This is a genomic window from Desertimonas flava, from assembly GCF_003426815.1.
Classification (GTDB): Bacteria; Actinomycetota; Acidimicrobiia; order Acidimicrobiales; family Ilumatobacteraceae; genus Desertimonas; species Desertimonas flava.
Genome location: NZ_QKYK01000003.1, coordinates 57,431 through 167,086, shown reverse-complemented (window position 1 = coordinate 167,086; position 109,656 = coordinate 57,431). Strand labels below are relative to the sequence as shown.

Annotated in this window: 121 protein-coding genes and 2 tRNA genes (2 of these 123 only partly in view); 37 read left to right on the top strand and 86 right to left on the bottom strand. The window is 69.5% G+C overall.

The features are described 5' to 3' along the window. The 3 genes in view from DN771_RS29280 to DN771_RS29275 are tightly spaced (each overlapping or abutting the next) and all read right to left on the bottom strand, a layout consistent with a single transcriptional unit that may run on beyond the window. Window positions 1-228: the 5' portion of a hypothetical protein gene (locus tag DN771_RS29280; protein ID WP_162941575.1), read on the bottom strand. 84 nt of this gene lie to the left of the window's left edge; the window shows 228 of its 312 coding nt (coding positions 1-228); the start codon lies at window positions 226-228; its stop codon lies off the left edge, out of view. Continuing rightward, the gene (locus tag DN771_RS05430; protein WP_116996329.1) at window positions 225-2,201 is read right to left on the bottom strand and encodes a DNA cytosine methyltransferase; all 1,977 of its coding nucleotides are present in this window, start codon (window positions 2,199-2,201) and stop codon (window positions 225-227) included. The genes DN771_RS29280 and DN771_RS05430 overlap by 4 nt, the downstream gene beginning before the upstream one ends. Next, the gene (locus tag DN771_RS29275; protein WP_162941574.1) at window positions 2,119-2,361 is read right to left on the bottom strand and encodes a hypothetical protein; all 243 of its coding nucleotides are present in this window, start codon (window positions 2,359-2,361) and stop codon (window positions 2,119-2,121) included. The genes DN771_RS05430 and DN771_RS29275 overlap by 83 nt, the downstream gene beginning before the upstream one ends. A 10-nt stretch (window positions 2,362-2,371) precedes the next feature. On the opposite strand from DN771_RS29275, the gene DN771_RS29270 reads away from it, so the two are divergent. Then, a complete protein-coding gene (locus DN771_RS29270; protein ID WP_162941573.1) occupies window positions 2,372-2,515 on the top strand; it encodes a hypothetical protein in 144 nt (47 codons plus the stop codon). Between the two features lies 1 nt (window position 2,516). Here DN771_RS29270 and DN771_RS05420 read toward each other — a convergent pair whose 3' ends face one another. The 22 genes from DN771_RS05420 to DN771_RS05340 form a co-directional block, all read right to left on the bottom strand. After that, a complete protein-coding gene (locus DN771_RS05420; protein WP_116996327.1) occupies window positions 2,517-3,110 on the bottom strand; it encodes a hypothetical protein in 594 nt (197 codons plus the stop codon). Further along, complete coding sequence (locus DN771_RS05415) at window positions 3,107-3,769, bottom strand: hypothetical protein (RefSeq protein WP_116996326.1); 663 nt, start codon at window positions 3,767-3,769, stop codon at window positions 3,107-3,109. Before DN771_RS05415 ends, DN771_RS05420 begins: the two co-directional genes overlap by 4 nt. Next, the gene (locus DN771_RS05410) at window positions 3,766-3,963 is read right to left on the bottom strand and encodes a hypothetical protein (protein WP_116996325.1); all 198 of its coding nucleotides are present in this window, start codon (window positions 3,961-3,963) and stop codon (window positions 3,766-3,768) included. Before DN771_RS05410 ends, DN771_RS05415 begins: the two co-directional genes overlap by 4 nt. A 56-nt stretch (window positions 3,964-4,019) precedes the next feature. Beyond that, a complete protein-coding gene (locus DN771_RS29265; RefSeq protein ID WP_162941572.1) occupies window positions 4,020-4,181 on the bottom strand; it encodes a hypothetical protein in 162 nt (53 codons plus the stop codon). A gap of 5 nt (window positions 4,182-4,186) precedes the next feature. After that, the gene (locus DN771_RS05405) at window positions 4,187-4,435 is read right to left on the bottom strand and encodes a hypothetical protein (protein WP_116996324.1); all 249 of its coding nucleotides are present in this window, start codon (window positions 4,433-4,435) and stop codon (window positions 4,187-4,189) included. A gap of 91 nt (window positions 4,436-4,526) precedes the next feature. Next, window positions 4,527-5,117 (bottom strand): hypothetical protein, encoded by a 591-nt coding sequence (locus DN771_RS05400; RefSeq protein WP_116996323.1) that lies wholly within the window; start codon window positions 5,115-5,117, stop codon window positions 4,527-4,529. Then, a complete protein-coding gene (locus tag DN771_RS05395) occupies window positions 5,110-5,289 on the bottom strand; it encodes a hypothetical protein (RefSeq protein ID WP_116996322.1) in 180 nt (59 codons plus the stop codon). Before DN771_RS05395 ends, DN771_RS05400 begins: the two co-directional genes overlap by 8 nt. Further along, entirely contained in the window at window positions 5,289-5,420 is a 132-nt protein-coding gene (locus DN771_RS30655; protein WP_276113507.1) for a hypothetical protein, read from the bottom strand. The genes DN771_RS05395 and DN771_RS30655 overlap by 1 nt, the downstream gene beginning before the upstream one ends. Next, entirely contained in the window at window positions 5,413-5,631 is a 219-nt protein-coding gene (locus DN771_RS29260) for a hypothetical protein (protein ID WP_162941571.1), read from the bottom strand. Before DN771_RS29260 ends, DN771_RS30655 begins: the two co-directional genes overlap by 8 nt. Window positions 5,632-5,883: 252 nt before the next feature. Continuing rightward, on the bottom strand, window positions 5,884-8,493 hold the full coding sequence (locus DN771_RS05390; protein ID WP_162941570.1) for a DEAD/DEAH box helicase: 2,610 nt from the start codon (window positions 8,491-8,493) through the stop codon (window positions 5,884-5,886). Between the two features lie 56 nt (window positions 8,494-8,549). Next, window positions 8,550-8,717 (bottom strand): hypothetical protein, encoded by a 168-nt coding sequence (locus DN771_RS29255; protein WP_162941569.1) that lies wholly within the window; start codon window positions 8,715-8,717, stop codon window positions 8,550-8,552. Further along, a complete protein-coding gene (locus DN771_RS05385) occupies window positions 8,717-9,598 on the bottom strand; it encodes a hypothetical protein (protein WP_116996320.1) in 882 nt (293 codons plus the stop codon). The genes DN771_RS29255 and DN771_RS05385 overlap by 1 nt, the downstream gene beginning before the upstream one ends. 303 nt (window positions 9,599-9,901) lie before the next feature. Next, window positions 9,902-10,108: a hypothetical protein gene (locus DN771_RS29250; RefSeq protein WP_162941568.1), complete on the bottom strand. Its 207-nt coding sequence runs from the start codon at window positions 10,106-10,108 to the stop codon at window positions 9,902-9,904. Between the two features lie 351 nt (window positions 10,109-10,459). After that, window positions 10,460-10,747: a hypothetical protein gene (locus DN771_RS05380; protein WP_116996319.1), complete on the bottom strand. Its 288-nt coding sequence runs from the start codon at window positions 10,745-10,747 to the stop codon at window positions 10,460-10,462. Further along, the gene (locus DN771_RS05375; RefSeq protein ID WP_116996318.1) at window positions 10,744-11,037 is read right to left on the bottom strand and encodes a hypothetical protein; all 294 of its coding nucleotides are present in this window, start codon (window positions 11,035-11,037) and stop codon (window positions 10,744-10,746) included. The genes DN771_RS05380 and DN771_RS05375 overlap by 4 nt, the downstream gene beginning before the upstream one ends. 64 nt (window positions 11,038-11,101) lie before the next feature. Continuing rightward, on the bottom strand, window positions 11,102-11,305 hold the full coding sequence (locus DN771_RS05370) for a hypothetical protein (protein WP_116996317.1): 204 nt from the start codon (window positions 11,303-11,305) through the stop codon (window positions 11,102-11,104). Window positions 11,306-11,345: 40 nt separating this feature from the next. Then, window positions 11,346-11,666 carry a hypothetical protein gene (locus DN771_RS05365; protein WP_116996316.1) on the bottom strand — a complete coding sequence of 107 codons (321 nt, stop codon included), beginning with the start codon at window positions 11,664-11,666 and terminating at the stop codon, window positions 11,346-11,348. Continuing rightward, complete coding sequence (gene dnaN, locus DN771_RS05360; RefSeq protein WP_116996315.1) at window positions 11,663-12,853, bottom strand: DNA polymerase III subunit beta; 1,191 nt, start codon at window positions 12,851-12,853, stop codon at window positions 11,663-11,665. Before dnaN ends, DN771_RS05365 begins: the two co-directional genes overlap by 4 nt. Before the next feature lie 107 nt (window positions 12,854-12,960). After that, window positions 12,961-14,526, bottom strand: a complete 1,566-nt coding sequence (gene terL, locus DN771_RS05355) for a phage terminase large subunit (protein WP_116996314.1) — start codon at window positions 14,524-14,526, stop codon at window positions 12,961-12,963. Then, window positions 14,523-15,233 carry a hypothetical protein gene (locus DN771_RS05350; protein ID WP_116996313.1) on the bottom strand — a complete coding sequence of 237 codons (711 nt, stop codon included), beginning with the start codon at window positions 15,231-15,233 and terminating at the stop codon, window positions 14,523-14,525. The genes terL and DN771_RS05350 overlap by 4 nt, the downstream gene beginning before the upstream one ends. Continuing rightward, the gene (locus tag DN771_RS05345; RefSeq protein ID WP_116996312.1) at window positions 15,227-15,904 is read right to left on the bottom strand and encodes a WbqC family protein; all 678 of its coding nucleotides are present in this window, start codon (window positions 15,902-15,904) and stop codon (window positions 15,227-15,229) included. Before DN771_RS05345 ends, DN771_RS05350 begins: the two co-directional genes overlap by 7 nt. Beyond that, complete coding sequence (locus tag DN771_RS05340) at window positions 15,904-16,554, bottom strand: PIG-L deacetylase family protein (protein ID WP_162941567.1); 651 nt, start codon at window positions 16,552-16,554, stop codon at window positions 15,904-15,906. The genes DN771_RS05345 and DN771_RS05340 overlap by 1 nt, the downstream gene beginning before the upstream one ends. 39 nt (window positions 16,555-16,593) lie before the next feature. Between DN771_RS05340 and DN771_RS05335 the strand changes: the two genes are divergently transcribed. Further along, window positions 16,594-17,595 carry a polysaccharide biosynthesis protein gene (locus tag DN771_RS05335; protein ID WP_116996310.1) on the top strand — a complete coding sequence of 334 codons (1,002 nt, stop codon included), beginning with the start codon at window positions 16,594-16,596 and terminating at the stop codon, window positions 17,593-17,595. On the opposite strand, the gene DN771_RS05330 is transcribed toward DN771_RS05335, so the two are convergent. The 6 genes from DN771_RS05330 to DN771_RS05305 form a co-directional block, all read right to left on the bottom strand. Then, on the bottom strand, window positions 17,577-18,233 hold the full coding sequence (locus DN771_RS05330) for a hypothetical protein (RefSeq protein WP_162941566.1): 657 nt from the start codon (window positions 18,231-18,233) through the stop codon (window positions 17,577-17,579). The two genes, DN771_RS05335 and DN771_RS05330, sit on opposite strands and share 19 nt — an antisense overlap. 87 nt (window positions 18,234-18,320) lie before the next feature. Further along, on the bottom strand, window positions 18,321-19,115 hold the full coding sequence (locus DN771_RS05325; RefSeq protein ID WP_116996308.1) for a GREB1-related protein: 795 nt from the start codon (window positions 19,113-19,115) through the stop codon (window positions 18,321-18,323). After that, the gene (locus DN771_RS05320) at window positions 19,103-20,068 is read right to left on the bottom strand and encodes a GNAT family N-acetyltransferase (RefSeq protein ID WP_116996307.1); all 966 of its coding nucleotides are present in this window, start codon (window positions 20,066-20,068) and stop codon (window positions 19,103-19,105) included. The genes DN771_RS05325 and DN771_RS05320 overlap by 13 nt, the downstream gene beginning before the upstream one ends. Continuing rightward, the gene (locus tag DN771_RS05315; RefSeq protein WP_116996306.1) at window positions 20,065-20,778 is read right to left on the bottom strand and encodes a class I SAM-dependent methyltransferase; all 714 of its coding nucleotides are present in this window, start codon (window positions 20,776-20,778) and stop codon (window positions 20,065-20,067) included. Before DN771_RS05315 ends, DN771_RS05320 begins: the two co-directional genes overlap by 4 nt. An 11-nt stretch (window positions 20,779-20,789) precedes the next feature. Further along, on the bottom strand, window positions 20,790-21,428 hold the full coding sequence (locus DN771_RS05310; RefSeq protein ID WP_116996305.1) for a ParB/RepB/Spo0J family partition protein: 639 nt from the start codon (window positions 21,426-21,428) through the stop codon (window positions 20,790-20,792). Window positions 21,429-21,430: 2 nt separating this feature from the next. Continuing rightward, window positions 21,431-22,090 (bottom strand): class I SAM-dependent methyltransferase, encoded by a 660-nt coding sequence (locus DN771_RS05305; protein WP_116996304.1) that lies wholly within the window; start codon window positions 22,088-22,090, stop codon window positions 21,431-21,433. Window positions 22,091-22,149: 59 nt separating this feature from the next. Between DN771_RS05305 and DN771_RS05300 the strand changes: the two genes are divergently transcribed. Beyond that, window positions 22,150-23,295 (top strand): DegT/DnrJ/EryC1/StrS family aminotransferase, encoded by a 1,146-nt coding sequence (locus DN771_RS05300; RefSeq protein WP_116996303.1) that lies wholly within the window; start codon window positions 22,150-22,152, stop codon window positions 23,293-23,295. A gap of 45 nt (window positions 23,296-23,340) precedes the next feature. Here the strand turns inward: DN771_RS05300 and DN771_RS05295 are convergent, their stop codons facing one another. The 22 genes from DN771_RS05295 to DN771_RS05205 all read right to left on the bottom strand — a co-directional run bounded on the left by DN771_RS05295 (window position 23,341) and on the right by DN771_RS05205 (window position 35,707). Then, window positions 23,341-23,640: a hypothetical protein gene (locus DN771_RS05295; protein ID WP_116996302.1), complete on the bottom strand. Its 300-nt coding sequence runs from the start codon at window positions 23,638-23,640 to the stop codon at window positions 23,341-23,343. A 40-nt stretch (window positions 23,641-23,680) separates the two neighbouring features. Beyond that, a complete protein-coding gene (locus DN771_RS05290) occupies window positions 23,681-24,517 on the bottom strand; it encodes a ParB/RepB/Spo0J family partition protein (RefSeq protein WP_116996301.1) in 837 nt (278 codons plus the stop codon). Between the two features lie 69 nt (window positions 24,518-24,586). Further along, window positions 24,587-24,772, bottom strand: a complete 186-nt coding sequence (locus DN771_RS29245) for a hypothetical protein (protein WP_162941565.1) — start codon at window positions 24,770-24,772, stop codon at window positions 24,587-24,589. After that, window positions 24,750-25,307 carry a ParB N-terminal domain-containing protein gene (locus DN771_RS05285; RefSeq protein WP_116996300.1) on the bottom strand — a complete coding sequence of 186 codons (558 nt, stop codon included), beginning with the start codon at window positions 25,305-25,307 and terminating at the stop codon, window positions 24,750-24,752. Before DN771_RS05285 ends, DN771_RS29245 begins: the two co-directional genes overlap by 23 nt. Before the next feature lie 42 nt (window positions 25,308-25,349). After that, window positions 25,350-26,054, bottom strand: a complete 705-nt coding sequence (locus DN771_RS05280) for a hypothetical protein (protein WP_116996299.1) — start codon at window positions 26,052-26,054, stop codon at window positions 25,350-25,352. A 26-nt stretch (window positions 26,055-26,080) separates the two neighbouring features. Continuing rightward, the gene (locus DN771_RS05275; RefSeq protein WP_116996298.1) at window positions 26,081-26,782 is read right to left on the bottom strand and encodes a hypothetical protein; all 702 of its coding nucleotides are present in this window, start codon (window positions 26,780-26,782) and stop codon (window positions 26,081-26,083) included. Next, a complete protein-coding gene (locus DN771_RS05270) occupies window positions 26,779-27,606 on the bottom strand; it encodes a RecB family exonuclease (protein WP_162941564.1) in 828 nt (275 codons plus the stop codon). Before DN771_RS05270 ends, DN771_RS05275 begins: the two co-directional genes overlap by 4 nt. A 28-nt stretch (window positions 27,607-27,634) precedes the next feature. Beyond that, complete coding sequence (locus DN771_RS29240) at window positions 27,635-27,991, bottom strand: hypothetical protein (RefSeq protein ID WP_162941563.1); 357 nt, start codon at window positions 27,989-27,991, stop codon at window positions 27,635-27,637. After that, window positions 27,991-28,917 (bottom strand): DHHA1 domain-containing protein, encoded by a 927-nt coding sequence (locus DN771_RS05265; RefSeq protein WP_116996296.1) that lies wholly within the window; start codon window positions 28,915-28,917, stop codon window positions 27,991-27,993. The genes DN771_RS29240 and DN771_RS05265 overlap by 1 nt, the downstream gene beginning before the upstream one ends. Continuing rightward, complete coding sequence (locus tag DN771_RS29990; RefSeq protein ID WP_205528434.1) at window positions 28,914-29,804, bottom strand: hypothetical protein; 891 nt, start codon at window positions 29,802-29,804, stop codon at window positions 28,914-28,916. Before DN771_RS29990 ends, DN771_RS05265 begins: the two co-directional genes overlap by 4 nt. Window positions 29,805-30,045: 241 nt before the next feature. After that, window positions 30,046-30,321, bottom strand: coding sequence for a hypothetical protein (locus tag DN771_RS05250; RefSeq protein ID WP_116996294.1), 276 nt, complete (start codon window positions 30,319-30,321; stop codon window positions 30,046-30,048). Next, entirely contained in the window at window positions 30,318-30,779 is a 462-nt protein-coding gene (locus DN771_RS05245; protein ID WP_116996293.1) for a hypothetical protein, read from the bottom strand. The genes DN771_RS05250 and DN771_RS05245 overlap by 4 nt, the downstream gene beginning before the upstream one ends. Further along, window positions 30,776-31,054, bottom strand: coding sequence for a DUF7352 domain-containing protein (locus DN771_RS05240; RefSeq protein ID WP_162941562.1), 279 nt, complete (start codon window positions 31,052-31,054; stop codon window positions 30,776-30,778). Before DN771_RS05240 ends, DN771_RS05245 begins: the two co-directional genes overlap by 4 nt. Continuing rightward, window positions 31,047-31,256 (bottom strand): hypothetical protein, encoded by a 210-nt coding sequence (locus tag DN771_RS05235; protein ID WP_116996291.1) that lies wholly within the window; start codon window positions 31,254-31,256, stop codon window positions 31,047-31,049. The genes DN771_RS05240 and DN771_RS05235 overlap by 8 nt, the downstream gene beginning before the upstream one ends. Continuing rightward, a complete protein-coding gene (locus DN771_RS05230) occupies window positions 31,256-32,005 on the bottom strand; it encodes a hypothetical protein (RefSeq protein WP_162941561.1) in 750 nt (249 codons plus the stop codon). The genes DN771_RS05235 and DN771_RS05230 overlap by 1 nt, the downstream gene beginning before the upstream one ends. A gap of 8 nt (window positions 32,006-32,013) precedes the next feature. After that, entirely contained in the window at window positions 32,014-32,856 is an 843-nt protein-coding gene (locus DN771_RS05225) for a helix-turn-helix domain-containing protein (protein WP_162941560.1), read from the bottom strand. Window positions 32,857-32,876: 20 nt separating this feature from the next. Next, window positions 32,877-33,092, bottom strand: coding sequence for a hypothetical protein (locus DN771_RS05220; RefSeq protein ID WP_162941559.1), 216 nt, complete (start codon window positions 33,090-33,092; stop codon window positions 32,877-32,879). A gap of 36 nt (window positions 33,093-33,128) precedes the next feature. Continuing rightward, entirely contained in the window at window positions 33,129-33,494 is a 366-nt protein-coding gene (locus DN771_RS05215; RefSeq protein ID WP_116996287.1) for a VRR-NUC domain-containing protein, read from the bottom strand. Next, entirely contained in the window at window positions 33,469-34,356 is an 888-nt protein-coding gene (locus DN771_RS29235) for a DUF2303 family protein (protein WP_162941558.1), read from the bottom strand. The genes DN771_RS05215 and DN771_RS29235 overlap by 26 nt, the downstream gene beginning before the upstream one ends. After that, a complete protein-coding gene (locus tag DN771_RS29230; protein ID WP_162941557.1) occupies window positions 34,353-34,763 on the bottom strand; it encodes a hypothetical protein in 411 nt (136 codons plus the stop codon). The genes DN771_RS29235 and DN771_RS29230 overlap by 4 nt, the downstream gene beginning before the upstream one ends. A 63-nt stretch (window positions 34,764-34,826) precedes the next feature. Further along, complete coding sequence (locus DN771_RS29225; protein WP_162941556.1) at window positions 34,827-34,967, bottom strand: hypothetical protein; 141 nt, start codon at window positions 34,965-34,967, stop codon at window positions 34,827-34,829. A 491-nt stretch (window positions 34,968-35,458) separates the two neighbouring features. Next, window positions 35,459-35,707, bottom strand: a complete 249-nt coding sequence (locus tag DN771_RS05205) for a helix-turn-helix domain-containing protein (RefSeq protein WP_116996285.1) — start codon at window positions 35,705-35,707, stop codon at window positions 35,459-35,461. Between the two features lie 126 nt (window positions 35,708-35,833). Between DN771_RS05205 and DN771_RS05200 the strand changes: the two genes are divergently transcribed. Beyond that, window positions 35,834-36,220, top strand: coding sequence for a helix-turn-helix domain-containing protein (locus DN771_RS05200; RefSeq protein ID WP_116996284.1), 387 nt, complete (start codon window positions 35,834-35,836; stop codon window positions 36,218-36,220). Here DN771_RS05200 and DN771_RS05195 read toward each other — a convergent pair. Beyond that, a complete protein-coding gene (locus DN771_RS05195; protein ID WP_116996283.1) occupies window positions 36,174-36,392 on the bottom strand; it encodes a hypothetical protein in 219 nt (72 codons plus the stop codon). The genes DN771_RS05200 and DN771_RS05195 overlap by 47 nt on opposite strands. A gap of 207 nt (window positions 36,393-36,599) precedes the next feature. Continuing rightward, window positions 36,600-37,823 (bottom strand): tyrosine-type recombinase/integrase, encoded by a 1,224-nt coding sequence (locus DN771_RS05190; protein ID WP_162941555.1) that lies wholly within the window; start codon window positions 37,821-37,823, stop codon window positions 36,600-36,602. Window positions 37,824-37,937: 114 nt separating this feature from the next. Between DN771_RS05190 and DN771_RS29220 the strand changes: the two genes are divergently transcribed. Beyond that, window positions 37,938-38,022: transfer RNA gene (locus tag DN771_RS29220), tRNA-Lys, on the top strand. Between the two features lie 178 nt (window positions 38,023-38,200). Here the strand turns inward: DN771_RS29220 and DN771_RS05185 are convergent. Both DN771_RS05185 and DN771_RS05180 read right to left on the bottom strand, forming a co-directional pair. Continuing rightward, the gene (locus DN771_RS05185; RefSeq protein ID WP_116996281.1) at window positions 38,201-38,545 is read right to left on the bottom strand and encodes a DoxX family protein; all 345 of its coding nucleotides are present in this window, start codon (window positions 38,543-38,545) and stop codon (window positions 38,201-38,203) included. Further along, window positions 38,542-38,853 (bottom strand): antibiotic biosynthesis monooxygenase, encoded by a 312-nt coding sequence (locus DN771_RS05180; protein ID WP_116996280.1) that lies wholly within the window; start codon window positions 38,851-38,853, stop codon window positions 38,542-38,544. The genes DN771_RS05185 and DN771_RS05180 overlap by 4 nt, the downstream gene beginning before the upstream one ends. A 206-nt stretch (window positions 38,854-39,059) precedes the next feature. Here DN771_RS05180 and sigJ point away from each other — a divergent pair, with 206 nt between their 5' ends. Continuing rightward, complete coding sequence (sigJ, locus tag DN771_RS05175; RefSeq protein ID WP_205528433.1) at window positions 39,060-39,974, top strand: RNA polymerase sigma factor SigJ; 915 nt, start codon at window positions 39,060-39,062, stop codon at window positions 39,972-39,974. Between the two features lie 15 nt (window positions 39,975-39,989). Here sigJ and DN771_RS05170 read toward each other — a convergent pair whose 3' ends face one another. From DN771_RS05170 to DN771_RS05150, 5 genes are all read right to left on the bottom strand, one after another. After that, a complete protein-coding gene (locus DN771_RS05170; RefSeq protein WP_116996278.1) occupies window positions 39,990-40,223 on the bottom strand; it encodes a hypothetical protein in 234 nt (77 codons plus the stop codon). A 113-nt stretch (window positions 40,224-40,336) separates the two neighbouring features. Then, complete coding sequence (locus DN771_RS05165) at window positions 40,337-41,524, bottom strand: glycosyltransferase family 2 protein (protein WP_162941554.1); 1,188 nt, start codon at window positions 41,522-41,524, stop codon at window positions 40,337-40,339. 230 nt (window positions 41,525-41,754) lie between these two features. Next, entirely contained in the window at window positions 41,755-42,516 is a 762-nt protein-coding gene (locus DN771_RS29985) for a hypothetical protein (protein ID WP_193615353.1), read from the bottom strand. Between the two features lie 121 nt (window positions 42,517-42,637). Continuing rightward, a complete protein-coding gene (locus tag DN771_RS05155; protein WP_162941553.1) occupies window positions 42,638-42,967 on the bottom strand; it encodes a TraR/DksA family transcriptional regulator in 330 nt (109 codons plus the stop codon). A gap of 519 nt (window positions 42,968-43,486) precedes the next feature. Beyond that, on the bottom strand, window positions 43,487-43,975 hold the full coding sequence (locus tag DN771_RS05150; RefSeq protein WP_116996572.1) for a peroxynitrite isomerase: 489 nt from the start codon (window positions 43,973-43,975) through the stop codon (window positions 43,487-43,489). 156 nt (window positions 43,976-44,131) lie between these two features. Here DN771_RS05150 and DN771_RS05145 point away from each other — a divergent pair, with 156 nt between their 5' ends. Beyond that, window positions 44,132-45,520: an aspartate aminotransferase family protein gene (locus tag DN771_RS05145; RefSeq protein WP_116996275.1), complete on the top strand. Its 1,389-nt coding sequence runs from the start codon at window positions 44,132-44,134 to the stop codon at window positions 45,518-45,520. 71 nt (window positions 45,521-45,591) lie between these two features. Here the strand turns inward: DN771_RS05145 and DN771_RS05140 are convergent, their stop codons facing one another. Continuing rightward, window positions 45,592-46,422 (bottom strand): hypothetical protein, encoded by an 831-nt coding sequence (locus DN771_RS05140; protein WP_116996274.1) that lies wholly within the window; start codon window positions 46,420-46,422, stop codon window positions 45,592-45,594. A 73-nt stretch (window positions 46,423-46,495) separates the two neighbouring features. Here DN771_RS05140 and DN771_RS05135 point away from each other — a divergent pair, with 73 nt between their 5' ends. Beyond that, window positions 46,496-47,218, top strand: coding sequence for an ankyrin repeat domain-containing protein (locus tag DN771_RS05135; RefSeq protein WP_116996273.1), 723 nt, complete (start codon window positions 46,496-46,498; stop codon window positions 47,216-47,218). A gap of 200 nt (window positions 47,219-47,418) precedes the next feature. Further along, window positions 47,419-48,528: a recombinase RecA gene (gene recA, locus DN771_RS05130; RefSeq protein WP_116996272.1), complete on the top strand. Its 1,110-nt coding sequence runs from the start codon at window positions 47,419-47,421 to the stop codon at window positions 48,526-48,528. A gap of 67 nt (window positions 48,529-48,595) precedes the next feature. Here recA and DN771_RS05125 read toward each other — a convergent pair whose 3' ends face one another. Further along, a complete protein-coding gene (locus DN771_RS05125; protein WP_116996271.1) occupies window positions 48,596-49,039 on the bottom strand; it encodes a hypothetical protein in 444 nt (147 codons plus the stop codon). Window positions 49,040-49,055: 16 nt separating this feature from the next. Here DN771_RS05125 and DN771_RS05120 point away from each other — a divergent pair, with 16 nt between their 5' ends. The 6 genes from DN771_RS05120 to DN771_RS05095 are packed head-to-tail and all read left to right on the top strand — an operon-like array spanning window position 49,056 to window position 55,667. Beyond that, window positions 49,056-49,889 carry a tryptophan 2,3-dioxygenase gene (locus tag DN771_RS05120; protein WP_276113498.1) on the top strand — a complete coding sequence of 278 codons (834 nt, stop codon included), beginning with the start codon at window positions 49,056-49,058 and terminating at the stop codon, window positions 49,887-49,889. 55 nt (window positions 49,890-49,944) lie between these two features. Then, a complete protein-coding gene (miaB, locus tag DN771_RS05115) occupies window positions 49,945-51,429 on the top strand; it encodes a tRNA (N6-isopentenyl adenosine(37)-C2)-methylthiotransferase MiaB (protein ID WP_227462280.1) in 1,485 nt (494 codons plus the stop codon). Beyond that, a complete protein-coding gene (gene miaA, locus DN771_RS05110; RefSeq protein ID WP_227462279.1) occupies window positions 51,426-52,370 on the top strand; it encodes a tRNA (adenosine(37)-N6)-dimethylallyltransferase MiaA in 945 nt (314 codons plus the stop codon). The genes miaB and miaA overlap by 4 nt, the downstream gene beginning before the upstream one ends. Beyond that, a complete protein-coding gene (gene dapF, locus DN771_RS05105) occupies window positions 52,367-53,212 on the top strand; it encodes a diaminopimelate epimerase (RefSeq protein WP_116996269.1) in 846 nt (281 codons plus the stop codon). Before miaA ends, dapF begins: the two co-directional genes overlap by 4 nt. Then, window positions 53,209-54,531 carry a GTPase HflX gene (gene hflX / locus DN771_RS05100; protein WP_116996268.1) on the top strand — a complete coding sequence of 441 codons (1,323 nt, stop codon included), beginning with the start codon at window positions 53,209-53,211 and terminating at the stop codon, window positions 54,529-54,531. The genes dapF and hflX overlap by 4 nt, the downstream gene beginning before the upstream one ends. Before the next feature lie 2 nt (window positions 54,532-54,533). Further along, the gene (locus DN771_RS05095; protein WP_116996569.1) at window positions 54,534-55,667 is read left to right on the top strand and encodes an aminotransferase class I/II-fold pyridoxal phosphate-dependent enzyme; all 1,134 of its coding nucleotides are present in this window, start codon (window positions 54,534-54,536) and stop codon (window positions 55,665-55,667) included. Between the two features lie 19 nt (window positions 55,668-55,686). On the opposite strand, the gene lexA is transcribed toward DN771_RS05095, so the two are convergent. Continuing rightward, on the bottom strand, window positions 55,687-56,319 hold the full coding sequence (gene lexA, locus DN771_RS05090) for a transcriptional repressor LexA (protein WP_227462278.1): 633 nt from the start codon (window positions 56,317-56,319) through the stop codon (window positions 55,687-55,689). A 232-nt stretch (window positions 56,320-56,551) separates the two neighbouring features. Between lexA and DN771_RS05085 the strand changes: the two genes are divergently transcribed. The 3 genes from DN771_RS05085 (at window position 56,552) to DN771_RS05075 (ending at window position 59,073) form a co-directional block, all read left to right on the top strand. Beyond that, the gene (locus DN771_RS05085) at window positions 56,552-56,905 is read left to right on the top strand and encodes a hypothetical protein (protein ID WP_162941552.1); all 354 of its coding nucleotides are present in this window, start codon (window positions 56,552-56,554) and stop codon (window positions 56,903-56,905) included. Window positions 56,906-56,982: 77 nt separating this feature from the next. After that, entirely contained in the window at window positions 56,983-57,447 is a 465-nt protein-coding gene (gene nrdR, locus DN771_RS05080) for a transcriptional regulator NrdR (protein WP_116996265.1), read from the top strand. Between the two features lie 126 nt (window positions 57,448-57,573). Next, window positions 57,574-59,073, top strand: a complete 1,500-nt coding sequence (locus tag DN771_RS05075) for a hypothetical protein (protein ID WP_116996264.1) — start codon at window positions 57,574-57,576, stop codon at window positions 59,071-59,073. On the opposite strand, the gene DN771_RS05070 is transcribed toward DN771_RS05075, so the two are convergent. After that, window positions 59,054-59,803, bottom strand: coding sequence for a dihydrofolate reductase family protein (locus tag DN771_RS05070; protein ID WP_162941551.1), 750 nt, complete (start codon window positions 59,801-59,803; stop codon window positions 59,054-59,056). The two genes, DN771_RS05075 and DN771_RS05070, sit on opposite strands and share 20 nt — an antisense overlap. Before the next feature lie 496 nt (window positions 59,804-60,299). On the opposite strand from DN771_RS05070, the gene DN771_RS30340 reads away from it, so the two are divergent. Continuing rightward, entirely contained in the window at window positions 60,300-64,496 is a 4,197-nt protein-coding gene (locus DN771_RS30340) for a vitamin B12-dependent ribonucleotide reductase (protein WP_116996262.1), read from the top strand. 37 nt (window positions 64,497-64,533) lie between these two features. Here DN771_RS30340 and DN771_RS05060 read toward each other — a convergent pair whose 3' ends face one another. Together DN771_RS05060 and DN771_RS05055 are read right to left on the bottom strand one after the other, a co-directional pair. After that, entirely contained in the window at window positions 64,534-65,367 is an 834-nt protein-coding gene (locus DN771_RS05060; RefSeq protein ID WP_227462277.1) for a PIG-L family deacetylase, read from the bottom strand. Window positions 65,368-65,469: 102 nt separating this feature from the next. Then, window positions 65,470-66,168 (bottom strand): TetR/AcrR family transcriptional regulator, encoded by a 699-nt coding sequence (locus tag DN771_RS05055; protein WP_116996261.1) that lies wholly within the window; start codon window positions 66,166-66,168, stop codon window positions 65,470-65,472. A 73-nt stretch (window positions 66,169-66,241) separates the two neighbouring features. Here DN771_RS05055 and DN771_RS05050 point away from each other — a divergent pair, with 73 nt between their 5' ends. Both DN771_RS05050 and DN771_RS05045 read left to right on the top strand, forming a co-directional pair. Then, a complete protein-coding gene (locus DN771_RS05050) occupies window positions 66,242-67,486 on the top strand; it encodes a cytochrome P450 (RefSeq protein WP_116996260.1) in 1,245 nt (414 codons plus the stop codon). 81 nt (window positions 67,487-67,567) lie between these two features. Further along, window positions 67,568-68,080 carry a flavin reductase family protein gene (locus DN771_RS05045; RefSeq protein ID WP_116996259.1) on the top strand — a complete coding sequence of 171 codons (513 nt, stop codon included), beginning with the start codon at window positions 67,568-67,570 and terminating at the stop codon, window positions 68,078-68,080. 36 nt (window positions 68,081-68,116) lie between these two features. On the opposite strand, the gene DN771_RS29210 is transcribed toward DN771_RS05045, so the two are convergent. Next, a complete protein-coding gene (locus tag DN771_RS29210; protein ID WP_162941550.1) occupies window positions 68,117-68,278 on the bottom strand; it encodes a hypothetical protein in 162 nt (53 codons plus the stop codon). A gap of 64 nt (window positions 68,279-68,342) precedes the next feature. Here DN771_RS29210 and DN771_RS05040 point away from each other — a divergent pair, with 64 nt between their 5' ends. After that, window positions 68,343-69,311, top strand: coding sequence for a helix-turn-helix transcriptional regulator (locus tag DN771_RS05040; protein WP_162941549.1), 969 nt, complete (start codon window positions 68,343-68,345; stop codon window positions 69,309-69,311). Between the two features lie 237 nt (window positions 69,312-69,548). Here DN771_RS05040 and DN771_RS05035 read toward each other — a convergent pair whose 3' ends face one another. Then, complete coding sequence (locus DN771_RS05035; protein WP_116996257.1) at window positions 69,549-70,190, bottom strand: hypothetical protein; 642 nt, start codon at window positions 70,188-70,190, stop codon at window positions 69,549-69,551. A 68-nt stretch (window positions 70,191-70,258) separates the two neighbouring features. Between DN771_RS05035 and DN771_RS05025 the strand changes: the two genes are divergently transcribed. Beyond that, window positions 70,259-71,470, top strand: coding sequence for a hypothetical protein (locus DN771_RS05025; RefSeq protein ID WP_162941548.1), 1,212 nt, complete (start codon window positions 70,259-70,261; stop codon window positions 71,468-71,470). Here DN771_RS05025 and DN771_RS05020 read toward each other — a convergent pair. The 4 genes from DN771_RS05020 to DN771_RS05005 form a co-directional block, all read right to left on the bottom strand. Next, a complete protein-coding gene (locus DN771_RS05020; protein WP_162941547.1) occupies window positions 71,430-72,596 on the bottom strand; it encodes an oxygenase MpaB family protein in 1,167 nt (388 codons plus the stop codon). The genes DN771_RS05025 and DN771_RS05020 overlap by 41 nt on opposite strands. Continuing rightward, window positions 72,593-76,048: an ATP-binding protein gene (locus tag DN771_RS05015; RefSeq protein WP_116996254.1), complete on the bottom strand. Its 3,456-nt coding sequence runs from the start codon at window positions 76,046-76,048 to the stop codon at window positions 72,593-72,595. Before DN771_RS05015 ends, DN771_RS05020 begins: the two co-directional genes overlap by 4 nt. 139 nt (window positions 76,049-76,187) lie before the next feature. Continuing rightward, entirely contained in the window at window positions 76,188-77,207 is a 1,020-nt protein-coding gene (locus DN771_RS05010; protein WP_116996253.1) for a 2-oxoacid:ferredoxin oxidoreductase subunit beta, read from the bottom strand. Between the two features lie 142 nt (window positions 77,208-77,349). Next, window positions 77,350-79,260, bottom strand: coding sequence for a 2-oxoacid:acceptor oxidoreductase subunit alpha (locus DN771_RS05005; RefSeq protein ID WP_227462276.1), 1,911 nt, complete (start codon window positions 79,258-79,260; stop codon window positions 77,350-77,352). A gap of 172 nt (window positions 79,261-79,432) precedes the next feature. Between DN771_RS05005 and DN771_RS05000 the strand changes: the two genes are divergently transcribed. From DN771_RS05000 to DN771_RS04990, 3 genes are all read left to right on the top strand, one after another. Continuing rightward, window positions 79,433-80,464: a hypothetical protein gene (locus DN771_RS05000; protein WP_116996251.1), complete on the top strand. Its 1,032-nt coding sequence runs from the start codon at window positions 79,433-79,435 to the stop codon at window positions 80,462-80,464. Between the two features lie 11 nt (window positions 80,465-80,475). Beyond that, window positions 80,476-81,990 (top strand): ATP-dependent DNA ligase, encoded by a 1,515-nt coding sequence (locus DN771_RS04995; RefSeq protein ID WP_116996250.1) that lies wholly within the window; start codon window positions 80,476-80,478, stop codon window positions 81,988-81,990. Window positions 81,991-82,131: 141 nt separating this feature from the next. Then, window positions 82,132-82,734, top strand: coding sequence for a thymidine kinase (locus DN771_RS04990; RefSeq protein ID WP_116996249.1), 603 nt, complete (start codon window positions 82,132-82,134; stop codon window positions 82,732-82,734). Here the strand turns inward: DN771_RS04990 and DN771_RS04985 are convergent. Continuing rightward, window positions 82,709-83,803, bottom strand: a complete 1,095-nt coding sequence (locus DN771_RS04985; RefSeq protein ID WP_162941546.1) for an adenylate/guanylate cyclase domain-containing protein — start codon at window positions 83,801-83,803, stop codon at window positions 82,709-82,711. The genes DN771_RS04990 and DN771_RS04985 overlap by 26 nt on opposite strands. Before the next feature lie 99 nt (window positions 83,804-83,902). On the opposite strand from DN771_RS04985, the gene DN771_RS04980 reads away from it, so the two are divergent. Beyond that, the gene (locus tag DN771_RS04980; RefSeq protein WP_116996247.1) at window positions 83,903-85,105 is read left to right on the top strand and encodes an acetyl-CoA C-acetyltransferase; all 1,203 of its coding nucleotides are present in this window, start codon (window positions 83,903-83,905) and stop codon (window positions 85,103-85,105) included. A gap of 262 nt (window positions 85,106-85,367) precedes the next feature. Here the strand turns inward: DN771_RS04980 and DN771_RS04975 are convergent, their stop codons facing one another. From DN771_RS04975 to DN771_RS04960, 4 genes are all read right to left on the bottom strand, one after another. Beyond that, entirely contained in the window at window positions 85,368-85,850 is a 483-nt protein-coding gene (locus tag DN771_RS04975) for a hypothetical protein (protein ID WP_116996246.1), read from the bottom strand. Then, window positions 85,847-86,656, bottom strand: coding sequence for a serine hydrolase domain-containing protein (locus DN771_RS04970; protein WP_116996245.1), 810 nt, complete (start codon window positions 86,654-86,656; stop codon window positions 85,847-85,849). Before DN771_RS04970 ends, DN771_RS04975 begins: the two co-directional genes overlap by 4 nt. A 44-nt stretch (window positions 86,657-86,700) precedes the next feature. Further along, window positions 86,701-88,053 (bottom strand): class II 3-deoxy-7-phosphoheptulonate synthase, encoded by a 1,353-nt coding sequence (locus DN771_RS04965; RefSeq protein WP_116996244.1) that lies wholly within the window; start codon window positions 88,051-88,053, stop codon window positions 86,701-86,703. Between the two features lie 189 nt (window positions 88,054-88,242). After that, window positions 88,243-89,070: a sigma-70 family RNA polymerase sigma factor gene (locus DN771_RS04960; RefSeq protein WP_116996243.1), complete on the bottom strand. Its 828-nt coding sequence runs from the start codon at window positions 89,068-89,070 to the stop codon at window positions 88,243-88,245. A 302-nt stretch (window positions 89,071-89,372) separates the two neighbouring features. Between DN771_RS04960 and nadD the strand changes: the two genes are divergently transcribed. Genes nadD through rsfS form a run of 3 tightly spaced genes read left to right on the top strand, consistent with a single transcriptional unit; the run spans window position 89,373 to window position 91,683 of the window. Continuing rightward, complete coding sequence (nadD, locus tag DN771_RS04955; protein ID WP_162941545.1) at window positions 89,373-90,023, top strand: nicotinate-nucleotide adenylyltransferase; 651 nt, start codon at window positions 89,373-89,375, stop codon at window positions 90,021-90,023. Further along, on the top strand, window positions 90,020-91,291 hold the full coding sequence (locus DN771_RS04950; RefSeq protein ID WP_116996241.1) for a hypothetical protein: 1,272 nt from the start codon (window positions 90,020-90,022) through the stop codon (window positions 91,289-91,291). Before nadD ends, DN771_RS04950 begins: the two co-directional genes overlap by 4 nt. After that, the gene (gene rsfS, locus DN771_RS04945) at window positions 91,288-91,683 is read left to right on the top strand and encodes a ribosome silencing factor (protein ID WP_116996240.1); all 396 of its coding nucleotides are present in this window, start codon (window positions 91,288-91,290) and stop codon (window positions 91,681-91,683) included. The genes DN771_RS04950 and rsfS overlap by 4 nt, the downstream gene beginning before the upstream one ends. A gap of 25 nt (window positions 91,684-91,708) precedes the next feature. Here the strand turns inward: rsfS and DN771_RS04940 are convergent, their stop codons facing one another. The 5 genes from DN771_RS04940 to DN771_RS04920 are packed head-to-tail and all read right to left on the bottom strand — an operon-like array spanning window position 91,709 to window position 96,416. Beyond that, complete coding sequence (locus DN771_RS04940) at window positions 91,709-92,458, bottom strand: ABC transporter ATP-binding protein (protein ID WP_193615352.1); 750 nt, start codon at window positions 92,456-92,458, stop codon at window positions 91,709-91,711. Then, complete coding sequence (locus tag DN771_RS04935) at window positions 92,455-93,210, bottom strand: ABC transporter ATP-binding protein (protein ID WP_116996239.1); 756 nt, start codon at window positions 93,208-93,210, stop codon at window positions 92,455-92,457. Before DN771_RS04935 ends, DN771_RS04940 begins: the two co-directional genes overlap by 4 nt. Next, window positions 93,210-94,220: a branched-chain amino acid ABC transporter permease gene (locus DN771_RS04930; RefSeq protein ID WP_162941544.1), complete on the bottom strand. Its 1,011-nt coding sequence runs from the start codon at window positions 94,218-94,220 to the stop codon at window positions 93,210-93,212. The genes DN771_RS04935 and DN771_RS04930 overlap by 1 nt, the downstream gene beginning before the upstream one ends. Continuing rightward, the gene (locus tag DN771_RS04925) at window positions 94,217-95,092 is read right to left on the bottom strand and encodes a branched-chain amino acid ABC transporter permease (RefSeq protein ID WP_116996237.1); all 876 of its coding nucleotides are present in this window, start codon (window positions 95,090-95,092) and stop codon (window positions 94,217-94,219) included. Before DN771_RS04925 ends, DN771_RS04930 begins: the two co-directional genes overlap by 4 nt. A gap of 34 nt (window positions 95,093-95,126) precedes the next feature. Continuing rightward, complete coding sequence (locus DN771_RS04920) at window positions 95,127-96,416, bottom strand: substrate-binding protein (protein WP_420810921.1); 1,290 nt, start codon at window positions 96,414-96,416, stop codon at window positions 95,127-95,129. A 432-nt stretch (window positions 96,417-96,848) separates the two neighbouring features. On the opposite strand from DN771_RS04920, the gene DN771_RS04910 reads away from it, so the two are divergent. The 4 genes from DN771_RS04910 to DN771_RS04895 all read left to right on the top strand — a co-directional run bounded on the left by DN771_RS04910 (window position 96,849) and on the right by DN771_RS04895 (window position 101,054). Continuing rightward, window positions 96,849-97,223: a hypothetical protein gene (locus tag DN771_RS04910; protein ID WP_205528431.1), complete on the top strand. Its 375-nt coding sequence runs from the start codon at window positions 96,849-96,851 to the stop codon at window positions 97,221-97,223. 72 nt (window positions 97,224-97,295) lie between these two features. Beyond that, window positions 97,296-98,993 (top strand): solute symporter family protein, encoded by a 1,698-nt coding sequence (locus tag DN771_RS04905; RefSeq protein ID WP_116996234.1) that lies wholly within the window; start codon window positions 97,296-97,298, stop codon window positions 98,991-98,993. After that, window positions 98,990-100,270, top strand: coding sequence for a histidine kinase (locus DN771_RS04900; RefSeq protein ID WP_116996233.1), 1,281 nt, complete (start codon window positions 98,990-98,992; stop codon window positions 100,268-100,270). The genes DN771_RS04905 and DN771_RS04900 overlap by 4 nt, the downstream gene beginning before the upstream one ends. Before the next feature lie 10 nt (window positions 100,271-100,280). Beyond that, complete coding sequence (locus tag DN771_RS04895) at window positions 100,281-101,054, top strand: LytR/AlgR family response regulator transcription factor (RefSeq protein WP_116996232.1); 774 nt, start codon at window positions 100,281-100,283, stop codon at window positions 101,052-101,054. Window positions 101,055-101,627: 573 nt separating this feature from the next. Here DN771_RS04895 and hrpA read toward each other — a convergent pair. Continuing rightward, window positions 101,628-105,515: an ATP-dependent RNA helicase HrpA gene (gene hrpA / locus DN771_RS04890; protein ID WP_116996231.1), complete on the bottom strand. Its 3,888-nt coding sequence runs from the start codon at window positions 105,513-105,515 to the stop codon at window positions 101,628-101,630. Between the two features lie 149 nt (window positions 105,516-105,664). Here hrpA and DN771_RS04885 point away from each other — a divergent pair, with 149 nt between their 5' ends. After that, window positions 105,665-106,741: a phosphotransferase family protein gene (locus DN771_RS04885; protein WP_116996230.1), complete on the top strand. Its 1,077-nt coding sequence runs from the start codon at window positions 105,665-105,667 to the stop codon at window positions 106,739-106,741. Window positions 106,742-106,761: 20 nt separating this feature from the next. Here DN771_RS04885 and ygiD read toward each other — a convergent pair whose 3' ends face one another. After that, entirely contained in the window at window positions 106,762-107,610 is an 849-nt protein-coding gene (gene ygiD, locus DN771_RS04880; protein WP_116996229.1) for a 4,5-DOPA-extradiol-dioxygenase, read from the bottom strand. A gap of 110 nt (window positions 107,611-107,720) precedes the next feature. Between ygiD and DN771_RS04875 the strand changes: the two genes are divergently transcribed. Both DN771_RS04875 and DN771_RS04870 read left to right on the top strand, forming a co-directional pair. Further along, window positions 107,721-107,793: transfer RNA gene (locus tag DN771_RS04875), tRNA-Ala, on the top strand. Between the two features lie 107 nt (window positions 107,794-107,900). After that, window positions 107,901-109,656: the 5' portion of a phosphocholine-specific phospholipase C gene (locus tag DN771_RS04870; RefSeq protein ID WP_116996228.1), read on the top strand. The gene runs 398 nt beyond the window's last position; only the first 1,756 of its 2,154 coding nucleotides appear in the window; the start codon lies at window positions 107,901-107,903; the stop codon falls past the right edge of the window.

Sequence of the window (109,656 nt, the reverse complement as noted above, 5' to 3'; positions counted from 1 at the left end):
CGGGTATTGGAGGCGTTGGAGGGCGGAGCGGTAGCCGGCAACGGAGTCCTGGATCGTTTCCATGAACTCGCCGAGCTCCATCAGGTGGCGACGCCACTGCGTCAGCGGCGGCTCCGTCTTTCGTTCGCGGTGAGCGGCCTGGCGGCACGCCGGCGAGCAGTACTGCGGTGCCGGGCCCCGTCGACTGGGCCGCTCGAACTCGCGGCCGCACTGCGTGCACGGGCTCACAGGATCGCCCTCAACCGGCCACCGATGAACTCACCGACCTGCGGCGAAACCGCGTTGCCGAACCCGTCGACCTGGTCACGGGTCGAGCCCCACACGATGAAGCCACCATCGCCGTACGCCGGATGGTCGACGTCGAAGCCGCAGCCGACGCCGACCTCGTGGGCGAACATCATGCGGAAGTAGCAGTCCTCGAGCGGCAGGTCGGCCAGCTGCGCCCGCCAGTCGGCCATCAGCAGACCGGTCGTGTCGCGCGAGGTGAGCGTGCCCCACGGGTCCGACATCGGGTGCGGTGCCGTGTCCGCGGGACCGCCGTTCTGCTTGAACCAGCCGGAGAACAGCAGCCCCTTGCTGTTGCCGGACCCGACGACCGTGCCGAGCGGCTCGTCGACCGGACGCGCCCGGTACTGGGCTTCGCCGATCGCGCCGTTGTTCTTGATGACGCCGGCGGCGGTCAGCACGCCGGGCACCTGTTCCGACGTGAACGTCGGCATCGGCTCGCCGTGCGTCGGCGGGATCGTGTTCGCACGGAACGGCAGGACGCCTGACGAGATGACGCCGACGCCACCGGAGCCGGCGCCGCCAACGAGCGTCGGCATCGGCTCGGTCGGGTCGGTCGGGGTGGCGTTCGTCCGGTTCGCCAGCGGCGCCGAGACGACCGCCATCGATTCGTGCGACGCCTGCGTCGGCAGTGGCTGATCGGTCGGCACTGGCTGATTCCCGTTGCGATAGGGCATCAGCGCCATCGCGGTGGGCGGGGTCAGCAGCCCGGCGGCGTTGGTGGCGTGTTGGGTCCACAGCGGCTGATCGAACCGGCGGATCCGGGTCATCGACCGGTCGTTCCACTCGAACGTGTTCCCTGCCGCCGTCACCAAGGCGCCGGTGGACAGCACGGCTGTCTCCTGCTGCGACGTCTGTGTCGCCATCGGCTGCCAGGGGTGCCGGTCCGAGCCGCGCGGCAGGGCCTTGGCGGGCATCAGCACGGCCGGGAAGTCAGCGAACCGTTGCCGGCACCGCTCCGCCCGGGCCATCGTCGACGCGGCGAGCGGCCGGTCGCGGTCACCGATCCGGGTTCCGAGGTCGGTCAGGTCCAACGCCGCGAGCGACGGCGTCATCGGCGGGATCACCTCGTGGTTGCAAGACGGGCATCGGTAGTCGTACTGCTTTCCGTAGCGGACCGAGCCGGTCGGCGGGATCCTGGTGCGCCACGACCACACCGCCTCGACGACACGGTCGCAGTGGAAGCACCACGACGGCGGCCGATGCTCCAGATCGGGGGTCGGGAGCTCGCTGCGCCAGAAGCAGATGTAGATGCGGTCCCGCGACTGCGGCACCCCGAAGAACTGCGAGTTCAGGTACAGCGTCTTCGATCGGTAGCCGAGCTTGTGGACCTCGTTCAGCCACCACCGGTACGACGAGCCGTCGCCGACCTTCGGCTTGTTCGGCAGCGCGGGCCCCCACGACGTCAGTTCGGTCGTGCATTCGATCAACATGACCCGCGGTGCGTTCTTCTCCGCGTACTGCAGCACACAGACCGCGGTGGCCCGGTCACGTTCGGAGCGGGTGACGCGGGCCTCCCAGTCCGGGTCGTCCATCGTGAATAGGTTCAGGCCCTGTGCGTACGCCTTCTTCGCGTTCGCCTGGCTGTGGTGCACACACGAGATGCCGGCGACGAGCATGTCGGCCGGCGGCAGGTCCGCGGCCGAGTGGTAGTCGCCCGACGTCTCGTCGACGAGGTCGGCGATCCAGTGCTCGCACTCGGGTTCGTTGGCCTCGTGCACCTCGATCTTGTACGGGTTGTGGTTGGCCGCCATGATCGTCGTCACGCCGGCCCGGCGGATGCCGCGGGTCAGGCCGCCGAAGCCGGAGAACAGGTCGACGGCGGTCAGTTCGTCATGCCGGAATCGGCGTCGTCTGACGGCGGGCCTGTGCTCGGCGGTCTTGCGGCGTTTCGCCTTGGTGGTGGTGGTGGACATCGTCATCTTTCGTGTCGGGGGATGCTTCGAGGACCGCGAGCACCAGCGGTGCGAACGGTGCGGTCTCGTCGAAGACGGGTTCGGGTTCGGGGTTCGCGCGAGCGATGTGTTCGTCGAGCAGCAGGTCGGCGAGGCGTTCGCGGTGGCCGATGCGGGCCATCGACGCCAACGTGAGTTCGAGGAACCATTCGGTGTCGCAGGCGGGGCAGCGGACGATCGCCGACGACTTCGGGTTCGCCGCGGGCAGCGGTGCCGATCCGGTCACGTGGACCGGGTCGGCACCACAGGCGGGGCAGTCGACGTCGAACCGGTAGATCACCGGTCGTCGTCCTCGTCCTCTTCCTGGTCGCCGGTGCAGAGCGGGCAGCCGGGCTTGACGAGGCCGCAGTACTCGCCGTGCTCGGCGCAGTCGACGAAGTAGCCGCTCTTGGTGAGCATGACGGCGAGATCGCCGCACACGTCGCCGCCGTTCCAGCCGTCCCCGTCGAACGCGGACTCGTCCATGACCGCGGCAACCCTCGCGAGGCCGCTGTCGGCGACGAGCCGGTTCGCCTCGTCGACCAGGCGTTGCACCAGGTCGATCGTCTCGTCGACCGACAATGATCGGGCGGACGAGTCCTTCGGCAGCCAGTCGTCCCAGTCGCTCGGGTTGCCCGCCAGCGCGGGTAACGGGTTCGGCCGGACGACGGTGACAAGCAGACCGTCGGGGTCGGAGTCGTAGATCAGCGGGTACAGCAGGATCGACCAGCCGTCCGGGCCGGCCAGGTGGCCGGCTTCGACGGCGACGTCGTAGAAGGTCTGCTCAATCATCCGGGCCGGCGACTCGTCCCACGTGGGCATCTCGTCGACGCCAAGCGCCTCGAGGTCGAAACGGGCGGCGAAGAGGTCGAACGTGAACGGGCCGCTCACAGCGCTTCCCTCCATCCGCACCTCGAACAGCCGACTGCGACAGGACCGCCCTCGAACCCTGCCGAACCTGCTTCTCCGTACGTCTCGAACCATCCGCACTCCGGGCATGTCTCGTCCCGACAGACGCGGAGCGGAGCGATGAGTTCGACATGTCCGCTCGGTGTTGGCTGTTGCTCATGGCCCGCGGGTTCGGTGCAGCACCCGCCGCTGGCGAACCGGAACGAGCACTGGCCGGGCTCGACGGACGCGCCGTGGCAGTGCAGCTGTTGGTGTGTGGCGACGAGGTGCGCGAGCACCGTTTCGCCGCAGCGGTCGCAGTTGATCAGGCCGGGCGGCGGGTCGTCGTCGGGCGACTGGTAGTCGCAGCCGCAGCCGAAGTGATGCTGGCCATCCGGGTCGTGCGGGCAGGTCTGCTCGTCGTCCACCCACACGTCGGCGACGTCGTCCCACACCTGGGTGTTGTGGCGAGGGCTGCCGCAGAACTCGTTGTCGCAGTCCTCGTCGCACGACGGGCGCTCGTAGGAGCCGAGCAGGGACCGGGCTCGGTCGGTCGCGCCGGGCTCGAAAGTGCCGGCGGCGAGCAGATCCTCGATGGCCTGCTCGAGGACGCCGATGTGGTCCTCGGCGGCGTGGAGGTCGTCGATGATGTCGTCGCTCACGACCGGGCCTCGACCGGCTGAGGGGCGAGTTCGACGTCGGCCTTCTCGACGAGCTTGTGGCGGCCGCCGACGAGCACGCGGGCCCGGTGGCCTCTGCGTTGCCAACCGAGGAGCGTGCCGGCGACGCCACCGGGCAGCAGCACGGTCGTCCTGTTGGCCGCGGCGTTGATGCCGCGGCGATCGGTCAGGGTCATGGGTGGGTTCCTTTCGTGAGCTGCCGGCTTCCCTTCCGGCAGCGGGTTGGTTGGGATCAGGCGATCTCGAAGCCGCGGCTGAGGCCGCAGTCGGCGTGGACGATCAGGGAGCCGTCGGCGTCGTTGTCGGGGTCGTACATCTCGGCGATCTCGTCGATCGGCCGGAACCGTTCCTGGCAGAGCTCGCAGGCGGTCTCGGTGAAGAGCGTCGTGGTCATCGGGGTCACCGGCAATCGCTGCAGACGCTGTCGAGCAGGTTGGCTGCGTTCTTGATGAGGAAGCAGCAGCTGCAGGTGGACTCCCAATCCCGGCGAGCGGGCACTGCGGGCATCTCGTAGGGGGCGCTGGCGCCCATCCACTGGTCTTCGGGGTCTTCGACCGTTCCCTGGGTGGCTTCGGCCAGCATCTTGGCCTTGAGGTCTTCGACCGTGGGCAACGGGTCCAAGGTGATGGGGGTGGAGAGGAGCGTCATCGCTGCGGGTTCCTTTCGAGACCACCGGCTTCCCTTCCGGTGGGTGGTATGTAGTTGACATCTATGACTGTAGTGAATCAGGCTACAGTAGTCAAGGGGTGGCGGCCGGAAACCCGGAAGAATGCAGGCGAGTCAGCCCGTCGGCGACCAGGTGGGCCATCAAGAGGTCGCGGCCCACCACTCGATCATCGGCGGCCACCTCGAGCCGCTCGAGCAGGCCGGGCGGCAGCCTCACCTGTACGCGTTGCCACTCGCCTCGCGGGGGGAACCGCGGCGCCGGCGGCGCCACGATCGGCGGCGGCGCCGGCTCGGTGAGGACGGTGCGGCCCATCTGATCGCGGAGCGCGTCCACGAGCTCGCTGTCGGCCGTGTCGTCGGTGACGAGTTGGGCGGGGATCGTCAGCGTGCCATTGGCGTCGGGAGGGCGCGGCCCGGTGGCGAAGAACACGTGCTCGTCGGATCGGATCAGCCAACGGGCCTCGACTCCGTCACGTTCGAACGCCGGTCCGCCGTCGAGCAAGGCTCCCCTCACCGTGACGGTCGGGCTGTTCCGGTCGGTCAGGTCCCAGTCGACGGCACGCACCGCCATCGTCGGGCCGTCATGCTTCTTGCGGATCTTGACGCCCTCGACCAGCCGGTCGGCGACGTCGCCGAGCAAGCCGTTGGTGAGCACGTCAGGCATGGGCTCCGTTGTCACGGTCGTATCCCTTCTCTCGTCGGTAGCGGGCCAATAAGCCCTCGTAGCGGATCCGGTTCTGCTCGCGCACGGCCGGGTCGCTCGACCCGAACGCGAACGCACGGAAGGCTTCTTCGACCTGCTGTGACAGCGGGTCGAGCGTCTCGGTTCGGCCCATCAGAGAGCGACCCTCGTCGCCCACACCGCCACGCATAACGCCGACCAGGCCAGCGCCGCCGCGGTGAGCGCCGCGCCGGCGCAGACCGCGGTGGCCAGCGCCTCGTTCAGCCGGCGGCGCCGATCAATCATCGACAGGCGGAAGTTCGAGGCCACCAGCAGCAGCCGGTACAACGAACAGGACGGCCCCAAGCTTCGACGGGGCGTCGTCGATGTTGGCCGGCGTGTGGCCGTCGGTCTCGGTGAAGTACGTCTGCTCGAACCCGGGCTCGTCGCCGACGAGGCCCCAGGCCCACACCATGCGAGCCCCGATCGGAGCTTCCATCACTACCCAGTGCTTCACGCGGCTGGTCCTTCCTGGTTGGTGACCCGGCGGGTCTTCGATGAGGCTTCGTGTGCGCCTGTTGGCGGCACGTTCTGGCGACCAGGTAGGGGAGGGAGGCACTGAGCCAGCGCTCCCGCCCGGAGCGGCGGACTGCCCGGGCGGAAGCGCTTGGACCATCGGCGCTACCGTGCGTCGGTGTCCGATGGGACCCTGTCCTGCTTCCCAGTGACACCGATGATACATCATCATGTCCCACATGCATACAACTGGTCATGGTTGGACCGCTTTGCGGACCAACATTCCGACGAGGTCGGAGTACACCGACGTCGACTCGATCTGGCCGTCGGTCACGTCACCGTCGAGCGCGTCAGCACACTCGATGCGCTTCTCCGCGAGCAGCTGCGACACCCACTCTTCGATCGTGTCCTCAGCGACCAGATACCAGCCGACCGCGCCGTGCGGGTCGCCGTCGAGACGGCCGTAGCAGCGGTCGATCGCCTGGTCGTGCAACATCGGCGACCACGCCTGCTCCAAAAACAGGACGTTGCTCGCTGCCGTCATCGTCAGGCCGACACCGCCGGCGTGGATCTGCAGGAAGCACAACTGGGCGCCGTTCGGGTCCTGGAAGTCGTCGACGATCTCCATGCGCCGCTCCGGTGACACGCCGCCCTTGATCTCAGGGGCGCCGAACTCAGCGGCGAACTCATCCAGCTGCTCAAGGTGCGAACCGAACACCAGCAGCTTCTCGCCGGTCTTGGCGAACTCGTCGATCCAGCGGCGAGCCGCCTTCTTCTTCGCTCGCAACGCCAAGCGCAGCAGCACACCGATGCGGATCAGGAACTCGGCGCCGGCCGCTTTCATGCGGGCTTCGATCGCTGCCGACGTCGGATCCAGCCCGGCCTCGAGGGCCATCTCCGCCGCGCGGCGGGCCAGGAAGTCGAGCAGGTCGCGCTCGGCGTGGCGGTACTCGGCCATCACCTTGGCGTCGAGCTCGGACTGGTTCAACACGATCGGTTCGTGCTGACGGGGCGGGAGCTCGGGCAGCACCTCGGCCTTGTCACGGCGAACCATGCAGCGGGCTCGAAGCCGACGGGCCAGATCAGGCATCTGTTTGACGGCGGTGTAGCCGCCGAACTCGTCCAACATGCCGATGAAGTCCAGCTGGGCGGCAACCTCGACACGTCGGTTCAACACCAGCGTGCCGGACATGCCGATCTTCGCGGCGCCGTCGGGCAGCGACCGGGCCGTTTCGATGCACGCCCGGGTCCGCAGCGTCTTGGGGTCTTTCAGACCGTGCGACTCGTCAGCGACGATGCCCTTCAAAGGCAGCGCCTTCAACACCGGCACCCAACCCGGATCGGGTCGCTTGCCGACGAGCGTCTCCTTCTCGGTCAACTCGGTCGGACCCAACACGTCGTAGTTGACGACGATCAGATCGGCCTGCGTCAGGAGCGTGTACGCCTCGACCGCCGATGCCCGGTCGGTGACTTTGATTGAGCGGGCCTCGCCGGGCGACATCGTGTACGGCACCAGCAGCCCGTCGGGTTGGCCGACTTCGATCATGCGGACCAGCTGGCGGGCGAACTCGGGCTTCAACATGCCGTACAGGGCGACAACGCGCAGATGCGGGAAGAACTTGTGCGCGGCGCGCACCCAGTTCACCTTGACGACGTTCGGCACCAGCACCGCGGCGGGCCACGCGTTCATCGCCTGCAGCGCGGCGAGGCCCTGAGGCGTCTTGCCCAAGCCCATCTCGTCGCCGATCAGGCTGCGGCCGCCGGCCTCGACGACGTACTTCACGCCGGCCCGCTGGAACGGATACAGGTCGCACGCCATGCCGGACACCTCGAAGTCGGCGTCGAGCGCCCGCGAGTTCGTGATCCTGGCCAGCATCTGGCGGGCCTGGTCCAACAGGTCGCCGGTCGAGTCGTCGTCGGCGACCTTCACCTTCTGGTGCTCGAGCACCGAGAGCAGATCGAAGCCGGCCTCGGCCGGGATCCGCCACGCCTTCACCTCGGCGCGTCCGTCCCAGCGGGCACCGACCTGGTTCATGATGTCGATCAGCTGCTTGTCGTACGGGAACGACACCAGCAACGTGGTGCCGTCGGCGCGCACCTTGACGTCGACGACGTCAGGGTCGAGGTCGGGCAGAGCGTCGAAGTCGCCGGTCGTCGCCCACTCGAACCGTGCGGCGAGGTCACGGACCGTGCGGACGTAGCGTGGCGGCAGCCGCCACAGCTTGGCGACCGAGTCGAACCGGCAGCCCGGCAACGCCTTGACGGCCTTGCGGACTGCGGCGTCGGGGACGTCGGCGAACGCGATCGTGACGTCGGTGCCGTCGAAGCCGACCTTGCCGTCGGCGGTCTGCATGTGCCGCGACGCGGTCAGCAGGGCGTGGGCTGCGTTCGACAGCGTGAACCCGTACCGGGCGGCAAAGCTTTCGAGCCGGACGCCCTGTTGGCGGGGCACGATCCAGGCGCGCTTGTCGCCGTTCCAGCGGGCGCCGACCACCATCTCGCGCAAGGCGTCGGAGACGTCGGGGTTGTAGCCGAACCGGACGATGAAGCCGCCCTCGGCGGCGGTGATGGCCTTCACGTCAGCCGACTTCGCCGTGACGGTGCCGAACGTCTTGGCCGCCTCGTCGGCGAGGCCGTTGGCGTCGGGGCCGATCTGGCGGGCGTACTTGCGGCACCACAGCCCGGCCTGCGACGCCATCTGATCGGACCACGTCTCGGGCGGACACGATGCGATCATGCGGCCCGGCTTGCTGTCGGAGCCGTCGAACCCGATCCCGTCCTGCTCGCGGGCACCGTCGCAGTTCGCCGCGACCCGACCGATCGCGGCGTGCAGGTACCGTTTCAACTCGGCACGCGCGTCCACGACATCATCATGCACCACACGCATGACATTGGGCTCAACGTCGAACAGCGTGGCGCTCACAGGAACCCGTCCTGGGGCGGGCCGACGAACTCGCCGGTGGCCGGGTCGATCAGATTGTTCGACCGACACTTCCGGCATCGCGTCAGGGCCCGGCCGGCGACCAGCAGATGTTCCTCGGCGTTGCGGCAGAACCCGCACACGACCGCGACGACGACGGGATCCATCACCGGACCGCCTTGTCTCCCCAACGGGCCTTGGCAGCCACGACGGCAGTGGCGCGGGCCTCGCACACGGCCGGGTGCAGCCAGGCTTCGTAACTCTCGGTTGTCTCACCGTCGGCGACGGCCTGTCGCCACATCTCGACGGGCCGCGCTCGGCGGACCTCGAGTTCGGCGATGCCGATGTCGACGCTGCCGGCGAGCGCTGCCAGGTCGATCGAGTGGTTCATCTGGTCGGACCACTCGGTCTGGTCGCCGTGCTTCGCGGCGCCGAACACTCTGGCTTCGTGGGCGACCTCCAGCACCGGGTTCACTTCGCCGTCACGATCCGGCGCCCACAGCGCAGCGAGATCGGTGCCTCGGTAGCGGATGAACGCCGAGTGCGAGTCGGTCACCTCGATCTCCCAGCCGTCCGCGACCGTCAACGTCCGCGAGTGCGGCGGCGGGGGAGCAGGCTCACCATCGGGCGGTTGCCGCTCGACGCCGACGAACACGGCGCCGTCGTTGACGTACACCCGCAGGCCGCGGGTGCCGTCGGAGCCGTCCGGTTCGAACTCGGTGTCGACCAGCACGACGACGGCATGGTCGGGACCGTCGGACTCGGTGATCGTCACCTCGCCGGCCGTGCCGTCGGCGAAGTCGAACGGGGCCCGCCACAGCTTCGTGCCGTCGGGGTAGACGGCCGGCGGGTTCGCTGCCGGCTCGGCCTCGCCGCGGTCGCTGGTCGCCGTGTGGTCGGCGACGACGATCGAGTCGGAGTACTCGTACTCGTACTCGACGACCTTGCCGCGGAGCCTCCGTGCGAGCGCGTCGGCTTCGGCGAACGTGTCGCACTCGTCGGATTCGCCGTCGTCGTACTCGACGATGTACCGGTTGATGGTTGCCATCACAGGGTTCCTTTCAAGGGGGCGACGCCACTTCCCAGGCGTCGATGGGTGGATGATCCGTAGGTTGGGGTCAGTCGCCGCCGACAACCGACCCCAACCTCCGGGAGCAGTGGGTTTCCGCCGCGGGACGTTGCGGGCGTCCCGCCCCACTGCAGGCAGAGACCCGGCCGGGTTCCGCGCCCGACCGGTGTCTCCACCGTCCGTAGCCCCCACCGTCTGTCACCGCCGTGATTGGTGGTGGAGGGCTCTTGGACATTCTTGCTCGAAGGGGTGACAGCACTCAGCCCGACGAGGCTCGTCACGTCAGCCCTCCGTCTCTTCGACGATGGCCGACGCCATCACGCTCTCGTACAGGTCGCGCCATGGTTCGGGGATCTCATCCGCGGCGACATTGAACGTGCCGCCAAGGTGGTGGACGATGAGCGACAGGTGGTCGACGAGGCCTTGGTCGACGGCGACCAGGCACATCGGCTTGGTGGCGCCGTCGAGCCGGACAGTTCGTGTCCTCATGTGGTTCCTTTCTTGCCCGGCTTCCCTCCGGGCTGTTTCGCCCCCGCGGGTGCGGGAGAGATCGATAGTTGCGGTGGGCCGGCCGGCTCCCAATCAATGCGGAGCACTTCTCGGCCCACGATCTGGCTGGCGTGGCGGGCGACCGACAGGACGAGCACCCACCTCGCGCTGCAGACCGGGCAGTCGCGCCGGTACCGGCCCGGCGTCTGGTTCACGATCCGGGTCGATGTCGGGCAGCCGCACGGGTACGAGCGTCGGCCGAGCATCAGTAGGTTTCGACCTTCACGACCTCGGCGGGCGGCAGCACGAGCTCGATCGACGCCGGCGTTTGCAACCGATCGCTTGGTGCGCTCATGTCAACAGGCTGATCAGTTCGTGGTAGCGGTCCTCGTAGCCTTGGGCGAGGTCGTCGCCGGCGCCACGTTCGGCTTCCCAGTGACTGCGGCCGAGCTCCAGGACGTCGCCGATCGACGACTCGTTGACGCCGTTGGCTTCGGCCCAGTGCAGTAGGTAGGCGATGACGTCGCCGACGGCGGTGGCTGGGTCGCCCTCGGCGAACACGTTGCGATCGCCAGCGTCGAGCGGCGGCCGGATCAGGCGATCAACGATCGCCACGCCGTAGTCGGATGCGGCGCTCACAGGCCCGACCTCGCTTCCGCCCAGTAGTCGAGGTCGGCGTCACGCTGCTGCTCTTCCGCCCACTCGAGGTAGCGCTCGAAGTCGGGCGAGTCCTGCCAGCGCTGATCGACGTCGGCGGTGTCACCGTCGGCCGGCGGGTTGTCGGCCGCCCATTCGTCTCGCCAGTCGATGTAGTCGGCGTCGGTGACGTCGACGTGTTCGGCGAGGACGGTGATGCGGTCGCTGCTGCCGTAGGCGACGTCGATCGGGTGGGTGAGCCAGCGGTCGTAGCCGGAGTCGATGAGTGTCATCGGGTGGGTTCCTTTCGGGTTGGCTGCCGGCTTCCCTTCCGGCAGCGAGTGGGTTGTCGGGAGGTCAGTCCCAGGAGCGGCGGACGATGGTGACCGTGTCGGTCGTCTTGACCGGCCAGTGGTCTCCGTCCAGGCTGTCGATGACGACGGCTTGGAGTCGCAGATCGTTGGGTCGGATGGCCTTGACCCGGAAAGGCTTGCCCCAGTGGAGCCTGATGACGTCCCCTTCGTTGACGTTGGCGACGGTGGATTCGTGGAATGTGGTCACAACATCTACTGTAGTCCATACGGCTACAGTAAGCAAGAGATTATGCGGCGAGAGCCGCGTCGTCGCCCGCCTCGGTCTCGAGGTCGGTGCCGACGAACCACAGGTCGCCCCACACGTCGAAGGCGTGCAACCCGGCACGGACGGCGAGCTCGTCGGCCAGGTCGTAGGACAGGCCCGTGGCCCGCCAGCGTTGCACCGTGCGGACGTCGACGTGCATCGCGTCGGCGATCGCACCCATGTGCGCGCCCCACGCCTCGAGCAGCGGATCGAACGGCAGCAGCCGGTCCGGCAGCTGTTCGACGTACACGGTGACGTCGAACAGCTGCGGCGCCGTGGCCGCCCCGAAGGCGGCCTCACTCATCCCGGGACTCGCACCGGCATCAGCAGGTGGCGGACCGCCGTGTTGCCGGCGACCTCGATGACGACGGCCTTGATGGCATCGCGCATCGCGAACGTCACCGAGTCGGCGACCTGGACGGCCAGCGCATCTCGGAGGTACTCGGGCTTGAACCCGATCCGCATCGCCTCGTCGGGTCCGTTCTGACAGCGGATCGTCTCGGCAGCGTTGCCGACGTCGACGCCGTACGCCGACACGGTCACCTGCTCGGCCTCGAACGTCAGCACAACGGTGGTGTCGGCGTCGATCAGCGCCCTCATGCGGGTGATGGCGGCGGCGAGCGGTCGACGATCAACGGTGACGTGCAGGTCCGAGGTTGCCGGGAACAGGCCGGCGTAGTTCGGGTAGTCGCCCTCGACGATCCGGGCGATCACCGTCGTCGACGGCGTCGACATGGCGATGTGCGATGCGGTGACCGTGACGGCGACGTTGTCGGACTCGCCGGCCAGCACCCTCGACGCCACGGTGGCGAAGCGGGCCGGGATGACGACGTCCCCGGCGGTCATCTTCTCGCCGAGGTCGGTGACGTGCAGCCGGTACGAGTCGGTGGCGACGAGGCGGGACTGGCCGTCGACGTTGTGGATGAACAGCGTGTTGAGCATCGGGCGGACCGGGTCGTTCGATGCGGCCTTGACGGTGCGGGCGACGGCGGCGAACAGCAGCAGGGAGTCGACCTCGAGCGGGTCGCCGTCGACCGGGGGCGGCACCGGGAAGTCGGCGGCGTCGTGCGTGTTCAACGTGGCCTGGAAGTCGCCCGACGTGAAGTCGCACTCGCCGTCGCCTTCGGCGATGCGGATCTCGTCACCGGCCGAGCGCACGAGCTCGAACAGGAGCCGACCGGGCACGAGCACGGTGCCGGCCTTGGCGGCCTTCACCGGGATTGTGGTCTCGATCGACAACGCGAGGTCGGTGGCGGTGATCGTCAGGCGGTTGCGGGCGACGGTCAGCTTGACGTCGGCGAGGACGGGGAGGCCGCCGGGCAGGATGGCGAGCACGGCGCCCGCGAGCGCCTTGTGCAGCGGCTCACGGTCGGCGGTGAACGCGAGCCGCTTGCGGGCGGCAGCGCGTCCCTTGCGCTTCGGCTTGGTGTCGGCGACCTCGCCGGTCTCGGCGGGCGCGTCGACGACGGCAGTGGTATCGGTGGCTGTCATGGGGTTCCTTTCGGTCCCGTCGGGCTTCCCTTCCCGACGGGGTGTTTTTGTTGACTCCCTCTACTGTAGTCGAAGCGGCTACAGAAGGCAAGAGGGGCGGCGAAGAATTATCGGATGCCGGCGCGCATCGGCTGCGCTGTGATCGACCCGGTCGCCCGAGCGGTCGACGCCTTCTTGCGGGTCTTGGCGAGGCGGAGCAGATCCATGTAGGCGAGCGACGCCGCGTCGACGATGTCGTCGTGTGCGCCGTTCGGGAACGCGGCGGCCTCGTCGATCAGCTTCGACCACCAGCCCGGTGTTTCCGGGCCGCGGTCTCCCTCGCGGCGCACCAGATACACGTTGCCGGATTCGACCTGGGCGGCCAACGGCAACGCGCGGACCGTCTTGTCGCCGGTCGACCCTTCGAAGCGGACGTTGAACCCGGGCAGCACCGTCGCGGCGTAGTGCTCGGCGACGTTCTTGCCGGCCGAGCCGCCTTCCTGCTCGATCAGGATCGGCATCTTGCGGCCGTACTTCTCGGCGTCCTCTTCGGCGGTGTTGGCGATCAGCCGCTCCACGCCCGACGGCCCGTAGCGCTCGTGCTTGACGTCCAAGATGTACACGCGGCCGTTCTTCGCGCGGCCCATCAACACGCCGGCAGTCGCGTCGCCGCCGCCTTCGGTGGCGGCCATGTCCCAGCGGCGCACGACCTGCAAGCCAGCCGGCGCGGCGTCGACACGCACCCAGTTGTCGCGCTTGAACATGTCGCCGTCGATGACGGTCGGGTTCTGCTGGTACAGGGTCTGCCAGACGTACTCGCCGACCTCGTCGCGGATCTCGGCCATCTCGTCGGCCGAATACCACGGGACGCCGGCCAGGACGTCGGACGGTTCGATCAGCCACGGCCACAACGGTTCGCCTTCTGCCCGATGCCAGGCGGGCAGCGGGACGCCGTCGCGGGCGCACTTGGCGACGAACTCGGCGCCGACCACCGTCTCGATCGACTCGTCCTCTTCGGCGATCGCCGGCAGCCGCAGATGCACCCAGTTCGGCTGTTCGGACACCATGCCGATCAGGTCTTCGGGATGCCAGCGGGTCTGCACGATGATGATCGAGCCGCCCGGCAGCAGACGGGTGCGGGCGACGGACCGATACCAGTTCCACACCGCGCCGCGCTGCGTCGGCGAATGCGAGTCGTCGAACCCCTTGAACGGGTCGTCGACGATGAAGATGTCGGCGCGGCGGCCGGTGATCGAACCGCCGGCGCCGGCGGTGCGCAGACCGCCGCCGGCCATCGTCACCCACCGGTCGGCGGCCTGGGAGTCGGCCTTCAACCGGACGTGCAGCTTGTCGGCGTTCTCCATCAGCATCTCGCGGACGGCCTTGCCGTGCTCGACCGCGAGCGTCGATTCGTACGACGCCAGGATGATCTTGTGCTTGGGCCGCAGTTCGAGGTCCCAGCCCGGAAACCAACGCGACGTCGCCGTCGACTTGGCGTGGCCGGGCGGCATCGCGATGGTCAGCCGCCTGACGTAGCCGATCGACGACAGGTACAGCAGCCACGACAGCAGCCGCAGATGCGACGGCGCGACGAGCGTGCCGTGCGACAGCCGCCGGCCGAACGTGTCTGGCGTGGCGAGCCAGGCCCGCTTGGCGATCCGCTGGCTAGTTCGGTCGAGGACGGCGGCGGTCACTCATCACCACCGCCGACGGTGTCGGCGTAGCTGTCGGGGACGTCACCGGTCGGACCGCCCACCGAGGGGCGGCGGGTCTCGTCGCTGCCGGCGACGAGCTCGGGGTCGACGCTCAGGTCTTCGAGGTCGTGGGACAGCTTGGCCAGCTGGGCGATCATCGCCGGGTGCTCGGCCATCTGCTCGAGCGGATCGGCGGTCTCTTCCTCGGCGGGCCCGGAGGCGAGCTCAAGCTTGGACGACTCGCGCCAGTGCGGGTAGCGACGCGACAGCACCTGCAACGCGAACTTCGGGTCCTCGCGCGCGGCCTTCAACGTGAGGCCGGTGAGTTCGACCTCGTAGCTGCCATCGGCGTTGCGGACCGCTTCGAGGAAGTCGACGTACGGCCGGTGCTCGACGTCGATGTCGGTGCGGTCGTAGTCGACGTCGGGGCGGTGCTCGCGGCCTCGTGCCAGCCAGTTCGTCACTGTCGACTTGTTCAGGCGGGCGTACTCGGCCGCCGCGTTCAAGAACGCGCCGGTGCGCACTGCGGTGATCACCCGGTGCGCCGGCGACCCTTCCGACCAGCCGCCGCTCGATTCGTTCCAGCCTTCGAGGATCAGCGCCGGGCGGCCGCGCTTGCCCTGCGGCGTGGTGACGACCCGGGTGCCGACGGGTGCCGGGTTGGCGACGACGGGCGACTTGCGACGGAGCCGTTTGGTGGTCACCATCCCAACGCCTTCCGTGTGCGGTCGACGCCGCGGCGCAGGATCGAGTCGAGCACTGACCGGCCCGCCTGAACGCCGTGCGGAGGCGTCCAATCCTGGGGGGTGAGAGTGACGCCGGCAGCGGCGAACGCGTTGGCGTCCAGATAGGCGTTGATGGCGGGCTTGCCTGCGACATAGGTGGTCGCGCCCAGCTGACGGCAGTACGTGACGAGCCGGTCGACCCGGTCGTCGACCGGCGGCAGGCTGGTGTCGTCGACGACGTGAGGCGCCTTGACGTCGAGCAGGCCGATCGTCAGCGACCATGTCGCCCGGTTCACGCTGCCGAGCGGTTCGCCTTCGAGCTCGGCGGCCGCATGGCAGACGACGTCGCGTTCGGGCGTCTCGGGATACAGGTGGCAAACCGTCGAGATGAACGAGTCGGCCCAGTCGCCGAGCGGCGTGTCGTCGATCGGCTGGCGTGACGCCCCGACCGGGACGGTCACGTCGACGTCGTTGCCGGCTGCGTCGCCGAGCACGATGCGGTTCTGGCCGGTCGGCCGGTTGCGGCCGTGCTCGTCGCGGGACTTGCGGGTGAATTGCACCGAGCCGAGCCACACCAGCGTGTCGACGTGCAGCCACCGCTGCATCAGGTACATCGGCGGCCAGAACAGCGGCTGGTGAGCTGCGAGGCGCATCAGAACACCTGGCGCCGCGGGGCGTACGCCTCGGCGAAGGCGGCGCCGACTTGGCAGCCACGCAGCACGGCCAGCGACCGGAGCGCCTCCGTGGACCGTTCCGACGGGTACGGCCGCACCTGGGAGGCGTGGGCGAGCATCGCGTCGCACTTCGCGGCGACATCAACGTCGTCGAGCGTGACGTACAAGGTCGGCGACCAGGCTCCGGTCGGCGACGACACGTCGGCGGGCGCCTCGTAGTACCAGACCGACTGCGGCGCGTGGCCAAACGTGCGGCCGCCGCCCGGCCGGGTCGCTGAGACGGCGAGACCGGCGACCCGTCGGTGCTCTTGGTGGTAGCCGGCCTGCGACGGGACGAGCACCAGCCGTGGAGCGTGGCGGGCGAGCGCGTCGTCGATCGCGGAGACGATGCGGCTGTCGTCGAGGTCGTCGATGAACGGCATCGGGCCGAACAGCACCTCGACGTTGGCGACGCCAAGCACCCGACAGGCCTCTTTGAGCTCGACGGTGCGTTCCTCGTCGTCGGTGGCGACCACGACCACGGTCGTCTCAGCGCCGTCGCGGGCCGCCCGGTGCAGCAGACCGCCGCAGCCGATCACTTCATCGTCGGCGTGTGGCGCGACTACCAGGATCCGGTCGGGGAGTTCCACACCCCCAGCATAGATGTGCAACAAGTATCATGATGCGTCATGCGTTGCGACGAGTTGGGACGACACCGGGATGCCTCTCCGATCGACACCGGATGGCTCAACGGAAAGCGCATCCTCGTCACCGGCGCCGGCGGCTCGATCGGCGGCGAACTGTGCGTCCAGATCGCCGAACGCACCGGCCGGCTGCCGTTCATGCTTGACCGCGACGACGAGCACCTCTGCCGCACCCTCTACCGGCTCGACCCGGCCTGCAACCTCGTCCGCCCCGAACTCGTCCTCTCCGACATCCGCGACCCGGGCCGTCTCGACCAGCTGTTCGCCGCGATCCGGCCCGACGTCGTGTTTCACGCCGCCGCGATGAAAGACGTCGTGCTCGGAGAAGCGCACCCGATCGAGGCGATCAAGACGAACGTGCACGGCACGATCAACGTCGTCGAAGCCTCCCGACGCGTCGGCGTCGACACGTTCGTCAACATCTCGACCGACAAGGCCGCCGACCCGATCGGCGTCATGGGCCGCACCAAGCGGCTCACCGAACGCATCGTCGCAGCTGCCGCTCTCGGCCAGCAGGGCCGCTGGCTGTCCACGCGGTTCGGCAACGTGCTCGGCTCGGGCGGCTCGATCACCGAGGTGTTCCGCCGCCAGATCGCCCACGGCGGCCCCGTCACCGTCACCCACCCCGACGTCGACCGCTACTTCATGACGCTGTCGGAGGCCGTCGCTCTCGTCCTCACCGCGGGCGGCATCGGCCGTTCTGGCGACACCTGCATCCTCGACATGGGCGACCCCGTCAAGATCCACGACGTCGCCACCCTGCTGATCGCCGAGGCCGGCGGCGGCATCGACATCGCCATCACCGGGCTACGACCCGGCGAGCGTCTCTCCGAGCTCCTGGTCGGCCCGAACGAGACCGCCGAGCCGGGCCCGAACCCGTCGATCACCCACGTACGCGTGCCCGCGGTGTCGCAGGCCGGCCGCGCCCGCGAGATCCAACGGATCCTCGCGGGCGCCACCTCGGCCGCCTACGCGTCGAACAGCTGAGCGTCGTCACTCTTCGCTGCCGCACGCGCCGAGCCTGCGGCCTCGGTCCTCGAGCCGCCCGATGACGCGCCCTGTTGGTCGAATGCCGCCTGCTCGCCGATCAGATACCGGTCGTGGAACGGGTTGTCGAACTCGACCTCGTTGACGAGCACCGATTCCACGTCGTACCAGAACCGGTCGCCTTCGGGGGTGCCGAGCTTGCGACCCATCGACCGGCCGCGCTGCGTGAACACGCCGAGCGCCTCGTCGGGGATCTCCCCGAACATCGGCTCGGGCCGCCCGTAGGTCGCCCAAATCGCTTCATCGACGATCCGACTCTTCGGCGCCCTCGCCAGCAGGATCGCGGCGTGCGTGATGAAGATCCGCTCCGACCCGCCCTTGCGGCCCTTGGCGCCCTCAATGTACTCGTCCCAGCTGCGCCGCAACGCGGCGATGACAGCCGGTCCCTCGGGCCACGCCGGGCCGATGTCTTCGGACATGATGATCAGCAGCCGCTTCCACGCGTAGTTCCCGAACCCGGACTGGTCGAGCTCGGCACACCACGCCACTGACTGGGCTACATCGCCACGTCTCACCGCCTTCTGCAGCGCCGACACGACTTCGCCGAGCGCGAAGCCCCGCAGCGTCTTTTGTCCCATGAAGTTGAATCCCACAGTCAGCCTTTCTATCCCGTAGGCGATTGGTCCCTACTCCTTAAGTGTAGCTGACGGTGCGACAGTAGCCGGCTAGAACGGCGGATAGATCTGCTTCTGCCAGATGTGCTTCACCTTCGCCCGCACCGTCCCCTGCTTCTTGCGGACGACGTTGCCGAAGTAACGTTCCAGCAGTTCGAAATCATGCTTTTCCGCTTCGATCGTCCGCGACGACGAAATGCCACCCTCCGTCTTGAACGTCTTGCCCTCGACGAAGCCCGGGACGATCCGGTTGTCGACCCACATGTACCGGTGCTCGTACATGTTCAGCAGGCAAATCCAGTAGTCGGCCGAACAGACGATGTCGGAATGCATGTGCAGCTTCGAGCCCGACAGGATCCCCATCGCGGAGGCGGGCATCCAGCCGACCAGCTTGAACGGGTTCTGCGCGTCATAGTTGCGGATGTCGGAGGCGAAGAACCCGACGAGGTGCGCGCCGGCCTGGCGGGCCTCCCACATCGTTCGGGAGATCCACCGGACGGTGTCTTCCTTCGACAGCGTGCATTCGGGGTCGCCCAGGCCGTGCTCGTAGTGCCAGCAGCGTTCCATGTCGTCGTCGATCGACACGATCGACCCGAACGTCTCATACGCCCACTGCACCTTGCGGGAGTACGGCCACGCCTCCTTCGGGTGCTCGACGATCTCGCAGTCCGGGTTCGCCTCCCGGTAGGCGCCTGCCTCGCCCGGTTCGACGAGCACCTTGAACGACCCGGCGGGCAGCATCTTCTTGACGAGCAGCTTGTTCGGTCGTCCCTTGGACGGCACGACGATCGTGAACGGCTCTTCGGGCGAGTCGTCGAGCGGGAGTAGCGGCGTCAGTACTGCCACGACGGGAACCAGCCTTCCTTCACGGGCCGCGCCGCGCACGCGGCACGGTGGGCTTTGCGGTCGAACACGATCTCGAGCGCGAACTGCGGCACGACCGGCAGGTGCGCGCCGAAGCGTCGCTTGAACTGTTCGAGGTCGTCACCGGCGGTCATCCCGCCGCCGAGCAGCATGAATCGGGCACCGCGCAGCTTGGCGTCCTCGAGCGCCCAGTACAGGGCAGCCTTCGACGGGGCGAGCGGCGAACGGGCGTAGTCGTCGGCGGTCGCGGACCAGTGGAACGTGGCGATCTCGCCGACGAGCAGCGTCGTGACGCCGGCGACGAGGCGGCCGTCGTGCCACGCCCCGTACAGCCGCGGTTGCAGGCTGTCGGCGGCGAGCAGGCGCAGCACCTGGTCGGCGGTCAGGTCGTGGCGGGCGGCGAACCGGTTGCGGCGCGCCGTCTGCCGGTAGAGGTCGACGAACCTGGCGACGTCGTCGTGGGGCCCGTCGTCGGTGATGTGCTGCCACGCCACACCCGCACGCTCGGCAGCGGCGAGGTTGCGACGATGGTTCGCCGACATTGCCGCGCGGTCCCAACGTTCGAGGTCGACGACGATCGACGGAGGCACCGGCCGCACGGTGGCGTCCCAGGCGTCATCGAGCCGTGGCACCGTCGGCGCTACCGGGCTGCGGGGGTCGAACGGCAGGAACGCCGACACGACACCGGCGGCGGCGAGCCAGCGGCACAGCGCTTCGATGCCGATCGGGCTGTGGGAGAAGACGCCGACCTCACCCGACGGCGGCGAGACATGGATCCGGCCGGGCTGGTCCGGGACGGGGTGGAGCAGCGCGGGCATCGCTGCGGTGGCGATGTCGCCGACGACGGTGGCGTCGCGGTCGGTCCACATCGTCGCCCAGTCCTGATGCCAGTACGGCCCGTACCGGCGGGTGAAGTCCGGCCAGTCGGCGATCATCTGGTGACGGTGACGAGCACCCGGTAGGGCGGGTCGTCGAAGTCGGCGAGCCGGTCGAGGGCGTAGGCGCCGTAGCGCTGGTCGTCGGCGAGGTGCAGGGCTTGGGCGTGCCAGAGGCTGTGGCCGTCGCAGCGTTGCCGGATCGCGGAGACGAGCTCGTGGCGGCCGGTCACTTGGAACATGCCACGGTGCTCTCGGTGCGCGGCCTCGATGATCGGGTTGGCCGCCCACGGCACCGTGAAGACGAGCCGGCCGCCCTCGGCGACGTGCGACCACGCTTCGCCGAGTGTCGCCGACAGCGGCAAGCACTGCAGGGCTTCCATGACGAACACGACGTCGAACGGGTCGCCGACCTCCCAGCGGCCATGCAGGTCGACCGCCTGGAACGCGATCCCATCGACGTAACGCTCGCTCGAGCCGCGCTGGACGTGGCGGTCGTGCAGCTGACTCATCAGACTGGGGTTGCCGTCGACGGCGAGCACCTGGGCGCCAAGGCCGGCGCAGGCGAGGCCGAGGCGGCCATGTCCGCACGCGGCGTCGAGGACCCGGCCGTCGAACACGGCCGGGCCCGCCGCGGCGATCGCCAACCCGAAATGCTGACCCATCAGTGGGGGAGCGGTCTCGATCGTCCAGTCGTGGCGGAACGTGTCGGCGAAGTACCTCTGCCAGTAGGCGGCCAGCTGGTGTCGGTCGTGCGGGACGAAGTTCATCGGGGCTCCTGTCAGTGGAACGGCTCGCCGCGTGCGATCGCGGTGTTCAACGCCTGCTTGAACTGGTCGACGGTCACCACTCGGGACACGCCGGACTTCTTCGACTTCCACGACCGTTCCTTGCGGATCCCCATCACCGTCTCCAGCCACACCTTGTCGATGTCGTTGCGGGACATGATGACGACGTAGCTGTAGCCCTCAGCCGGGCGCGGGGTGATCGGAAGGAGCGGTTCGGTCGGCTCGTCGGTCGTCACTTCGGCGAGCAGGTTGTCGAGCATCTTGTCGGTTACACCGGGCACCGATGCGGCGTCGTCGAGCTCGGACAGCAGTGAGGCCAGCTGGGCGTCATCCCACTTCGAGCGGTCCGACGCCAGGTTGTCGGCAAGGCCACGGCGGATCGCGGTCTCGTCGTCGTCGTCGACGTAAGTGACGGCGATCTTGTCCCAGCCGAGCGCCTTGGCGGCTTCGAGCATGTGGTTGCCGATGACTACGACCTTCGAGTCGCGGCGGGCCACGATCGGCCGGTGCTGGCCGAACTCTTCGAGCGACTTCATGATCTCGGACACCGACCCGCGGCGTGCGTTGTTCGGGTCGGGGACGAGGTCGCCGACTTTCACCTGGACGACCTTCATCGGGCCTTGGCCTGCCATCGTCAGGCTCCTTTCAGTGCGGTGAACAGCAGCCGGTGCGGCGGCCGCGCGGTCGGGTCGTGCGGCCCGATGCGGAACGGGCGGACGATCTGGTCGGCGTCGATGCGGAGGTCGCGGATCTCGAAGCGGGCGCAGGCGGGCAGGTTGCGGCCGAGCGCGTCGAGGGCTCCGGGGTGGACACCGTGGTAGCGGCCTCCGTGGTCGAGGCGCACCTTTTCGATCAACGGCGAGCGAGAGTCGGCGAACGTGACGACGAGCCGGCCACCGGCGGCGACCCGGGCCCACAGGGAGTAGGCGGTTTCGACGGGGTCGTCGACGAAGTGGATCGACTCGACGCACCAGACGACGTCGGCCCGGTCGACGGTCCAGCCGGCCGTGTCGCGAAGGTCGCCGATCTCGACGTCGATCGACGGGTGGCTGTCGTCGAAGGCGGCGACTGCCGACTCGAGGTCGATGCCGGTGCAGGTTGCGCCGGCCGCGGCGGCGAGGTGCAGCATGGCACCGGAGCCGAACCCGGCGTCGAGGACGGTGCGGCCGGCGAGCGGGCCGGCCTCGGTGAGCACCGTCGTGGCGTAGCCCCACCAGAACGAGTCCGACGATGCGTCGAGCCGGTCGTCGCCACCGTGGTAGGCGCCGAAGTGCTCCGCCCAGTAGTCATCCACGGCCGCTCACCCTAGCCGACTCGTCGTGCATCATCATGCGTTAGCAGTATCGTGCGAGCATGATGCGACGAGTCGGCCTGTCCCAGCCTCAGATCACCGACGACGAAATCACCGAGGTCACCAGCGTGCTGCGCTCCGGGTGGATCACCACCGGCCCGAAGTGCGCCGAGTTCGCCGCCGACCTCGCCAGGTTCGTCGAAGCGCCCCGAGTCGAACTGTTCTCGTCGTGCACCGACGCGATCGAGCTCGCCCTGCGCTCCGTGGACGTCGACGGCGGCATCGTCCTCACCTCGGCGATGGGCTTCCCCGGCACCATGCACGCCATCGAACGAGCCGGCGGCCGGCCATGGCTCTGCGACGTCGACCCGGCCACCGGGCTGATCGACGTCGACCTGCTCGAACGGATGATGAACGGCAACGACGTTCGGGCGGTCATCCCGGTGCACCTCAACGGGATGCCGGCCGACATGACCGCGATCGACGCTCTCTGCGCCGGCCGTGACGTCGCGATCGTCGAGGACGCCGCCCACGCCCTGCCCGCCTCGGTCGACGGCCGCACGATCGGCGACCCTTCCGGCCCGATCGGTGTACGCCGGCTGACGGCGTTCAGCTTCCAAGCCACCAAGACGTTGACGACTGCCGAGGGCGGCGCGCTGACGGGGCCTGACGATCTGCTCGACGAAGCTGTCCGCTGGCGGCTGCACGGCATGTCCCGCGACGTGTGGACCCGCCACGCGTCCGGGGGCCCGACGTGGCGGTACGACATCATCCGACCCGGCTTGAAGTCGAACATGTCCGACGTTCACGCCGCGATCGGCGTCGCTCAACTACGGCGCGCGTGGGCCGCCCAGTCCCGACGCTGCTGGATCAGCGGCCGCTACGACGTCGCGTTGGGCCAACTCGACGGCGTCGACCTGCTGCCACGGCTGCCCGGTCGGGCATGGTCACGGTACGTGTACCCGCTGTTCGTCGACCCGGCCCGCCGCAACCAGTACCTCGAGCAGCTGGCCGCGGCCGGGGTCGGATCGTCGGTGTACTTCATCCCGCTTCACGAGTTCAGCCACTTCCGCGACTTCTACGGCGACGCCATCCCCGGCGCCACCGAGTACAGCGCCCGCCACCTGGCGATCCCATGCCACGCCGCCATGTCGAACGACGACGTCGACTACGTCGTCGACCAGGTGACGGCCGTGCTCACTTCTTGAGATCAGCCGTGGCGGCGCGTCGACCGAGCGGGCCGGTCGCGGTCGTCAGAGAGTCGACTTGCAGGCGGTGCATTCGGTCCATCGGTCGACGCCGATGACCTCGTTGCGCCGTGGCATCATCAGCCAGATCAGGAATGCGATCCCGCCGGTGCAGACGGTGAGCACCACCCACATCACGCCGAACTTGACGCGCTTCTTCGTGGTGAGTTGCTTCTGCTGACTGCGCAGCGTGCCGTGCGCTCCGCAGTACGGGCACACCGGCTGGCCGCCTGAGGTGGCCGGTGGTGTGGCGTAGCCGGGCTGTCTCGGCGGCATCGGTGGCGGCGGCGGCGTTGGCGTGTTCATTGGTCCCTACCCCTGTTCACGGCGACGGATCGTAGTTCTGTCACTTCTTGAGCCGGAAGGCGACGACCCGCTGCAGCTGGTCCAGGTCGGCTTTGGCGTCGTGGGACAGCGCCTCAAGCGGCACGTGATCGAGGACGGCGTCGAGCACCCGGCCGGCGAGCGCGGTCAGTTCCATCGACGACAGCTTCACGTTCTCGCGCTGCGACTTGGCGACCACCTCGTCCAGCTGCATGAACGAATCGGCGTCGAACATGCTGCCCTGGTTCTGCTCGGCGAGCAGCTGCGCGCACAGCAGTTCCATGCCCTGCACCGTCAGGTTCTTCTCCATGCAGGCCCGCAACGCCAGCTGCTGCCGTTGCGGGTCGAGACCGGGCATCGACCCCGCGTAGCCGGGACCGAAGTCGCCGGACGCGACGAGCTTCTGGATTTCTGGGGTGAGCTCGAGCAGCCCGACTCGCCAGCGGATCCGGGCGACCGACACGCCGGCGATCTTGGCGAGCTCGTCGATGTCGAGTCCGGCGTCGAGTCGCTTGCGGTACGCGGTCGCCTCTTCGATCGGGTTCAGATCCTGACGGGCCATGTTCTCGACGAGCATGACGTCTTGGGCCCGGCGGTCGTCGAGGTCACGGACGATGGCCTTGATCGTTGACGCGCCGAGGTGCCGGTGGGCCCGCCAGCGGCGTTCACCGGCGACCAGCCAGTAGCCGTCGCTGTCGGGGCGGGGGCGGACGGTGATCGGTTGGGCGAGCCCGTTGCGGGCGATCGACTCGGCGAGCGCGACGATCGCGGTCTCGTCGAACTTCGTGCGGTCGTTGCACTCGGGTGAGATCTGGTCGACGGGCAGGTCGACGATCCGCATGTCGGTTGCGGTCGGCATCAGCTGGTTCCTTTCTGGCGGGGACCCTTCCCTGGTCCCTACTAGTAAGTGTAGCTGATGCGGCGACAGTTATCCAGGTGGTGCGTCGAGAAACCGGACGGGCACGTTGTCGCGCAACGTCTTACGGACCTGCGCCGACACGGTGCGGTCCTCGGACTCGGCCCAACGGTGCACAGCGTCACGCAGGTCGGGTTCGACGTGGGTGATGATTTGCGCCTTGCCGGCGGCGGCGTCACCCCTTGGCTTTGGCTTCATAGCCCAGTTCCTCCACCTTGGCGAGCACGGCGCGCTGGTGCTCTTTCGACTCGCACGCGATTACCACCTGCAGCACCGGTTCCTTCGGCTCGGGCTCTGCGGTCGGTTCGTTCTCTGCCATGTCGTTCAACATGGCGTCGAGATCGTCACCGTCGAAGCCGGTGCCCGCCAGGCCGAGGTCCGATGACGCCAGGCTCATCAGCACCTCGGTCAGCACCTCGATGTTGTCGGAACCGAGCCGGGCGGTGCGGTTGTCGGCCGTGAGTACCCGCAGCGCCTGTTCGTCGTCGACGTCGACCCACAGCACCGGCACCTCGGTGATGCCGAGCTCGCGGGACACGGCGAGCCGGTGGTTGCCGACGAGCACCCGGTTCGTCGACTTCTGCACGACCAGGGCACCCCAAAACCCGTTCGTCGCCACCGACTCATGGATGGCGCCGAAGTCGCCCTGGTTCGGATTGCGGGGATGCAGTTCGAGAGCGCCGACGTCGACCATCTCGAACTCCTGCTGCAGCACACGACCATCACCACTCATCGGGATGCATCATAATGCGTCACGAGCGTGGCGAAGCGATACTCAGCGAGTCGCCCGTGACATCGCTCTATCGAGGGCTTCGAGAGCGGCAGCCAGCGGAAAGCGGTGCTGATCCGTTCTCTCAACCATCCCAGGGCCGAGCACACTGAGTAGCTCATTGCCGAGCTCGAACAACTCGTGCGGATCGTTGAATCCCATCGGATGCCGGAACCGCTGAAACAGATAGCCGGCACGCGTACTTTCCGATTCGAGATCGTCGCCGACCTCCACTGCCGCGGCGCGGCCGATCGACTCGACCATCTCGGCTGCATCCTGAACGGCGTCGGGCGGGTCGTCGGGCATCAGGAGAATGCCGTCTGCGATGCCGGCGATGTTGGCGTCGAGCGTGAGCAGCAGGGCTGCATCTTGCTGAAACGCCTCAACGACGTGCGAGGACACGGCTTCACTGACACCGCTGACGGCTCCGCCGATCGTCTCGGCAAGCAGGGTCACGACGATGCCGGTCGTGGCGACGGCCTGGATCGCCCCACCCCGAACGGCGGCGACCTGCACGTCACTGACCGCGCGCCACGCCCCGGCGAGCGCCCGAAGCTGCTCGGCCGCGGCGGCCTTAGTCATGTGGCCCGGCCTCGTGAGCGCGTCCGCCATCGCTTCGAGGGCGACGGCCTGGCTGATGCGAAGTCCCTGCGCCCGCTCCAGCAGGACGGTGAGTTCACCGATCCTCCGCCGTTTACGCCCGAACGCCATCGGCGGATCGTAGACGCGCGGGCGTGTCAGCTGGTCAGGCGGCCGAGTGCGTCGCCGATACCGACCAGACCGTCGCCGGCTCGGGGCTCCCGTTCGCGGGTGCGTGCCTCGTCGCGGGCTCGGCGCATGATCGCCAGGCCGTCATCGACCGGGACGCCCGGGTCGGCGAGCTCGGCTGCCGGCACTGGGGCTGGGCGGGGGAGCGCGGTGCGCTGTTCGGCGGCGGTGAGGGCGATGGCGTCGAGCGTGGCTCGGGCGTTCGGTGGGGTCAGCATCGGCGCCCACGCCCGGTCAGCGGCGGTTGCGTAGAACTTGACAAAGTGGGCCCGCACCGTGTCGACGTTCGTCGAGTGGCGCAGGTCCCACCAGCCGATCGTGTCGACCGCTTCCTTGACGGCAGGGTGCGACCAGTCGGTCGTGTCATCACGCATCGCTTCGCGAACCTCGGCCCACGCCTCATCCGGCGTCGGCGGCGCGGTACCGGCCGCGTGGGCGGCAGCTTCGATCGAGCGGCGGCGGATGCGGCCGACCGGCGGCGGCCACTCCCGGCCCTCGGCGGACAGGATCTGCACGGCTGCGGCGGCGGAGGCGGCGTCGACGTCCTCGAGCATGAGCATCCACGTCGACACCGTGTCGTCCCACTGCTCGCGGGTGATCGGCGCTGCGGTCCAGTTCGGCCAGAGCCCCTTGACGATGCCGATCAGCTTGGCGACGTCGGACTTCTTCATGCCGGCACCAGCCCGGCGTCCGCGAGAGCGGCCGCGGCGTCGTCCGGTTCGCCTCCGTAGGCGGGGCAGAAGGGCCGGTAGCGGCAGCGGTCGCAGATCTTCTGTGTCGGTGCCGGTCGGAAGTCGCCTCGTTCGCAGGACCGGCTGATCGCCTGGTGGACGGCGAGCACCTTGCCTCGGACGCCGCGCAGCGATTGCGGTGTCGGGGTGACGTCGATCGTCTCCCTCGATGACAGGTACATCAGACGGGCCCGGGACGGCATCTCTTCGCGGGTGACCAAGACGAGCAGGGCGTAGCACCAGACGCCGAACATGGCGTCCTGTTCGAATCGTTGCGACGGCGGCCGGCCGGTCTTGTAGTCGACGATGCCGACGGTCATGTCGCCGTGCTCGTCGAGCCGGTCGATCTTGCCGCGCAGCGTGACCCCGCCGATGTCGTGCTCGACCCACAGTTCATTCGCGATCACTGCGACGGCGTTCGGGTTCTCCATGTCGAGGTACTTCGACGCGAGCGATTGGGCTTCCTTGCCGAACTTGACGACCTCCTTGTCGTCGAGGGCGAGCGTCTGGTACTCGGCGTCATCGCGGAACTCGGCGACGGCGTCGGCGATGCAGGCGACGGCGGCCGCCCGGTCGCGTTCGCCGGCGGGGTGCCGTTCGAACAGGTACTCCAGCCCGAGGTGCACGGTCGAGCCGAGCACGGCGGCGCGGTTGACGGTGCCGGGCAGCTTCTCGACGTACTCGAATCGAAACTGCAGCGGGCAGGTGAGGAAGCTCTTGATCCGCGACGGCGACAGCGTGGTCGGAGGCTCGAAGGTGGTCACTACTTCATCGTCCGCTGTTGGGGTGGCATCAACGCCGGCGTCGGCGGGTGCGGCTCCGGGTCTGGCGCCACGTGCGGGAGACGAACGCTTGGTGCCGTCGCCACGCCGCGACGCTCCGGTCCCAGTCGGGGCCCCACAGGAAGCGGGCCATTTGGTTGCTGGCGCGCCGTCCGGCGCGGCCGCGGCCGAAGGCGAAGTCGATCGTGATCGTGTGCCGCGCCGGCTCGGCCCGATCCGGCATCATCGGGCACCGTCCGTCGCCGGTGGGCAGGTCGCGCACGACGCGCACACCGGTGAATCCGATCGTCTCGATCGGCTCACCGACCGGCTGACCGTCGGTGTCGAGCCGGGTGACTCGGATCGTGTGTCCGACGATCTCGCTCATCAGAACGCGGCGAACCAGGCGTCGGTCGTGGTGCGGAACGCCGCGGCGTGGGCGTGGCCGCCGCCGCCGTGACGTTTGGCGATCTCGTTGACGTCCATGCCCGACTCGACCGACCGCAGTCCGACCTTCACCTGAGTCGACGGGCCGACGATGAAGTAGACGCCGAACAGGTCGGGCTCGCGCTCGGCGAGCACTTGGGCGACGTCGGAGCCGACCGAGTACGGGCACGACGCGATCCACACGAAGTGGCCGTCGATGTAGGTCTGGTAGGCGTTGCCGACGCACTCGGCGATCAGCTGCTGCCGGTAACGGACGATCGGCATCCCTTCCACGACCAGGTCGGTGACCGTGCGGGCTTCGAAGTCGTCCCACAGTTCATCGGCGTACGGGTACGACGTGACGGTCGCGAACACCTCGGGCGTGCCGGGCATCCTGAATCGCCACAGGTCGCGGTCCTCGAGGTTGAGCAGGAACGTCGGGAACGGCGTCGGATGGCCGTTGAGGTGATCGATGTAGGCGAGCACCAGGCCGATGCCGGAACGGTCCATGTTGAGCACGGCGACCCGACGGGCGACCCCCGGCGGCCCCCATCCGAGGTCGCTCGGCCGCTCGAACAGCTGGAAGCCCGTGTCGGACCAGTCCTGCTCGAGCGCCTTCTTGTGGTGGTCGAGCACGACGACACCGGCAGCGCGCTCTCCGAGCTCGCGCATCTGCTCAGGCGGGTACGAGAAGTCGACGACCCACACGTCGCGGCCGTCCACGTTCGGCAGCGGATCGCCGTAGTTGGCGGCGTGCTTCTCGACGTCGGGCTGCACGCGGCGCTGGTTCAGGAACTTGGCGAGCCACCACGCTGCCCCGAAGCCATCGGGGCAGTCATCGTGGTGAATCACGAGCGGGGTGGTCGGGGCGAGGACGGGCTGGGTCACGGGGTCTCCTTCGGGCGGACGAAGTCGGGGACGTCGAGATCGGGCTGCGCTGCGGCGCAGACGCGGCACTCGGCGGGCGGGTTCTCGAAGTGGGTGTCGTGGACCTTGCGCGCTTGCGGATCGGTCGATCGGCGGACCTGCGCGACGTCGGCTTTGAACTTGGCGAGGCAGTCGTCGACGTGGGCGCCGGTGCGTTCGTACTGGGAGCGGCAGATGCACCAGTCGGGCACGAACCGCCAGTTGGGCCCAGATGCGTCGTTGAGGTAGCGGTAGGCAGCGACGGCGCGTTCGATGAGCTCGACGCCGGCGTCGTAGCGGGCCTCGCACCCGGTGGAGTGCTCGCCGGCCTCGCTCCAGTGGGAGCGGCAGATGCACCACGCCGGCGGCTCGGGCCCATCGTGCTCGTGGGCGTAAGCGAGCAGCTGGCGGACGAGAACGCGTTGGCGGGCGTGGTCGTCGACGAAGAGACGATCAGCCGGGCCCAGGTCACGCGGCTTCGGGAGCGGACCGGAGTGCTGGCGAGGCCGATAGCCGCCGGCGCTCTGCGAGACGCGGTCGTTCGGGCCGCGCTCGCTGTACGACGTGACGTTGGGCGGCATGACGATTGGCGCCCGGTCCTTGACGGCGAGCCACTGGGCGATCAGCTGTTCCTCTTCGCTCGCCGGCGCTTGGCGTTCACGCCACCAGCGGCGGGCGTTGACCGTGTACGTGGCGCCGTACGCGGCAGCCGACACGATGACGCCCCACTGGCGCGTCGCAATGGCGTAGGCCAGCCACAGGCCCTGAGCACCGAGCCCGATGAGCCACGCCCACCACAGGCGCCGGCCGGCGAAGATCAGACCGGTGACGCCGACGACGGTCAGCAGCCACGACCACACCTGGTTCATGACGGCTGCTCGGAGAGCTTGCGGATGAGTCGTCGTGCTCGGCGCCAGCCGAGTGGTTCCCAGCCGATCATCTGGCCTGCGAACCAGCCGCGGCGGGCCGGCCACTGGCCGCGATGCCAGGGCGGTGGGTTGTGGGTGACGGCGATCCAGAACCGGCCGCAGTCGCACTCGCCTATGTCGCCGTCTTGCGCTACCGGTGGTGGTTCGCAGCGATGTTGGTTCGTGGCCGTGCGGAAGATCTTCATGGCTGCGGCTCGTCGTCGGTCGCTGCGGCGAGGAACGGCGACGGACGACCACGCGTCGTTCCTTCCTCGATCCACGGGTACGTGCTCGGGAACGGCGGGAAGACCTGCGACCAGTGAGTGCTGATGCCGGGCGGGCCAAGCAGCTTCACGGGGATGTCGAGGCCGGCGGCGATCTTGGCCAGCAGCATGGCCCGCTCGGGTTCCCATCCGAGCCGGACCAGCTGCTTGTAGCCGCGCCACGCAACCCACTTGCGTCGGAAGCGGCGGATCATGAGTCGGCCTCCGTGGTCTCGATCGCGTCCGGGAACCGGCGCGCGAGATCGGTGGGCGGGCCGATGTGGCCGCCGGTGGCGTGCTTACCGTACTGGCGGGGGCGGATCGACTGGGCGAGGCTCCCAGTGTGCGCCGGCGTCGCCCGACGGGCGTGCTGCGCGACCTCGGCGGCGGCGTCGTCGAACATCGCTCCGACGACCTCGTTGAGAGCGGCGGCGATCCCGCGTGCGCCCATTCCACCGCGGAACCGTCCGAAGACTGCGGCGACCGGGCCGGCACCGCCCCGGTCACCCTCCTGGATGGGCATCCTCTCGCCGACGGAGACGCCGCAGTCTTGGCCTGCGGGTCCATCGCCGCCGTGCCGGAGCACCTGACGCCCGGTGCCGGGCAGGTGGCGGGCGGCGGCCTCATCCACGTCGACCGGCGGGTCGTCGGGGCTGCCCTGGTTGGAAGTCATGTGACCCTCGCGTAGACGTGCCAGACCAGCTGCCCGCAGATCGCGGTGCCGACGTGCCGGAACGGCGCATCAGGGACCGGCTGGCCGGTGCCGACGAATCGGATCTCGACCTGCTCGAGCGGTCCCGGCCGGCCGTGCTCGATCCAGACGAACGGCAGTAGGTCAGGCTCCATGCCGGTCGGGTCGTGGTCGACGTGCACGATCCTCGGGTGGGCGAGCTCGAGGGTCAGCCCGTCCACGGGGATCTCGTACTTCCAGATCACGCGGTCAGACATCGGCGGCCGCCTTGGGCCGGCGGGCGAGCGTCCAGCCGGAACCGTCGCGGTCGAAGACGGCGTCGGAGATCCCGGTGCCGTCGACGAGCCACCAGCCCGAGTCGTCGGTCTTGCGGACCTCGATCTCGGCTCGGCTGGCGTCGGGCCAGTGCTGCGAGCGCCACTCGATGACGTCGCCCGGTTGCAGGTCACATGACTGCATCAGTCATCGTCTCCGAGAACGTCGGCGAGCAGCACGTCGGCCAGCTGGCTGCGCAGCTGCTCGGAGGCCCGCTCGAGCAGATGGGCCGCTTCCGTCATCTGGACGGGTTCGGAGTTGGCGATCTCGTCGATCCGGCGGATCGCGTCGACGTAGCCGTCACGGGTCCGTTCGAACGTGCGGCGTGCGATCTCGACGGGGTCGTAGCTGATCGGCCCTCGCGGCGCTTCGATTCGTGGCAGGCCGTCGTCGACGGGGGAGGGCGGAGCGTCGGCTGCGACCGACGGACCTTCGAGCCGGGCGTGCTTGCGGTCGAGCCGATCGAGCTCGGCGGCGACCAGCGCGCCGGCGCGTTCGAGGTTGCGCTCCTGGCTCGCCGGCTTGAACGCTGCCTCCAGCCATGACTGCGGCCAGAAGTCCCTGGCGGTGTCGCCCTGGTGATCGTCGCACGCAGCGATGTAGGCGATCGCTGCCTGCTGCAGTTCCTGTTCGACGTACGTGTCGTCGATCGCTGCGTGGTAGCCCTCGCCGTCGCTCTGACGGTGGCGTTCGAGCACGATCCGCCCGGCGCCGGTACCGATGGCGTCGAGCATCACACGGACCTCGTCGAGCCGGTCCGTCGGCACGTACAGGTTCGTCCACGAGCCGACCGGGAACTTCGTTGCATCCTCGACGCCGAACGTCCTGGAGCCGTCTTCGTGGATGACGACGTGGCGTCCTTCGAGCACTTGGATGTCGGCGGAATGTGTCACGGGTTTCATCATGCGCTGTGACGGTGACATGCGGTCATCTCTTCGGCTTCGTAGCGTGCGGCGGCGTCCTGAGCGCCGCGCGCGACGTCGGTGACCGTTGTGGTCCGGTTCGCCTTGGGCTGGCTGGCACGGCCATCGAGGTGCTGTTCGACGATCTGACGGGTGAACGTCTGGCCGCGCTCACGGACAGCAGCCATTGCCCGCTTCACCTCGGCAACGCCGTAGCCCGCTTCGATGAACGGGCGCACAACGTTCTGCAACGCGACGTGCGTGATCCCGACGGGCACCTTGCCGGTCTCCTTGCGGACGAACTCCCAGTAGTCGTCCACGACTCTCTTCGTCACCTGGTTCGCCGTCGGCTGCTCTTCGCTCGCCGCCTCGGCGGCGACCATCGGTTCTGGAGACGGTTCACCTGACGGTTCAGGTGATGGTTCTTGTGGACGTTCCGTCCACCCCTGCTCGGACGATTCGTCCACCCCTGGCGTGTCAGAACGTCCACCCCTGAGCGCCAAAGCGTCCTGGGACGATTCGTCCACCCCCGACGATTCAGCCATGGACGGAGAGTCCACGCCTGCCTCGGCATCAGCGTTCAGCAGATACAGGTTCGACCGGTACTGGCCGACCATCTCCTTCGGGGCGCCGTTGATCGTCCGGTCGATGTAGCCCTCGGCCAGGAGCCAGCGGATCGCGTCATGGCAGCGACGCTCGGACAGGCCGGCCTCGCGCGAGATCGTGGCGATCGACGGGAAGCACCACCCCTCGTCGTTGGCATGATTCGCCAGCGAGAGCAGCACGAGCCGCCGGCCGCCGGTCGGCTTGTTCAGGCCGGGGTTTCGTCGGTCGCCGAACACCCAGCTGATCCACTGGACGCTCATCGTTTGGGCAGGTACCCGTATGCGGCGAGCTCGTCGAGAGCAAACTCCACGTTCTCGACGGTCGTGTTCCCGTGGGCTGCGATGTCGGTCAGCGGCAGCCTGATCGCGTCCGGCGTCGCCTGCAGCCAGCAGAACAACCCACGTGCTTCGAACGACAGGTGGTCATCGGTGATGAGCGCCAGCGGGACGCTCATCTCGGTCTCAAATGGCATCGGACCCTCCCCGGGTCTGTCTGCCGCCATGCGGAATCAGCGTCGACGAGAGGCGGATCCTCGTCGGGCCAAGGTCTGTTCGATCGCCTCGAAATCGTCGGGTCGCCACAGGTACGACTCGACGTCAGGGCAGTCAGCAAGGAGGCCGAGCACCTTCTGTTGCGCGCTACGGACGCGGCCGTCGTGCTTCTTGAGCTCGGCGAAGATGACCCGCGGCGGGCGGATCAGAATCAGGTCGGGTAGGCCGCCGCGGTTGCGGCGGCTGTCGTTGTCGTGCCACACCCACCAGCCGCCGAGCTCGGCCGTCTGCACCACCTTCTCCTGGAACGAGGACTCGGTGACGAGACGCCGGTACTCGGCGGCTGTGAACGTGCCGCTAGCGGATCGCCGTGGCTGTGGCATGGGGCGTGACGGCCCCGGGGGCAACGCCCTGCAGCAGCGCAACCTGGAGCGCTGCGGCGACCTTCTGCGTGTCGTTGAGGAACGCGTCGCGCAACGTCTCGTGCGGCCGGTCGAGCACGTAGCCGATTGCCAGCTTGCCCTCGCGGAGACGGAACTTGATCTTCGCCTCCACCTTGTACGCGTCACCGCCGATGAACGGTCGGAGGCCGAGCACCATCTTCTCGGGGATTTCCAGCGCACCTCCCTCGCCGGCCTTGGCGGTCACCTTCTCGTTGAAGGTCAGCTGACGCCGGCCACGGCCCATGTCGGCGCCCTGGGCGAAGTTGACGTCGACCTTCGCTTCGAACGTCTCGGCGATCGTCAGCATCGTCGCGGCGGCCGGCTCGTGGATCTCGGTCAGGCCGGCCTCGATCGTCTCGGCGAAGTCCTGCTGCGACTTGAGCCCCTGGTTGCGATGCCAGTGCTCCCACTCCGGCGTGTGACGCAGGACGAGCTCGACCCGGTGGTCGCGCCAACCGGGTGCGCTGGCGATGTCGTCGTTCAGCACCGCCACCAGCTTGTTGGCAGTCTCGTCGGCGTACAGCCCCACCGCGTCGGGGCCCTCTTCGTCAACGAGACGGCCGCACACCGCGACGAACGAGTCGGCCGAGTGCACCTGCACAGTCCCGCGGGCCCGCCGCGGCGCAGCCAGTTGGGACTCGAGGTCGACGAGGTGAGTCGACCATTCCTTCGGACCCGACACCGTGGCCAGATCGCCTGGGCTCCATCGCACGGGGTCGAGCGCCTTGGCGATCGCGGCGGCCTGGATTCCGGCCTGCGACTCGGAGCGGTAGACGGACTCGCTGTTCAATGCGTCGCTCATCGTGCGACCTCCTTCATCTCTCCGGTCTCGGTGTTGACGACGCGCAGGCTCCCCGGAACGGTGCCGACGGTCTTGAGGTCGAGCTTCAACTGGTTCGGCTCGTCGCGGTGCAGGACGCCTTCGGCATCGGGGAAGAAGAACTCGTGGATCTTCTCGGTCGGCGGGTGCTTCACCTTCACGTCGCCGGACGTGATGATCGTGCGACCCTTCGGGCCGACGGGGACTTCGAGCGTGAGCTTGCCGCTCTTGCCGGTGCCGTGAACCTCGATCACCAGCTGCTTGAACGCGTCGTCGAGCTCTTCGACGAGTTGCCCGTCGTCGTACTGGCGCAGCCATCGGATGAACGCGGACGGTTCCTCGTCGTGGGCGTCGTCGGCGGATTCGTCGACGCCGGTCTGGTCGGACATGGCGGTTCCTTTCTCGGCCCTCGCCGCCGGCCGGCGTCGAGGATTTCTGAATTGGCGGAGCGGCTACCGGAGCAGCCAGAGGACGAGTCGAGCGGTGATGGCGAGCACCGTCGCTGAGACGCACACGACGCCCACGATGGCGAAGGCCGTTGAGGCGGCCTTGACTCCACGGGGCGGTTCGGGGCGTGGGTTGGTGGGGTTCATGAGCGGAGATCGTCTCGCCACGGGGTGACATCGGTCTCGGCTGGGTCAGCCCATGACGGCACGATGGCGCCGTGCTCGGTCGCCTCGGCGGTGTGCGCATGAACATACTCATGACACATATGGCAGGTCGCGAGGCCGTTGCAAGGATCGTGCAGTCCCTGCCTCGAGCGAAGCTTGCGGTGGTGGGCGATCCACGACCGCCCCTGACACTTGGGCGTGCGGATCTCACAGCGTCCCGCGTGGACGACCTGGCCGTTCTCCCACACGCCGCCGGAGCGGCGGATGACAGCGGCCCTGAATGCCAGCTCGTCGACGGTCGGACGGGACCGGCGGCGAGGTCGAGCGTCACGTGTGCGGGGGGCGGTTCGACGCATCGGCGCCGAGCGGGTCAGCGGACGGCTACTGCGCGGCAGCGCGACCTTCCGTTGCAGCGGCGAACGTTTCACCCGGTAACCCTGTGACTCAGCGTGACTACATGAGCCAAATGCGCGTCACGCATGGTCACGGGTGTCTACAGTGAGCGGCGTGGTCTTCCACAGAAGGATCAAACGGCGCGAGATGCACCACTTCTTGCCGAGCCGCGGCGGGTTCAGCAGCCCAGGTAAATCGCCCGAGTGGGCCAGCTTCAACGCAGTGTTCTCGTGGATCCCGATCACCCGAGCAGCTTCCGCCAACGTGATGAGATCGTCGGGATTGTCAGCCTCGGCGGGCCAGGAAGTGGTCTCGGCGGCAGTCGTCATACTCGCCAAGCATAGCTATGCTCGCACCACAGTCAGGACTCATCTGACCCATCGGGCCACATTTCCGCACATCGCCCAACCGAAACCAGCGCTTCCGCCGCAGCACGACCAGAACGGAGACCTGGAATGACGACCGAACTCGGAGAGCGCCTGCGCCGTGAACGCCTGCGCCGCAAGGAACGACAGATCGACACAGCGGAACGCTTCGGCATCCACCAAGCGAGCTACGCCCGCTGGGAGACCGGCCACAACCGGCCCGACGACGACAGGTTCGCCGTCATCGCCGACTACCTGGGCCTCGAGATCGAAGAGGTCTGGTCGCTGGTCCACAAGGACGCGCCGGAACCGACGTCGCTCGACGGGCTGAACCGACGGGTCGATGAGATGGCCCGCGACATCGCCGACTTGCGATCGTTGATCGGTGAGCTGCGCAGTGTCATCACGTCTACGGCGACGATGCCGCCGCTCACCGAGTCCAAGCCAGCGCCAACAGGGCGTCGGCGACGGGGTTGACCACCCCGAGGCGAGCTCGGCTTGCCGAGAGATCTTCCAGAAAGCCGAGTAGGTCGAGCCGCAGGCCCTGGATCTGATCGTCCAGGCCGTCGAGTCGGTGGCTGAGTTGCGTCGCAGTGTCGCCCGCTTCACCGAACGCGACTACGGGCGTTTCCACCACCCTCGTCTTCATGGTCTAACTCCCTGCTCCTCCAGCCGGTCGCTCGCCCGGCCTCGAGGACGGAGTACCCGCCACCCCAACTACGCCAGGGATTACCACACCCGAGTCCACCACGACTACGCGGCCCACTTAGTCAGCGGGGACGTTAGCTGCGCGCACAACCAATGGAGTTCTGCTCGAAAATTCGCGCGGGATTGTCACAGAGACCGCGTCAGTTTTTCAGCCGAGCGCCCTTTGCATGGCCGCCGCGGCCTGACTGCGGGCCCTGTCGTAGAGGTGGCCGTACACGTCCTTCGTGATCGTGATCGACGAGTGCCCCAGCATCTCCGACACGATCTCGAGCGGGAGGCCCTGGTCGATCAGAAGCGACGCCGCCGAATGGCGGAGCGCGTGTGGATTCCAATGATCGAGCCCGGCGGCCTTCGTCGCGTCCGACAGCGAAACGGAGTACCTCTTCGGATCCATCGGCGTGCCGACGGGGGAGCGGAACACCAAGTCGATCCCGTAGCACAGGTCGGGCCACGACGACCCCCGTGCGAGCTTCGCGGCGGCGAGACGAGCCTTGTGTGCGCGTAGCGCCGTCACCGCGGTGGGAATCAGGTGCACTACCCGCTTCGACTTCTTCGTCTTCACGTCGGACAGCACCAACCCCTTGCCCTTGATGCGCTTCAACCCTCGGCGCACCATCAGTCGAGGGGCGTCGCCGTCGAGCTCGATGCAGTCCCAGGCGAGGCCGAGCAGTTCCGACACCCGGAGCCCGCACGTCAACATGAGCACGAACGCGGCCTCGTCGGCGTGTCCACGGATCGACGCCAAGAAGCGCTTGGCCTGATCGGGTGTCATCGCTCGGCCGTCGATCTGGTCGGCCTTCACAGGGTTGGCGAGCGCGGCGACATTCTGCGTGACGAGCCCTTCGGCCTGGGCGAGCCTCAACGCGCGCCGCAGAATCGACCGGGCGAGGCGCCGGCTGTTCGCCGAATATCCGCTGGGCCGTGTCTCGGTCGGCTTGGCCATGTCGAGCAACATGCCCGACACGTCGCGGGCCGATAGCTTCGACAGCTTGCACTCACCGATCCGCGGGATCAGCAGCCGGTGCACGACGTCCCGGTACTGCGCCTCGGTCGCGTCGGCCACCGATCCGGGCAGCACGCGCTCGAGCCAGTCGTTCAGGTAGGCCGCGACGGTCATGTCGGCCCGGCTGAGGTCGGCGCCGCGGCTGATGTCGCGGCGAAGCTCGTCGAGCTTGTCGAGCACCTCGCGCTTGGTCTTCCCGCTCACCCATTTGCGGCGTTGCTTCATCACCTCGTCGCCGGCATCGTCAATCTCAGCGGTCGGTTCCCAACCGAGCGTGATCGACCCGACCCACCGCTTGTTCCGCTTGTCCTCGCGGACCGCGCCCTCGCCGTTCGAACGCACCCGACGGCGCCTGTCCTCGTCGCTCACCAACCCCTCCGTCTGTCACTACCGTGTCACTACGCTGTCACTACGCACCGTAGAAGCGACACCGCAGGTAGTCAACCCGTATGCTCGGAGCGACGTGGGATTATGCGTGAGTATGCGTGACCTGGGCAGGGTCAAAAGTGACCCCAAATCGAGACTCTTAATCCGTTGGTTCTGGGTTCGACTCCCAGGGGGCGCACCACAAAGCACCAGGTCAGGGGCGGTCTACGGACCGCCCCGCCGTCGTTTTCGGTGAGAGCTGACCAAGGAGATGAGCACCTGTGAAGGCAACAGCACCGTCGGGTCCGCTCCGTAGCACGAGCAGTGCCGAATGGTGGCGGGCGGCGTGCTCCTGAATCGCCAGGGGCCCCGCCGGCTGGCTACGAGGTCACGTTGACTACGAGGGTGGCGGCGGCGAGGGCGAGGTACGCCGCCGGGAACGCGATGTTGTGGAACACCGCAGCGCGGACGTGGGCGACCAGGGCGCCGGTGAAGAAGGCGGTCAGCCCGACCGAGGCGGCGAGCCCGATCGGGTCGGCGCCCGTCATTCCGACGAGGAGTCCGGCGGCGCCAGCGAGCTTGAGCGCGCCGAGGGACGGAAGCCACCGGCGTGGGACACCGACGTCGCTGGAGTTGGCGAGCACGAAGGGCGCGGCCGCGAAATCGGCGAATGCGATGGCGGCGTTGGCGACGATCGCGGCGACGGTGACGAGGGTTCTGATCATCGCTGACGCGGCGCCGTGCTGTGCACCCGGTACAGGCCCGGCCGTGGCGTCGCCAGCGCCGCGGTGCGTGCGGCATATCCAGCCGCGGCAGGGTCGGCTTGGGTGGCGGCGACCGCGGCGGCATCGGTCCAGGTGGCCTCGTTGATGACGGTGCGGCCGTCGTCGGAGGCCAGCACGCGCGCTCCGACGAAACCGGGCCGCTGGCGGATCACCTCATCGATTGCTTCGGTGAGCAGGTCGACGAGTGCGGACTGATCGGCGGGCTCGACGTCGAAGACGTTGACGAACGTGACGGGCGAGTCGGGCATGAGTCCTCCAAGGAACGAGCAACATGAGCAGTCGCCAGGGCGTCGGTGCCCTGGCGATCAATCCCGACGAAACAGACGCCCGATGTGTGAGGCCGATGCTGCCGACCTCACACATCGAGATGCTGCGTCGTCATACTCGCCAACGCTGGAGTGCCGCGCCGTGTGGCTCTCCGTCCTGCTCGATGTCCGACAACTGTGATTGCCCGATGACTCCCACGGAACCTGACGAAGACCGTCGCGTCCTGATCAACGTCGCGTATCGGATGCTCGGCTCCCTCGCCGACGCCGAAGACGCCGTGCAGGACGCGTACGTGCGCTGGTATCGACTCACACCCGACCAACGAGCATCCGTCGAATCGGTGACCGCCTGGCTGGTGCAGGTCACGAGCAGGATCTGTCTCGACGTGCTCCGCTCCGCGCCGCGGCGCCGAGAGCACTACCTCGGCGAGTGGCTCCCAGAACCGGTCCCCGCCAGGCCACGATGGCGCAGCGACCACGGCGCTGGAACCGGGGCGGATCCGGCCGATCCGGCTGATCGGGTCACGCTCGACGAGTCCGTCTCCACCGCGCTGCTCGTCGTGCTCGAAACACTCACGCCAGCTGAACGGGTGGCGTTCGTCCTCCACGACGTGTTTCGCCACACGTTCGTCGAGATCGCCGCGATCGTCGGACGGTCACCCGCCGCCTGCCGGCAACTCGCCACCGCCGCCCGTCGCCGGATCGCCGGGTCGGCCGTGGCGCGGACCGAGACCAGCGTTGATGCAGCGATCGTCGCGGCCCTCAAGGAGGCATGGGACAAGGCAGACCTGGACGGGCTCGCCGCGCTGCTCGACCCTGACGTCGTCGCTGTGACCGACGGGGGAGGACTCGTCAGCGCGCCGATCGAAGCCATCCACGGCGCGGTGGACGTCGCCCGTCTCTTGGTCGACGTGCCGCGCCGCCAGCCCGGCCCTATCGTCCGCCCGGCAACGGTCAATGGCACGAGCGGGATCGAGGCCTCCGACGGGCATCGGACGCTTGCAGTCATCTCCATCGCTGCAGCCAACGGCCGGATCACTCACCTGTGGATCGTGCGCAATCCGACCAAGCTCGCCGCCTGGAACGCCACCCGAGCCCGCTGAGGCTCGGTCCTCCGCTCAGTTTGCGGAAGGCGCCGGCGGGCAGTAGCCCGCTGGCCGCCGGCCGAGGCGATGCGTGATCGCGCCGACGAGTGTGAGCACGCCGCCGATGAGGGCGATGACGATCGTGCCCGGGCCGAAGCCCGTGGCCGCCAGCGCGGTCTCGCCGATGCCGCCACCGACGAATCCGCTGGCGGCGCTCGATGATGCACCGGATGCGGCAGCGACGTCGGAGGTGAGTGGGGTAGCCATGATTGGCTCCTTTCGTGTGAACGAGTTGGTTGCGGACGAGCGAAGAGGGCGCGCGTGGGCGCGTCGGGGCGCGGCCGGGCGCGGTCAGGCCGGCCAGCGGTGGTGGGAGCCGGTCAGGCTGCCGTGGCGTAGCGGGCCGGGGATTCCCAGCGGCACTCGGCCGTGGGCCGGCGAATCGCCTTGATCGCCGCGTGGGCGAAGTTGACCCGGCTGATCCAGTCGAGCGCGATCAGTGCCGGCCACAGCAGGACGAGGCGCCACTTGCGGAGCGCGATGGCCCCGAATGTGGACCAGAGGGCGTACCCGGCGGCGTACACGAGCGCGATGTGCTTGAGACGATCGGCATCGTGGCGGTTGAGCACGATGATGGCAGTGAGGACCACGGGGGAGAAGAGCACGTAGATGAGCCAGTCGAGCATCATGCCGAGGTACGCGAGGTCGAACCGCGACCACCGCCGCCCGACCCTGTGGCCGATCACGCCCTGGAACGTCCCCCACAGCCACCGCAGGTTCTGCTTGTACCAGGAACGAACCGTCGTCGGCTCCTGGATGCGCGCCGAGGTGTGGGGGCAGTAGACGACCCGGCCGAGTCGACGCCGGTGCGCCTCGAGCACCCAGTAGGTGTCGTCGACCACATACGGCGTGTCGGGCCGCAGCACTTCGCGCAGGAACCCGGTGCGGTACACGGAGTTCGAGCCGGAGATGCAGTTCATGACCCCGAGGGCCGACTGGCCACGTCGCACGAAGGCCTGGTACTTCCAGTAGGCGAAGGCGCGTCCGGCAACGACGGGGTTCCAGCGCTGCGCGTGGGCCCAGTCCGAGCGGGTCTTGGCGCAGACGACCGCAACGTCAGGGGCGAACTGCGCGGCCGTCACGGCGACGAAGTCGTCGTCGACGATCGTGTCGTCGTCGACGATGCAGATGAGGTCGTAGCGCTCGAGCAGGTCGAGTCGGTCGACCACCGTGTGAATGGCCGCTGGCTTACCCACGTTCTCGTCGAGCTGCACAGCTTGCGTGGCGCCCGCCGCCAAGGCGACGCCGACCGTGTCGTCGGTGGAGCCGTCCGACACGACGTACGTGTCGGCCTGGCGGGCGCATGTCGTCACCGTCGGCCCGACGGTGCGGGCGCCATTGAGCGTGGCGATGACGAACGCGAACCGAGGAGTCGGTGCCGTCTCGTCGACCGATTGGTCGATCGGCTCGTCGAGCCGCTGCGCGTCCGGCTGCGTGTCCGGTTCGTCGTCGAGGTGAAGAGGTCGCGAGGCCCGTTGGGGCGCGCGCGACTCCAGAAGGTCCGCCATGGTGTCCGCCATTCGTCAGGTTGACCGGAACGGCAGAAAGCCGCCCGGAATCGGCGGAGAGTTCCCTTCCCGCCGGGTCGTCCTCCGTGACTCCGCACTGACGTCCGCTGTCAGTTCCGCTCGAAGTCGCCGCAGGGCGTGAAGGAACATAGCGCGCGCTCGCAAATTACTGCCACCAGCGCATATGTGACATGCGTCACGCAGTTGCGCGACGAACCCACGCAGGGCGGCTAGGGCAGGGGAACGACGTGGATCGTGATGGTGCTCGACGCCGAACCCGCCGACGTGGCCACCGTGTAGTTCATGACGCAGTCGCCGAGCACCTGCCCGTGCAACGTCGCGAACCCGTCCTGGACCACGTTGGGCTCGGCGAGCACCCTCCCGCTGCAGCTGCCGATCTCCCACCTCGTGCCGAACGCGACCGCGAGACCGAACAGATCGTCGTTGGCGAAGTAGTACACATCCTGTTGGCCGCCCAGGGCGACCGTGACCTCGTCGGGCCGGGCGATCGGCGGTCGGGGTGCGATCGTCGTCGACGTGCTGGTCGACGTGGTGCTGGTCGACGTGGTGCTGGTCGACGTGGTGCTGGTGGACGTGGAGCTGGTGGTGGACGTGGTGCTGGTCGACGTCGTGGCGCCGATGGTTGTGGTCGGCACGGAGGTGGGAGGGACGGTCGTCGCTGCGGACGTCGTGGCCGGCCCGGTGCTGCGCGGTGGTTCGGCCGTCGTCGGCGCCGGCACGCTGGAGCCACCGGCGGGACCGGCTGTCGTCGGTGGAACCGTGGCCCCGGGCGGGCAGCCCGTCGAGGCGGCGGCGTCAGCGAACGGGATGACTCCGATCGAGACGGCGAGGGCGGCGAGCACGACCGCGGCCGTGCGATCGAGATGTCGCCGGGCGGTGAGCGCGATCGCCGCGCCGGCGACGACCAGTCCGATTGCGATGACCAGTGTGGCGAGGCCGTTGAGGCCGGTCGCCGGCAGCTGACAGTCCACTTCCCTCCCACCGATCTGGCACCCATCAACCAGATTCCGCAGCCGACGGTAGCACCCCTGAGCGCAGCGGGTCGGCGGCGACCGTGGGCGGACCGGACCGCGGCAAGCCACGGGTCGGGGTTCAGCTGGTCGCGGCGCACTCGATGCAGTGCCGGGTGTGCGGCAGGGCCAACAGTCGGGCCACGGCGATCCACCGACCACACTGCGTGCAGTAGCCGTATCTCGCCGAATCGGTCCGGATCAGCGCCTCTTGGACCTCGGTGAGCGTCGCTCGGAGTGAGCGCACCGTCGAGTGGTCCTGTTGGTTGATGTCGTCGCTCTCGAGTTCGGCGAGGCGCTTCGCGTAGAGCGTGGCGTCGGCGCGTAGCTTGGCTCGGATCTCGTCGCGGTCGGCTTCGCTGAGGAGTGTCGGTCGGGGAGTCGTCGTCGCTCCCCGTCGTGTGCGGTTCATGATGTCCCTCGTGGTCATGGTGGGGCCCGCCGGACGGCGGGCCCCGTGGGCGCGTCGGGTCAGAGCGCGGAACGGACAGCGTCCTTCCGCCGTCGTGCTGCCGAGGCGGCAGCGCGCTTTTCCTGCTTGACGCGGCGCTTCTCGAGCAGCGTCTTTGCGGTCTTCTTCGACCGGGCGGACTTCGCCAATGAATTCACCTCCCTCGATGCTCACCCCCGGACCTGGTCCGGCAGCGGAATCAACGAGGAAGGGGAGGCGCTCCCGTGAGCACGGCCCACCAGGACGTCCGGCGCGAGCCGAGCCAGGAGGACCTGGTGCGCTCGTTCGTTCGGCGGTGCTGTCGTGGAATCATGAGACGTTCAGACTGGTCGTTCTTACAGAAATGTGAACAGACGACCATAGCCCGTAATTCACAACTGTCAACCGCTCCGTCCGTGGTTCGCCTCGCAGCGCTGACGCCGACACGCCCGCCGTCGACTCGACGATGCGAATCAGCGACCCGTCATGCCGGTGGTCGCATCAGGGTTGACGGTGCAGCGTGGCCGCCAGATGGTGCGTCATCGGCTCGCCGACGGCGGCCATGCGCAGCGTGTACGTGAGGATGTCGCCGGTGATGGTGAACGTGCGCTCCACGGCGTCGACGCGCTTGGCGGTCGTGGTCCGGCCGATCGTCGACGACGTGAGCGTGAGGGTGATCGTGCTGTCGCCGGCGATCTCGGCGGAACCCTCGTCGATCTCGGTGATGCCGGTGGGATGGACGAACACGAACTCGACGGCGCCGGGAGCGGGCATCCGCAGGTACCCCTGCTCGGCATGGAGCGGTCGGCCGTCGTCGGCCGCCTTGGTGCGCTGGCCGTAGGCGAGGAACGGTTTGCCGACGTGACCGAACGTCACGGTCTCGAGATAGCCGAACGTGTCGATCGTCGGGTAGCTGCCCTCGCCCTCGCCGGCCCACGTGCCGAGCAGCGGGGCCAGGGGGACCAGATCGGGGTGGAGCGGCGGAGCCATCGACACGAGCGTACGGCGCGTGCGGCTGTCGCTCGGACCGCGTGCTCGCGGCTGCGCTCGGGCCGGCGAGATAGCCTGAATCGACCCCGGGAATCGGGCTACGTCGTCGAGTGGCGGCGCCGGCGCCGGGCAAACACCTACAGGGAAGTGATATCCATGACCACCACCGACGCTTCGTCGGCCGTGGCCGTCGATCCCCGGCTCGTCGAACGGGCCACCGCAATCCGCGAGCGCGAGCTCGCCGTCTACGCCGAGCGCACCAAGGGCTCGCAGGCGGCCACCGAGCGAGCCCGCAAGGTGCTGCCGCTCGGCGTGCCGTCGAGCTTCCAGGCGTACGACCCACATCCCATCGTGGTCCGCCACGCGTCAGGCCCGCGCATGGTCGACGTCGACGGCAACGAGTACATCGACTACGACATGGGCTTCGGCGCGCTGTTCGCCGGCCACATGCACCCGGCCGTCCGCCGGGCCGTCGAGGCCCAGCTCGACGACGGCACGCTGTTCGTCACGCCGGCCGAGTCCAACGCCGTCGTCGCCGAGCTGCTCGCCGAGCGCTACGGGCTGCCGATGTGGCGGTTCACCAACTCCGGGACGGAGGCCACGATGGACGCCGTCCGCGTCGCCCGCGGTGCCACGGGCCGCGACAAGATCGTCAAGGTCGAGGGCGGCTACCACGGCCACCACGACGAGCTGCTCATCTCGATGAAGCCGTCGCTCGACGAGGCCGGCCCCCCCGACTCGCCGACGCCGGTGCCGGCCACGGCGGGCATCACCGCGGGCGTGCTCGCCGACACGATCGTCATCCCGTACAACGACCCTGAGGCCCTCGAGCGGGCCCTCGCCGGCGGCGACGTGGCGGCGTTCATCGTCGAGCCCGTCATGGAGAACATCGGCATCTGCCTGCCCGACGACGGCTACCTCGAGGCGGTGCGCGACATCACGTCGCGCCACGGCACGCTGCTCATCTTCGACGAGGTGAAGACCGGAATCACCGCCGGGTTCGGCGGCGCCACCGGCCACTACGGCGTCGTCCCCGACCTCGTCACGCTCGCCAAGTCGATCGGTGGCGGGTTCCCGCTCGGCGCCTTCGGCGGCAAGCAGGAGTACATGGACCTCATCACGCAGGGCAAGGTGCTCCACCTGGGCACCTACAACGGCAACCCGCTCGTGATGGCCGCCGCCCACGCGACGTTGTCGGAGGCGTGCAGTGCCGAGGCCACCGATGAGGCGATCGCCCGCAACCGCCGTCTCACCGACGCCTGCGCGTCGATCATCGCCGACCACGACCTGCCGGCGCACACCGTGCTGTTCGGGGCCAAGGGCTGCGTCACGTGGAGTCGCACCCGCGTGCGCAACTACCGCGACTGGAAGCTGTCGACCACCGGCGAGCTGGCGTTCGCCCAGTGGATCCACGGCATCAACCGCGGCATCCTCCTGCCGCCGGGGCTCGACGAGCAGTGGCTGGTCTCGGTGATGCACGACGAGGCGGCGGCGATGCGCTACGCCGACGTGTTCGCCGAGTTCGCCGACGAGCTCACCGCCTGACGCCGAGATCTCTGAGCTGTCGGCGCGGAAACCCGCGCTGACGGCTCACAGATCGCCGACGGGGCCGCCGATCAACGGGACCACTGGCGCTGTTCGGTGCTGTAGCGCGTCTGGCGGACCGGAGCCGACCACCCCTTGCTCTTGCGGCGGCGGAAGCCGGCGGAGCCGAACACGAGCGCGCAACCGACCAGGGCCGAGGCGACGGCGATGGCGCCGATCGCCCCCCGCTGGCTCTCGGCGACGGTCGGGACGACATCGGCCCAGCCGTCGTCGGTGAGCGCCGGCACCGCATACGCCGGCACCACGTAGCCGAGGAGGAAGGCGGCGACGGCGGCGCCGACGAAGAACACCCCGAGGCCGAACGCGGCGTCGGCACGTGTCGGGTGGGCGAAGATGCCGAGGATGACGCCGACGAGGCCCAAGATGGCCGAGATCGGCACGAGGAACGTGAGGACGGTCCGCACGAGCGACAGCCACGACACCTCCTCGACGGGGAGCGTGATCGTGGGGACGTCGGCCACGACCTGGTTGCGCACGATCGGTACCATCTGCGGGCCGGTGATGGTGACCGGGTCGCTCCGCTCGCCGATGGCGACGGCGTGGGCCTGGACGATGACATCGCCGAGCACCCCGCGCGTCTGGGTGTCGCCGACGAGGCCGGGGAACGAGCTGACGATCTCGGTGGTCATCTGCTCCGGGGACCGCCCCAGTCGGTCGGCGGTCGCCGCGCCGATGGCGCCGGCGACCTGGTCGCGGAGCTGGTCGTGATCGAAGACCGCAGTCACCGTCTTGCGGCTGAACTCGGTGTCGAACGCGACGCGCTGCATCCACCATCCACCCGCCGCCACCGCCAGCAGTACGGCCGCGACGACGAACAACAACCCGGCGAGTCCGCGGCGCATCAGGCGAGTCTGCCAAATCCGCCGCGGCCGTGGCGACAGGACGCTCGGCGTGCACGCTCTAGAGTCCGCCACAGTGAGAGTGCTCCATCCCGACGATGCGACCGCCGTGGCGGCCACCGAGGCGATCCGTCGCGGCGACGTCGAGCGACTCCGCGAGCTGCTGAACGACGACGGCGACCTGGCAACCGCCGGAGTCGGTACCCGGGGCCCGGGTGGCCAGATACGCACGCTGCTCCACATCGCCACCGACTGGCCGGGCAACTTTCCGGGCGTCGCCGACACGATCGGCGTCCTGGTCGACGCCGGCGCGGATGTCGATGCGGCGTTCGTCGGGCCCCATGCCGAGCGCCCACTGCATTGGGCGGCGAGCACCGACGACGTCGCCGCCGTCGATGCGTTGCTCGATGCCGGTGCCGACATCGAGGCCCCGGGCTCGGTGATCGACGGATCGACGGCGTTGATGGACGCCGTGGCGTTCGGCCAGTGGCGAGCGGCGCGGCGGCTCGTCGAGCGCGGGGCATCGGTGACCCCGTGGCAGGCGGCGGCGCTGGGTCTGGCTGGGCCGGTCGACGCCTTCCTCGCCGCCGATCCGGCGCCGACGCCCGACGATCTCGGCAGCGTGTTGTGGGCCGCGTGCCACGGTGGGCAGACCGACATCGCCCGGCAGCTGGTGACCGCCGGGGGAGCGGTGGACTGGGTGGCGCCGTGGGACGGCACGACCCCGCACGACGCCGCCCGGCGGAGTGGGGCCTCCGACGTCGTGGCGTGGCTCGCGGCTGATCCGATCACGGACTGACGCCGGCACGAATTCCCCGCGGATGCTTGCGGCGAACGACTGTTCGTAACTACACTCGTGGCATTCGTTCGAACCCGCGCAGCGGCTCGGCCGCCTGCGCCCTCCGGAACTCTGTGACACCCCCTCTCTAGGGTGACCATCGACCCGACATCGCAGGACAGACGACGGCCACGAGAGCGTGGCGAAAGGCAGCGTACGACATGAGCCCAGCACCCAACCCGTCCGGGAAGAACCAGGGCGCCGAGCGCGCCAAGGCGCTCGACATCGCCCTCGCCCAGGTCGAGAAGCAGTTCGGCAAGGGCGCCATCATGCGCATGGGTGAGAAGACAACGATGGCCATCGAGTCGGTGCCCACCGGCGCCCTCTCGCTCGACCTCGCCCTCGGCATCGGCGGCCTGCCCCGTGGGCGCATCACCGAGATCTACGGCCCGGAGTCGTCGGGCAAGTCGACGCTCGCCATGCACGTGGTGTCCGAGGCCCAGCGCAACGGTGGCGTCTGCGCCTACATCGACGCTGAGCACGCGATGGACCCGGTGTACGCCAAGGCCATCGGCGTCGACGTCGACCAGCTGCTCATCTCCCAGCCCGACACCGGTGAGCAGGCCCTCGAGATCGCCGACATGCTCGTGCGCTCCGGCGCCCTCGACGTCATCGTCATCGACTCCGTGGCCGCCCTCACGCCGAAGGCCGAGATCGAGGGCGAGATGGGCGACAGCCACGTCGGTCTGCAGGCCCGCCTGATGAGCCAGGCGTTGCGCAAGCTCACGGCCAATCTCAACAAGTCGAAGACCATCATGATCTTCATCAACCAGCTCCGCGAGAAGATCGGTGTGATGTTTGGGTCACCTGAGACAACGCCCGGTGGCCGGGCGTTGAAGTTCTACTCGTCGGTGCGCCTCGACATCCGCCGCATCGAGTCCCTGAAGGACGGCGCCGAGGTGGTGGGCAACCGCACCCGCGTCAAGGTCGTCAAGAACAAGGTCAGCCCGCCGTTCCGCCAGGCCGAGTTCGACATCATGTACGGCAAGGGCATCAGCCGTGAGGGGTCGCTGCTCGACATGTCGGTCGACCTCGGCATCGTCAAGAAGTCGGGTGCCTGGTTCACCTACGACGGCGAGCAGCTCGGTCAGGGTCGGGAGAACGCCAAGACGTTCCTGGCCAACACGCCCGAGATCATGGTCGAGATCAGCGACAAGGTGTTGAAGGCCGCCGGCCTGCTGCCGGGGGACGAGCCCGACTTCGAGCCCACCGCCGAGGAGATGGACGACACCTTCACCGAAGCCGACGACGAGCCGATCGACCTCCGGTAGGCACCACCGTCGACTTCTTGTACTGATTCCTCCTCACCCGTGAGGAGGAATCAGTACAAGAACGGGATCAGAGACCGCCGAAGCTGGCGCCGGGCTTGAAGATCATCAAGAAGAGCGTCACGACGAGGATCACGTGGGTGATGCCGATGCCGGCGCCGAACTTCTTCGTGGCTGCCTCGCTCTGGTCGGTGAGCGCCGGGCGGATGAGGAACCAGCTGGCCGCCATGGCGATCACCCAGCACAAGAGGGCGAGGACGATCCAGGTGTCCGACATCTCCCAGGCCTTCACGTCGCCGGAACCGGGCAGCTTGCCCATGCCCACCATGCCCATGCCGAGCACCCAGACCAGCGTGAGCGCCGGGAGCGTCATCCGCAGGTGGAGCTTGGCGATCCGCTCGGTGCCACGCAGCGACGGGTAGACGAGAATCGGGCCGAACGCGACGATGGCGGCGAGGATGTGGAGGAAACCGAGCAGCTGATAGCCGGTGGAGAAGTCCCAGATTGCGAGCACGCCCCGACGCTACCGAGTGTCTCGCAGCGCGGGAAATGCCGGGGCATGGCGCTCGTCACGCGGTGCCTACCATCACCGCATGTCGGACGCCGCGCTCACCTACTCGTCGTATCTCGCCCTCGACGAGGTCCTCTCGGCCCAGCGACCACGCTCCGACGAACACGACGAGCTGCTGTTCATCGTCATCCACCAGGTGTACGAGCTGTGGTTCAAGCAGATGCTCCACGAGCTCGAGCGGGCCCAGACGGTCCTCGAAGCCGGCCGGTCGGCGCAGGCCCTGCACACCCTCAAACGGGTGCTCACGATCCTCAAGGTGGCCGTTGCGCAAGTCGATGTCCTCGAGACGATGACGCCGCGCCAGTTCGCCGGCTTCCGCGGCCGCCTCGACGCCTCGAGCGGCTTCCAGTCGGCGCAGTTCCGCGAGTTCGAGGCAGTGCTCGGCTCGCGCACCGAGCACCACCAGCCCGGGCTCGCCGGGGAGCGCATCGCCGCCGCGCAGCAGCGTCGCAACCTCTACGACTCGTTCGTCACGTACCTGCAGATGTGCGGCTACGACGTCCCGGATCACGCCATGCTGCGCGACGTCCGCGCCCCGCTCGCCCCCGATCCGCAGCTGCAGGAATGCCTGCTCGAGGTCTACCGCGACGACGGCGAGGCCGCGGCGGTGTGCGAACGCCTCGTCGACCTCGACGAAGGGGTGCAGGAGTGGCGCTACCGGCACGTGAAGATGGTGGAGCGCACCATCGGCGACAAGGCCGGCACGGGCGGCAGCTCCGGCGCGGCGTATCTGCGCTCGACGCTGTTCTCGCCGCTGTTCCCCGACCTCTGGGCCGTGCGGTCCCGGCTCTGACGCCCGGGTGCCCGCGGCGCGCTGGCGCGGGGCCACCGCCGTAGCCTGTGAGTCCGTGACCTCGCCGTCCAGCTCGCCGACCGCCGCCGACCGCGCACCGCTCGCCCCGGGCGATGACGCGCCGCGCCGGTTCGTCGTGCGCACGTACGGCTGTCAGATGAACGAGCACGACTCCGAGCGCATCGCCGGTCTCCTCGAGGCCGACGGGATGCTCCCGGCGGCGTCGGAGGACGACGCCGACGTGGTCGTGCTCAACACGTGTTGCATCCGGGAGAACGCCGACAACAAGCTGTACGGCAACCTCGGGCACCTCAAGACGTGGAAGGGCCAGCGCGACGGCCGCCAGATCGTCGTGTCCGGCTGCCTCGCCCAGAAGGACCGTGACCTCGTACAGGCCAAGGCCGGCTACGTCGACGTGGTGCTCGGCACCCACAACGTGCATCGCACGGCCGACCTCGTGCGCCACGCCCGCGAGCACGGCCCGATCACCGAGATCCTCGAGGCCGCCGTCGTCGACGACCACACATTGTTCCCCTCCGCCCTGCCGGCCAAGCGCGAGACGTCGTACAACGCCTGGGTGACGATCCAGATCGGGTGCGACAACAGCTGCGCGTTCTGCATCGTGCCGTCGGTTCGCGGCGAGGAGATCAGCCGCCCGTTCGCCGACATCGTCGACGAGGTCGCCCAGCTCGCCGCCGACGGCGTCACCGAGGTGACGCTCCTTGGCCAGAACGTCAACAGCTACGGCCGTGACCTGCAGCTGGCCGCCCGCCAGGCCGGCGACGACACGGCCCGGGTACGGCCGCTGTTCGCCGACCTGCTCACCGCGGTCGGCGCCGTCGACGGGATTCGCCGCGTCCGGTTCACATCGCCGCACCCGAAGGACATGCGTCCTGAGACGTTCGAGGCGATGGCCGCCAGCCCGGCGGTCTGCGAGCAGCTCCACTACCCGTTGCAGTCGGGCTCCGACGCCATCCTCGCCGCGATGCACCGGGGCTACACCGCCGAGCGCTACCTGCAGCGCCTGGCCGAGGCCCGTCGTACCGTTCCCGACCTCGCCGTGTCCACCGACATCATCGTCGGCTTCCCGGGCGAGACCGACGCCGACTTCGAGGCGACGATGCAGGTCGCCGCCGAGGCCCGCTTCGACGACGCGTTCACGTTCATCTTCTCCCCGCGTCCGGGTACCGAGGCGGCCACGATGACCGATCGCTTCGTCGACCCCGCAGTGGCCGGAGAGCGGTTCCACCGGCTGCGTGTCGTCATCGAGCGAAGCGCACTCGCCGCCAACGAGGCGCGTGTCGGACGGGTCGAAGAGGTCCTCGTGGAGGGGCCGAGCAAGAAGAACCCTGGTGTGCTCGCCGGGCGCACCCGTCAGTTCCGCCTCGTCCACTTCGACGCCCCGGCCGGCGGCCTGCGGGCCGGCGCCTATGCCACCGTCGAGATCACACGGGGTGCCCCACACCATCTCGTGGGGCGTTTCGTCGAGCAGACCGCCGACGCCCGGCATCGCGTTCGCATCCCTGTCGCCGCCCTGTGAGCGGCGCGAGGCCGGCGACGCCGCCGCCCGCCCTGCCCGCGGTCGTCGTCCTGGGCCCGACGGCGTCGGGGAAGTCCGACGTCGCCATGGCTGCTGCCGGCGCTGTCGCCGGCACCGAGATCGTCGCTGTCGACGCCATGCAGGTGTACCGCGGGATGGACATCGGCACGGCCAAGCCCACCGAGTCCGATCAGCGCGCCGTGCGCCACCACGGGATCGATCTCGTCGAGCCCACCGATGACATGACCGTCACCGAGTTCCGTGCCGCGTATGACGGGGCCCTCGACGGGATCGCGTCGCGCGGGGCACGTGCCATCGTGGTCGCCGGCACCGGCCTCTACCTGACGGCGGTGCTCGACCGCCTCGAGCTCCCCGGCTCGTACCCCGACGTCAAGGCCGAGCTCGACGCCGAACCCGACACGTCCGTGCTCTTCGACCGGCTGGAGCGTCTCGATCCCGCCGCCGTCGCACGGATCGATCCGTCGAACCGGCGTCGCATCGTGCGCGCCCTCGAAGTCACCGTCGGGTCGGGGCGCCCGTTCAGTTCCTACGGGCCCGGCGTCGCCGCCTTCCCGGCGACGCCCGTCGTGCAGATCGGGATCCGCTGGCCACGCGAGGCACTGGCCGAGCGCGTCGAGCGCCGTGTGCACGCCATGATGCGGGCCGGCTTGCTCGACGAGGTGCGCCGCGTCCATGACGCCGGCATGTCGCGGACCGCTGCGCAGGCGCTCGGCTACAAGGAGCTCGTCGAGCACCTGGTCGGCGACGTGTCCCTCGAGGAGGCGGTCGAGGCCGTGATCCGCCGGACCCGGCAGTTCGCGGTCCGCCAGGAGCGGTGGTTCCGCCGCGACCCTCGCATACGCTGGATCGACATCGATGCCAGCGCCACTGACCCTCTCGAACCCGTCCGCTCGTCCGTGATCGCCGAGCTGTCGTCATGAGCGTGCTGCGCCTCGTCAAGCACCAGGGGCTGGGCAACGACTTCCTGGTCGCCCTCGACGGCTTCGACGACGTCGACGACGGCTGGGCGACGATCCGGTCCGAGGAGCTGGCCGACCTGGCCCGCCGAGCGTGCGCCCGGCGCCGTGGCATCGGCGCCGACGGTCTCCTCATCGGGCGCCGTGTCGGCGGCCGCACCACGATGGTGCTCTACAACGCCGACGGCAGCCGGGCCGAGATGAGCGGCAACGGCATCCGCTGCTTCGCCCACGCGATCGCCCGCCGGACCGGCTCGCTGGCCGACCAGGTGATCGAGACGGATGCGGGGGCGAGAACGGTCACGCTCGAGGTGACCGATCATCCCGACGAGCTGCTCGCCACGGTCGACATGGGCGTCGTCACCAACCTGCCCGAGCCCGACGGCTGGTACCTGCTTGGAGCATCGCCTGATCGGCCCGTGGCCCACCTCAGCCTCGGCAATCCGCACAGCGTCGTGCCGGTCGAGGACGTCGGCGCCGTCGATCTCGTGGCCCTCGGCACCAAGGTCCCCCATGTCAACCTCGAGATCATCGAGTCCGGCCCCGAACCCCATGCCGTCACGATGCGAGTGCACGAGCGCGGCGCCGGCATCACCGAGGCCTGCGGCACGGGTGCCTGTGCGGCTGCCGTCGCCGCCGATCTCTGGGGTCTGGCCACTCCAGTCGACGGGAAATTGATGGTGCACATGGACGGTGGAACTGCAACGGTGGGCATCGACGGCCCCAGCGTGACGTTGCAGGGGACGACGACCTACGTCGGCACCGTCGAGATCCCTGTTCCGGAAGCGGTACCACCCAACCCATGAGCAACCCCTACGGCGAAGCGCTCGGCTCCAGCCTCATCGACCGGTCGATCCGGGAACGCATCGTGCTGGTCGGCGTGACGTTCCCCGGGAGCGACGATGCCGACACCGATGCCAGCCTCGACGAGCTGGCGGCACTGATCGACACGGCCGGAGCGGACGAGGTCGGTCGCATCGTCCAGCGCCGAGACTTCCCCGATCACACCTGGTTCATCGGCAAGGGCAAGGTGGACGAGCTCAAGGAGCTGTGCCTCGCCGTCGACGCCGACACCGTGGTGTTCGACAACGAGCTGGCACCGGCGCAGCAGTACAACCTGGAGAAGCTGCTCGGACGCACGGCGATCGATCGCACCGCCGTCATCCTCGACATCTTCGGCCAGAACGCCTACACGCTCGAAGGCAAGGCCCAAGTCGAACTGGCCCTCCTCCGTTACCGCCTCCCGCGCCTGCGGCGCGGTGCGACCGCCCGCATGTCGCAGCAGCGCGGCGGTCTGGCCAGCCGCTTCGGTGGCGGCGAGACCAAGCTCGAGGTGGACCGACGGCGGATCATGCGGCGCATCGCCAAGCTCGAGAGCGAGTTGAAGGAACTGGCCCGCACCCGCGACCTGCAGCGCAAGCAGCGCGACCGCAGCGGGTTGGCCACGGTCACCATTGTCGGCTACACCAACGCCGGCAAGTCGAGCCTGCTCAACGCCCTCACCGACGCCGGTGTGCTCTCCGAGAACCGGCTGTTCGCCACCCTCGACCCGACCACCCGCCGTCTGTCGCTCCCTGGCGGCGAGCCGGTCCTGCTCACCGACACGGTGGGCTTCGTCCGCCGGCTGCCGCACGGCCTCGTCGAGGCCTTCAAGAGCACGCTCGAGGTGGCCACCGACGCCGACTACCTCATCCATGTGGTCGACGCCAGCGTCGCCGATCCCCAGGGCCAGATCGACGCCGTGCGCGAGGTGCTCACCGAGATCAACGCCGATCGGGTGCCCGAGCTGCTCGTCTTCAACAAGGCCGACCTGGCCCCACTCGAGGCCAAACAGCTCGTCGCCGACCACCCCGGCTCCGTGGCGGTCAGCGCCGTCACCGGCGACGGACTCGACGACCTGTTACGGGTGCTCCCGGACCGATTGCGGTCGCTGACCGCCGTAGTGGAGCTGCTCGTGCCCTACGACCGCGGCGACGTGCTCGCCGCGATCCATCGCGAAGGAGAGGTGGTGTCGACCACCGACGAGGCGGCCGGCCTGCGCGTGCGGGCGCGGTTGTCGGGACCCTCGGCCGGGCGACTGAAGGACTTCGACGTGGCCCGAGCCCAGGGGAGTGGCGACGAGTGACCGTGTCCGACGAGCGACAGGGCTTCGTCCCGCCTCCGTACCCGTACGACCGGCTCGACGAGCTGCTCAAGATCGCCGCAGCCCTCGAGGGCGGTGCCGTCGACCTGTCGATCGGCACGCCGATCGACCCGGCACCACCGGCCGTCGTCGCCGCGCTGTCGACGTCCGGCAGCGAGCGCGGCTATCCGCCGAGCATCGGCACGGCTGCGCTCCGCGAGTCGATCGTGTCGTGGATCTCTCGACGGTTCGCCGTCGACCTCGACCCGGCGATCCACACCGCGGTGTGCGTCGGCACCAAGGAGTTCGTCGGCACGCTGCCGCAGTGGCTCAAGCTCCGCACGCCGTGGCGGGACGTCGTGCTCTACCCGGCTGTCGCCTACCCGACCTACGAGATGGGGGCGATCCTCGCCGGGTGCCGGCCGGTGCCCGTGCCGCTGACGGCCGACGGGCGCCTCGACCTGGCCGCCATCGACCAGTCGGACATCGACCGGGCGCTCGCCCTGTGGGTCAACTCGCCGGGCAACCCGACGGGTGCGTGCGACGATCTCGGTCACGTCGCCGCCTGGGGTCGACGTCACGGTGTGCCGGTGTTCTCCGACGAGTGCTACGTCGAGTTCACCTGGGACGGCCCCGGCCGGACCATCCTCGAGCACGGCGTCGCCGGTGTGGTGGCCGTGCACTCGTTGTCGAAGCGCTCGAACCTCGCCGGCGCGCGCGTCGGGTTCTACGCCGGCGATCCCGAGCTCGTCGGCTACCTCCGCGAGGTGCGCAAACACGTCGGGATGATGGTGCCCGGGCCGACGCAGGCCGCGGCGGTCGTCGCCCTCGACGACGACGACCACGTGGAGGCCCAGCGGCAGCGGTATCGCGGCCGACTGGAACGACTCGCCGACGTGCTCGGCACGTGGGCCGGCATCGACATCGGCCTGCCGGCCGGTGGCTTCTACCTCTGGTTCGACACCGCTGCGGTCGGCGGTGCGTGGGCCTTCGCCGAACGCCTCGCCGCAGAGGGCGGCGCCGTGGTGAGCCCCGGCGAGTTCTACGGGCCCGACAGCATCTCGTCGGTCCGCGTCGCCGTGGTGCAGCCCGACGAGCGGATCGGTCTGCTCGCCAGACGCCTCAGCCGTCGCGGCTGACCGCCGCGACGACAGACCTCTAGAGACGCCGCAGGACGGTGACGACCCGGCCGTAGATGGCCACGTCGTCGCAGCTGAACAGCATCGGCTCCATCGACGGGTTCGACGGGGTGAGCGTCACCGTGTTGCCGAGCTGGCTGAAGTGCTTGATGGTCGCCTCGCCGCCGGGGATGCCGGCCACGACGATGTCGCCGTTGCGCGCTGTGTTCTGTTGCTCGGCGACCACGAAGTCGCCGTCGAGGATGCCGGCGTCGATCATCGACTCGCCTCGAACGCGGAGCATGAACAGCTCACCCTCACCCGTGAAGTCGACCGGAAGCGGGAAGAGGTCTTCGACGTTCTGCTCGGCGAGGACGTCGGTGCCCGCCGCCACGTCGCCGACGAGGGGCACGTGGCGAACCGGACGACGCTCCATGACGGCACCGGAGTTCGGGTCCCAGCGGACCTCGATGGCCCGCGGGCGGGTGGGGTCACGGCGAAGGTAGCCGGCACGCTCGAGCGTGAGCAGGTGGCTGTGCACCGTGGACGGCGATGTCAACCCCACGGCCTCCCCGATCTCCCGGACCGAGGGCGGGTAGCCGCGGTCACGGATCTGCTGCTCGATGAAGTCGAGGATCTGCCGCTGACGCGGCGTGAGCTTGTGGGTCGACATGGCCCCATCGTACGAGCGTTCGTGCTCGGTGTCAAACATCTGTTCCGACAACGCGTGTTCCCTTCGGGGGTTGACGTCGAACGCCGGTTCTGCTTGACTGCCGAACGTCCGTTTCACGTACGTTCGTTCGGCACGACTGTTCGATCCATTTCCGGGGTCGACGCCGCCAGATGCACGCACGATCACCCCGCCCGGTCACCGCATGATCACCCCGCATGAGAGGAGCAGCGAGATGCACGCAACCCCACTGGTTCCCACCCGGCTGCACGCGCATCATGGGCCGCTGCGACGCCGGTCGGCGGCGACCTATCGCCGGCGGCGGCTCACGGCCGCGGTGGCGGTCATCGTCATCGCTGCGGCGCTGACGTCGCTGCTCGACACCGCGGCGGGAGGGACGACCGGCCGAGCCGTGTTCGAGCGGGTGGTCGCCGGGGCGATCGTCGTGGTCTGGGTGCGCTGCGCCGCCGCCCTCTGGCGCGGCCACCGCGCCGACGCGGCCCGCGCTGCGAGATCTGACGCCGAGTCGGGGGTGTCCTGCCTCACGCCCGACTCGGCGTCGATCGTCCACTCCCGCCGGGCCGCCTGATCGTCCCCCGACCCGGTCGTGGCCGGTCGTGGCCGGTCGTGGTTGGTCGACAGGGGAGGGGAGTACGCTCGACGGCGGTGTATTGCCCTGTGTGCCAGGCGGACGACACGAAGGTCGTCGACTCTCGGCTCGCGTCGGAAGGCGCGGCTGTGCGGCGCCGCCGCCGTTGTCCCTCGTGCGACCATCGGTTCACGACGTTCGAGCGCGTCGACGAAGCGCCGCTCACCGTCGTGAAGTCCAGTGGGAGCGTCGAGCCCTTCGACCGGACCAAGGTGGTCAACGGGCTGGTCGCGGCCACCAAGGGGCGGCACATCTCCGCCGAGCAGATCGAGCAGATCGCCGAGGCCGTCGAGGACGCCGTGCGCCTCAAGGGCTCGGAGACGACGAGCGCCCAGATCGGCCTCTGCGTCCTCGAACAGCTCTGCGACGTGGACGAGGTGGCCTACCTGCGCTTTGCCAGCGTGTACAAGAACTTCGACGCTGCCGCCGACTTTCACCGGGAGATCGAGCTGTTGAGCAAGCTCGGTGGTGACCGAGGCTGACGACGGGTGGTGGCGGCTGATCCCGGCCGCCACGATCACCACGGTCCTGTTCTGCGCGGCGCGGGCCGTCGTCCGTGGCGTCGTACCGCTCGAGGACAACGCGGTCACTGAGACCGTGCCCTCGACGTGCTCAGCGATGACATCCCGCTCGTCGGTCTCGTGTCATCGGCCTCGCAGACCGGTGGGATCGTCGCCCATCCGGGACCGCTCCAGCTCGACCTGCTGGCGATCCCCGTTCGGCTGCTGCCGGGCGGTGCGGGTCTGTTCCTCGGCTCGGCGGTGATCAGCGCCGCCGCCGTCGGCGCCACGGCATGGGCGGCGCGGCGCATGCTCGGCGGGCTCGGCGCCGCCGTGGTCGCCAGCATCGTCGCCCTGCTGGTCTGGTCGCTGGGAAGCGAGGGGCTCTTCGACCCGTGGCAGCCCATCGCCGCGATGCTGCCGTTCCTGTGTGGGATCGTCGCCGCCTGGGCGTTCGCCGCCGGCCACGATGCGGCGGCCCCGGTCGGGGTCGTCGCGCTGTCGTTCGCCGTGCAGACCCATGGGAGCCACCTCCTGCTCGTTCCCGTCGCCGCGGCGACGGCGGTGATCCTGCGGATCGTCCGGGCGCGTCGTGGTCACGTCCTCGATCGACGGTCCGTCGTCGTCGCCGCCGTGATCGCCGTGGTCGTCTGGACCCAGCCGTTGCTCGACCAGTGGTTCGGCTCGGGGAACGTGTCGAGCCTGTGGCGCCATGCCGTGCGTGGGGGAACGGACGACGGACCGGGCCCCGCGCTGGGCCTCGGGGACTCGCTGCGGGCGGTGGCCTCCGTGATCGTCAAGCCGCCCGCCTGGACCCGTGGTGGAATGCGTACGAGCTCCCCGCTCTCGGGTGGCTTCGCCGGCGACTGGGTGGCGCTTCCGTGGGCGGTGGCCGGCCTCGCCGTCGTGGTCGGTGCCATCGGCGGCACCGTCGCCGTGGCCCGGCGCCGTGACGACTGGACCGTGATCGCCGGTGGTGTGCTGTCAGTCGTCCTGCTCGCCGCGGCTGTCGTCTCGGCCGCCGGGCTTCCGGTCGACGCGTTCGGGTTCTCGCCGCACCGGGTCCGGTGGCTGTGGGTGATCGGGGCGTTTCTCACCGCCTACCTGCTCGTCGCCGCCTTGCGCCTCGGTGCGGTGCCGGCGCGTCGTGACGCCGTGGCCGCGGTCGCCCTCGTGGCCGCCGTCGCCCTCGTCGCGACCGTCCCGACGTCGAACCAGCTGCTCAGCTCGCAGCAGGTGTTGGCGGGCAGCGTCGCCTCCGTCGGCGAGCTCGTCGATGTCGCGTCGCAGTTCGACGGCGCCGGTGTGGTCTACCTGAACACGCTCGGGCGCCAACTCCCGGACCCGTACCACGACGCCTTGGCGGCGGCCCTCGTCCGTGCCGGGATCGAGGTGCGCGTCGCCGGCGAGTACAGCAGCACCCAGTACGGCACCCACCGTCGCCTGGGCGCTGGACCGGACGCAGCCGATGTGACGGCTCACGTCTTCGTCGGTCCGTACGCCGACGGCCTGCCGGAGCCCTACGGCGAGGTCGCCCGCTACTCCGACGGCGGGCGGACCGTTGTGGTCGGTGCGGCGTTCGGCGTGGTCAGGGCGCGGCCGGGCTGACGGCCACCGAGCGTCCGTCGGCCTCCCCGGTCGCGTCGTGGCGACGCCACTGGGTGAACAGGTAGCCGGCCTCGTCGGTGAGGACGTGCACCGGGCGGAATCGTCGCATCTGCTCGGGCGCTCCGACCGTGAGGCGGGAGCCGTCGCCTCCGGTGAGCAACGGGGCGATCGACCAGTTGATCTCGTCGATCACGTCGGCCGCGGCGAGCGATCCGTTGAGACGGGGCCCGCCCTCGGCCTGGACGAATCGCACCGGTCCCACGACCGGCTCGAGCCGGGCGAGGGCCAGGTCGAGATCGACCGACCCCGTGCCGGCACGGACGACGTCGACGCCCTCGTGCGATCCCGACTCGTCCTCGGTCGTGATCAAGAACCCCGCGCCCGAGCGGAACAACTCGGTGGAGGTGTCCACGCGCCCCGACGCCGTGACGACACCGATGCGCTGTTCGGCTCGCCCCGGCGGTCCGTACCCCTCGGCGGTCGCCGTGCCGGCGCCGACGATGATCACGTCGGCCGCTCGTCGCAGGGCGCTGAACACCGCCCGATCGCCGTCGTTGCCGAGTCCGCCCGACGCGCCGTCGACCACAGTCGACCCGTCGATGCCGGTGATCATGCAGACGGCCACCCACGGACGCCCGGGACGCCTCGGACGGGCGGCGCCGTACAGCGCGTCGAGGTCGACATCGAGGCCCTCGCCGGTACCGGAAGCGGAAGGAAAGATCTGTCGCACCTGCTCATGATGGCAGTGGGGCGGGTGGGCGGCCGGCACGATCGACGGCGAAGCGGCAGGGGACGATGTCCGGAGTGTGACGACTTCCCGAACAGGATCGGACGGTGCGGTTGCCCACATCTGGCGCCCACGAAGACCACAGGGAAACCCACACTGAATTCACAGGGTTTTGCCACTACCTACCCACAGCGGGCGTCGCCTACCGTAACCACCGGAGCCGACAGCGGTGCGGCACGCGGATTGCTGGTCGAATGCCTCGATGGGGCGGGAGACGTGGGTGTTCCAGGCCCGCAGGGCATGGGATTCCTGAACCTGCGTGCCGCCCGCTCGTCGGAGTCCGGCGCCCCTTCGATCACGTCTGCGACGCGCGGAACTACACTGGTGTCGTTCCTGCACTTCTCGTACGACGGGTGGGCAACGTCATCCGTCAACGTCAACACCAACGTCAACACCTCGAGATGCAGAGACACGAACGCCAAAGTGAAAGGAGCCCGGCATGTCGCTGGCACCTGATCCCGTGAACGCCGGCCCCGACGGCGACGCTCCCCGCATCGGGCTGCGGCGCCTGTTCACCTCGCCGGGTGTGCACCCGTACGACGAAGTCGTCTGGGAGCGCCGGGATGCCCGCATCACCAACTTCGCCGACGGGTCGATCGCCTTCGAGCAGACCGACGTCGAGTTTCCCGCCGACTGGTCGCAGAACGCAACCAACGTCGTGGCCCAGAAGTACTTCCGCGGGGCGCTCGGTACGCCCGAGCGCGAGTCATCGCTCCGTCAGGTGGTCGACCGCGTCGCCGACACGATCGCTCGATGGGGCGTCGAGGGCGGATACTTCGCCGACGACCGCGAGGCCGCCACGTTCGTCGACGAGTTGAAGTACATCCTCGTCACGCAGCGGGCCGCGTTCAACAGCCCGGTGTGGTTCAACATCGGGGTGCCCGGGGCGAAGGCGCAGTCGAGCGCCTGCTTCATCCTGTCGGTCGACGACACGATGGAGTCGATCCTCAACTGGTACCGCGAGGAGGGGCTCATCTTCAAGGGTGGCTCCGGTGCCGGCACCAACCTGTCGCACCTCCGCTCGAGCAAGGAGCGGCTCCGTGGCGGTGGCACGGCCTCCGGTCCCGTCAGCTTCATGCGCGGCGCCGACGCATCGGCCGGCACCATCAAGTCCGGCGGTACCACCCGCCGGGCGGCGAAGATGGTCATCCTCAACGCGGATCATCCGGACATCTCCGAGTTCGTCTGGTGCAAGGCCATCGAAGAGCGCAAGATCCGCGCCCTGCGCGACGCCGGCTTCGACATGGATCTCGACGGCAAGGACTCGTTCTCGGTGCAGTACCAGAACGCCAACAACTCCGTCCGGGTCACCGACGAGTTCATGCAGGCGGTGCGCGACGACGCCGAGTGGCCGCTGCGCGCCGTCACGACCGGCGAGGTGATCGAGACCATTCGGGCCCGCGACCTCTGGCACGACATCGCCGCCGCGGCGTGGGAGTGCGCCGACCCCGGCCTGCAGTTCGACACGACGATCAACCGCTGGCACACGCTGTCCAACACCGCGCCGATCGAGGCAAGTAACCCTTGTTCAGAGTATCTTAGTGTAAATAACAGCGCGTGCAATCTGGCTTCTATCAATCTTTTGAAGTATCTCGATGACGATCGATTTGACGTCGATGCCTTCAAGCACACGGTCGAAGTTGTGTTCACTGCGCAGGAGATCCTCGTCGGCCGTTCCGATTATCCGACCGAATCGATCGCCGACAACACACGGGCATTCCGCCAGCTCGGTCTCGGCCATGCCAACCTCGGCGCCCTGCTGATGGCGCTCGGATTGCCGTACGACTCGGTGGAGGGACGGGCGTGGGCAGGCGTGCTCACGTCGCTGATGACCGGTCACGCCTACGCCACCTCGGCGCGGACCGCCGCGCGCATGGGGCCCTTCTCGGGCTATCACGACAACGCCGAACCGATGCTCGACGTGCTGCGCATGCACCGCGACGCCAGCCGCAACGTCGAAGGGGCCGAGGTCGTTCCCGGCTACGTCGCCCGGGCCAGCCTCGCCGCATGGGACGATGCCGTCACCATCGCCGAGGACTACGGCGTCCGCAACAGCCAGGCCACCGTCGCCGCACCCACCGGCACGATCAGCTTCATGCTCGACTGCGACACCACGGGCATCGAGCCCGACCTCTCGCTGGTGAAGACGAAGAAGCTCGTCGGCGGCGGCACGATGTCGATCGTCAACCAGACGATCCCGCGGGCGCTGCGCACGCTCGGCTACACCGACTCGCAGGTCGACGACATCGTCGACTACATCGACCGTGAGAAGTCGATCGTCGGCGCCCCGCACCTGCGGTCCGAGCACCTGCCGGTCTTCGCCTGCTCGATGGGCGACAACGTGATCCACTACGAGGGCCACGTCCGCATGATGGGCGCCATCCAGCCGTTCTTCTCGGGTGCACTCTCGAAGTGCGTCACAGGGGACTCGTTGCTGCCTACGTCCGAGGGGTTGATTCGGATCGCGTCGCTGCATCAGGGTGAGGGGCCTGACACCACCCGTGACGAGATCATCGCGGTGGACTCGCTCGACGGTCCCCGCAAGACGAACGCCTTCTACTACGGCGGTCGCCGCCCTGTTCGCCGCCTCGTGCTCCGAAATGGTCACCAGATCACCGGAACTCCGAACCATCGAGTCCTCGTCGGAGACGGGACGGGCTTCGTCTGGCGCCGGCTCGACGAACTAGCGCCCGGAGACCTCGTCGCAGTGCGCTACGGGGCCGAGCTTTGGTCGACCATTCCGGCAGCGTTCAGCGATTTCGATCCCTCACCCATGCACGGATCTCAACATCGTGTGGCGATTCCAACCGAGATGACCGAGCAGTTGGCATTCCTGCTCGGTGCCTACGCGTCGGAGGGCTGCACCGTCCAGAGCACCTGGACCGTTCGGATCACCAACTCAGTCGCGGCCGTGAGGGAAGCGATCGTCTCGGCGTGGAGCGAGGCGTTCGGTGTCGACGCGAAGATTGTCGACGACGGTGTGCGGTGCCCGGATGTCATCGTGAGCTCCAAGACCATCGTGGAGTTCCTCGACCATCTCGGCTGCGGTCGCAGAGCCTCCCAGAAGCGGATCCCCGACGCAGTGCTGACCTCGCGACGAGAACACGTGCTCGCATTTCTCGATGGGTTGTCGCTGGATGCGTACGCGACGGTTCGCGGGCAGCCGAGGTGGGCCATCTGCCTCGATTCGCCGGGCCTGCTCGACGATCTCCAAGCGGTGCTCACCAACCTCGGCATCGTCAGCAGTCGCATCAGCAAGTACAACAAGACGTACGACAAGTCGTACGGAGAGGTCTATGTAACAGGCGGGTCAGCTCGCCGGCTCTGCGAGCTCGTCCCATTCATGGAGCCGGAGAAGGCGGCTCGAGCCCAACTCCTGCTCGACCTGCCGATCGGAATCAACGCAGCAGACATCGTTCCGATACCGCCTCATGAGCTCCTCGCGCTGATTCCTTCCTCACGACGCGGTCCGGGCGTTCGGGGCCGGACCCGTTCGCACTTCGGCCACTTGCGAGATCACCGGACGACGTGGCCTACTCGCCGCAGTGTCGAGTTGGCTCGGCTCTACGGCGCTCGACTACCTCACTGGGTGAATCAGGTGCTTGACGAGAACATCAGGTTCTCGCCGGTCACCGAGATCGAGGACGACGGCGTGGCCGAAGTTTACGACGTGTCGGTTCCGTCAAATCAGACGTTCGTCGCCAACGGGATCCTCAATCACAACACGATCAACCTTCCCGAGGACGCATCGGTCGACGACATCGCCGGCGTGCACATGCTGGCGTGGGAGCTGGGCGTCAAGGCCGTTGCGGTGTACCGCGACAACTGCAAGGTCGGCCAGCCGCTGTCGACGACGAAGAAGTCCGATGGTGCCGTGCCGGTCGCCGAGGTGAACGAGCTGGCGCTCGAGACCCACACGCCGCAGGCCATCGTCGAGCGCATCGTCGAGAGGGTCGTGCACCGTCCGGTGCGCCAGAAGCTGCCCAAGAGCCGGCGCGGGCGAACGTTCGAGTTCCGCGTCGCCGACTGCAAAGGCTTCGTCACCATCGGCGAGTACGACGACGGCCGTCCCGGCGAGGTCTTCCTCACGGTGTCGAAGCAGGGCTCGACGATGTCGGGCATCATGGACGCCTTCGCCAAGTCGATCTCCTACGGCCTCCAGTACGGCGTGCCGTTGCGGGCGTTCGTCGAGGCGTTCGTCAACATGCGCTTCGAGCCGGCCGGCATGACCGACGACCCCGAGATCCGCTTCGCCAGCTCGGTGATGGACTACCTCTTCCGCCGCCTCGCCGTCGAGTACATGACCTACGACGAGCGGGCCGAGCTGGGCATCTTCTCGGTCAGCGAGCGGCTGCAGCCGACGCTGCCCGGCATGGAGGAAACCCTGGTCGAGACGTCGACGGGCACCGAGATGATGCCCGACCCGAAGTCGCTGCCGCCGGCCGGCGAGCTGGCCGACCAGATGGAGCTCGGCATCACCACGCCGACGCCGCAGGACAACACGCCGGCGGCCGGCGTCATCCGCGACCGGGCGGCGAGCGACGCGCCGATGTGCATGCAGTGCGGCGTGACGATGGTCCGCGCCGGCTCCTGCCACGCCTGCCCCAGCTGCGGCAGCACCAGCGGCTGCTCGTAGCCGCCTCCGACGGAGTGCTCCGAGATAGTGCCTGGCACTATCTCGGAGGCGCCTCGTCGAGCAGCCAGCCGGGCACCGGTGGACCGCTCACGCCTGGCTCGATGAACCATTCGGTGGCGAAGCCCCGGTTGAAGAGGTCCTCGGGCATCGCCGCGAACATCCCGGCGTCGGTGGTCTGGCTGGCGTGGCACGCGATCGCCTGGCGCTTGTGGGTGAGGTACGGCGTGACGTCGACCGCGAGGTGGATCGCCGAGGCCGGCTCACCGAACGGGTTGCCGTCGTCGGACGGGCCGTCGGGGTCGAACTCCTCGCCGATCGAGGGATCGCTGGACGTGAAGTCGGCGGCCATCTCCTTCATAGCGTCGCGGTTCCACGTCGATTCGTACACCTTCGGGGTGCCGGCGAGCTCGGCGGCGCGATGGCCGACCCGGTGCACCTGCACGTGGTCGGGGTGCCCGTAGGCGCCGTGCCAGTCGTAGGTCACGAGGATGTCGGCGTTCTCTTCGCGCAGCACCGCGGCGAGACGGTTCGCGGCGTCGTCGACGGGGGCCTGCCAGAAGCTGGCGGGGTGGCCGTTCTGGTCCCAACCGGTCATGCCGGAGTCCTGGTAGCCGAGCCAGGCGATCCGGTGGATCCCGAGGATCGCCGCCGATCGGGCGGTCTCGGCCCGGCGCCGGTCGATGAGGGTCTCCCCGTCGGCCAGGTCCGGCGGTACCTCGCCGTGATCGCCGTTGGTCGCCACGACCAGCACGACGCGGTGGCCCTCGTCGCTCGCCCGGGCCGCCGAACCTCCGGTGCCCATCACCTCGTCGTCGGGGTGGGCGTGAAAGAACACGATCGTCGCCATCGCCGTCCCAGGCAATCGGATCATCCGCCCGTTCGCTCGACGATCGATGATCTGGGCGCGATTCGTGACGCTGAGCGACACGGATCGCGCCCAGAAGGCGAAATGGCACGATCCGCGCCCAGATGATCAGGTCGCGGCGGCCCCGCTGTGCTCGAGCAGGGTGGTCACGACGTTCACCCAGGCGTTGATCGCCCGGTCGTCGTCGATGCCGAGGGGCGGCTTGCCGTACGTCCAGGCGGCCCGGCGCACGTTGACGAGGGAGCCGATCATCAGCACGGCGGTGGCCTCGCGGTCACGGTCGGAGTCGGCGTACCCGGGGAGGTCGGGGAAGCGCTGCTCGAGGTAGCGGATGGCGAACTCGTACCCGCGCTCCATCACCCCGACACGCATCGCCTCGACGAGGTCGGGCACGTCGGCGCCGTTCTTCTCGATCACGAGCGAGATCGCCTTCTCCCGGTCGAGCTCGGCGAGCATCCAGCGGGCCAAGAGCAGCAATTCGGAGCGCAGGTCGGTGAGCGGCAGGAGGCGCAGGACGTCGTCGAAGCGGGCGATCGACTCGACGTGGCGCTGGAGGGCGGCCTCGAGCAGGGCTCGTTTCGACTCGAAGTGCTTGTAGAGCGTGCCGCCGCGGGGGGCGAAGCCGGCGAGCTGCTCGATCTGGCCCACGGTGGTGGCGCGGAAGCCCTGCTCGGCGAACAACGTGAGGCCGGCGTCGAGCAGCCGGTCGGCGGTGGAGCGGGCGCTCGGCGCGGCCCGCCCGCCGCCCAGCTGCGCCAGCACGGAGCCGAGGGCCTCGCTGCTGTCGGCCGGGCTCGCGTTGGTCATCACGTGATGACTATAGTCATCACGTGATGACCGCACCGGCGGTCGCACGGAACGCAAGGGGGATGTCCGGGCGATGAGCGCAACCACGACCAGCGGACCGACGTCGGTGCACGACCTCGACCTGCCCAAGTTCGAGATCGACGTCAACGACGGCGCCGACACGCTGCTCGCCAACCGCCTCGCCGCGTCGGAAGAACACTGGCTGGCCCGGACCGACCTCGGCTACATGGTCACGCGCTACGACGACGTCGTCGCACAACTCCGGGACAAGCGCTGGCACAGCGCGGCCGGTCAGCTACTGCAGCTGTCGGGCGTCACCGACCCCGACCAACTGGCCCGGCAGGGCACGTCGATCCTCTCGGCAGAGGGCGACGAGCACACCCGTCTGCGCCGGCTCGTCGGGCGGGCCTTCACACCGCGTGCCGCCGACCGCCTGCGGCCCTTCATGCGCGAGGTGGTCGGTGGGCTGATCGACCAGGTCGCCGCCGATGGGCGCTGCGACTTCGCGGTCGACATCTGCGACCCCTATCCGATCCCGATCATCTGCGAGCTGCTCGGTGCGCCCAAGGAGGACTGGCAGCTGTTCAGCCGCTGGGCCGACGACATCATGAAGATCTTCAACTTCAACCTCCACGAGGATCTGCCGGCGATCAACAAGGCGTCCGACGAGCTCGATCGGTACACGCGACGGCTCATCGACATCCGGCGAGACCAGCCCGCCGACGACCTGCTCACCGACTTGATCGGCGCCGAGGAGGAGGGCGACCGGCTGACCACCGAGGAACTGCTGCGCCTCGTCCAGGCGGTCATCCTCGGCGGCACCGACACCACGCGCAACCAGCTCGGCTGCGCCGTCGCCCTGTTCGCCGCCCACCCGGATCAGTGGCGCCTGCTTGCCGAGCAGCCCGAGTTGGCGCCGCAGGCCGTCGACGAGGTGATGCGGTACTTCGGCGCCGTGCGGGGCACGGGACGCATCGCCAGTGAGGACATCGTGTACCGCGACGTGTTGTTCCCGAAGGGGACGTTCCTCGCCCTGTCGGTCTCGACCGCCAACCGTGACCCCGGCGTCTTCGGCGACGACCCCAACACGTTCGACATCACCAGGCCGCCCGCCGCGCAGACCCATCTCACCTTCGGCGCCGGGATCCACTACTGCCTCGGCGCGGCGCTGGCCAAGGCCGAGCTGCAGGAGGCCCTGCCGATGCTCGCCGCTCGGCTGCCGGGTGTACGCATCGACGGCGAGGTGTCGTGGAAGCCGAGCCAGGCCGGCATCTTCGGACCGCAGCACCTACCGATCGCCTTCGAACCGGGACACTGACCGGCAAACCGAGACCCTGGCGGCCAGCGGTACGCACGCGGCATCGACCCGCCCGTGCCGACACTTCTCTAGAGTCACGCGATGGCCGAACTCGACGACGTGCTCGTCAACAAGTTCACGTGGAAGATCCCCAACGCCCTCGCCCTGGTCGGATCGCGCGACGGCGAGCGCTGGAACGCAATGACCACCAGCTGGATCATGCAGCTGTCGATGGAACCGGTGCTGATCGGGGTCGGCGTGGACAACACGTCGATCACCCACGAGCTGATCAGTGGCGGCGGCTCGTTCACCGTGAACCTCTGGTCGGCGGACGACACGCGGCCGTTCGTGAAGTTCTCCAAGCCGGCGGTCCTGGAGCGGGACGGGGACACGATCACGCTCAACGGGCGCGAGGTCGAGGCCGCCCCGTCGGGCGCCCCCGTGTTTACCGAGGCGATCGCCTGGGCCGACTGCGTCGTGCGCCAGGCGATCGACTTCGGCACGCACACCCTCTACGCCGGGGAGGTTGTCGCCCTCAGGATTGGCGACGACGACGCGAGGGCGGCGGCGATGAGCGACACGCGCATGAAGTACGGCGGCGTCAAGCGCCACTGAGCGCCCGGCCACCGGGAGGTGGCGGCCGGACTACCATCAACGGTGCCAACGCAGGAACCGTGACCGTGTCCGGGTGGCGTCGCTGCGAGCCGCGCGGATGGCCCGGCGCTGCACGGCGTCCTGCAGCATCCGAGCCTGGCGCTCTCTGGCCATGAGCGAGATGTAGTCGTCGGAGTAGTGGAAGATCGGTCCGTTCATGTCGTCGACGGTAAAGAAGTATGTGGACAGATCGTGTCCGCAAACTCTGGCAATCTTGAGATTCGTGGACACGCCCGCCCGCCTCCTTCGCCTCCTGGCGATGTTCACCACGCGGCCCAGTTGGAACGCCGACGAACTCGCCGGCCGGCTGGAGATCACCGACCGCACGCTGCGGCGGGACATCGCCCGGTTGCGCGATCTCGGCTATCCGATCGTCAGCACCACGGGCCGGTACGGGGGCTATGAGCTGGGGGCTGGTGGACGCCTTCCGCCCCTGTTGCTGGACGACGACGAGGCGACCGCCGTCGCCGTGGCGTTGCGCGACCTGTCCCGGGATGCCGATCCCACGCTCGGGGAGGCCGCCCTGTCGGCATTGACGAAACTGCGGCAGGTGCTGCCCGAGCCCCTGCGCGACCGGGTCGACGCCCTCGGCGAGGTCACCGTGGGGTTCGAGAACCGTCCGGCGCCGAGCGGCGACGGGGCAGCCATCGAGCTCCCCAGCCTGATGACGTTCGCCATGGCGTGCCGCCGCCGCGAGCGCGTGACGTTCACCTACCGCGACGGTGCCGACCGCGTGACCGAGCGCCGCGTCGAGCCCCACCGCCTGGTGTCGCTCGGGCGCCGGTGGTATCTCGTCGGCTTCGACCTCGACCGCGACGACTGGCGGACGTACCGGGTGGATCGCACCTCGGCCCTGGCGACCACGGGGCACCGCAACACACCGCGGGAGACACCCGACGCCGCCGCGCAGGTGTCCGAGGGCGTGGCCTTGCGCGTGTTCGACATCCAGGCGGTGGTCCGGGTGTACGCCCCGCGAGCCGAGGTGGCGATGCGGATCGGCCCGTCGATCGGGGTCTTCGAACCGGGTGAGCCGTCCGACCCCGAGTGCATCGTGCGCATCGGCGGCGATCCCGACTGGACGGCGCGGTTCCTCGTCGGCCTGCCGTTCCGCTTCGAGGTGCTCGAACCCGACTCGGTGCGGGACGAGATCTGCGTCCTCGCCCGGCGCATGCTCAGCGAGCACACCCGCTGACCCCCCGGGTCGGGCCCTCGTGACTGCAGCGGCGAGGCGTGCTTGCAGCCGGTTTGCAGCCAGCGTCCGGCACGATGCGATCACACCGCTCCGGGGCTCCTTGGAACTCCCGGAAGGTGCGACCACACGGCGGAACATCGGTCAAGGTACGGCGGACCACGGGACCGGTGGTGTGGTGCACGGGGTGGGCTGGGGTGGGCTGGGGTGGGCTGGCCGGGGCGCCTGCGGGCGCCCCGGCTATCGGCGGGCGATGATCTCGGTCCGGGCGAGAGCGACGAACCACAGTGCCTGGAGGGCGGTGCCGGGACCGGCGAAGACTCCGAAGGCGTGGTCGGCGAACCAGGCGAACTGCAGGGCATTGGCCACGACCGATCCCGTCCCGGCCCAGACGACCCAACGGGCGAGTCGGGTGCGGCCACCCCAGGTGACCAGGGCCGTGATCGCCATCAGGCTGCCGACGCCGACGAACCAGCCGGTGTCGCCGAGGGCGTGCACCACTTCGGCGAGATGCACGAGATCGTCCAGCGGATCGCCGTCCCGGAAGCGGGCCGCGAGGTGGGCCCCGAAGACGCCGTGGGCGATGCCGCTGAACGCCAAGGCGCCGCCACCGAGAGCCAGCAGGGCGGACACGAGTTCGCCGCCCGCCGATCCCCGACCCGCGAGGTCGACGAGCTGTGGACCGGCCATGGCCAGCGCCAGCGGAAGGAGGATCAGGAGCACGTTGCTCGCCATCCAGGGGACAGGGCGGTCGGCCACATCGGCGAGCAGCTCGGCCGGGTTCGGCACCTGGTAGCGGATCGTCACCCCGACGAACAGGGCGATGGCCAGCCAGGCACCGCCGACGACGGCGGCTGCGACCCGGGTGCGCGGAGCGGTCATGATGTCTCTCCGTGGGGACTGAGCCGACACACCGGAACCCTGGAGAACCGGGCGATGGCTCCGGCGTCGTGATCGACGCCGACGCCGTGCGCCGGATCGCCGCGATCGAAGACGCGGTGCTGCGCAACGTCTGGATCACCTACGTGTACTCGCAGCTCAACACCCGCGTCCGCCGCGCCGCTGGGTTCGATCGCGATCACACCTGGTGCGGGTTCGCGACGTGGGCCTCGGCCACGGCCGGCCGGACGATCCGACGGCAGGATCTGCCCGCGGTGCTGGTCGACATCCTCGACGCCAGCAAGCGACACCGCGACGGGCTGGAGCGGGCGAACGCCGAGCGCAGGGTGGTGCGCGCACTCGGCGCTCCGGAGATCGAGACCGGCGACGTGCTCGCCGCCCTTGCCGACGCGCTCGACGACGCCAGCGCCCATGTCGGTCACGGGAACCTGGTGGTGTTCGCCGAGCTGGGCCCGCCGTTCGTCGCCTTCACCGAACTCGTCGAGCGGGATCGGCACGCCGTCGATGCGAGCACCGTCGGCGCCGCGCTCGAGTCGGCCACCGGCGCACCGATCGCCGACGACCTGGCGACGGCGTTCGGCTGGTACGCCCGAGCCGTGGCGGCCGACGACCCCGGCGAGCGAGCCCGGGCGATGCTGGCCGCCAACGTCGTCGCCGTCTCGCACGAGCAGCGCCGTCTCCAGGACGACATCGCCGCCGCGCTCGTGTCGGGGCTCGCCGCCGTCGAGGCCGCCCTCGACGCCCTCGCCGAGGACCTGCGACGCCGATCGCGCGGCCCGGCCCGGCTGCAGCTGACGAGCCGCATCGGTTTCGACAGCGTCCGCTCCGTGATCGTCCACGCCTGGGACGTCGCGATGACGGTGATGATGATGACGCTGCGGGTACCCGGCGCCGAGCTGCGCCTCGCCGAGGACGTCCCGCCCGGTCCGGGTGGGCGTCTCTATCCCGCCGACCTCGGCGAGCTCGCCGGCCCACCCGTGGTGGACCCGGACGCCGCGTCCGTGTTCGCCGGGTGGGACCGAACGCAAGGGACCGGTCGTCACGACGGCGCCCGCGACTGGGCCGACCTCCACCAGCGCATGAGCTACATCGTCAACCTCTTCCGCAGCCGCCAACAGGACGAGTCGCTCGGTGAAGCGCCATTCTCCGACGCACAGCTCGCCGATCTGCGAGACGGGAGGATGCCGCCTCCGCCGCTGCTGCCGCCGCTTCATCGCCGCCTCACCGGCGCAGGCGCGCCTGAAGCTGATCGGGGATGTTGAACGGCACCCGGTCGCCGTGGCGGTCGGCGTCCAGCAATCCGTCGAGGAGCTGGCGCCCGATCCAACTGCTCAGCCACCGCGGCACCGGGTCGTAGCGGCGTCCCCACGAACTGATCCGCGTCAACGCGACCAGCACGGGCAGGATCCATGCCACCCCGCGTGACCGGGGGACGTCGAGCAGATCGGCGACGTCATCGCCGACGTAGCGCCGCAACATCGGCGGTCCGAGGCGGGCGACGGGGCCGGGAAGGCGCTCGTGCAGCAGCTCGAGCAGCGTCTCCGTGAGGGCCGACCCCACCGCTGAGGCGGCGTGCTGACGCCCGAAGATCCGTCGCTGCAACTCGACCGCCACGTGCCGGTCGGCCGGGATCAGGTCCTCGACGACCCCGATCTGGTGGGCGACGACCCTCCAGAGGTGGAAGAAGTCGTCGGCGGCAGCCGGGTCGAACTCCACGCCGCTGCGCCGGAAGGCGTCGAGCACCACCGTCGTGAACGTCAGCATCGTGCCGGCCAGGTCTTCCTGGTTGACCGGTCGACCCCATGCTGGTGACCACACCAATCCGTCGGGCATGTCGAAGGGCGATGCGTCGGGCGGATGGTGCACCCGATGGTCGTGGTCGGTGAGCCAGCGGATCGCCGCGTGCATGAGCCGCACGTGGAGGATCCGGCCGGTGGCCGCTCCCGAGGTGAACGCTCCCGGCGCCGTGATGTCCATCAGGAACTGTGCCGTCTCGTTGAGCCGCCGCTGCGGATCGTCGCGCAGGCGGCCGGTGAGCCAGATCACGTGCGCGCCCTTGGCGGCCGCGTAGGCATTCGGTAGCGAGGCGAGATAGAGCGCCGTGAACTGGTGCAGCAGCCAATCGGAGAAGAACTGCTGGCCCCGGGCGACACGTGCCGGATCGGCCCAGGCGGGCAAGCGCGACTGGGTGGTCAAGAAGTCGGCGATCTCGGGGATCTGGTCCTCCGGTGGCACGCGGAGGTGGGTGACGAGCAGACCGAACAGGCCACCCGGGGAGGCGGCCGGTTGGCGGGTCGACGCGAAGTAGGCGGCGACGGCCGCGTCGGCCGGCGCGTCCCCCTGCTGTCGCCACGCGTCCAGCGCGGCGTCGTCCCAGCTCGGTGTCACCCGACGAGTCCCCAGGCTGCGGCGCGGTGGGCAATCAGCGCCGCTCCCATCGGCGCCGCCGTCGTCAGCGCGAGGTCGCAGGCGCGGCGTGCCGCGGCCCGGTCGCCCGACGACCGCAGACAACGGGCCTGTTCGAGGTGGAGCAACGGGAGCCACAGTCGCTCGCCGCTCCTTTCGGCGACGTCGATGCCGTGGGCAAGGCGCGGCAACGCCTCGTCGAGCAGGCCGGCCTCACCGAGGCGACTGCCGAGCAGGTAGGAGAAGTAGGGCAGGGTCTGGGGGATCGGTTGGGTGTCGACGACCTCGGCGATCATCGCCCGGCCGGCCGTCCCGTCGTCGTCGGCCATCGCCCAACCGAGCAAGGCCTGCGCCCACCGCAGCCAGAACTCGCTGCCCAGGTCCATCGCCAGCTCCCAGACCGGATCGATCCCCTGACGAACGGCTGCAGCCCGGCCTCCGAGCTGATCGATCACGGCCGTCGTGGCCGCGACGAGGCACCGACCATCGCCGTCGTCGTCGGGAATGACGGCGGCGGCCCGGGCGATGTCCCGTCCCACGACATCGTCGGGTTCAGCCCGGAAAAACCCGACCAGGGCGAGCAGTGCCCAGAGCGCGCCGAGCGGGCGGGCGCCCAGCCGGCCGGCGTCGTCGGCCCCGTCGGAGTTCCAATAGTCGGCGGCGATGTGCAACTGGTCGCCGCCGCCGGCCAGGTCGCCGGTCCAGACCAGCGTGGCGCCGAGGAACTGATGGGCGAACGCCGCCGACATCTCGTCGCCGGAGGCACTGAACACGTCCACGGTCCGGCGGGCGATCTCTGCCGCACCAGCGAAGTCACCCAGAGCCTGGCGGTTGCTCACGTCGATCATGTCGAGCGTTACCGCTGCGCCGACCGGCAGGCCGCCGTCGTTGCGAGCCTGCTCGATCACCTCGGCGAGGCCCACCGAGCCGTGCTGGGTGGCCTGGAGGCCGAACGCCAGGTTGAGCAGGGCGCGGCGGCGCAGCGCTGTCAGCTCGCCCTCGCTCTCGCCGCGGCTCAGGTGCTCGTCGATGATGCGGAGCGATCGACGAGCGTGGTGCTGGGCGTCGACGTTGCGGGAGCGGTGAATCGCCACGGAACTGGCCCGTCGCCATGCCTCGGCGGCCTCGCGATATCGTCCCGACGCCTCGAGGTGGTAGGCGAGGACCGCCGGTTCCGATGCTCGCCCCCGCGACGCCAGTTCGTCGGCGATCAGCGCATGGAGGGCGAGGCGCTCGGTGGTGAGGAGCGACTCGTAGGCGATCTCGGCCACGAGGGTGTGCGTGAAGGCGAAGCGATCCTCGCCCGCGTCGCGGAGGATTCCGCCGGCGACCATCGCGTCGAGCTGTTCCTGGAGCGCGGCGTCGCTGGTCGAGGCGTCGGCGACGAGCCGTGCGTCGGCGCGGGTGAACGAACCGCCGAGCACGGAGCAGCGCTGGGCGAGTGAGCGGCTCGGTCCGAGGCGGTCGAGGCGCCACGTCAGCGAGTCGTACAGCGATGTCGGCACGGTCGCTTCGGAGAGGCCGGCGCCGAGTGCGGCCTCGGTGAGCTCGATGACGTGCCATGGGTTGCCCCCGGAGCGACCGGCGATGTCGTTCAGCGTGGCCAGTCCGATCGGCCGGGTCCCGGCGACGCGCCGTGCGAGTTCCCGGGCGGTCGCCCGATCGAACGGTCGGAGTGTGGTGACCGGGACGGCCTCTCCGCAGAGCTCGAGCGGTCGGTGGTCGCGAGTGGTGAGCACGACGGCCACATCGGCGACGTGATCGGCGAGCGAGTCGAGGAGCTCGAACGAGGCGGGATCGATGGCATCGAAGTCGTCCACGACGAGCGCTCGACGCCGCTCGTCCCACGCGTCCACCATCGCGCCGATCAGCTGCCGTCTGGTCGGCTCGGCACCGTCGTCGAAGAGCGACGGAAACGCCGTGCGGAACGGCTGGAACGCTCCCGGTTCGTGGATCCGGTCGCCCTGCAGGCGCGTGACCGCCCACCCGGCGTCGAGATGCGACAGCACCTCGGCGACGACGGCCGTCTTGCCGAGCCCGGGAGGGCCGGCGACCGCCACCGTTCGGACCCCGGCCGAGCTCGCCTCGACGACGTCGAGCACGGCGCTGATCGCGTGGTTGTGGCCGAGCAGCTGGCCGGTGGGACGAGGACGGGTGCCGCGCGGACGGCGGGGTCCGGCGATCGAACCGCCGTCGGCGTGTGCGCTGAGCTCGAACTCGCGGGCGACGAGCTCGCTGATGACGGTGCCCAGCCGAACGGTTCCGGCGGCAGCAGTGTCGCGAAGCGCCCGGGCCGTGCGCAGCGGGGGACCGGTGATGCCGGTGAGGGTGCCGCCCGTCCCGCCCGACGGGTCGGCCTCGATGACGGCGATCCCGGTGTCGACGCCGATACGGGTCTCGAGGCGTTTGTCCACGCCATCGGCCAGATCGCGGATGGTGAGGGCGGCGGCGACCGCCTGCACGGGGGCATCGCCTCGCGACGGATACCCGAACGAGGCCGTGAGGCTGTCCCCGGTCTCGCTGACGACCACCCCGCCGTGCCCGGCGATGCGGGAGCGGGCGATCTGTCGCAGTGGGGCGAGGAGGGCGAACTCCTCCTCGGCATCCGGCATCTCCCCGTCGGAGTTTCCGAAGCCGAACCCGACCTCGACGATCGTGATGCGGCGTCGCTGCCTCGCCGGTTCGACGGGCGACTGGGCGCGAGTCGTGGGCAGGTCGTGGCGGAGGATCCGGCCCTGGAGCTCTCGCAGGGCCGGACCGGGCTCGACGCCGAGCTCGTCGGCCAAGCGGCGGCGGACCTGCTGGTAGGTGCCGAGGGCATCGGCTTGGCGGCCGGCGAGGTACTGGGCCGTCATCAGCTGCCCGGCGAACGTCTCGTCGAGCGGGTGGGCGCCAACCGCGTGTTCGAGCTCGGCCAGCACGGAACTCGGCCGCAGGCGCAGTTCGCGCGTGAACAGCTCGTGCAGCGCGGTGAGCCGCCGCTCGTCGAGTTGGACCGCGGCCGGGACGATCGCCGCACAGTCCCGGAGGTCGACGAAGGCATCACCCCGCCAGGCGCCGAGGGCCTCGCGGAGCACCGCCGCAGCGCGCTCGTCGTTCTCGTCGACGAGCGCCGCGGTCACCGCCCGTTCGAAGTCGTCGGCGTCGACGTCGATCGCCGTCGGGTCGAGCCGGTATCCGGCCGCCTCGCTGGAGATGGCATCAGCATGGTCGCCGAGGGCGCGCCGGAGTCGGGTGACGTACACCTGCACGGTCTTGCGCGGCTGCGCCTGCGGACCGTCGGGCCACAGCCCGTCGATCAGTTCGTCGACCGGGACGACCCGTCCTCGGGACGCGGCGAGGAGGCCGAGTACGAGTCGTTGCTTCGGCCCTCCCAGCGCCACCAGGGAGCCTTCGGAGACGAGCGCGACCGGCCCCAGTACCGCCAGTTGCACGGGGTCACCGTAGTTCGTGGGCGCGGTCTGAGGAGCGCTTCAACGCTTCGCCGGCCGCCTGAGTGGGCACGATCGCTCCGGCAGCTGGTCCGCCGCTCGGCGCGACGCGAACGGCTCGGGAACGCAGTCAGCGTCGCCGTCAGACGGTCCAGGTGCCGTTGCTGCGCAGCAGCGCGGCCAGGTCTCCGGGGCCCTTGCGCTCGGACGCCTGCGCCAGCTGGTTGCTGATGGCCGACGAGTACTCCTGACGCTCGACGGATCGGAAGATGCCGAACGGCGTGGGGGAGTGGTCGTCGGTGCTGAGGCGGGCCAGGGCAAAGGCTAGGCTCGGGTCGTCGCGATAGGCGTCGTGGCGGAGGATCGCGTCCTCGCCGACGTCGGCGACCTCGACGATGCGCAGTTGGCCGTCCGAGCCCATCGTGACGCCCCGCTGGTTGTCGGCGCCGAAACGGATCGGCTCGCCGTGGACGAGGTCGATCATCATCTCGTCACGCTGCTGCTTGCGGGTGATCTCGTTGAACTGGCCGTCGTTGAAGACGTTGCAGTTCTGGTAGATCTCGACGAACGAGGCGCCGCGGTGGTCGTGGGCGGCGCGGAACGTCTCCATCATGTGCTTGCGGTCGAGGTCGTGCGTGCGGGCCACGAAGCTCGCCTCGGCGCCGAGGGCGACGGTGAGCGGATTGAACGGCGGGTCGACGGAACCGAGTGGTGTCGACTTGGTGACCTTGCCGAGCTCGGATGTCGGGGAGTACTGGCCCTTGGTCAACCCGTAGATGCGGTTGTTGAACAGCAGGATCGTCAGATTGACGTTGCGCCGCAGGGCGTGGATGAGGTGATTGCCGCCGATCGACAGCCCGTCACCATCTCCCGTGATGACCCACACGTCGAGGTCGGGCCGGGCCACGGCGACCCCCGTGGCGATGGCCGGCGCCCGCCCGTGGATGCTGTGCACGCCGTACGTGTTCATGTAGTACGGGAACCGGCTGGAACAGCCGATGCCGCTGATGAACACCGTGTTGGCCGGTGTGGAGCCCAGTTCGGGCATCAGCTGCTGGACGGCCTGGAGGATGCCGTAGTCGCCGCACCCGGGGCACCACCGCACCTCCTCGTCGCTCGACCAGTCCTTCTTCGTCGTCAACGGGACATCGACCGCAGTCATTGAGCCAGCTCCTCTCTGTGCGTTCCCCGGCCACGCAGGCCGTCGCGCCGGACGGCCGACAAGCCGGCTCGGCTGAAGCCTCGGCGGCTGGCGCTCCGCCGCCCTACCCGCTCGAACGTCGGGACGCTCGCTGCGCTCGCTGTCATGAAGCCAGCTCCTTTTCGATGGCGTCTTCGATCTCGCGGGTCGAGAAGGGCAGCCCTTGGACCTTGGAGAACGACTGGGCGTCGACCAGGTACTCCGCCCGCAGGACCCGGACCAGTTGCCCCTTGTTCAGCTCGGGCACGAGCACCCGCGGGTAGCGGCGCAACAGGTCGCCGAGATCCCGGGGCAGCGGGTTGAGGTGCCGGAGATGGACCCATGCCAGCTTGCGACCGGCCCGGCGACGACGTTGCACGGCGGCATCGATGGCCGCCCACGTCGACCCCCATCCCGCGATGAGGAGGTCGGCATCGTCGGCGTCGCCCTGCACGACGGTGGCATCGAAGTCCGACGCGATGCCGGCGACCTTGGCCGCCCGCAGGTCGACCATGCGCTGATGGTTGGCCGGCGTGTAGTCGATGTTGCCGTGGCCGTCGCCCTTCTCGAGGCCACCGACCCGGTGCATCAGGCCCGGGGTGCCGGGGATCGCCCACGGTCGGGCCAACGTGACGGGGTCCCGGAGGTACGGCCAGAACTCGTCGTGGCCGTTGGAGTCGACGTGGTTCATCTCCGTGGCGAAGGGCACCGAGATGTCGGGCAGCGAGGCGATGTCGGGCAGCTGCCAGGGTTCCGAGCCGTTGGCGATGAAACCGTCCGACAGCAGGATCACCGGCGTGCGGTACTTCACGGCGATGCGTACCGCCTCGATGGCGGCGTCGAAGCAGTCGACCGGGCTCGACGCGGCGACGACGGGAAGCGGTGCCTCGCTGTGCCGCCCGTACAGCGCGAGGTTGAGGTCGGCCGCCTCCGTCTTGGTGGGCAGACCGGTGGACGGGCCACCGCGCTGGATGTCGACGATCAGCAGCGGCAGCTCGAGCGACACGGCGAGCGAGATGGTCTCGCTCTTCAGCGCCACACCAGGGCCGCTAGTGGTGGTGACGCCCAGGTGGCCGGCGAACGCCGAGCCGAGGGCGATGCCGACCGCGGCGATCTCGTCCTCGGCCTGCACGGTGCGAATGCCGAAGTGCTTGTGCTTCGACAGCTCGTGGAGGATGTCGGACGCCGGGGTGATGGGGTAGGAGCCCAGTGTGATGGGTAGCTTCGCCAGCTGTCCCGCGGCGATGATGCCCCAGGCGAGTGCCGTGTTGCCGGTGATGCTCGTGTACTCGCCCGACGGGAGGGCGGCCGGGCGGACCTCGAACCGGTGGCCGACGGCTTCGGTGGTCTCGCCGAAGTTGAAGCCGGCGAGGAACGCCGCCCGGTTGGCCCCCGCGACCATCTCGTTCTTGCCGAAGCGCTCGTCGATCCAGTCGAGCGTGGTCTCGATCGGCCGCGTGTACATCCACGACACCAGCCCGAGGGCGAAGAAGTTCTTCGAGCGTTCGGCATCGCGAGGCTTGACGCCCAAGGGCGCTGTGGCCTCCTTCGTGAGGCTCGTCATCGGCACCCTGATCACCCGGTACGTGTCGAGACTCCCGTCGGTGAGCGGGTTGTACGACTCGGCGTCGTCGCCCTCGCCGGTTCCCGGTCGGACGTAGCCGGCCTTGACGAGGTTGCGGTGATCGAAGGCGTCCTCGTTGACGATCAGCGTTCCGCCCGTCTCGAGCCGCCCGATGTCGGCGCGCAGGGCGGCAGGGTTCATCGCCACCAGCACGTTGGGCTCGTCACCGGGGGTGGTGATCTCGTGATCGGAGATGTGCACCTGGAAACTGGACACGCCGTTGACGGTTCCGGCCGGTGCTCGAATCTCGGCCGGATAGTCCGGCAGCGTGGACAGATCATTGCCGAAGGACGCCGACACCGATGTGAATCGGTCTCCTGTCAGCTGCATCCCGTCTCCCGAATCGCCGGCGAATCGCACCACGACCCGGTCGAGCACCTGTGCGTCCCCACGCCCAGCAGTCTCAGTCATATGTTTTTCGGGCCGGCGTCGTTGCCGCCCCCCTCCACCCGTCAACAGTAGCGGCACCATTGGCGGAATCTCGGGTTCGGATGGTGGGATCGCCGGCCGGGGCGCCCCGGCGGGCGCTCGCGAGTCGGCCCACCGCCCGGTTCCGGGCTCGTTCGGCCGCTACGTTGAGCCGATGCTTCGCACCCGCTTCGCCGTGTCCGCCGTTGCCGCTGCTGCCGCTCTGGCGTTCGGAGCGGTCGCGGCAGCCGGGTCCGGCGACGGTGCCGCGTCGGTACCGCCGCCCACGCAGCCGCGGCCCACCGCGCCCCCGCTCACGGCGCCCGTCGCCACCGTCACGGTGACGACCCTGATGGCCGCCCCGACGACCGTCGTCGCGACGGCGGACACAGCCGGCAGCCAGGAACCCACCGGGCATGAGGAGGACCCCAGCGCGGCCGACGACGCCGGCGTGCTCACACCCCAGGTGCGCGCCGCCGTCCTCGCCACCATGGGGCTCGACGAGGCCTCGTTCCAGTGCCTCGCGTCGGCCGTCGGCGGCCCGATCATCGTCGACGACACGGCGGCCGCCACCGCCCTCCAGTCCTGCGGGATCCCGGTCGCGACGTTCGTCGACGGCGCCGCCGCCATCTGGGCCCGGGGGCAGCAGGCGCTCGACGGGGCCCCGGCCCCGAGCGGCTCCGCCGTCGATCAGATCCCGCCGGACGATGCCTTCTTCGTCGGGTTGCTGTTCCTCGTCCCGTCGGACGGCCTCGAGTGCCTGGCCGACGCCGGGCTCGGTCCGGCCGCCACCGACGACGAGGCGCTGGCCGCGCTGACGGCTTGCGAGGCACCCATCTCGGGCATCGTCTCGGGCATCATGCTGGCCCTCATCGACACCGACGACCTGTCGGGCCCGCCGGCGACCACGGCGCCGGCGGTCACCGCGCCCCCGGTGGCTCCCTCGACGGCCGCCGCGTCGCCATCGTTGCCGGTGGTTCCCACCGTGCCCGGACCGACGGCGGCGCCGGGGGTGACGTCTGCGCCCGTCCCGACAGGGGTGCCGCTCGATGATCCGTCGATCGCCGTGGTCCAGCAGCTCTTCGCCGACCAGGGCATCACGCTGAGCCCCGAGCAGGCGTCGTGCGTCGTCGGCGGCTTGAACAGCGTGAACGTCGACAACATGGCCTCGATGGCCGCCCTCCTCGACAGCTGTCAGGTCTTCTGACCGATGGACTGATGCTGTTCGCCGAACTCGCTGCAGCCTCCGAGGCGGTGGCCGCAGCCTCGGCGCGCTCGGCCAAGACCACCGCGATCGCCGACGTCCTGCGGCGGCTGTCGCCCGACGAGGTCCCGGTGGCGGTCGGGATCCTCACCGGCCAGCCTCGGCAGGGGCGGATCGGCGTCGGCTGGTCGACGTTGTCCAAGCTCGGCGCCGTCCCGGCTGACGAGGCCACGCTCGAGATCCTCGAGATCGATCGATGGCTGGACACCCTCGCCGGTACCGCCGGTGCCGGCTCGGTCGCAACTCGCCAGCAGCTGCTCCGCGACGTGTTCGATCGGGCGACGGCCGCCGAGCAGCGACTGCTGTGGGGCTTGTTCAGTGGCGAGCTGCGCCAAGGTGCGCTGGAAGGGGTGATGCTCGACGCCGTCGCCAAGGGATCGGGCGTGCCGGCGGCTGCCGTCCGGCGGGCCAACATGCTGTCGGGCGACCTCGGCGCGACCGCCAGGGCGGCGTTCGCCGGGGGAGCGACCGCGCTCGAGGCGGTCACGCTGCAGCCCGGCCGTGCGGTCGAGCCGATGCTGGCCTCGCCGGCCGCCGACGTCGTCGACGCCCTCGCCAACACCGGGTTGGCCTCGGTGGAATGGAAGCTCGACGGTGCCCGCGTGCAGGCCCACCGACGTGACGGCGCCATCCGCCTGTTCACCCGGAACCTCAACGACATCACCGATCGGCTCCCCGCCGTGGTCGACCTCGTCGCCGGGCTGCCGGGCGGCGACCTCGTGCTCGACGGGGAGGTGGCCGGACTCGCCGAGGACGGCTCACCCCGCCGGTTCCAGGACACGATGAGCGACTTCGGCGCCGACGCCGTGAGCGGGCGCGGCGGCACGCTCGGCGCCTACTTCTTCGACGTTATGCACGCTCAGGGCACCCCGTTGGTGGACGAGCCCCTGTCGACCAGGCGGGCCGTGCTGGTGACCACGGTGCCCGAGCAGTTCCGGCTGCCCTCGATCGTCACCGCCGACGCGGACGAGGCGGCGGCGTTCATGGACGACGCCGTTCGTCGTGGGCAGGAGGGTGTGATGGTCAAGGCGATCGAGTCGACGTACGCGGCAGGGCGGCGGGGCGGATCGTGGCGCAAGGTCAAGCCGGTGTACACGTTCGACCTCGTCGTCTTGGCGGTCGAATGGGGTCACGGCCGCCGGCGGGGCTGGCTGTCGAACCTCCACCTCGGGGCGCGCGACCCGTCGTCGGGGTCGTTCGTGATGGTGGGAAAGACCTTCAAGGGCATGACCGACGAGCTGCTCGCCTGGCAGACCGACACGTTCACGAAGATGGCGATCGGCGGCACCGACGGCCACGTCGTCCACGTGCGGCCCGAGTTGGTGGTGGAGATCGCCATCGACGGGGTGCAGCGCTCCACCCGCTATCCCGGCGGCGTCGCCCTGCGCTTCGCCCGCGTCAAGCGCTACCGGCCCGACAAACGGCCGGCCGAAGCCGACACGATCGAACGCCTCCAGTCGATGCTCTGACGGCACCGTCCACCCATCCGAGTACTGAACGTCGCCCGAGTGTGGACGCCCCCGCATCGGGCCGTTCCATACTCGAATGAGACGACCGCAACGGCCGTCGCCCGAAGGAGTGTGACAGGGCACGGGTAGCGTCATCGGGCCATGGCGACGTTGCGATTCTCGTTCGGCACGATGGGTTCCGGGAAGAGCACCGTCGCGCTGCAGATCCATCACAATCTCGCCTCGCGTGACCTGTACGGCCTGCTGCTCACGTGCCTCGACCGTGAGGGGCACCAGGTCACCAGCCGGCTCGGCGTCGCCGCCCCGGCGCTCGACGTCACGCCCGACGTCGACATCCACGCCCTCGCCGTCGAGCACTGGCCGATTCACTACCTCGTCTGCGACGAGGCGCAGTTCTACACACCGACCCAGTGCGACCAGCTGGCCCGGGTCGTCGACGAGCTCGAGGTGGAGGTGTACGCCTTCGGCCTCATCACCGACTTCCGCGGTCAGCTGTTCGACGGGACGCGCCGGTTGCTCGAACTGGCCGACGAACGGGTCCCGCTGCAGGTGGAGGCGCGCTGCTGGTGTGGTTCACGGGCCACCCACAACGCCCGTGTGGTGAACGGTGCCGTGGTCTACGAGGGTGAGACGGTGATGGTGGGCGACACGGCCGACTCCAGCACGCCGCCGCTGTTCGGTGACGCGGTGCGATACGAGCTGCTCTGCCGCCGGCACTTCACGCAGGGCGAGCTCGGCGACTGACGGCGAAGCGGTGCTCGGTGCCCAGCCCCTCGAACGTCGCCGGACCCAGCGGGGTGAACGCCAGCTGGTCGTCGGCGACGGCGTCGACCACTGCTGCCGACACGACGACCTGCGAGGGCCCGGCCGACGTCACCAGGCGGGCGGCCCGGTTGACCTCGACGCCGTAGTAGTCGCCGTCGAGGGCCACGGTGAGGCCCGTCGCCAGCCCGACCCGGACATCGGGCAGCGTCTCCTCAGCGGCCACGGCGTCGACGATCGCCAACGCCGTCCGGCAGCCGTCGGTGGCGCTCACGGTGACGAACATCGCCTCGTCGCCGATCATCTTGACGAGACGACCGGGCCCGCACAGCGAGGCCTGGGCGATCTCCTCGAAGCGGCCGATCGCCTGGGCCAGCTCGGCCGGGCCCTGCCGGGTGGTCCACAGTGTCGACCCGACGAGATCGGCGAACCCGACGGTGATCAGCAGCTGGTCGTGCGTCGGCAGGTTGCCGTGGGCGGCGTTGAGACGGCGGATCGCGTGGAGGGCATTGCGCTTCAACAGACCGACGAACAGGTCGGGGAGCACGTCCATCGTGCGCACGGCGTCGTCCGCGGCGAGCGTGATGTCGAGGTCCGATGCGCCCTTCTCCACCAGCGGGTCCTCGATCGACATCGTGAACAGGCTGAAGGCGGCTTCCGTGATCCTCGTGACGGCGTTGCCGAAGACCCGGGTGAAGCGGACGAGGTTCTCGGTGCCGAACAACCTGCGGGCCGCCACGAACGAGCGCAGCACGTCGTCGTCGGTGGCGGAGAACACCAGCTCGTCGTCGGCCGGCGCGGGCATGCCGATGCCCACCCAGATGTCTCGCAACTCGTCGGTGGTGAGTCCGAATCGCTCCGCCGTCTCGGCCAGCGTGCGTCGCGGCTCGTTGCCCAGCAGGCGGTATTCCAGCAGCGCGTCGCGTAGCGACGGCCCCGTGTCGAGGCCCTCCACGCGCTCGGGGGCGACGCCCGCCTCGATGAGGAAGCGGCGGATCTCGGCGAGATCGGCGCTCGGAGCCGGACAGGTGGACGTGCCGTCGTCGCTCATCGCCGCCATCGTGCCATTCCGACAGCGGCCGGCTCGCCGACGCCTTGTTACCCACGGGTAGGATTCGGTTCGTCCGTTCATCAGCCGAAAGAGACAGCCATGCCTGAAGCCGTGATCGTCGCCACCGCCCGCAGCCCGATCGGCCGCGCGAACAAGGGCTCGCTCGTGTCCATCCGGCCCGACGACCTCTCGGCCCAGATCGTCACGGCGCTCCTCGCCAAGGTGCCTCAGCTCGATCCTTCGCTCGTCGAGGACCTGATGATGGGATGCGGGCAGCCCGCCGGTGAGGCCGGCTTCAACATCGCCCGCGTCACGGCGATCCTCGCCGGCCTCGACGACGTGCCGGGCGTGACCGTCAATCGCTACTGCTCGTCCAGCCTCCAGACGATCCGCATGGCGGCCCACGCCATCAAGGCGGGGGAGGGCGATGTGTTCATCGCCGCCGGCGTGGAGACCGTGAGTCGCTACGCCGCCGGATTCTCCGACTCGGCCCCCAACGACATCTTCAAGGACGCCGGCGCCCGCACGCTCGAGCGCTCGCAGGGCGGCGCTCCCACCTGGACGCCGGCCCAGGGTCTGCCCGACATCTACATCGCCATGGGCCAGACCGCCGAGAACGTGGTGCAGGCCGAGAACGTCTCCCGCCAGGAGATGGACGAGTGGGCGAAGCTGTCCCAGGACCGGGCGGTCGCCAACATCGAGAACGGCTTCTTCGCCGAGGAGATCACGCCCGTCACGCTGCCCGACGGCACCGTCGTGTCCACCGACGACGGGCCGCGCGCCGGCGTCACGCTCGAGGGCCTCGCCGCGCTGAAGCCGGCGTTCCGCCCCGACGGCCAGGTGACGGCCGGCAACGCCTGCCCGCTCAACGACGGCGCCGCGGCGGTCCTCGTGATGAGCGACACCAAGGCCGCCGAACTGGGCATCACCCCGCTCGCCCGGGTCGTGTCGTCGGGCGTGTCCGGCCTCAACCCCGAGATCATGGGTCTCGGCCCGATCGAGGCCAGCCGCCAGGCCCTGGCCCGGGCCGGCAAGACGATGGACGACATCGACCTCGTCGAGATCAACGAGGCGTTCGCCGCGCAGGTCATCCCCTCGGCCAAGCATCTCGGCATCCCGGCCGACAAGCTGAACGTGCACGGCGGGGCGATCGCCCTCGGGCACCCCTTCGGCATGACCGGTGCCCGCATCATGACGACGCTCATCCACGGCCTCCAGGCGACCGACACGCAGTTCGGCCTGGAGACGATGTGCGTCGGCGGCGGCCAAGGCATGGCCATGATCGTTGAACGATTGTCGTAGTTTCGTCCTCGGCGAGCGTCGGTCGCTGCGCTCCCTCGCTCGCCTGCGGCGAGGTGATTCGAGCTCGCTTCGCTCGCACGAAGAATTGAAAGAGGCGGCGGCGGAGCAAGCTCCGCTAATCGCCGCATCGAGGGGGGAATCCCCCCTCGAGCACCCCCCAACGGGGCGCTACTGCCGAACGTCCGAGCGGGCGACGTCCGCCCCGCTGAACGCCGCACCGAGCGGGGGCAGTAGTCCCCCTCGAGCACCCCCCGACGGGGCGCTACCGCGGCACGTCCTGCGACCGGGGGTCTGACGGGGCGGCGCCGAAGACGTCGGCGCGGACGCGCACGACGTCGGGATTGTCCGGCACGCGCAGGGCGCGCAGGATGTACCGCTGCCCGCCGCTCGTCAAGCTCGCCAGCGACCAGCAGTGCTCGGACTCCGGCCGGGCGCCGTGGTCGATCACCGAATCGACGTCGAGACCGGCCGACTCGGCCTCGGCTTGCCACAGCGGCATCAATCCGCGTCGGAGATCGGGATCGTCGAGCAGGTCGGAGCCGTCGAGGTGGAGCTCGATCGACGTGATCGAGACCGACACGACCGTGGACACCTCGACGATCTCGGTGCTGATCTCGCCGTCGAACATCACGACGACCGGTCCCGTCTCCGACAGCATCGACCGCACGAAGCCGTAGCGGACCAGCGGAAGGCCGTCGTCACCGGTGGTGGTGCAACGCACCCGGTCGCCGTGCTCGAACATCATGCGGCGGAGAGCACCGTGTCACTGAGACTGCGCCACGACGCGACCGCTTCGGGCCAGTCGTCGAAGCGCCGATCGGTCAAGGCGATGAGCGAGCGGCCGGCGCGCGGGTCGACCCACAGCATGGTGCCGGCGCCGCCGAAGTGGCCGAACGTGGCCGGCGAGTTGTCGGTTCCGGTCCAGTGCGGTGACTTGTCGCCACGGATCTCGATGCCGAGTCCCCATGGGCATGGAGCGAATCTCCCCACCCCCGGAACGATACCGCTCAGGGAGGGGTACTGGATCGAGACTGCCTCGACGGCGCTCTCGGTCGAGATCAGCTGCGGCCGCTGCAGTTCGGCCACGAAGGCCACGAGGTCGTCGACCGACGCCCGTGCGCCATGGGCGGGCGATCCGTTCATCGTGGCCGACGCCATGCCGAGCGGCTCGATGACGGCTGCGGTCAGGTAGTCGGAGAACGGCATCGACGACGCGACCGCGATGTGCTCGGCGGCGACCTCGATCCCCGAGTTCGAGTAGATGCGGGTGCGCTCCGGTGCGGCGATCGGATCGGGGCCGTCGAACGGGTAGCCGCCGGCGTGGGCGAGCACGTGCCGCAGGGTGCATCCCGGCTGCCCGACGGGGTCGTCGAGCGTGACCGTGCCCTCCTCGACGGCCACCATCGCGGCCCAGCCCGTGAGCATCTTGGTGATCGAGGCGAGACGGAACGGCCGGGCCGTGTCGCCCCAGCGGTCGATCACCGTGCCATCAGCATCGACGACGGCCGCGGCGGCATTGGGCACGTCCCAGGACGCAACAGCTTCGAGCACGCCCCAATTGCTATCGCCGCCGGCCGGCGATCGCGCCCGCCAGGTCAGGCGGTGGCCGCGGTGACGAGCTCGGCGAGGCGGAACGCCAGGTCGAGGCTCTGGCGGCCGTTCAGCCGGGGGTCGCAGATCGTCTCGTAGCGCGAGTCGAGATCGGTGTCCGACAGCGCATCGGCACCACCGAGGCACTCGGTGACGTTGGCTCCGGTGAGCTCGACATGGATGCCACCGGGCCACGTGTTCTCGGCTCGGTGGGCCGCGACGAAGCCGGCGATCTCCTGCAGGATGACGTCGAAGTGCCGGGTCTTGCGGCCGTTGGGTGCCGTGTACGTGTTGCCGTGCATCGGATCGCACGCCCAGACCACCGGATGGCCGGCGTCGGTGACCGCCCGCAGGATCGGGCGCAGCTTGTCGGTGACGGCGTCGGCACCCATGCGGCTGACGAGCGTGAGACGGCCGGGCACACGCGACGGGTTGAGTCGCTCGCACAGCTCGAGTACTTCGGCGACGGGGGTGGTCGGACCGATCTTGCAGCCGATCGGGTTGCCGACGCCGCGCAGGAACTCGACGTGGGCGCCGTCGATCTGGTGCGTGCGGTCGCCGATCCAGAGCATGTGGGCCGAGCAGTCGTACCACTGGTTGGTCAGCGTGTCCTGACGGGTGAGCGCCTCCTCGTAGCCGAGGATGAGCGCCTCGTGGCTGGTGTAGACGTCGACCTCGCGCAGGTTGGGGTTGGACTCGGTGTCGACGCTGCAGGCTCGCATGAAGCGCATCGCCCGGTCGATCTCCGACGCCAACTGGTCGTAGCGGCGCCCCTCGGGACTGCCGGCGACGAACTCCTGGTTCCACGCGTGGACCCGCGAGAGATCGGCGAAACCACCCTTGGTGAACGCGCGCAGCAGGTTCAGCGTGGACGACGACTGGTGGTAGGCCTGCACCAGCCGGTTGGGATCGGGGACGCGCGCCTCGGCGAACGGGCCCTGGTCGTTGACGATGTGGCCACGGAACGACGGCAGTTCGAGATCGCCGACCCGCTCGGTGGGGCTGGACCGCGGCTTGGCGAACTGGCCGGCGATACGGCCGACCTTCACGACCGGGACGCCCATCGAGTACGTCATGACGACGGCCATCTGGAGGATGACGCGCAGCTTCTCACGGATGCTGTCGGCGGAGAACTCCTCGAAGCTCTCGGCGCAGTCCCCAGCCTGGAGGAGGAAGGCGTTGCCGGCGGCCACCTGACCGAGCTGGGCCTGGAGCGAGCGGGCCTCGCCGGCGAACACCAACGGTGGATACGCCGACAGCGTCTTGAGTGCGCTGTCGAGTCGGTCGTGATCGGGCCAGTCCGGCTGCTGAGCCGCCGGATGCTCCTTCCACGACGAAGGCGTCCAAACCGTGTTCATCACCCCGAGAGTCTACGGAGCAGGAGCGCCCGCCCGCCCCTTGGGATTCGCCTCGAGCGTGACGTCGGGCCGACAGGTCCGGTCGTGAGCGACGTCACCGCCATCCGTTCCCAGACGCGACGAAGGGTGTCGGCGGACCTCTCGGTCCGCCGACACCCTCCGTTCAGAGTGGTTCGGCGCTCGGCGTCGTCAGACGGCGAGGATGCGCTCGGCGTCGTCGCGCAGACCGGCGACGGCCCGGCTGACCAGTCGGCGGGCGGCTTCGGCGGTGACGCCGAGGCTCTCGCCGACCTCGCGGAAGCTCTTGCGCTCACCGTCGATGAGGCCGAAGCGGGCCTCGACGGCGTAGCGGGCCCGTCCGTCGAGCGTGCCGAGCAGCTCGTCGAGCAGGTCGTTGTCGACCATCGACATCACGTGATCCTCGGGCGTGCCTTCGCCGTTGGCCATGAGGTCACCGAGGGTGGCGTCACCGTCGTCGCCGACGGTCTTGTCGAGCGAGACCGGCGTGGTGAGGCGGTGCAGCTCGGCGTTCTGCTGGTCGAGCGTCTCACCGTCGCCCGACGCCTGCCGCAGGGCGGCACGCAGGCTGGCCGAACGGTCGCCGGGGATGCGGATGAGGCTGGCCTTCTGGTCGAGGGCACGACCGATGGCCTGGCGGATCCAGAAGGTGGCGTACGTGGAGAACTTGAACCCACGGCGCCAGTCGAACTTGTCGACCGCGTGCTCGAGGCCGAGGTTGCCCTCCTGGATGAGGTCGAGGAGGTCCATGCCCTGAGGCAGGGGGTAGCGGCGGGCGATGCTCACCACGAGTCGCAGGTTGGAACGGATGAACCGGTCCTTGGCGTCGGCGGCCGCCGCGACAGCGGCCTTGAGGGCAGCGCTGCGGCTGCCGTTGGCGAGCTTCTCGGCCGCCTCGCGACCCGCTTCGATGACGCGCGACAGCTCGCGCTCGTCTTCGGCGGTCAGCAGGGGAACCTTGCCGATGTCGTTGAGGTACAAACCGATGGAGTCGTTCATGATGTTTTGGTCAACCGTTCGTATACTTCGGTCATTCCCACCCTGCCTGTGGCAGTCGACACATGCCCGGACGGGCGCACAACGTGAGGTGGGAGCGAGGGGTCTGAGGGGGTCAAGTTGGGGGATGAGCCCCGCGAAGATCCTGGTCAGGAGCTTGTCGCGGGCGCGTTTCGGGGAGATTTCAGAGTAGCAGACGTGTCAAGCTGGGCTGAACTCGCGATGGCCGGACGATGTCCACCCGGAATCCCTCCCTGCCGCCGTTGTCCTGGTCCGCAGGGGACCAGCCCGTAGACTGCGCGCTTGTGCCGCTCCCAGGGTCTTCGCCCGATGGTCGCCGCGTCGGGCTGTTCGGCGGGACCTTCGATCCACCGCACGTCGGTCACCTCGTGACCGCGGTGAACGTCCGTCACGCCCTGCGCCTCGATGTCGTGATCTTGATGGTCAACAACGTGCCGTGGCAGAAGGAGGGGGAGCGCCCGATCACCCCCGCGCTGCACCGGTTGGCGATGGTGGAGGCCGCCGTCGCCGACGTCCCGGGGTTGGAGGCGGGCCGACTCGAGATCGACCACGGCGGACACAGCTACACGGCCGACACGCTCGCCGCGCTGCGAGCCACAGAGCCCGACGCCACGTTCTTCACCATCGTGGGCGACGACGCCGCGGCCGGGCTGATGACGTGGGAGCGCTACGAGGAGGTCGTGGCGGCCTCGACGATGGTCGTGGTCGACCGGCCGGGCGTGCCGGTGGAACTGCCCGAGGGCGTCGACTGGATCCATGTCGAGTCGCCGCGCCTCGAGGTGTCGAGTACCGATCTGCGGGCGCGGTTCACCGACGGACGTCCGCTGGACTACCTGGTCACCGACCCCGTGCTCGATCTCATCCGAGCCAATCGCTACTACGCCGACGACCCCGCGGTCGTGACCGCCAACGGCGCGCCGGAACTCCGCCGATGACGGTGTCACGCCACAAGCGCCGGGTGTCGACCACCCGGGCCCTCGGACTCGCCATCGCTGGGCTGGCCCTCGCGCTGGTGCTCGGCGTGGTGGGCGGTGTGGCGATCTACAACACGAAAGACGGTGAGGCGCAAGGCAACAGCGCCCCGGTCGACCGCTTCCCCGACACGCCGACCGGCATGGTCGCCGTAGTCGACGGCTTGGGCAATCTCGGTTCGGTGGCCGTCTTCGCCGTACGGCCGCCCGACGAGTCCGGCGCCGCGCGCGGCGGCAGCGTCGTGGTGCTCCCGGTGAGCGCCGACGTGTCAGGCGGGTTCGGCGACGAGCGGATCCCGCTCGCCCAGCTCGCCACGACCTACGGCACCGACGCCCTCGCCGACGACGTGTCCGCGTTGCTCGGGTTGGCGATCGACGCCCCGCTCGTGGTCACGGTCGAGGAGCTGGGCGCGGTGCTCGGATCGCTCGGTCCGCTCGCCGTCGACCTGCCCGAAGGCGTCGTCGGCCGCGATGGCTCCGAGCTCGCCGCCGCCGGCGCGCAGACGCTCGACCCGCCGACGGCAGCCGCCGTGCTCGGCGCGAGCAGCGACGTCGTGCCCGGCACGTCGACCGCTCGTGCCGACCTCGCGGTCTGGCGGGCGATCGCCGCCGCAGTCGGGCCGGGGCTGCCCGAACCGTGGGCGCTGCCCGACGGGACGCCGACACCGACGGTGACGGCGTTCTCCGAACTCCTGTCGGGACCCGTCGGCGTGTCGGCAGTCGGCTCACGCGCCCTGAGCGACCTCGCCGTCAATCCGTCGGGCGTCGACGCCGTCGCGCTCGACCGGGCCGAGGTCGTGACGATCTTCGGTCACATCGCGCCCAGCCGGGTGGCCGCGCCGAACACCGGGTACACGGCGCTGGTGCGCAGCCCCTTCGCCGACGACCAGCTCGACGGGCTGACCCGGTACGACGTCGCCTACGCCGCCACCGGGGCGCTGCTCGGCGTCGACGCCAACGTCCTGTCGGTCGACACCACCGCCGACGAAGCCGGCGAGCAGACCGTCATCGAGGTCGCCGACGAGAGCATGGTCACATCGGCCGAGCGGCTCGCCGACGTGTTCGGTGACGTCGACGTGCGCGTGGCCGAACGGCGCGTGGCCGGCGTCAACCTGATCATCACGCTCGGAACGGCCTATCTGCCCATCGTGGAATCCACGACCCGGCCATCCGGCGCAGCCTCGGCGACGTCGACCGCCCCCACGGCCCCTGCAACAGAGGAGACGTTGTGAGCGACGACGACGACACCACCACGACCACCGACGCCGGAGCTCTCGAGGCCGCGATCGTCGCCGCCCGGAGCGCCGACGAGAAGCAGGGACGCAACATCGTCGTGCTCGACGTCGGCGACGTCCTCGCGATCACGGAGTACTTCGTCGTCGTCGACGCCCCCAACCGTCGCCTCGTCCGCACGATCGTCGACGCGGTCGAGGAGTCCGTCCGCTCCGCGACCGGGCGCTCGCCGATCCGCGTCGAGGGGCTCAACGAGCAGCAGTGGGTACTGATGGACTACGGCGACGTCGTGGTCCACGTCTTCCTCGACGAGGTGCGCCGCTTCTACGAGATCGAGCGCCTGTACCGCGACGTCGGCAAGGTCGACTGGTCGGACGACGCCTCGTCCTGAGCCCGATCCAGCGCGCGACGGAGCATCAGACGGCGAGCAGGGCTCGCCGGAGCCCGTCATCGCCGAGCACGTCGCTCGGTGCGCCGTCGAAGACCACCCGGCCGTCGTCGAGAATGGCCACCCGGTCGGCGATCCGGAGCGCGGCGACCGCGTTCTGCTCGACGAGCAGCACCGTCAGTCCGTCGTGCTTGAGCGCGGCCATGATCGTCTCGATCTCCTGCACGATGTGCGGCGCGAGGCCCTCGTAGGGCTCATCGAGCAGGAGCAACGACAGGTCGCGGCCGAGGGCCCGGGCGATCGCCAGCATCTGCTGCTCGCCGCCCGAGAGCGTCGTGCCGTCCTGTCGCCGGCGCTCGGCGAGCCGCGGGAACCGCTCGTAGATGCGATCCAGCGACCAGCCCCGACCGGGCGCGACCTGGGCGAGCCTAAGGTTCTCCTCGACCGTGAGGCCGGCGACGATCCGGCGGTCTTCGGGGACCAGCGCGATGCCCTCGCGTGCCGCGCGGTGCGTGGGCAGCGTGTGGATGGGGGTGCCGCGCAGCCAGATCTCGCCACGCCTCATGATCGGAGGCTCGGCGCGGGCGATCGTTCGCAGCGTCGTCGTCTTGCCCGCGCCGTTGCGACCGAGCAGCGCCAGCGTCTCACCGTGCCGGACGGACAACGACACGCCACGAAGGATGTGGCTGTCGCCGTAGTAGGCGTGGAGATCGCGGCATTCGAAGTGCTCGTGCGACCCGTGCTCGACGTCCCGGCTGCCGGGCTGCAAGGCGGTCACAATTCGACCCCACCGAGATAGGCCTCGAGGACCGCCTCGTCGTGGCGGACGGCATCGGGTTCGCCGGTCGCGATGACGCAACCCTGGTGCAGCACCGTGATCTCGTCGGACAGGCCGAAGACCACCTTCATGTCGTGCTCGATGATCACCTTCGTCATCCCCTTGGCGACAAGGCGGCGCAGCAGCTCGACCGTGCTCTGCGTTTCCAGCTGCGACATGCCCTGGGTCGGTTCGTCGAGCAGCAACAGCCGCGGCCGGTGCGCCAGGCAGATCGCCAACTCGAGGCGCCGCTTGTCCCCGTGCGACAGATCGTCGGCCGACACATCGGCCACGGCATCGAGCCCCACCTCGAGCAGGGCGTCCTCGGCGGCGGCGACAGCGTCGCGCCGGCGGGAGGGATGTTGGAACAGGTTGAAGCGGAAGTCGCCGTCTCGTGCGGCGAGGGCGGCGATCGTGACATTGTCGAGCAGCGACATGTCGGGGAACACCGATGGTGTCTGGAACACCCGGGCGACACCGAGCTGGTTGATCTCGTGAGGGCGCCGGCCGAGCAGTGACGTGCCGGCGAGCATCACCGTGCCGCTGTCGGGGCGGATCAGGCCGATCAGCAGGTTGAGCAGTGTGCTCTTGCCGGCCCCGTTGGGGCCGATGATGCTGTGGGCGGTCCCCTCGCGCACGGTCAGGTCGACCTCGTACGTCGCCTGCAACCCACCGAACCGCTTACAGAGGCCGCGGACCTCGAGCAGCTCCATCAGTCCTCCACGGCCACGCGGTGGTCCACGCGGGTCTCGCGGTCGGCGCGGGAACGGCGGACGCGTGTGAGGCGCTGGATCGCCCCGACCACGCCGCCACGCAGGAAGATGACGAACGCCATGAACATCAGGCCGAGGATCAGGTTCCAGTGCTCGGTCTCGGCCGACAGGACGTTCTCGAGGTAGAGCACGATGCCGGCGCCGAGCATCGGCCCGATCAGCGTGCCGACGCCACCGATCGCCGACATGATCACGACCTCGCCCGATGTCGTCCAGTGCAGGCTGTCGGTCGGCACGTACGTCTCGTAGATCGCGTACAGCGCGCCGGCCAGCCCGGCGTACGCGCCGCTGACCACGAATGCCAGCAGCTTGTATCGGAAGACGTCGACGCCGGTGAACGCGAGCCTGGTCTCGTTGGCCTTGATCGAGCGCAGCATCAGCCCGTGGGGCGAGCGGCTGATACGACGGGCGCCGTAGAGGGCGGCCAGGGCGATGCCGGAGATGATGGCGTGGAGGCCGTAGCCCCGCGGCACCCAGCCGAAGAAGTTCGGCTGCGGGATCCCGGTCAGCCCGTTGTCCCCACCGGTCCACCTCTGCAGCGGTGTGAGGGCGAGGAAGTAGAACATCTCGGCGAAGGCGAGCGTGAGGATGGCGAAGTAGATCCCGTGGCGGCGCAGCGTGATCAGTCCCAGCAGCATCGACACGAGGGCGACGACGGGTACGCCGACCAAGATGGCCACGACGGCACTGTCGGTGAAGTGGAGGAGCGAGTAGCCAGCGAGGTACGCGCCGATGCCCCACATCGCCGCGTGCCCGAACGAGAGCAGGCCGGTGAGCCCGAGCAGGATGTCGAAGCCGAGGGCGAAGATCGCCCAGATGACCATGCGGGTTGCCAGGGCCCGGTAGCCCCCGATGCCCGACATCACCCACGGCGAGAGGAACAGCACGAGCCCAGCGACGGCGACGAAGATCGCCTCGCGCCGGCCGTCCGTGACGCGGCGTGCCGTCATTCGTGCGCTCCCCGGAGCCCGAACAGCCCACGCGGTCGCCATGACAGGACGGCGACGGCGACGAAGTACACCATCACCTGCGACACCGAGGGCCACCACAGCACCGACAGTGCCTGCGCGACGCCCATCAGGAGGCCGGCGATCACCGCGCCGGGAAGGCTGCCCATGCCGCCGATGACGACGACGAGGAACGACGGCACGAGCATCGCCATGCCCGACTCCGGGTTCACCGAGTACGACACGCCGCCCATCAGGCCACCGATCGCTGCGAGGAGGGCGCCGAACCCGAAGACCAGGGTGAAGCGGCTGGTGATGTCGATGCCGAGCAGGCGGACCATCTCGGCGTCGCGCATCCCCGCCCGCACGACCAGGCCGAAGCGGGTGAAGCGCAACAGCACGTAGATGGCGATGACCGTCACGATCGTGACACCGATCGTCAGCAGCCGCCACGGCGGGTAGTAGCCGATGCCGATGTCGATCGGGACGATCGCCCAGCGCGGCGCCGGGAACGTCTTGGTGGTGCCACCGAAGATCACCCGGGCGAGCTCCTGCACCACGAGGGCAAGGCCGAAGGTGACGAGGATCTGATCGGCGACGGGCCGGGCGTAGAAGAAGCGGATCAGCCCTCGCTCGAGGACGACGCCGACCACGAACAGGCCGAGCGGAACGGTGACGAAGACCCACCCCCACCCGAGGTGCTCGGCGACCTCGAGGCCCGCGTAGGCGGCGATCAGGTACAGCGCACCGTGGGCGAAGTTGGCGATCCCGAGCGTCCCGAAGATGAGCGTCAGCCCGAGGGCGACGAGCACGAACACCGCGCCGATCTGCAGCCCGGTGAGGAGCTGGAGGGCGAACTCGGAGAGATCGGGCATCGTCGGGTCGGGCGTCGGTCGGGCGGAGCCGTGCTCAGGCCGGCTCGTAGGGACCGAGGTCGCCTTCGAAGTAGTCGCACTCGTACTCGACGTCGGCCGCGGGGATCTCCTTGACCGTCTCGAGCAGATCGAACTCCGAGTCCCGCTCGCTCGGCGCCTTGCCGCGCACGACCAGGATCTCGTGGAAGGCCTGATGGTCGCAGCCCCGGTAGAGCGTCGAACCGTTGTGCCCGATGCCGTCGACCGTGTGGTCCTCGAGGGCCTTGATCACTTCCGGCGCGTAGAACGTGCCGGCCCGCTCGGCGGCGTCGGAATAGAGGATCGTCTGCACGTAGGCCGTGTGCGCCGCCTGTGACGGCGGCTGGTCGTACGCCTCCTCGAACGCCGTGACGAACGCCTCGGTCCCGGGGTTCTCCAGCTTGTAGCTCCAGTTGGTGGTGCCGAAGATCCCCTCGATGGCGTCGCCGGCACCCTGGGCCATGAGCCGGCTGTACAGCGGGACGACCACCTCGAACGGCCGCCCGTCGACCTCGCGGTCGCGCATCCCGAACTCCACCGCCTGCGTCAGCGAGTTGACCATGTCCTGGCCATAGTGGTTGAGAACCAGCACGTCGGCATCGCTGTTGATCACGGGGGTGAGGTACTGGCTGTAGTCGGTCGTGCCGAGGGGCGTCATGATGTTCTGCACCGTCGACCAGCCCTGGGCCTCGGTCGACGCCTGCATCGACTCCAACTGCGTGTGTCCCCACGTGTAGTCGGCGGTCAAATGGAACGCCCGGCGGTCGTCGCCGTACTCCTCGGCGAGGATCGGCCCGAGTGCGACGCCGGACATGTAGGCGTTGAAGAAGTGCCGGAAGCCATAGCGCTGGCGGTCCTTGCCCGTCGTGTCGTTGGAGTGCGTCAGGCAGTTCATGAAGATCACGCCCATCTCCTGCGCCAGGTACTGCTGTGCGATGGCCACCGCCGAGCTGGACCCGCCGCTGAACATGATCGCCCCGTCACGCTCGATCATCCGGCGCGCCGAGGCCCGTGCCGCGTCGGCGTCGGTCTGGGTGTCGCCCTGGACGTACGTGATCTTCTTGCCGAGCACACCCTGGCCGGTGAGGGCGGACGGTTCGAGCGTCTCGAGCATCCCGCCGCCCTCGTTGAGGTGCTGGACGGCGAGCTCGTAGGCCTTCAGCTCGTCTGCACCCTCGTCGGCGTACGAGCCGGTCAGCGGGACGTTGAACCCGTAGACCGCCTCGGGTCCCGTCACCGGGTCAGGGTTGTATGGCACCGGCCTGGTCTGCGCCCCCGCCACTCCACCCAGACGGCTGCCGAGCATCAGACCGCCAGCGGCGCCGATGCCGGACTTGATGAACGTGCCACGGCTGATGCCGCGCCGTCCGCCTCGGCTCGCTGTTCGGTCCGGTCGCGATCCGTGCTGGCGGTCGTGTCCCGATTCGTCCGACATGATGTCCCCCCGGTCCAGTCGTGTGCGGGCGATCCACCGGGCGGCCTGGTGGCCCCGGTGCTCGCCTCGGACCCAGGACTACCGATCGCTCCTCAGCTGCCGCAATGACCAATGGAGTCGTCGGTCGGGGTGGCGTTCCGAGCGGTCTCCGGAGGGTCCACAGCGGTGGTCATCCGCGCCGCCGCGACGACGGGTGCCGCTCGTCGACCGGTGGCCGGCGGATACCGACCGCTCGTCGCCCGCATCCGACCGTTCATCACATCGTCGGCCGACGGGCGTCGACGGCGGAACTAGTTTGGCGCCGTGGGTACGGGGGCCCGAGTTTCTGGGGATGCGGCCGACTTCGCCGCGTCCGCCGAGCGCGCCGATCTGCTCGAGCGGGCCGACACCCCGGCCGAGGTCGACGCGATCTCCCGGACGTTGCGCCGCGTGGCGGTCGGGTACTTCGTGCTGTTCTTGATCGTGGTGGTCGCCGTCCCGGTGCTGACCATCGTTCTCGAGTGGTGGTCGATCGGGCGTGTCCTCGGCGGGATGAGCCCGAGCTTCGTGATGGCGGCGGGTGGCCTGTACGTCTTCTTCTTCATCGTCGCCGTGCTGGCGGCGACCCTGTCGAGTGCGGTCGAAGCCCGCATGCTGGGCGGACCCACGTCCGACGGCGACGCCGACGGCTCGACGTGATGATCCGGCGGCGAGACCGGACGGCGCGGGGACGCGGTCCCGAGTGAGCGCGAGCGGCAAGCCCCGGCGACCATGATCAGCCGCGGCGTCCTCGCCATCACGCTCGTCGTGCTGTTGGTGTGCGGGGTCGGGCTGCTCGTCGCCGTTCGCCCCCGGGGAGGGACGACGCTCGACTTCTACCTCGCCGGTCGGCGCGTCGGCATCGTCACCAACGCGTGCGCGATCTGCGGCGACTACTTCTCGGCGGCCTCGTTCCTCGGCGTCGCCGCAGCGGTGTACGTGTCGGGCGCTGACGGCGTCTGGTACGCGACGGGGTTCGCCGCCGGATTCATCCCGGTGCTGCTCTTCGTCGCCACCCCGCTGCGGAGGTTCGGTGAGTTCTCCATCCCCGACTTCCTCGGCCGCCGGCTCGACTCGGACGGCGTGCGGCTGGTGTCGGTGACGGTGGTCCAGCTCGTGATCCTCTCGTATCTGGTGCCGCAGGCCGTCGGCAGTGGCATCACGTGGGAGCTCCTCGTCGGGCGGGGCTTCGCCGGGTTGTCGCCGTACGTCACGGGGGTCGTCGCCTCGACGGTGGCGATCGTCGGGCTGGTGGCCCTCGGCGGGATGCGGGGCACCACCTGGTCGCAGGCATTCCAGTTCCTGGTGATGCTGAGTGCCCTCACCTGGCTGACGTTCGCCGTCGTCGGCGCCGGGTTCGACTACGCCTCGGCGGTCGACGAGCTCAGTCGCCAGCCGCTGACGGAGGCCGTTCAGGTCGGTGACCGGTGGCAGATCGAGGTCCTCGCCAACCGCCTGGAGCCGGACCAGCCGGCGTACTTCGGCGAGCCCGGCGCGGCGTTCGGCCGCTTCGGCCAGTTCGCCCTCATCGCCACGTTGGTGATGGGAACCGCGGGACTGCCCCACGTGATGAACCGCTACTTCACGAGTGCGACGGGTCGAGCGGCGCGGGCCACGACGATCATCGTGCTCGGCCTGGCGGGTGTGTTCTATTCGCTCGCCGTGATGCTCGGCACCGCAGCGCGGTCGACGATCTCCTCGGCCGTTGCCGAGCACCGGTGGCTCGAGCCCTTGACCGTCGAGGGTCTGTTGCGCGTGCCGGAGAACGCCCTGCTCGCGCTGGGCCGGATCCACGGCGATCGGTTCGGACTGGGCTTCGTCGCCATCGGTGCGCTGCTGGCGACGATGTCGACGGTCGCCGGTCTCCTGCTCGCGTCCGCCGCGTCGTGGGGCCATGACGTGTACGAGCGCTACGTCAACCCGCAGGCGACGCAGCGACAGGCGGTCCGGGCCGGGCGCGCGGCGGTCGTCGTGGTCGGTGCCGGTTCGGGCGTGCTGGCCCTCCTGATGAGGCCGGGCCGCTTCGCCGAGGGCATGCCCTCGGTGATCGCCTCGATGGTGACGTGGGCGTTCGCCCTCGCCGGTTCGGCCATCACCCCCGTGCTGATCCTGTCGGTGTGGTGGCGCCGGACGACCGCACGTGGCGCCGTGGCCGGCATGGTGACCGGCGCCGCGGTCGCCATCGTGTGCTTCGCAGCCGGGATCTCGGTCGGCGGCGACGGGATCGGCCGGGCCTTGCTGACGCCGACGCTGGTCGCCGCCCCGTGTGCCGCGGCGGTCACGGTGCTCGGCTCGCTCCGCACGTCACCCCCGGACGGCCTCGACCAGATGTGGCTGCGACTCCACGGCACGGCCGCTGACCGGGCCGCGGTCCGCCTCGCCCGCCTGACGATGACCGGAGTGACCGGTCGGACGAGGCGACGACGATGAGGCGCGGCACGACGCTCCTGTCGTTTGCGGTGGCCGTGACGTGGGGCGTCGTCTACGTCGTGACGCAACTGCTCGCCGACCCGCCGCTCGGCGTCGGGACGACGATCCTCGCCGGCCTGGGACCGACGTTGCTGTTGACGCTCGGGTACGCGTCGGTGTTGCGCGGGCCGCGGAGCACGGCGACCTCCCGGCGGCTCGGGCCCTCGCGCTCCGGCCGCACGATCGCCTTGATGGGTCGGTCCAGTCCGCTTCGATCCGGGCTGACATCCGAGGCGGCGCGCCGGACGGCCGAGCTGCTGCGCCCGTTGCTCGACGTCGACGCCGTGGCGATCAGCGACCGTCACGAGCTGCTGGCGTTCGTCGGGGCGGGCTCGGATCATCACCGGCCCGGGGCACCATCGCCGACGACCAACTCGGCCCGCGTGCTGACGGCTGGCAAGACGGTCGTCGCTGGGACGCGCAGCCGGGTCGGCTGCAGCCACGACGACTGCCCACTGCAAGCCGGGGTGGTGGCTCCACTCCTCATCGGTGAACGGGCCGTCGGCACCCTCGCCGTGTACCGCCTCGTCCCCAAGCCGCCCTCGCGCGAGGTGGTGGAAGGGATGGCCGGCATCTTGTCGTTGCACCTCGAGCTCGCCGAGCTCGACCGCGAGCGCAACCTCGCGGTCGACGCCAAGCTCGATGCGCTGCGGGCCCAGATCAATCCGCACTTCCTGTTCAACACGCTGAACACGATCGCGTCGAAGGCGCGGACCGACGCCGAGGAGGCTCGTGAGCTGTTGCTGCGACTCTCCGACTTCTTCCGCTACGCCGTACGCCAGGACGGACAGTTCGCCGAGTTCGGGCAAGAGTACTTCTTCGTGCGTACCTATCTGGCGCTCGAGCAGGCTCGCTTCGGAGACCGCCTACGAGTCCACTACGACGTCGACCCGCAGGTGCTCACGGTCCAGGTTCCGGTACTCGTGATCCAGCCCCTCGTGGAGAACGCCGTGAAACACGGCATCGCCGACAAGGTGGAAGGGGGCACCGTCACCCTGCGGGCACGCGTCGACCCGCTCACGCGAACGATCTCGATCAAGGTCGCCGACGATGGGGTCGGTCTTGCTGCAGGCGCCTTGGACGACATCACGGGACGCGAGTTCACCGGCAGCGAGGGGGTCGGTCTGCGCAACATCTCGGGGCGGCTCGGGGCCCTCTTCGGGGAGCGCTACCGTCTCGACATGCACTCGCAACAGGGAGGCGGAACCGTTGTCGAGCTCCAGATCCCCTTCGGTTGAGCGGCACGCGATGGTCGACGAGCCGCGGCACCGCTGCCTGATCGTCGACGACGAGGCGCCGGCACGCGGCGAGCTGCGCCATCTGCTCGGGGAGATCGACGACGTGCAAGTCGTCGGTGAGGCGGCCAATGCGGCCGAGGCCCTCCAGCTCATCCGGTCGTTGACCTACGACGTCGTCCTCCTCGACGTGCGCATGCCCGGCGGCAGCGGGCTCGACATAGCAGCCGAGCTGCAGACCCTGGCCCATCCGCCCAAGGTCATCTTCACGACGGCCTATCCCGACCACGCCGTCGAGGCGTTCGATCTGGCCGCCGTCGACTACCTCCTCAAGCCGTTCGACTCCGCCCGCCTGGCTCGCGCGATCTCCCGCGCACTCGGCAGCGGTCACGACATCGCTCACGATGCCGGCCCGCCGATCGCCGGGTCCGGTTCGACGACGGTGGCGCGGATCCCGGTGCAGCGCGGCGAACGCACCGTGCTCGTCGACGAGTCCGCCATCGTCTACGCGAGTGCGTCTCGCGGCTACTCGTATCTGCAGCTGGCCGACGAGCGGGTGCTGGTGAGCTTCTCGCTCAACGAGCTCGAGCGTCGCCTGCACGGAGGCTTCTTCCGGGTGCATCGGTCGTACCTGGTGAATCTCGACCACGTCCGGGAGCTCGTCTCCGACTTCAAGGGCGGTCTCAACCTCGTGATGGGCGACCACCGGCACAGCCGGGTCGAGGTGGCCCGCCGTCAGGCGCGGGAGCTGCGGAGCATCCTGGGCGTGCGCGGCCCGGGGCGGTAGCGCGGCGGCGGTCGAGAGCTGACGGTTGGTGCCAGGAGGGTTCGCGGACAGGGCATGTATTTGTCGGTGAGGCGGTGGGTGATGTGGATCATGACGGTGACCTCCCCAGTCGGGTACATGGTCGTCTCCTGTCACAAGAACACGGGCCATACGCACGACCGGTGGATGGTCACTCTCCGCGCGTACTCCTGGGCACTCCCTCGCCGCGGGGGGCACCTCAGGGACGAACCGGAGGGCAAATACCCCACCGAAGCGTCCGATATTTACCCTCCGGTCGGGCGGGCCGGGTGGCCGGTCACCGCCACGTGCGGACGGGAGGGTAAATACCCCACCGAAGCGTCCGGTATTTACCCTCCGGTTGGGACAGCGACCAGCGGACGGCCCTCCGCCTCGCACGCCCTTTCCGCTCACCGCCACGTGCGGACGGGAGGGTATATACCCCACCGAAGCGTCCGGTATTTACCCTCCGGTTGGGACAGCGACCAGCGGACGGCCCTCCGCCTCGCACGCCCTTTCCGCTCACCGCCCAGGCACCAACCGTGAGGTCAGGCTGGGTGACGTGCGGCTCGCCGGTCAGCCGCCGAGGGCGACGAGCTGGCGGTCGATGCGAGCGGCGCTCGCCGACCCTCGCACCCCCACGGTCTGGGCGAAGACGCTGATGCGCAACTCCTCGAGCTGCCACCCGACCGCCGCGAGCTCCTTCGGCGGGGCCCCGCGCCCGACACGGTCGACGAGGCGCCGATATCGCTCCTCGAGACCACGGACCTCGGTGATGCGGCGGAGATCACGGGACACGTTCTCGGCCACCCGCTCCAGGCGCACCTCGATGCCGCGTACATAGCGCTCCACGTCGGCGAGCCGGGCGAGGCCGGAGCGGATGACGAAGCCGGTGCTGACGAGACGCTCGAGATGATCGGTCGCGTCGGACACAGTGGTGGCCAACGCGGCCGCGGTCATCGCGGCGAGCTGGCTCCGGACGCGCTCGGCCGTCACGAGCGCCCTGGCCGCGCCCGCCAGCGCCTGACCGGCCAGCGAGGCGCCGTCACGGCGCAGCGTCGCCCGGACGGATTCGAACGCCTCGGTGTCCCACGGCAGCTCGCCCCGATCCAGCACGGCGTCGACCGCCGCGACACGGCACTCGGCGGCGAGCACACCGAGTGACGAGCCCGACGCGGCGATGGCGAGACGCGCCGCCTGGTCGAGGCGGCGAGCCGCGTCACCGGTGGCCGGCGGAGCGGTGAGCAGCAGCAGCCGTCGCACCCCACCCCGCATCACCCGCTCCTGGAGGTCAGGGTTGGTGAAGACCCGTAGCGACACGCTGTCGTCGTCGTCCAGCAGAGCCGGATAGCCGCGGACGGGCACGCCGTCGTGCACCGTGTCGACCACGCGGGGGATCTCACCCACGTCCCACTCGACGATGCCGCGGCGCTCGCTCACCGAGCCGGCGGCACCTGCGGCGGCGGCGATCTCGGCCCGGGCCGTGGCGGCCATCCGCTTGGCGATCGCACCGAGGTCGTCGCCGGCGTCGTGCACCTTGCCGTCGGCGCCGACGACGAGGAAGTGCATCCGCAGGTGGTCGGCGAGCGCCGACGGATCGAAGTCGGCGGGTCGCACCGGCGTCCCGCTGACGTCGGTCAGCGCCGCGGCCAGGGACTCGACCAGCGGCCCCTGCGCGGGGTCGATGAGGCCGGCGGCCTTGGCGACGGTCTCGGCGGCGGGGATGAGACTGCGGCGGATCGACTTCGGCAGCGTGCGCACGAGGGCCTCGACGAGCTCGTTGCGGTAGCCGGCGATGAGCCAGTCGAAGCCGTCGGTCGGCACCTGGTTGACGGCAGCGAGGGGAATGCGAGCGGTGACGCCGTCGAGCGGCTCGCCCGGCGTGTACCGGTAGGTGAGTGGCACCTCGAGCGTGCGCCCGCCCTCGGTGGTCGCTGTCCACGTGTCGGGGTAGTCGTCGAGATCGATCCGCTCGCCGTTCACGGTCACCAGATCGCCCACCGTCAGTTCCAGGAGGCCGGGCCGTCGGGCGTCCTTCCACCATCGCTCGAAGTGGCGCGTCGACGTGATGTGGTCGGGCAGGTGCCGGTCGTAGAACTCGTGCAGCGCGTGCTCGTCGAAGAGGTGGCGCCGGCGCAGGCGGTCCTCGAGCGCGGCGACGTCGGCGGCGAACTGGCGGTTGTGTTCCAGGAACGGGTAGCCACGCCGGGCGCCGTCCCACTCGCCCTCGATCAACGCGTTGCGCACGAACAGGTCGCGTGCGGCCGCTTGATCGACGCGGTCGTAACCGACCGTTCGACCGGTGACGATCGGCAGGCCGTACAGCGTGACCGTCTCGGTGGCCACGGCGCGGCCCGCCCGGGCGTCCCACCGTGGCTCGCTGTAGGAACGCTTCACGAGGTGGGCGCCGAGCCGCTCGGCCCACTCCGGCTGCACGGCGGCGACGCGGCGCGCCCACAGGCGGTTGGTCTCCACCAGCTCGGCGGCCATGACCCAGGCCGGCGGCTTGCGCCGTGCCGCGCCGCGCGACAGCACCGAGCCCGAGGCGATGGCGAAGGTCGATCCACGTGCGCCGCGGTAGTCGCGGGACTCGCGGTCCTTGACACCGAGGTGGCTGAGCAGGCCCGACAGCACGGCCTGATGGACGTGGTCGGGGTGATTGGTGGCGGTGCCCGGCCGGACGCCGAGCTCGCCGGCGACCTGGCGGAGCTGGCTGAACAGGTCGCGCCACTCGCGCACCCGGAGGTAGTTGAGGTACTCGGAGCGGCACAGGCGGCGGAACTGGTTGCCCGACAGCTGGCGCTGCTGCTCGCGCAGGTGGTCCCACAGGGCCACGATCGACAGCAGGTCGGAGCCCTCGACGTCGAACCGGCGGTGCATCGCGTCGGCCTGCTCGCGCTCGTCGGCGGGCCGTTCGCGGGGGTCCTGGATCGACAGCGCGGCGGCGATCACGAGGATCTCGCGGACACACCCGAGGCGCTCGGACTCGAGGACCATGCGGCCGAGGCGTGGGTCGACGGGAAGGCGGGCGAGACGCCGGCCGATTTCGGTGAGCCGGCGCCCGTCGCGCTCGTCGGTGATCGCGCCCAGCTCCTCGAGCAACCGGTAGCCGTCGCCGATCGCCGCCCGGTCGGGCGGTTCGACGAACGGGAAGCCGGCCACGTCGCCGAGGCCGATCGACGTCATCTGGAGGATGACCGACGCGAGGTTGGTGCGCAGGATCTCCGGGTCGGTGAACTCCGGCCTCGACTCGAAGTCCTCGGCGTCGTAGAGCCGGATGCAGATACCCGGCGCGACGCGACCGCAGCGGCCGGCGCGCTGGTTGGCCGATGCTTGCGAGATCGCCTCGATCGGCAGGCGCTGGACCTTGAGGCGCCGGCTGTAGCGGGAGATGCGGGCGGTGCCGGCGTCCACCACGTAGCGGATCCCGGGCACGGTCACCGACGTCTCGGCGACGTTGGTGCTGAGCACGACCCGCCGGCGCCCCGAACGTCCCGGCTCGAAGATGCGGTGTTGCTCTGCCGAGGAGAGCCGAGCGTAGAGCGGCAGCACGTCGAGCTCGCCGGCGCGCCGGCTGGCGTCGCCCGCGTCGGTGCGTCGCCGGAGGGCGTCGGCGGTGTCGTGGATCTCGCGCTCCCCGCTGAGGAACACGAGGATGTCCCCGGGCCCCTCGGCCGCCAGCTCGTCGACGGCATCGGCGATCGCCTGCACCTGGTCGCGCGACGAGCGACCGCCCCCCTCCTGGCCGTTCCTGCGCCCGGCTGGGTGCTCGTCGTCGAGTGGGCGGTAGCGCACCTCGACGGGGTACGTCCGGCCGGCGACGTTCACGATCGGAGCGGGGACGCCGTCGGCATCGGCGAAGTGGGCGGCGAAGCGCTCGGTGTCGATGGTCGCCGACGTGACGATCACCTTCAGGTCGGGGCGGCGGGGCAGCAGCTGCTTGAGGTACCCGAGGATGAAGTCGATGTTGAGGCTGCGTTCGTGGGCCTCGTCGACGATGATCGTGTCGTAGCGGCGGAGGTCCCGGTCCCGCTGGAGCTCGGCGAGGAGGATCCCGTCGGTCATCACGCGGATCACCGTGTCGTTGCCGACGCGGTCGTTGAACCGCACGCTGTAGCCGACGGCGCCGCCGACCGATGCCCCGAGCTCGTCGGCGACGCGCTCGGCGATCGTCCGCGCGGCGACGCGTCGGGGCTGGGTGTGGCCGATCACTCCGTCGACTCCGCGACCGAGCTCGAGGCACAGCTTGGGCAGCTGCGTGCTCTTGCCGGAGCCTGTCTCTCCGGCCACGACCACGACCTGGTGCTCGGCGATCGTGGCGAGCAGCTCGTCGCGGAACTCGGCGATCGGCAGGTTGGCGGGAGTGACGACCGTGCCCGACGCGATCAGCGCGTCCCTGACGGCGCGCCGCTGCTCCGATCGCTCCGCGTCGGGCGCGGCCGTCGGGGCGGTTCGTCGGGACATGCGTGCTCCAGCATGGCAGCGGCGACGGCGATCTCGTAGCGTCGAAAACGGTCGGCCTCCAGGGCTCGGCCGATCGACGGAAGGGGGAGATTCGACGTGATCAGACCGAGGGCGCTCGACGACCGGCTCGCGCTCGAGGTGTTGCCGGCATGAGCGACGTGCTCACCATCGCCGACACGCCCGGGGCGCTCACCGCCGACTGGCTGTCGGCCGCGCTCGGATGGCCCGTCACCGCGGTCGAGCTGGCCCCCGTCGGCACCGGCCAGATGTGCGACAGCATGCGCCTCACGCTCTCCTACGGCCCGGGCGCCGCGCCCGATGCGCCGGCGACCATCATCGCCAAGCTCCCGGCGGCCGACGAGACGAGCCGGGCGACGGCCCTGCAGCTGCGCAACTACGAGAACGAGGTGCGCTTCTATCAGCAGCTGGCCGCGGACCTGCCGATCCGCACCCCACGCATCCACTACGCCGACATCGACGTGACGACGGCGAGCTTCGTGCTGCTCATGGAGGACATGGCGCCGGCCCGCCAGGGCGATCAGCTCGCCGGGTGCTCGGTCGACGAGGCCCGGGCCGCCCTGTCCGAGCTCATCGGCCTCCACGCCCCGCGGTGGGACGATCCGACGCTCGCCGACATCGAGTGGCTGCACCGCGATCCTGCCACGGGCAAGCAGATGCTCGGCATGCTGATCCCCCTCGCCTGGTCGCAGTTCACCGAGCGCTATGCCGAGCGCGTCGAGGGCCACGTGAAGGTGGCCGGCGACGCGCTCATCGGTTCGCTCGACGCCTACCTGCACGCCGACACCACGCCCACGACGATCGTCCACAGCGACTATCGCCTCGACAACCTGCTGTTCGGTCAGGGGTCGAACGGGCCCACCGTCACCGTCGTCGACTGGCAGACCGTGACTCACGGCCCGGCCCTGAACGACGTCGCCTACTTCATCGGCGCCGGCCTGCTGGCCGACGATCGGCGCGCGGTCGAGGAGGACCTCGTGCGCGAGTACCACGCCGGCCTGCTCACCGCAGGGATCACCGGCTACGACTGGGACCGCTGCTGGCGCGACTACCGCCGCGGCACGTGGACCGGCCTGATCATGGCGATGGTGGCGTCGATGCTGGTCGAGCGCACCGACCGGGGCGACGCGATGTTCCTCACGATGGCGTCGCGCCACGCCCGCCAGGCGCTCGACCTCGACGCGCCGGCCCTTCTGAACGAGCCGTAGCCCTCAGACGTCGGGGCTCGTCATACGTTGGTCTCGTCCGCAGGGTGGTGGGGGAGCGCCGGCGCTCCCTCTGCGGCATCGGCGCTGGGCGTCGTGACGCCGAGCGAGTAGCACGTCATCGACAGCGATCCCATCGCATACCCCTCGGCGAAGCTCGCCGCCGGCTCGCCCGCCGCGGCGGCGAGCCCGGCGAGGTACAGCAGCGGGATGAAGTGGTCGGGCGTCGGCACGGCCATGGCGTAGTCGGGGTGCACGGTGACCCCGGGGAGATCCTCGGGCCGGGTGGCCATCAGCTCGACCACGTGCTCGTCGAACCGCCGCGTCCAGTCGAAGGCGGCGTCGGGCTGGGCCCAATCGACCCGGCGCAGGTTGTGGACCACGTTGCCGCTGCCGAGGATGAGCACGCCACGCTCACGTAGTGGCGCCAGCTGGGCGCCGAGGGCCAGGTGGTCCTCGAACGACTTGGTGGCGTTGATCGACAGCTGGAGCACGGGGATCGTCGCGTCGGGAAAGGCGTGGACGAGGACCGACCACGTGCCGTGGTCGATGCCCCAGCTGTCGGCGTCGAGGCCGATCCAGGTGGGCGCCACGACGTCGGCGATCTCCTGGGCGAGCGCAGGATCGCCCGGCGCCGGATAGTCGACGGCGAAGAGCTCGTCGGGGAAGCCGTAGAAGTCGTGGATCGTCCGCGGCGCCGGCATCGCCGTGACGGCCGATGCGTTGATGTACCAGTGGGCCGACACGACGAGGATCGCCCGTGGCGCCCGGACGCTCGCCCCGAACGCCCGCCACGCCTCGGTGTAGCGATTGTGCTCGAGGGCGTTCATCGGCGAGCCGTGACCGAGGAAGCCTGCCGCTACGAGCGCCATCTCGGCACGCTAGTGGTCCAGCCCTCCCGACGGGTCGGTGGTGAGAGGGAAATTCGATCCTCTCGGGCGTGGATCGGGACGGTCCTGGCGCTATCGTTCGCTGCCGCTTCGGGGCTGTAGCTCAGTTGGCAGAGCGCGTCCATGGCATGGACGAGGCCAGGGGTTCAATTCCCCTCAGCTCCACGAAACCCGCAGGTCACCGGCCTGCGGGTTTGTCGCGTCCGGGGCGATCGCGACCGGTTGGCGCTGGTGTGGGATGCTGCCGAAGGTCGCCAGTCGAGGGGGAGCAGATGTCATCGAGGTCTGGGCTGAGCCGTCGCCGGTTCCTGGGCGACGCGGGCAAGGTGGCGGCGACGGCGGGGGTGCTGTCGGCGCTGCCGCCGTCGATCCGGCGCGCCTTGGCGATCCCGGCGTCGAGCCCGACCGGCACGATCGCCGATGTCGAGCACGTGGTGATCCTCATGCAGGAGAACCGCTCGTTCGACCACTACTTCGGCGCTCTGCGGGGTGTACGGGGCTTCGGCGATCGGCACACGATCCCGCTCCCGGACGGGCGCACGGTGTGGGACCAGAGCGACGGCACGAGGACGGTGCTGCCGTATCACCTCGACGGCTCGGTGGGGAACGCCCAGCGGGTTCCCGTCACACCGCATTCGTGGCCCGATGCCCAGGATGCGTGGGATCACGGGCGCATGACGTCGTGGCCTCAGTTCAAGTTGGCGCATTCGATGGGGTACTTCACCGACGCCGAGGTGCCGTACCAGACGGCGCTGGCCGACGCCTTCACGGTGTGCGACGCCTACCACTGCTCGATCCAGTCGGGGACCAATCCCAATCGGCTGTTCCTCTGGACCGGCACCCACGGCCCCACGCCGGCAGGCGTGGCGTCGGTGGTGAACGAGTGGTGGTGGCTCGACACGCCCGAGACCGGATACGACTGGACGACGTATCCCGAACGCCTCGAGGACGCCGGCGTCAGCTGGAAGGTGTACCAGAACCTGCCCGACAACTTCGGCGACAACTCGCTCGCCGGGTTCGTGGCGTTCCGGGCGGCCAACGCGGCTCGCGGCAACGGGCCCGACGGGGCGCCGTTCCCGCCGTACTCCGTCGACGACGATGCCGTGCACCCGCTCCTGAAGGGCACGTCCAACACGATGCCCGACGGGGGCTTCATGGAGGCGTTCCGTGCGGACATCGCCGCGGGTCGCCTGCCGCAGGTCTCATGGATCGTCGCGCCCGAGGCCTACAGCGAGCACCCGCTGCCGTCCACGCCGGTGCAGGGCGCCTCCTACATCGAGAACGTCGTCGACTCGCTCACCGCCGATCCCGACGTCTGGGCGCGCACCGTGCTGATCGTCAACTTCGACGAGAACGACGGCTACTTCGACCACGTGCCGCCGCCCGCCCCGCCGAGCATTCCTGACGATCCCACGACAGGAGCATCGACGTGCGACGCCTCCGACGAGTACTTCACGCATCCCGAGCCGCCGGGAACGGTGGACCAGCCCGAGCCCGACGGCCGGCCCTACGGCCTCGGACCGCGGGTGCCGATGCTGGTCATCTCTCCGTGGAGCCGCGGGGGTTGGGTGTGCTCGGAGGTCTTCGACCACACGTCCGTCATCCGTTTCCTCGAGGCGCGATTCGGCGTCGCCGAGCCGAACATCAGCGCCTGGCGGCGTGCCGTTTGTGGTGACCTGACGAGCGCCTTCGACTTCGCCACGCCCGACGGCGACCCGCCGCCGTCGCTGCCCACGGTCGGGAGGCGTCGCGCCGACCTGGAACGTGTCGCGCAGGAGCGGCTCGACCAGGTGGCGATCCCCGACGAGGGAGCCCAGCAACGCCCGCTCCAGCAGCCGGGGACGCGACCGTCGCGCCCCCTGCCGTACGAGTTGACGATCACTCCGGCGGTGGCGGGCGGCGTACTGCGGTTGACGCTGTCGAACCAGGGAGCCGCCGGTGCGGTAATCCACGCGTACGACCGCCTCCACCTCGATCGGGTGCCGCGTCGCTACACGATCGAGGCGGGCCTGGCCGTGGAAGGATCGT

Bases quoted from the DNA above. Each gene is read 5' to 3' on its own strand.
- DN771_RS05430 (WP_116996329.1), bottom strand. From the start codon at position 2,201: ATGTCCACCACCACCACCAAGGCGAAACGCCGCAAGACCGCCGAGCAC.
- DN771_RS29275 (WP_162941574.1), bottom strand. From the start codon at position 2,361: ATGGCCCGCATCGGCCACCGCGAACGCCTCGCCGACCTGCTGCTCGAC.
- DN771_RS05410 (WP_116996325.1), bottom strand. From the start codon at position 3,963: ATGACCCTGACCGATCGCCGCGGCATCAACGCCGCGGCCAACAGGACG.
- DN771_RS29265 (WP_162941572.1), bottom strand. From the start codon at position 4,181: ATGACCACGACGCTCTTCACCGAGACCGCCTGCGAGCTCTGCCAGGAA.
- DN771_RS05405 (WP_116996324.1), bottom strand. From the start codon at position 4,435: ATGACGCTCCTCTCCACCCCCATCACCTTGGACCCGTTGCCCACGGTC.
- DN771_RS05400 (WP_116996323.1), bottom strand. From the start codon at position 5,117: ATGCCTGACGTGCTCACCAACGGCTTGCTCGGCGACGTCGCCGACCGG.
- DN771_RS05395 (WP_116996322.1), bottom strand. From the start codon at position 5,289: ATGGGCCGAACCGAGACGCTCGACCCGCTGTCACAGCAGGTCGAAGAA.
- DN771_RS30655 (WP_276113507.1), bottom strand. From the start codon at position 5,420: ATGATTGATCGGCGCCGCCGGCTGAACGAGGCGCTGGCCACCGCGGTC.
- DN771_RS29255 (WP_162941569.1), bottom strand. From the start codon at position 8,717: ATGGATCCCGTCGTCGTCGCGGTCGTGTGCGGGTTCTGCCGCAACGCC.
- DN771_RS05385 (WP_116996320.1), bottom strand. From the start codon at position 9,598: ATGGCAACCATCAACCGGTACATCGTCGAGTACGACGACGGCGAATCC.
- DN771_RS29250 (WP_162941568.1), bottom strand. From the start codon at position 10,108: ATGAGGACACGAACTGTCCGGCTCGACGGCGCCACCAAGCCGATGTGC.
- DN771_RS05375 (WP_116996318.1), bottom strand. From the start codon at position 11,037: ATGACACTCATCGACTCCGGCTACGACCGCTGGCTCACCCACCCGATC.
- DN771_RS05365 (WP_116996316.1), bottom strand. From the start codon at position 11,666: ATGAGTGAGGCCGCCTTCGGGGCGGCCACGGCGCCGCAGCTGTTCGAC.
- dnaN (WP_116996315.1), bottom strand. From the start codon at position 12,853: ATGACAGCCACCGATACCACTGCCGTCGTCGACGCGCCCGCCGAGACC.
- DN771_RS05350 (WP_116996313.1), bottom strand. From the start codon at position 15,233: ATGGTGACCACCAAACGGCTCCGTCGCAAGTCGCCCGTCGTCGCCAAC.
- DN771_RS05345 (WP_116996312.1), bottom strand. From the start codon at position 15,904: ATGCGCCTCGCAGCTCACCAGCCGCTGTTCTGGCCGCCGATGTACCTG.
- DN771_RS05335 (WP_116996310.1), top strand. From the start codon at position 16,594: ATGCGTTGCGACGAGTTGGGACGACACCGGGATGCCTCTCCGATCGAC.
- DN771_RS05330 (WP_162941566.1), bottom strand. From the start codon at position 18,233: ATGGGACAAAAGACGCTGCGGGGCTTCGCGCTCGGCGAAGTCGTGTCG.
- DN771_RS05320 (WP_116996307.1), bottom strand. From the start codon at position 20,068: ATGATCGCCGACTGGCCGGACTTCACCCGCCGGTACGGGCCGTACTGG.
- DN771_RS05315 (WP_116996306.1), bottom strand. From the start codon at position 20,778: ATGAACTTCGTCCCGCACGACCGACACCAGCTGGCCGCCTACTGGCAG.
- DN771_RS05310 (WP_116996305.1), bottom strand. From the start codon at position 21,428: ATGGCAGGCCAAGGCCCGATGAAGGTCGTCCAGGTGAAAGTCGGCGAC.
- DN771_RS05300 (WP_116996303.1), top strand. From the start codon at position 22,150: ATGATGCGACGAGTCGGCCTGTCCCAGCCTCAGATCACCGACGACGAA.
- DN771_RS05295 (WP_116996302.1), bottom strand. From the start codon at position 23,640: ATGAACACGCCAACGCCGCCGCCGCCACCGATGCCGCCGAGACAGCCC.
- DN771_RS05290 (WP_116996301.1), bottom strand. From the start codon at position 24,517: ATGCCGACCGCAACCGACATGCGGATCGTCGACCTGCCCGTCGACCAG.
- DN771_RS29245 (WP_162941565.1), bottom strand. From the start codon at position 24,772: ATGAAGCCAAAGCCAAGGGGTGACGCCGCCGCCGGCAAGGCGCAAATC.
- DN771_RS05285 (WP_116996300.1), bottom strand. From the start codon at position 25,307: ATGAGTGGTGATGGTCGTGTGCTGCAGCAGGAGTTCGAGATGGTCGAC.
- DN771_RS05280 (WP_116996299.1), bottom strand. From the start codon at position 26,054: ATGGCGTTCGGGCGTAAACGGCGGAGGATCGGTGAACTCACCGTCCTG.
- DN771_RS05275 (WP_116996298.1), bottom strand. From the start codon at position 26,782: ATGAAGAAGTCCGACGTCGCCAAGCTGATCGGCATCGTCAAGGGGCTC.
- DN771_RS29240 (WP_162941563.1), bottom strand. From the start codon at position 27,991: ATGAGCGAGATCGTCGGACACACGATCCGAGTCACCCGGCTCGACACC.
- DN771_RS29990 (WP_205528434.1), bottom strand. From the start codon at position 29,804: ATGAACCAGGTGTGGTCGTGGCTGCTGACCGTCGTCGGCGTCACCGGT.
- DN771_RS05250 (WP_116996294.1), bottom strand. From the start codon at position 30,321: ATGATCCGCCGCTTCCGACGCAAGTGGGTTGCGTGGCGCGGCTACAAG.
- DN771_RS05245 (WP_116996293.1), bottom strand. From the start codon at position 30,779: ATGACTTCCAACCAGGGCAGCCCCGACGACCCGCCGGTCGACGTGGAT.
- DN771_RS05240 (WP_162941562.1), bottom strand. From the start codon at position 31,054: ATGTCTGACCGCGTGATCTGGAAGTACGAGATCCCCGTGGACGGGCTG.
- DN771_RS05235 (WP_116996291.1), bottom strand. From the start codon at position 31,256: ATGCAGTCATGTGACCTGCAACCGGGCGACGTCATCGAGTGGCGCTCG.
- DN771_RS05220 (WP_162941559.1), bottom strand. From the start codon at position 33,092: ATGCCATTTGAGACCGAGATGAGCGTCCCGCTGGCGCTCATCACCGAT.
- DN771_RS05215 (WP_116996287.1), bottom strand. From the start codon at position 33,494: ATGCCACAGCCACGGCGATCCGCTAGCGGCACGTTCACAGCCGCCGAG.
- DN771_RS29235 (WP_162941558.1), bottom strand. From the start codon at position 34,356: ATGAGCGACGCATTGAACAGCGAGTCCGTCTACCGCTCCGAGTCGCAG.
- DN771_RS29230 (WP_162941557.1), bottom strand. From the start codon at position 34,763: ATGTCCGACCAGACCGGCGTCGACGAATCCGCCGACGACGCCCACGAC.
- DN771_RS29225 (WP_162941556.1), bottom strand. From the start codon at position 34,967: ATGAACCCCACCAACCCACGCCCCGAACCGCCCCGTGGAGTCAAGGCC.
- DN771_RS05205 (WP_116996285.1), bottom strand. From the start codon at position 35,707: ATGACGACTGCCGCCGAGACCACTTCCTGGCCCGCCGAGGCTGACAAT.
- DN771_RS05200 (WP_116996284.1), top strand. From the start codon at position 35,834: ATGACGACCGAACTCGGAGAGCGCCTGCGCCGTGAACGCCTGCGCCGC.
- DN771_RS05195 (WP_116996283.1), bottom strand. From the start codon at position 36,392: ATGAAGACGAGGGTGGTGGAAACGCCCGTAGTCGCGTTCGGTGAAGCG.
- DN771_RS05185 (WP_116996281.1), bottom strand. From the start codon at position 38,545: ATGATCAGAACCCTCGTCACCGTCGCCGCGATCGTCGCCAACGCCGCC.
- DN771_RS05180 (WP_116996280.1), bottom strand. From the start codon at position 38,853: ATGCCCGACTCGCCCGTCACGTTCGTCAACGTCTTCGACGTCGAGCCC.
- sigJ (WP_205528433.1), top strand. From the start codon at position 39,060: ATGACTCCCACGGAACCTGACGAAGACCGTCGCGTCCTGATCAACGTC.
- DN771_RS05170 (WP_116996278.1), bottom strand. From the start codon at position 40,223: ATGGCTACCCCACTCACCTCCGACGTCGCTGCCGCATCCGGTGCATCA.
- DN771_RS05165 (WP_162941554.1), bottom strand. From the start codon at position 41,524: ATGGCGGACCTTCTGGAGTCGCGCGCGCCCCAACGGGCCTCGCGACCT.
- DN771_RS05155 (WP_162941553.1), bottom strand. From the start codon at position 42,967: ATGAACCGCACACGACGGGGAGCGACGACGACTCCCCGACCGACACTC.
- DN771_RS05150 (WP_116996572.1), bottom strand. From the start codon at position 43,975: ATGGCTCCGCCGCTCCACCCCGATCTGGTCCCCCTGGCCCCGCTGCTC.
- DN771_RS05145 (WP_116996275.1), top strand. From the start codon at position 44,132: ATGACCACCACCGACGCTTCGTCGGCCGTGGCCGTCGATCCCCGGCTC.
- DN771_RS05140 (WP_116996274.1), bottom strand. From the start codon at position 46,422: ATGCGCCGCGGACTCGCCGGGTTGTTGTTCGTCGTCGCGGCCGTACTG.
- recA (WP_116996272.1), top strand. From the start codon at position 47,419: ATGAGCCCAGCACCCAACCCGTCCGGGAAGAACCAGGGCGCCGAGCGC.
- dapF (WP_116996269.1), top strand. From the start codon at position 52,367: ATGAGCGTGCTGCGCCTCGTCAAGCACCAGGGGCTGGGCAACGACTTC.
- hflX (WP_116996268.1), top strand. From the start codon at position 53,209: ATGAGCAACCCCTACGGCGAAGCGCTCGGCTCCAGCCTCATCGACCGG.
- lexA (WP_227462278.1), bottom strand. From the start codon at position 56,319: ATGTCGACCCACAAGCTCACGCCGCGTCAGCGGCAGATCCTCGACTTC.
- DN771_RS05085 (WP_162941552.1), top strand. From the start codon at position 56,552: ATGCACGCAACCCCACTGGTTCCCACCCGGCTGCACGCGCATCATGGG.
- DN771_RS30340 (WP_116996262.1), top strand. From the start codon at position 60,300: ATGTCGCTGGCACCTGATCCCGTGAACGCCGGCCCCGACGGCGACGCT.
- DN771_RS05060 (WP_227462277.1), bottom strand. From the start codon at position 65,367: ATGATCCGATTGCCTGGGACGGCGATGGCGACGATCGTGTTCTTTCAC.
- DN771_RS05055 (WP_116996261.1), bottom strand. From the start codon at position 66,168: ATGACCAACGCGAGCCCGGCCGACAGCAGCGAGGCCCTCGGCTCCGTG.
- DN771_RS05050 (WP_116996260.1), top strand. From the start codon at position 66,242: ATGAGCGCAACCACGACCAGCGGACCGACGTCGGTGCACGACCTCGAC.
- DN771_RS05045 (WP_116996259.1), top strand. From the start codon at position 67,568: ATGGCCGAACTCGACGACGTGCTCGTCAACAAGTTCACGTGGAAGATC.
- DN771_RS29210 (WP_162941550.1), bottom strand. From the start codon at position 68,278: ATGAACGGACCGATCTTCCACTACTCCGACGACTACATCTCGCTCATG.
- DN771_RS05035 (WP_116996257.1), bottom strand. From the start codon at position 70,190: ATGACCGCTCCGCGCACCCGGGTCGCAGCCGCCGTCGTCGGCGGTGCC.
- DN771_RS05010 (WP_116996253.1), bottom strand. From the start codon at position 77,207: ATGACTGCGGTCGATGTCCCGTTGACGACGAAGAAGGACTGGTCGAGC.
- DN771_RS05005 (WP_227462276.1), bottom strand. From the start codon at position 79,260: ATGACTGAGACTGCTGGGCGTGGGGACGCACAGGTGCTCGACCGGGTC.
- DN771_RS05000 (WP_116996251.1), top strand. From the start codon at position 79,433: ATGCTTCGCACCCGCTTCGCCGTGTCCGCCGTTGCCGCTGCTGCCGCT.
- DN771_RS04995 (WP_116996250.1), top strand. From the start codon at position 80,476: ATGCTGTTCGCCGAACTCGCTGCAGCCTCCGAGGCGGTGGCCGCAGCC.
- DN771_RS04990 (WP_116996249.1), top strand. From the start codon at position 82,132: ATGGCGACGTTGCGATTCTCGTTCGGCACGATGGGTTCCGGGAAGAGC.
- DN771_RS04985 (WP_162941546.1), bottom strand. From the start codon at position 83,803: ATGAGCGACGACGGCACGTCCACCTGTCCGGCTCCGAGCGCCGATCTC.
- DN771_RS04980 (WP_116996247.1), top strand. From the start codon at position 83,903: ATGCCTGAAGCCGTGATCGTCGCCACCGCCCGCAGCCCGATCGGCCGC.
- DN771_RS04975 (WP_116996246.1), bottom strand. From the start codon at position 85,850: ATGATGTTCGAGCACGGCGACCGGGTGCGTTGCACCACCACCGGTGAC.
- DN771_RS04965 (WP_116996244.1), bottom strand. From the start codon at position 88,053: ATGAACACGGTTTGGACGCCTTCGTCGTGGAAGGAGCATCCGGCGGCT.
- DN771_RS04960 (WP_116996243.1), bottom strand. From the start codon at position 89,070: ATGAACGACTCCATCGGTTTGTACCTCAACGACATCGGCAAGGTTCCC.
- DN771_RS04950 (WP_116996241.1), top strand. From the start codon at position 90,020: ATGACGGTGTCACGCCACAAGCGCCGGGTGTCGACCACCCGGGCCCTC.
- DN771_RS04935 (WP_116996239.1), bottom strand. From the start codon at position 93,210: ATGGAGCTGCTCGAGGTCCGCGGCCTCTGTAAGCGGTTCGGTGGGTTG.
- DN771_RS04930 (WP_162941544.1), bottom strand. From the start codon at position 94,220: ATGACGGCACGCCGCGTCACGGACGGCCGGCGCGAGGCGATCTTCGTC.
- DN771_RS04925 (WP_116996237.1), bottom strand. From the start codon at position 95,092: ATGCCCGATCTCTCCGAGTTCGCCCTCCAGCTCCTCACCGGGCTGCAG.
- DN771_RS04920 (WP_420810921.1), bottom strand. From the start codon at position 96,416: ATGCTCGGCAGCCGTCTGGGTGGAGTGGCGGGGGCGCAGACCAGGCCG.
- DN771_RS04905 (WP_116996234.1), top strand. From the start codon at position 97,296: ATGATCAGCCGCGGCGTCCTCGCCATCACGCTCGTCGTGCTGTTGGTG.
- DN771_RS04900 (WP_116996233.1), top strand. From the start codon at position 98,990: ATGAGGCGCGGCACGACGCTCCTGTCGTTTGCGGTGGCCGTGACGTGG.
- DN771_RS04895 (WP_116996232.1), top strand. From the start codon at position 100,281: ATGGTCGACGAGCCGCGGCACCGCTGCCTGATCGTCGACGACGAGGCG.
- hrpA (WP_116996231.1), bottom strand. From the start codon at position 105,515: ATGTCCCGACGAACCGCCCCGACGGCCGCGCCCGACGCGGAGCGATCG.
- DN771_RS04885 (WP_116996230.1), top strand. From the start codon at position 105,665: ATGAGCGACGTGCTCACCATCGCCGACACGCCCGGGGCGCTCACCGCC.
- ygiD (WP_116996229.1), bottom strand. From the start codon at position 107,610: ATGGCGCTCGTAGCGGCAGGCTTCCTCGGTCACGGCTCGCCGATGAAC.